Here is a 114,751-nt window from a genome sequence, read left to right on the forward strand (position 1 = left end):
CCGATGATACTACCCAACCCGGGTGGAAAAGTAGGACACCGCCGAACACAAATTAGGATCACCCCCCACAATTGCGTGGGGGGTGATTCTATTTGCGACAATTGATTTCGAATTCTCAATAGTCGCGTGATCGGGTAGAAAGGCATACGTGGCTCACGACGGAAACGGCGACTACCGCGGGCGCGGCCCTCGGCCTTCGCCGCCGCGCTCATCGGGTCCCAACCGGGCCCGCCGCGTCCAACCGCGGTTCCAGGCGCGCGAGACGCCGCGAGACGACGGCCCGCCCATTCCCGCCGACATCGAAGCCAAACAGCTGGCACCCGAAATCCGCGGCGAACTAACCACTTTGGATAAGAGCACCGCCGATACGGTCGCGCGACATCTCATCGCCGCCGGCCTGCTGCTCGACGAGGATCCCGAAACCGCACTGGCGCACGCACGCGCGGCACGCGCCCGCTCCGGTCGCATCGCCGCGGTTCGCGAAGCCGTCGGAATCGCCGCCTACCAATGTGGTGACTGGGCCCAGGCGTTGGCTGAACTGCGCGCGGCCCGCCGTATGGGCAGCAAGTCGGCCCTGCTCCCGCTCATCGCCGACTGTGAGCGCGGTGTCGGACGTCCAGAGAAGGCCATCGAACTGGCCCGCAGCCCCGAAGCCGCGGAACTCACCGGTGACGACGCCGATGAGATGCGCATCGTCGCCGCCGGCGCCCGTTCGGACCTTGGTCAACATGAACAGGCGATCGCCATCCTGTCTGCGCCGCAGCTGGATCGGACGCGAACCGGTCAGACCGCCGCGCGGCTCTTCTACGTGTACGCCGAGACGCTGCTGGCGCTCGGTCGAAACGAGGAAGCGCTGCAATGGTTCATCAGCGCGGCGGCCGCGGACATCGAGGGACTGACCGACGCCGAGGACCGGATCACGGAGCTGAGCTGACGTGAGCGCCCTTGTGCAGGACCATGACTGCCTGCTGCTTGACCTTGACGGCACGGTTTTCCGCGGGCACGAAGCCACCGAAGGCGCGGTCGAAACACTCTCGACCGTCAGCTCGCGCACGCTTTACGTCACCAACAATGCATCCCGCAGCCCGGCCGAGGTGGCCCAACACCTACAGGAACTGGGCTTCGCCGCAAAACCAGACGACGTCGTCACCAGTGCGCAGAGCGCGGCGAATCTGCTGGCGGCCCAATTGCCGCCCGGCTCAGCGGTTCTCATCGTCGGCACCGATGCGCTGTCCGACGAGGTGCGACGGGCCGGGCTCGAACCGGTGCGGCAGTTCTCCGACCGGCCGGTCGGCGTCGTCCAGGGTCATTCCCCGCAGACCGGCTGGTCCGACCTGGCCGAAGCGGCGTTGGCGATTCGCAACGGTGCACTCTGGGTCGCGGCGAATGTCGATCTGACATTGCCGTCGGAGCGAGGTCTGCTGCCCGGCAACGGCTCGATGGTCGCGGCCCTGCGGGCGGCGACCAACCAGGAGCCCCAGGTGGCGGGCAAGCCGCAGCCAACGCTGATGAACGACGCGTTGGCCCGCGGTACGTTCTCCGCGCCCCTGGTCGTGGGGGATCGCCTCGATACCGACATCGCCGGGGCCAAGGCGGCCGACCTGCCGAGTCTGATGGTCCTGACCGGTGTCAGCACGGCGGGGGACATGATCCGGGCGGGGGCCTCGGAGCGGCCCGACTACCTGGCGGCCGACCTGCGCTCGCTGTACGCCCGCGCCGACATCCTGCGCGTCGAACCGCATCCGGCGTGGCGCATCGACATCGACTCATCCGACGTGGTTGTCCATGCCACCGGGCAGGACCGCGGCGACGCGTTGTCTGTCGTCCGTGCGACTGCCAGCGCCGTCTGGGATGCGAACCTCGACGGCCGTCCCTTCACGATTTCGGCGGGGGACGACACCGCGCGACAGGCCCTGGAGCCATGGTCCGTGCTCACCCCCGCCGATCAGCTAGCGTGAACATCGACATGAGTACCGAACCGGACCAAATTCGCGCCCAGATCGCGGAGTTGCTGGCAGACCTGCCCGACCCCGCGCAGGAGGGTGTCGAGATCGCCGACTCCGAGATCGACGTCATCGCCGCGCGGCTCGAAGAGGCGCACGACCTACTGGTCCGAGCGCTCGAATCGGTCGAGAAGGGCTGACCCCTCGTGGCACGGCGGGCACGTGTTGACGCCGAGCTGGTGCGACGCGGCCTGGCCCGCTCCCGCCAGCAGGCAGCCGAGCTGATCGGCGCGGGGCGCGTCAGCATCGACGGCATGCCCGCCGCCAAGCCCGCCACCGCCATCGCGATCAGCGCCGCCCTCACGGTCGACGACTCCGGCGAACGCGCCTGGGTATCGCGCGGCGCCCACAAATTGATCGGCGCACTGGACACCTTCGAGATCGCCGTCGACGGCCGCCGGTGCCTGGACGCCGGCGCCTCCACCGGAGGGTTTACCGAAGTCTTGCTCGATCGCGGCGCCCGCGAGGTCGTCGGCGTCGACGTCGGCTACGGACAGCTGGCCTGGTCGCTGCGCAACGATCCACGCGTCATCGTCATGGAGCGCACCAACGTGCGCGAACTCACCGCCGACGCCATCGGTGGCCCAGTCGACCTGGTGGTCGCCGACCTGTCGTTCATCTCGCTGTCCACAGTGCTGCCGGCACTGACGTCGTGCGCCAAAGCCGACGCCGATATCGTTCCCATGGTGAAGCCGCAATTCGAGGTCGGCAAGGATCGCGTGGGCGCCGGCGGCGTCGTCGCAGATCCCCAATTGCGTGCCGAAGCGGTGCTCACCGTCGCCGGCCGCGCCGCCGCACTGCAGTGGCACACCGTCGCCGTCACCGCCAGCCCGCTGCCCGGTCCGTCCGGCAACGTCGAATACTTCTTGCGACTGCGAAAGCGGACCGACGATCCACTGCAGGGGGAGTCGCTCGAACAGGCGGTGCTTCAGGCCGTGGCCCAGGGCCCGCAATGAGTGCCGAACGCAACATCCTGCTGGTCGTGCACACCGGTCGCGACGAGGCCACCGACGTCGCGCGCCGCGTTCACAAAGTACTCGGCGACAACGGGATTCGATTGAGAGTGCTGTCTGCAGAGGCCGTGGACCGCGCACCGGAACACCTGTCGCCCGACGACGCGCAGGCCCTCGGATCCGGCATCGAGGTCGTCGACGCCGAAGAGGCGGTCGCCGAAGGCTGCGAACTGGTTCTCGTCCTCGGCGGCGACGGCAGTTTCCTGCGCGGGGCCGAACTGGCTCGCAACGTCGAAATCCCGGTTCTGGGTGTGAATCTGGGGCGCATCGGCTTTCTCGCCGAGGCTGAAGCCGAGAACATCGACTCCGTGCTCGACCACCTCATCAAGCGTGACTACCGCGTCGAGGAGCGGATGACGCTCGACGTCGTCGTGCGCGCCGAGGGCGAGATCATCGACCGCGGTTGGGCACTCAACGAAGCCAGCCTCGAGAAGGGGCCGCGCCTGGGCGTGCTCGGCGCCGTACTCGAAGTCGACGGACGTCCCGTGTCGGCGTTCGGCTGTGACGGTGTGCTCGTCGCGACGCCCACCGGATCGACGGCGTGGGCCTTCTCCGCGGGCGGGCCGATCGTGTGGCCCGATCTGGAGGCAATTCTGGTGGTGCCCAACAATGCTCACGCGTTGTTCGCCCGACCGATGGTCACCAGCCCCGACGCGTCCATCGCGATCGAGGTCGAGGCGACTGGCCACGACGCGTTGGTGTTCTGCGACGGCCGTCGAGAGATGGTGGTACCTGCGGGTGGCCGCCTGGAAGTGACCCGCTGTGGCACGCCGCTGAAATGGGTACGGCTGGACAGCGCGCCCTTCACCGACCGCCTGGTGCGCAAGTTCCGATTGCCTGTCACAGGGTGGCGCGGGCAGTAGTGCTATCCGAGATACGCATCGAGTCGCTCGGCGCGATCAGCACCGCGACCGCCGAGTTCGGTCGCGGTCTCACCGTGCTCACCGGCGAGACGGGCACGGGCAAGACCATGGTGGTCACCAGTCTGCACCTGCTCGGCGGTGCGCGCGCCGATGCCACGCGGGTGCGGTCGGGTGCGCCCCGCGCCGTCGTCGAGGGCCGGTTCACGACAAGTGAACTGGGAGAAGACGTTACGGCACAGATTGACGAGATCCTCGATTCCTCGGGGGCCGAGCGTGACGACGACGGCAGCGTCATCGCTGCCCGCTCTGTCGCTCGTGACGGCCCGTCGCGGGCCTTCCTCGGCGGACGCAGCGTGCCCGCGAAATCGCTGGGAACCTTCACCACCGAATTGCTCACCTTGCACGGTCAGAACGACCAGCTGCGGCTGATGCGTCCCGACGAGCAACGCGGGGCACTGGACCGTTTCGTCGACATCGAGAAGCAGCTCAAGCGCTACCAGAAGCTCCGCGAAGAGTGGCTGGCCGCCCGCCGCGACCTCGTCGACCGCACGCAGCGGGCGCGCGAACTCGCCCAAGAAGCCGACCAGCTCAAGTTCGCCCTGAACGAGATTGACAGCGTTGCACCGCAACCCGGTGAGGACCATGGGCTCGTCGCCGATATCCAGCGGCTGTCGGAGCTGGACGCGGTACGGGAAGCGGCGCAGACCGCACGGGCGGCGCTGACCGGGGACGACGATCCGTCGCCCGAAAGTGTGTCCGCGTTCGGCGCTGCGGGACAGGCGAAGTCGGCATTGGAGGCGACTGAAGATACGACGCTGCGGGCGCTGGCCGCACAACTCGATGGTGCCCTTGCGGTGATCGGCGACGTGGCAAGCGAACTCGGCGATTATCTGGCGGAGCTGCCCAGTGACGCTAGTACCCTCGAGGCGAAGTTGCTGCGGCAGAGCGAGCTGCGCACGCTGACACGCAAGTACGCTGCCGACATCGACGGTGTGCTGCAGTGGGCGCAACAATCGCGGGACCGGCTGACGCAGCTCGACGTGTCCGAGGAAGCGCTCGCCGATCTGGAACGTCAGGTCCGCGCGCTGCACGATGAGGTCGTCGTCGCCGCCAACGACCTCACCAAGGCGCGGACCAAAGCGGCCAAGGGGCTGTCCAAGGCGGTGACCGCCGAACTGTCGGGGCTGGCGATGGCCGACGCCGAGTTCACGGTGTCGGTGGCGCCGCTGGCCGCACGCGTCGATGACACCGCACCACTGACCGTGTCCCCGGGTGTGATGGCTCACGCCGGCCAGCACGGCGTCGACGCCGTCGAGTTCGGCTTCGCCGCGCACCGCGGCATGGATGTGCTTCCGCTGAACAAGAGCGCGTCCGGCGGTGAGTTGTCGCGCGTCATGCTCGCGCTCGAGGTCGTGCTGGCCGCTTCGACCGAGGGCACGACGATGGTCTTCGACGAGGTCGACGCGGGAGTGGGCGGGCGCGCGGCGGTGCAGATCGGTCGTCGACTGTGCCGGTTGGCCAGAACGCACCAGGTCATCGTCGTCACTCACCTGCCCCAGGTGGCCGCCTACGCCGATGTGCACCTGATGGTGTCCAGCGGCGGAAAGGGCACGGCCAGCGGCGTGCACCGGTTGGACGACGACGACCGCGTGGCTGAACTCGCGCGGATGCTGGCGGGCCTTGGCGAATCCGACAGCGGCCGTGCGCATGCCCGTGAACTGCTGGAGGCGGCGCAGCAAGACCGGGGCGATAGCGCCTAGGAGTCAGTCTCCGAGAACGGTGTCGATCAATGCGCCGATGAACTCGGCATCGGCGACGTCATCCGTCATCAGTCGTCGGTAGAACACCGCGCCGGACAGCGCCGCGGAGGCGGCCTCCGCATCGACGCGTGCCGGAAACTGCCCATCGGTTACGCCGGCGGCGATGGCGTCGGTCAGGCGATGGCGCCGCTGAGCCGAATAGCGGTGAAAGAACTCGCGAATGGCCGGTTCGTTTTCCGTCGCTTGAATCAGTGCCGGGATACACGCTGCCACCGGCGAGTCGTTGAGTGCGCGGACCAGATGGCTCAGCAGCAACTCGACGCGTTGCCGGGCCGTGCCGGCGACGAGTTCGCGGTCGGGATTCGGTTGCACGTTGAGGGTCTCCAGCGCATCGGCGATCAACGCGGCCTTGTCGGGCCAGTGCCGGTACAGCGTGCTGCGTCCGACGCCTGCTCGCGCAGCCACCGACTCCATCCGGAAGCCCGCGTATCCCGTCTCTGCGAACTCTTCGAGGGCAGCGCGGCATATCACCCGCCGCGAGTGGCCAACGCGGGGATCGGGCTGCGACTTTTGGGACATATGTGTATCATAAACGCTAGGAGGTGCACAGATGAACAAGATCAGCGTTCGCTACATCGTCGACGACGTCGATGCTGCGGTGGACTTCTACACATCCGTATTCCAGTTCGAGGTCGCGATGCGGCCGGCACCGGGGTTTGCGATGCTCAACCGCGGAGAGTTGCGGCTTCTCCTCAACTCGCCCGGCGCGGGCGCCGGCCAGACGCTCGCCGACGGCAGTCGACCAGAACCGGGTGGCTGGAACCGATTTCAGCTTCAAGTCGACGATCTCGATGCGGCGGTCGCGGATATGCGAAAGGTCGGCGCGGACTTGAGGATCGATGTGATCGACGGCAGAGGCGGACGGCAGGCGCTCGTGCCGGACCCGGCGGGCAACCTTGTCGAGGTGTTTCAGCCCTATGCCTAATTGTGTTGCAGTTGTGACTGAAGTGAACTTCTGAGGCGCATGTTACGGCGCGCCTCCGACAGAGACGCGGCGGCTATCGACAGAATCGCCGCATGAAGATGTCAGCGCTGCTATCCCGCAATGCCAGCTCTCGCCCGGGCATCACCGGCACAGCCCGCGTCGACCGCGACATCGATCGACTGTTGAGACGCATCAACCCCGGGGACATCGTCGTCCTCGACGCCCTCGATCTGGACCGGATCACCGCGGACGCTCTCGTCGAGGCCGGCGTCACCGCGGTCGTCAACGCGTCACCGTCGATCTCCGGCCGGTACCCCAATCTCGGTCCCGAGGTGCTGGTCGCCAACGGTGTCACCCTGATCGACGACACCGGCGACGAGGTCTTCAAGAAGGTCAAGGACGGCGCGCGGGTGCGCCTGCACGAGGGCGGCGTCTACTCCGGTGACCGTCGCCTGATCCTCGGCGCCGAGCGCTCCGACCACGAAATCCATGAACTGATGCACGAGGCCAAGAGCGGACTGGTGGCACACCTGGAGGCCTTCGCGGGCAACACCATCGAGTTCATCCGCAGCGAGAGCCCGCTGCTGATCGACGGCATCGGCATCCCCGACATCGACGTCGACATGAACCGCCGCCACGTCGTCATCGTGGCCGAGGAGCCGAGTTCGGCTGCCGACCTGAAGGCCCTCAAGCCATTCATCAAGGAGTACCAACCGGTGCTGGTGGGCGTCGGCACCGGAGCCGACGTGCTGCGCAAGGCCGGCTACCGTCCGCAGCTCATCGTCGGTGACCCGGACCGGATCAGCGCCGACGCGCTGCGTTGCGGCGCGCAGGTCGTGCTGCCCGCCGACGCCGACGGGCACGCCGCGGGTCTGGAGCGGATTCAGGACCTCGGTGTCGGGGCAATGACGTTCCCGGCTGCCGGATCGGCCGCCGACCTCGCTCTGCTGCTGTGCGATCACCACGGCGCCTCGCTGATCGTGACCGCGGGCCACAGCGCAAGCATCGAAGAGTTCTTCGACCGGTCGCGCCAGCAGAGCAACCCGTCGACCTTCCTCACGCGCCTCAAGGTGGGGGAGAAGCTGGTCGACGCCAGGGCCGTCGCCACGCTGTATCGCAGCCGGGTCTCCGGTGGGGCCATCGCGTTGCTCGTGCTCGCCATGCTTGTCGCGGTGATCGTCGCGCTGTGGGTGTCGCGAGCGGATACAGCACTGGTCGATTGGGTCGTCGACTACTGGAACCGGTTCGCGCTCTGGGTTCAGGGCTGGGTCACTTAAAGGGGATGACATGATTTCCCTGCGCTCACATGCGATCTCACTCGCGGCGGTGTTCCTTGCGTTGGCCATCGGGGTCGCGCTGGGATCCGGCTTGCTCTCCGATACGGTCCTGTCGGGCCTGCGTGCGGACAAGGCCGAACTCCAGGACCAGATCAACACGCTCACCGATGACAAGAACGCCATCAACGAAAAGCTGAGCGCAGCAGGGGAATTTGATTCCCAAATGGCGCCACGGATCTTACGTGACTCGCTCAAGGGCAAGTCAGTGGTGATTTTCCGTACCCCGGATGCGGCACAGGACGACGTCGAGGGGCTGGCGCGCCTGGTGGCCGAGGCCGGCGGAACCATCGCCGGGACCGTGGGCCTGACACCCGAATTCGTCAACGCGAATTCGTCCGAGAAACTGCTGTCGGTGGTGAACTCGCCGATCGTGCCCGCGGGGAAACAGCTGAGCACCACGTCGGTCGATCAGGGCTCGCAGGCCGGTGATCTGCTGGGCATCAGCCTGCTGATCAACAGGGACCCGAAGGTGTCCGTCGTCGACGACATGCAGCGCGACACCGTGCTGGCGACGCTGCGCGACACCGGCTTCATCACCTACGGCACCGAGCGCATCGGCCCGGCCGACACCGCACTGATCGTGACGGGCGGTGCGCTGCCCGAGGACGCCGGGAACCAGGGCTCCACCGTCGCCAGGTTCGCCGCCGGGATGGCTCCGCACGGCTCCGGCACGGTGCTGGCCGGACGCGACGGGTCGGCCTCCGGTACCGCCGCGGTGGCCGTCGCGAGGTCAGATGCCTCGCTGGGCACCGCCGTCAGCACCGTCGACGACATCGATTCGGAGTCCGGCCGGATCACCTCCGTGCTGGCTCTCGGCGACCTGATAGCCGGCGGCAAGCCCGGTCAGTACGGCATCGGCCAGGGCGCCGCATCGGTAACCATCCCGCAATAACGACGGGCGGCGCGTCAGCGACGGCTTGTCGGCGTCGGTGTTAGGGTTGGGTTCCGTGGGTCGGCAGGCCCCAGCTATTCACAGCGAGCCCCTGCCGCGTTGTCACGGAGGTTGCTCTTGCCAGCACTACGCAAGCACCCGCAGGCCCCCACGAAGCACATGTTCGTCACCGGGGGTGTGGTTTCCTCCCTCGGAAAAGGTCTGACCGCATCCAGCCTCGGACAGTTGCTGACGGCGCGCGGCCTGCAGGTGACGATGCAGAAGCTGGACCCCTACCTCAACGTCGACCCCGGAACCATGAACCCGTTCCAGCACGGAGAGGTCTTCGTGACCGAGGACGGCGCCGAGACCGACCTCGACGTCGGCCACTACGAGCGGTTCCTCGATCGCAATCTGTACGGGTCGGCGAATGTCACGACGGGGCAAGTCTATTCATCGGTGATCGCCAAGGAGCGCCGCGGCGAGTACCTCGGTGACACCGTGCAGGTGATTCCCCACATCACCGACGAGATCAAGCGGCGCATCCTGGCGATGGCCGACCCGGATCCTGCCGGGCACCGTCCCGACGTGGTGATCACCGAGATCGGCGGCACCGTCGGCGACATCGAATCGCTGCCGTTTCTGGAGGCCGCGCGCCAGGTGCGCCACGAAGTCGGCCGCGAGAACTGCTTCTTTCTGCACTGCTCGCTGGTGCCGTTCATGGCGCCGTCCGGCGAGCTGAAGACCAAGCCGACGCAGCACTCGGTGGCCGCGCTGCGCAGCATCGGCATCAGCCCCGACGCGTTGATTCTGCGGTGCGACCGCGACGTGCCCGAACCGTTGAAGAACAAGATCGCGCTGATGTGCGACGTGGACATCGACGGTGTCATCTCCACTCCGGACGCCCCGTCGATATACGACATTCCCAAGGTGCTGCACCGCGAGGAACTGGACGCCTATGTGGTGCGCCGACTCAACCTGCCGTTCCGCGACGTCGACTGGACGCAGTGGAACGACTTGCTGCACCGTGTGCACGAGCCGCGCGAGACGGTGCGAATCGCGTTGGTGGGCAAGTACATCGACCTGTCCGACGCCTACCTTTCGGTCGCCGAGGCGTTGCGCGCGGGCGGCTTCGCCCACCATGCCAAGGTGGAGATGCGGTGGGTCGCCTCCGACGACTGTGAATCCGACAGCGGTGCGGCCGCTGCACTCGGGGACGTCCACGGCATCCTGATTCCGGGCGGTTTCGGTATCCGCGGCATCGAGGGCAAGATCGGCGCCATCCGGTACGCGCGCAAACGGGGCCTGCCGGTCTTCGGGTTGTGCCTCGGCTTGCAGTGCATCGTCATCGAGGCGGCGCGCTCAGTGGGCATCACCGAGGCCAACTCGGCGGAGTTCGATCCGAAGACCCCCGACCCCGTCATCTCCACGATGGCCGACCAGCGCGACGCCGTTGCCGGCGAGGCCGACCTCGGCGGCACCATGCGCCTCGGTGCTTATCCGGCGGTACTGGAGCCGAATTCAATTGTGGCGCAGGCCTATGGCGCCCGCGAGGTGTCCGAACGGCATCGGCACCGATACGAGGTCAACAACTCGTATCGTGACCGGATCGCCGAGAGCGGATTGCGGTTCAGCGGGACGTCGCCGGACGGTCACCTCGTCGAGTTCGTCGAGTACGGCGCCGACGTGCATCCGTTCATCGTCGGCACCCAGGCGCACCCGGAGCTGAAGAGCAGGCCGACGCGGCCGCATCCGCTGTTCGTCGCGTTCGTCGGCGCGGCGCTGGACTACAAGGCCGAGGAGCGACTTCCCGGGATGGAGATTCCGGAGCACGCGAACGGCTCGGAGCACGCCGACGAGGTCGGACAGCAGTTGCGCGACACCGAGTTGCAAAAAACGGAAGCCCGTGGCTGAACACGATTTCGAGACCGCTGACTCCGAAATCCTTTACGTCGGCAGTATTTTCGCATTACGCGCCGATCAAGTGCGCATGCCAGGCGGCAACATCGCCAAGCGTGAAGTCGTCGAGCACTACGGGGCGGTCGGCATCGTCGCGCTTGACGACGAGAACAACGTCGCGATGGTCTACCAGTATCGGCACCCGATCGGCCGTCGGCTGTGGGAGCTGCCCGCGGGCCTGCTGGATCTCGGTGGCGAGGCGCCCCAACTGACCGCGGCGCGGGAGCTTGAGGAGGAGGCGGGCCTCGCCGCGTCGGATTGGCGTGTTCTTGCCGATCTCGTGTCGACGCCGGGGTTCACCGACGAGAGTGTGCGCGTCTATCTCGCGACCGGGCTGACCAATGTCGGACGGCCCGAGGCGCACGACGAGGAAGCCGATCTGCAGCTGAAGTGGTTTCCCCTGGTTGAGGCGGTGCGGATGGTGTTCGCCGGCGAGATCGTCAATTCTCTTGCGGTGGCGGGCATCCTGGCCGCAAACGCGATGCCGAACACGGGGGAGCTGCGCCCCGTCGACGCGCCGTGGATAGACCGGCCGCACAGGCTGGCGGAACGCAAGGCCGCGCAATGACGACCTTTCGCCCGGCCCTCGATGACCAGCTCCAGGGCTACCTCGACCACCTGACCATCGAGCGCGGCGTCGCCGCCAACACCCTGAGCTCCTACCGCCGAGATCTGCGGCGCTACTCCGAACACCTGACCCTGCGCGGCATCGACGACCTGGCGAAGGTGACCGAGTCTGACGTCAGCGACTTCTTGGTCGCGTTGCGCCGTGGCGATCCCGACGCTGGAGCGGTTCCGCTGTCCGCGGTTTCGGCCGCCCGAGCGCTGATCGCGGTCCGCGGGCTGCACCGCTTCGCCGAGGCCGAAGGGCTCACCACGCTGAACGTCGCGTCGGCCGTCAAACCACCGACGCCGAGCCGACGGCTGCCCAAGAGCCTGACGATCGACGAGGTGCTCGCGCTGCTGGACGGCGCCGGCGGTGACAGTGAGGCTGACGGCCCGCTCACGCTGCGCAACCGGGCACTGCTGGAACTGCTCTACTCGACCGGGGCGCGCATCTCGGAGGCCGTCGGCCTTGACCTGGACGACATCGACACGCGGGCACGGTCGGTGCTGCTTCGCGGCAAGGGCGGAAAGCAACGTCTGGTGCCCGTCGGCCGGCCCGCGGTCACGGCGTTGGACGCCTACTTCGTGCGCGGACGGCCCGAGCTGGCCCGCCGCGGACGCGGAACCCCCGCGATCTTCCTCAACGCTAGGGGCGGACGGCTCTCACGTCAGAGTGCATGGCAGGTGCTTCAGGACGCCGCCGAACGGGCGGGCATCACGTCGGCGGTGTCGCCGCACGTGCTGCGGCACTCGTTCGCCACGCACCTGCTCGACGGCGGGGCCGACGTCCGCGTCGTCCAGGAGCTGCTCGGCCACGCATCGGTTACCACGACGCAGATCTACACGATGGTCACGGTGACGGCGCTGCGCGAGGTGTGGGCGGGGGCGCACCCTCGGGCGCAATAAAGCGAGGTGATGCTGACCTCAGCTGCCCAGGTACTCCGACTCGAGCACGAGGTCGGGGGCGAGCGTCTGATATTCGCCGTGCGTCTTGTGCTCCACCGTGGCGAATAACTTGCACTGCTGCTCGCGCATGTACTCGCGGTACTTGGGGGAGCCCGGGATCAGCATATTGTCGGCGACCACGATGGACCCCTTGTGCAGCCAGCCGCGGTCCAGGATGGCCTGCAGGTCGGGCAGGTAGGCGGCCTTGTCGTGGTCGACGAACAGCAGATCCAGCGATCCTGCGGCGAAGCCGTGCTCGCCGGCAAGCGCGTCGAGTGTCTTTCCGCCGTCACCGATCGTGCCGACCACGCACGTCACCCGGTCGGCGATTCCGGCGTGCTCCCAGATGCGTTGTGCCACCTCGGCGTTGGCGGCGGCAAGCTCGACAGAGAACACCTTCGCCTCCGGCGCGGCGCGGGCGATCCGCAGCGAGCCGTAGCCGCAATAGGTGCCCAGCTCGAGAGCCAACTTGGCGTCGGCGCGGCGCACCGCGGCGTCGAGCAGCTCGCCCTTCTCGTCCCCGATGTTGATCAGAAACGACTTCTCGTAGGCGAACTCGTCGACCTTGGCGATCACGTCGTCGATGTCGCCGCGCCGGGCATTGGCCACCACGTAGTCGGCGGCGGCTTGTTCTCGTCCGTCGCCGATCTGACCGGTCTTGGTGATGTTGCGGGACCCGACCGCCAGCCGCAGGAACGACCAACGCAGGAAGGGGATGCGGCGCTTGAGGCTCACGCGGACCAGCCTAGGCGGGATCTCGGGGGAAAAGTTGCCTGCGGGTCTGGCAGACCAGGCAGTCACCTCCCGTTAAACTTGCCCGGATGTCCGCCATGCCTACGTCTTGCCTGACCAGCGACGGTCGGCGTGGCTGACGACGACGAAGTCGCCGGCGTCGGCTTGACCGGCCGTCCACCGCGAGCCATCCCCCAGCCTGAGCCGAGGACCTCGCACGGTCCGGCCAAGGTCATCGCGATGTGCAATCAGAAGGGCGGGGTGGGCAAGACCACGTCGACCATCAACCTCGGCGCCAGCCTCGCCGAGTACGGGCGTCGCGTGCTCCTGGTCGACCTGGATCCGCAGGGTGCGCTGTCGGCGGGCCTGGGCGTGCCGCACTACGAACTCGAGCACACCGTCCACAACCTGCTGATAGAACCGCGGGTGTCGATCGACGACGTGCTGATCAATACCCGCGTCAAGAATCTCGACCTCGTGCCGAGCAATATCGACCTATCGGCGGCCGAGATCCAACTGGTCAACGAGGTGGGCCGCGAACAGTCCCTGGCCCGCGCGCTCTACCCGGTGCTGGACCGTTACGACTACGTGCTAATCGACTGCCAGCCGTCGCTGGGTCTGCTCACCGTCAACGGGCTGGCGTGCAGTGACGTGGTGATCATCCCGACGGAGTGCGAGTTCTTCTCACTGCGCGGACTGGCGCTGCTGACCGATACCGTCGACAAGGTGCACGACCGGCTGAACCCGAAGCTGTCCATCGGCGGCATTCTGATCACCCGATACGACCCGCGCACGGTGAACTCGCGCGAAGTCATGGCCCGAGTTCTGGAAAGATTCGGCGACCTGGTGTTCGACACCGTCATCACCCGTACGGTGCGCTTCCCCGAAACCAGCGTCGCCGGTGAACCCATCACCTCGTGGGCGCCGAAATCCGTTGGTGCTGAGGCATATCGGTCATTGGCGCGCGAGGTCATCGACCGGTTCGGCGCGTGATCGAAGCGGTGACCGAGGCCGGAACCGACGACACTGCGACATCAGATGCTGACCGGTCGCAGCAGGCGGGCTTCCAGGTTCGGCTGAGCAATTTCGAAGGGCCGTTCGACCTGCTGTTGCAGCTGATCTTCGCGCATCGCCTCGACGTCACCGAGGTGGCGCTGCATCAGGTGACCGACGACTTCATCGCGTACACCAAGGAAATCGGCGTCCAGCTCGAGCTCGAAGAGACGACGACGTTCCTGGTGATCGCGGCCACGCTGCTGGACCTCAAGGCGGCCCGGCTGCTGCCGGCCGGGGAGGTGCACGACGAGGACGATCTGGCCCTGCTCGAGGTCCGTGACCTGCTGTTCGCCCGGTTGCTCCAGTACCGGGCGTTCAAACACGTCGCGGAGATGTTCGCCGAACTCGAGTCCGCGGCACTGCGCAGCTATCCGCGGGCGGTGGCGCTGGAAGAGGGCTTCCAGGACCTGTTGCCCGAGGTCATGATCGGGGTCGACGCCGAGACATTCGCCCAGGTCGCGGCGGCGGCGCTCACCCCGCGTCCGGTGCCGACCGTCGCGCTCGAACACCTGCACCAGGTGGCGGTGTCGGTGCCCGAGCAGGTCACTAACCTGATGGCGCTGCTGGAGGGCCGCGGCGTCGGACAGTGGGCGTCGTTCGGCGACCTGGTGGCCGACTGTGCGGCACCGATCGAGATCGTCGGACGCTTCCTGGCGCTGCTCGAGCTGTACCGGGCCAAGGCAGTAGCATTCGAACAACCAGAACCGCTTGGTGCGCTCCAGATTTCGTGGACCGGCGAACGGCCTACCCATCAACACCTGGCGGTGGAAGAAGACCACTATGACGGATGACACTTCGACCGACGTCTCCACTGACACCCCGGTCGAGACGGACCTCGATGAGCGGCTGGATCTCGGCATCGATGTGGCCAACGCGCCGGAGTTGGAGGATTCGGAGCTCGGGTCGGTGCTGGAGGCGCTGCTGCTGGTGGTGGACACGCCGGTGACGATCGAGCAGCTCGCCGCCGCGACCGAGCAGCCCGCCTTCCGGGTCGGGGCCAAGCTGCAGGCGTTGGCCGACGAACTGCGCGACCGCGACAGCGGGATCGATCTGCGCGAGGCGGGCGGTGGCTGGCGGATGTACACGCGCGCGCGGTTCGCGCCGTACGTGGAGCGGCTGCTGCTCGACGGTACGCGATCCAAGTTGACGCGCGCCGCGCTCGAGACGCTGGCCGTGGTGGCCTACCGCCAGCCGGTGACACGCGCGCGGGTCAGCGCAGTGCGCGGCGTCAACGTCGACGCGGTCATCCGAACGCTGCTTGCGCGTGGACTGGTCACGGAGGCGGGCGTCGACCCCGACTCGGGTGCGGTGACGTTCGCGACCACCGAACTGTTCCTGGAGCGGCTCGGCTTGACGTCGTTGGCCGACCTTCCGGACATCGCGCCGCTGCTGCCCGACGTCGACGTGATCGACGACTTGAGCGAAACACTCGACGAGGAGCCGCGTTTCATGAAGCTCAGCGGTGCGCCGGCGGCGCAGGCGCCGACGAACTTCGATCTGGACAAAGACGCGGATGGCTGAATCCGAGGGCGTGCGCTTACAGAAGGTGTTGTCGCAGGCCGGAATTGCATCGCGCCGGGTCGCCGAGAAGATGATCCTCGACGGGCGCGTCGAGGTCGACGATCGGATCGTGACCGAACTGGGCACTCGCGTGGACCCCGACGTCTCGGTCATCCGGGTCGACGGCGCCCGGATCACCGTCGACGACACGTTGGTGCACCTGGCGATCAACAAGCCCAAGGGCATGCACTCGACGATGTCCGACGACCGGGGGCGCCCGTGCGTGGGCGATCTGGTCGAGCACCGGGTTCGCGGTAACAAGAAGCTGTTTCACGTCGGCCGGCTGGACGCCGACACCGAGGGACTGCTGCTGTTGACCAACGACGGCGAGCTCGCGCACCGCCTGATGCATCCGTCCTACGAAGTACCCAAGACGTACCTGGCGACGGTGATGGGCACTGTGCCGCGCGGCCTGGGCCGCAAGCTGCGTGACGGGATCGAACTGGACGACGGCCCCGCGCGCGTCGATGATTTCGCCGTCGTGGACACGGTGCCGGGCAAGACGTTGGTGCGGGTCACGTTGCACGAAGGCCGCAAACGAATCGTGCGTCGGCTGCTTGCGGCCGTCGGTTTCCCGGTGAAAGAGTTGGTGCGCACCGAAATCGGGGCGGTGTCATTGGGGGATCAGCGGCCGGGCACCATCCGGGTGTTGACACAGAAGGAGCTCGGCACGTTGTACAAGGCGGTGGGGATGTGAGCGGGTTGATCATCGCGGTCGACGGTCCCGCCGGAACCGGAAAGTCCTCGGTGTCAAGGGGTTTAGCGCGATCCCTACATGCCCGCTACCTGGATACCGGAGCGATGTACCGCATCGTCACCCTGGCCGTCCTGCGAGCCGGTGTCGACTTGGCCGATACGCCTGCGATCGAGGTGGTCGCTGCGGATGTCCCGTTGTCGGTGGGCTACGACCCCGACGAGGACAAGGCTTACCTTGACGCAGAGGATGTTTCGCGGGAGATCCGTGGTGATCAGGTGACGAAGTCGGTGTCCGCGGTATCGGCGGTGCCTGCGGTGCGCGCGCGCCTGGTCGGGCTTCAGCGCGAGCTCGCCGAAGGGCCGGGCAGCGTTGTTGTCGAGGGCCGCGACATCGGGACGGTCGTGCTGCCCGATGCCGACCTCAAGATTTTTCTCACGGCGTCGGCCGAGAAGCGGGCGCGGCGTCGCTACGACCAGAACGTCGCGGCCGGACGTGAGGACGACTACAAAAGCGTGCTCGCTGACGTGAAGCGCCGGGATCATCTGGATTCGACCCGCGCGGTGTCCCCGCTGCGTGCCGCCGACGACGCGGTGGTGGTCGACACCAGTGACATGACCGAGCCCGAGGTGGTCGCGCATCTGACCGAGTTGGCCGAGCAGCGCGCCGGTGCGTCGAAATGACAGACGGCACTTGGGCTGACGAGAGTGACTGGGAGCTCGGGGCCGAGGACGTCGCCGAGGCTATCGAGGAGGCGGCGGCGCCGCCACCGGTGGTGGCCGTGGTCGGGCGGCCCAACGTCGGCAAGTCGACACTGGTCAACCGGATTCTGGGCCGTCGCGAGGCGGTGGTGCAGGACGTTCCCGGTGTCACTCGGGACCGGGTCTCCTACGACGCGAACTGGCTGGGACGCCGCTTCGTCGTACAGGACACCGGAGGATGGGAACCCGACGCCAAGGGACTGCAACAGCTGGTTGCCGAGCAGGCGTCGGTCGCGATGCGCACCGCCGACGCGATCATCCTCGTGGTCGATGCCGTGGTGGGCGCGACGGCGGCCGACGAGGCCGCGGCGAAACTGCTGCAGCGATCCGGCAAACCAGTCTTCCTGGCAGCCAACAAGGTTGACAGTGAGCGCGGCGAATCCGACGCCGCCGCCCTATGGTCGCTGGGGCTAGGTGAGCCGCACCCGATCAGCGCGATGCACGGCCGCGGAGTGGCCGACCTGCTCGACAAACTGATCGAGGATTTGCCGACGGTGTCGGAGATCGCGTCGGGCGGGGGAGGACCACGCCGCGTCGCGCTGGTGGGTAAGCCGAACGTCGGCAAGAGCTCGCTGCTGAATCGTCTTGCCGCAGAAGAGCGCTCGGTGGTGCATGACGTCGCGGGCACGACCGTCGACCCGGTCGACTCGCTGATCGAGATGGACGGCAAGCTCTGGCGATTCGTCGATACCGCCGGATTGCGTCGCAAGGTGGGGCAGGCCAGCGGGCATGAGTTCTACGCGTCGGTGCGTACGCACGGCGCGATCGATTCCGCCGAGGTCGCGATCGTGTTGATCGACGCGTCGGTGCCGCTCACCGAGCAGGACCAGCGCGTGCTGTCGATGGTGATCGAGGCCGGCCGGGCTTTGGTACTGGCGTTCAACAAATGGGACCTCGTCGATGAGGACCGCCGCTACCTCTTGGAAAAGGAGATCGACCGGGAGCTCGCGCAGCTGCAGTGGGCGCCGCGGGTCAACATCTCGGCGATGACCGGACGCGCGGTGCAGAAGCTGGTGCCCGCCCTGGAGACGGCACTGGAATCGTGGGACGCCCGTGTGCCCACCGGCCGCTTGAACACGTTCTTCAAGGAGATCGTCGCCGCGACCCCGCCCCCGGTGCGCGGGGGTAAGCAGCCGCGGATCCTGTTCGCCACCCAGGCCACGGCCCGGCCGCCGACATTTGTGCTTTTCACCACCGGATTCCTGGAGGCCGGATACCGCCGGTTCCTGGAGCGGCGGTTACGCGAGACGTTCGGATTCGAGGGCAGCCCGATCCGTATCAACGTGCGGGTGCGCGAGAAGCGCGGCTCACGCTCTCGATAGTTGCGAATCGGGCGCGCCGGCACACCCTCACGGTTGGTTAGCGCGCCGGATTCGCTCAACTAGGCTCGCTCCGGTGCCCGTTCTCGACATGATCCTGATCGCCCTCGCCGGCGTCGGGGCAGGTGCCATCAACGCAGTCGTCGGGTCGGGCACCCTCATCACCTTCCCCACCCTGGTTGCGCTGGGTTATCCACCGGTCACGTCGACGATGTCGAACGCCGTCGGCTTGGTGGCCGGAAGCGCGTCGGGTACGTGGGGCTACCGCCGCGAACTGCGCGGGCAGTGGCATCGGCTGCGGTGGCAGCTACCGGCGTCGTTCTTCGGTGCAGGGCTGGGTGCGTGGCTGCTGCTGCACCTGCCCGAGAAGGTGTTCCAGCAGATCGTGCCGGTGCTGTTGATTCTCGCGCTGGTGCTGGTGGTGGTCGGGCCGCGCATCCAGGACTGGGCGCGGCGGCGATCGGAGGCGGCCGGCGAGTCGGCGGAACACGTGTCGCCGCGGAAGATGGTGATGCTCGTCATCGCGACCTTCGCGGTGGGCATCTACGGCGGGTACTTCACCGCCGCACAGGGAATCTTGTTGATCGCCGCGATGGGCGCGCTGCTTCCCGAGAACATGCAGCGGATGAACGCGGCCAAGAATCTGCTCTCGCTGGTCGTGAATATTGTTGCGGCAGTGGCTTACACGGTCGTCGCGTTCGACAGGATCAGCTGGCTGGCCGCCGGGCTGATCGCGCTCGGGTCGACCATCGGCGGGTTCCTCGGCGCCCACTACGGACGACGACTGTCGCCCAATGCGCTGCGCGCGTTCATCGTCGTCGTTGGTCTGATCGGGTTGTGGCGGCTGCTGACGATCTAGAAGTGCGTCCGCGCCTTCTCCTGCTCGAGTACCGCGTCGAGATCTTTGAGTCGCTCCATCGATGACACCGCCCGCTGCGTGCGGTTGTTCTTCGCGAGCAGGTCTCGATGGCGGTGCACGAATGCCCAGTAGCCCGCGGTGAACGGGCACGCGTCGTCGCCGAGCCGTTTCTTCGGGTCGTACGCGCAGTCTGCGCAGTGGTCGCTCATCTTGTTGATGTAGGCGCCGCCGGACGCGTAGGGCTTGGTGGCGAGCTTGCCGCCGTCGGCGTGCTGGCTCATGCCGATGACATTGGTCGGCATGACCCACCGGAAGCCGTCGACGTAGGCGGTGGCGAACCACTCGGTCAGCTCGCGTGGGTTGTACCCGCGCTGCAGCGCGTGGTTGCCCAGCACCATGAGCCGTTGAATGTGGTGTGTCCAGCCTCGGTCGCGGACACCCATCAGGGCGTGGCGCAGGCATTCGGCGGTCACGGCGTCGGCGTCCAGGTCGATCCACCAGTCCGGCAGCTTGGCCCGCGCTTCGAGTTTGTTGTTGCGGAGGTAGGCCGGGCCGAAGTGCCAATAGAGGTGCCACATGTATTCGCGCCAGCCGAGGATCTGCCGGATGAAGCCTTCTACGGCGGCCAGCGGAGCCTGCTTTTGTCGATAAGCCTGCTCAGCAGCGTGGACGGCGTCGAGAGGATGCAGGACGCCGAGATTCAACGGGACGGACAGCAGTGAGTGCGACATGGCCCAGTCCTGGCCCATCATGGCGTCCTCGTAGCGGCCGAACAGTTCGAGGCGGTGGTCGATGAAGCGGGTCAGCGCTCGCTTGGCTTCTGACGGTGTGACGGCGAACAGGCGTGGGCCGTCGTCGCCGACGGTGTCGATGTCCATGCGGTCGAGATCGCGGCGCACCTGGTCGTCGATGTCGTCCTCGCGGGGGCGGTAGGGCTTCGGAGCGTCAAGTGTCGCTTGCTTTTTGGGTGGAGATTCGCGGTTGTCCTCGTCGTAGTTCCAGCGCCGGCCGATGGGATCGGCACCGTTCATGAGGACGTCGAAGCGGCGGCGCTGGTCGCGGTAGAAGTCCTCCAGCCGGAATCTCGTGCGGTTGCCGGCCCACTCGGCGAAGTCGGCGCGGGGGAGCGCGAAGGTAGGGGTGGGCAGGATGTCGGCCACGAGACCGTGCTTCTTGAGGCGGTGGACGAACCGCTCGGCGGCGTGCGAAGTCGGCTCGTGGACCAGGACGGGGCGGCCGAAGCGCTCAAGAGCGTCGGTGTAGGTGTCGGCTTTGAGCAGAGTGGCCCGGTCGCCGAGGTCGCGCTCGGCATGGCGGAGCGCGGACAGGACGAGGTGCAGCTTCTGCCGGTGGTAGCGGCGACGGCGCAGCGCGGAGGTGGCCTCGACGAGCAGAATCTTGCGGTGGGCGTGCTCTCCGCCGTAGACCGCGGGCCCCAACTGGTCGGCGAAGAGCCAGAGCGGCGTGTCATCGTGCGCGGTCACAGGTGGCGAGTACCCGGCCCGAGCGATTGCAATTGTGACGGCGCGCTGCGGTAGGCTTTCGATCTGCTGCCGGCGATCCCGGCAGCACCGCGGGCTGTGGCGCAGCTTGGTAGCGCACTTGACTGGGGGTCAAGTGGTCGCAGGTTCAAATCCTGTCAGCCCGACAATGAAAAGAAACTCGCCGGCGGAGCCGGGCGAGTTTTTTCATTTTCGGAGGACATGATGCTGGGAGCCGAAGCGCCATCACAGGCCGGTCCTGCATCCCGGAGGCCAGTTAGCGGCACCGTCAATTAATTGTTTGATGAGGGTTTGTACTGCGGACATTACGGATACCTAACGGTCATGAACGGCGTCGGGCTGCTTGGCGGACGCTACGAACTTCGCGACGTGCTGGGGTTCGGTGCTACCGCCGAAGTGTGTGACGGCTGGGACACTCGCTTGAGCCGCCCCGTGGCTATCAAGCTCCTTCGCCGGGGTCTGAGCTCGCAAGCCGACGTCCGGCAACGGTTCGAAATCGAGGCGCGCGCGGCGGCCGGTCTCAACCACCCAAACATTGTCCGGGTGTATGACATTGGCAACGACAACGAGACTCCGTTCATCGTGATGGAGCGACTGCCGGGCGACACCCTCGGCGACCAGATAGCGCTCGGACCGCTTTCTGAGGCGCAGACTTTTGCGGCGCTGCGCGACGTGCTCGCGGCTCTTGCCGTCGCGCACGATGCGGGAATGCTGCATCGTGACATCAAGCCCGGCAATTTGCTGGTCGCGCCATCGGGCACCGTCAAAGTTGCCGATTTCGGAATTGTGAAGACCGCCACATCTGTCCATACGACGACTGGTCATATCGTCGGCACGCTGGCCTACATGAGCCCAGACAGGGTTAGCGGCAAGCCTGCATCCGTTGATGACGATCTCTACGCCGTCGGTGTCGTTGGGTATGAGGCGCTGACGGGTCAAAAGCCGTTCTCGCAAGAGGACATAATGCCGCTGGCCCATGCGATCATCGAGGGCCGTCCACTCCCACTGAAGGATTTGCGTCCAGACATCGATCCAGTGCTTGCCGACGTGATCGAGCGTGCGATGTCACCAGATCCGCTCCGGCGATTCGGTAGCGCCGATGCTATGCGGACGGCGTTGGACGGAGATACGACGGCCCTCGTCAGTCCCGTTCCGGCAATTGCTCATGGGCGATCGCCGAGGGTATTCGGAGTTCGACGCAAGAGCTCGGCAGTGGTGAATGCGGTGCCGGCTGCCTCGGTCAAACGCTCACCGGAGCGGGTGCTCAAAGTTGCCGGGTCCGGTGTCCTACTAGGAGCGATGGCACTGGCGGTGCTTGCCTTAACGTCGAATCCGTTGTCGACGACACCCACGACCGCGCCCGAAACCTTCAGCGTCAGCACCCCAGTGCCTTCCCCTATTGGGGTGACAGAAGTTCCCCTGTCGACAGCGCCGACCGTTCCTCCCTCTCCTGTGCCCGTCGTGGTGCTTGTGGAGGCGGAACAGCCCTCGCCAACACGCGTGGTGGAGGTAGCGAGGCCACCCGAACTACGCCGCACGGGCAGCTTCAGCGGTCGCGGCTCAGGCGGCAGCGCCAGCGGGAATGGTTCCGGCAGTGTCAGCCGCGGCGACGAAAACGGCATCATCAATGGCGCCAGGGGTGCTGGCGATCGGAAGACCGGCAACGGAAACAACGGGAACGGAAACGGAAACAACGGGAACGCCAACGGAAATGGCGGGAAACGGTAAGCCGAAATAGCCGGGCTTTCAGGGTATTTTCAGCCGGGACGGGCTCGCCGCATGTACTCACTCTCCTGTGGACCTTCAGCATTCAGCTCCGCGCCCTCAACTGTTATCGCGGCCAACTCGACGCCTATGTTTTTCGTGTTTGAGCGATATACCCTGGGGTGCTTGGCAATTCGGGGACCATTCGTCCTGCGCGGTCGAGCCGGTAGAGCGCCGCGGCAGCCGCCAACCCGACCGCCGTCAACGCGAGCCAGATGAGTTCTTCATGGCCAGCGGTGCGCGCGGCTTGCATCAGCGCGCCGGTGGCCAGATTGCCTGCCAGAATGCCGATGCCCACGATCGTGTTGTAGAAGCCGTAGTGCGTACCGACCAATCGGTTACCGGCCAGTGAGACGACGACATCCATCTCGAAGGGAAACACTGCCGCGGAGCCGACAGCAAGTACTGCTGCCGCAACGACCAGGGCTATGACTGCGGCGAGCTCGCCGAACCGTGCTCCGTTGGGAATGAAGATCATCGGCGTGAATGCTGCGGCGAGGATCAGCATGCCGATCACCAGCGAGTGCCCGGACCCCCAACGCCTGGTGAACCATCGGGTGATGCGCAGCTGTCCGGCAACGGCCACAAGCCCCGACACGACGAAGACCATTGCCACGACAAGGGATTCATGCGCGGGTACGAGGATTTTGGCGTGTAACGGCAGCGCCAGGTACACCTGGAAGGACAGAATGTAGGAGCCGATCATCGCGGTGGCGAAAAGCAGGAAGGATCGGTTGGCGAGGACGGTCCGCCAGTCCTGCAGAACGGTGCTCTTCTCGGTCTGCGGCGTCCCACGATGCTGCGGTAGTGCGAACAGTTGGGCCACGGTCAGAATCGCGAAGACGGCCGCAGCCGATGCTGCGACGATGCGAAAGTCGAGGGCCAACAGCGCAAGCCCCACCAACGGCCCGGCCAGTATTCCCGCTTGATAGAAGATGTTGAATGTCGCGAACGCTTCGACGCGGCGTGGTCCTGAATCGGCGGCGAGGTAGGCGCGAACAGCTGGATTGAACAGAGCACCCGCGAAACCTGTTGCCGCAGAGGCGATCAGCACGGCAGGTAGCGAATCGGCGACCACTAGCAGGGCGAATCCGGCGGTGCGGAGTAAGCACCCGGCGACGATCAGCGGCTTGAAACCGAGACGGTCAGCGAGCGTGCCGCCGACGATGAACATGCCCTGCTGCGAGAAGTTCCGCACGCCAAGGACCAGTCCGATCGCCCACGCGGCAAGCCCCAGCGGACCGGCGAGGTAGCCGGCGAGATAGGGCATCAGCATGTAGAAACCGAGGTTGATGCCGAACTGATTGACCATCAACAACCGGCTTGGCCAGCCGAAGCTGCGAAACTGCGCGATGAAGCTCATCGCGACACCACCGTCGGATCTGTGATTGATGACGTATGTGTCCAGGACGTGACGACGTGATTGCGTGGATCGGTGATGAGTTCTGGACTTCGCGGCGGGCTGCTGGCAAGCAGTCCGTTGGCGCTGCAGTAATCATCGTTGTAGATGGTGTCGAAGTAGCGTTGCGGCCCATCGGGAAAGACCGCCGCAATGGTTGCGCTGGACGGATTGGTCCTAGCGACCCAACCGGCGACCAGAGCGACCGCGCCAACACTCCAGCCGCCTGTGGCGTAGTGGGTAGCGGCCAGCGTGCGGCATGCCCATACGGCCTGCTCGGGAGCGACCCAGTGAACTTCATCGAAGGCGGCGTAGTCCACATTGCGAGGGTAGATACTTGACCCCAACCCTCGCATCAATCGGGGCCGTGCCGGCTGACCGAAGATGGTTGAGCCGATGGTGTCAACGCCGATGAGCTGCAGTTCGGGATTGGTTTCGCGGAGCACCCGTGCTATCCCGGCCGAATGTCCTCCGGTGCCGACAGAGCAGACGAGGGTGTCGATGGTGCCCAGTTGCGCTGACAGCTCTTCGGCCAGACCCCGGTAGGCGTCGACATTGTCGGGATTGTTGTATTGGTCCGGATACCACGCGCCGGGGTCTGATTCGAGGATCTCCATCACTCGATTACGTCGCGCCTGCTGCCACCCACCTTCAGGATGCGGTTCGGTGACGACGTCGACGTCGGCGCCGTAGGCGGTCAGCATCCGCGAGATGATCGGCTCGAGCCCGGGATCGGTGACCAGAGTCACTGGGTGGCCATACACGGTGCCGGCCAGGGCCAGCCCCAGTCCCAATGTGCCGCTTGTTGATTCGACGATGCGGCTGCCGGACCGTAAGTCGCCGCGGGCGCGGCCTCGTTCGACCATGTGTAGGGCGGGACGGTCCTTCATCCCACCGGGGTTGAACCCTTCGAGTTTGGCCCAAAACCCGCGATTGTCGTCAGTGAACGGCGCCGCAATCCTCAAGACAGGTGTATTTCCGATCATCGTGCCGGGCTTGTCGAAGCGACGCAGGTGTTGATGATGGACGGCGTAGTGGTGTGGCGAGTGAACGGACAGAGCAGGGCTCATGAACGTGGGTCACTTTCGGTGATGCCACGACGTTCTTTGCCGCGGCGGCTGACATGGGTAGCGTTCACCGACCCGCGCCAAGGGGCGCGAATCTGGCGCTACCGAATCAGCGGCGCGCGATGCAGAGTCGAAGCAGCAGCTGCTGCCCGGCGACGGAACCACCCCGTCTTGGAGGGCCTCGAATAACAGCAGGTGCACCCGTCGCCCACCAGGAGAATGCCGCGCCGATAACGGCGACGAGGCCGATTGCGACCAGCAACGTAGCTGTACGTGGCAGGGGGGCTTCGGCGAAGGTGTCAGGTGTGATGGGGACGGAACCGTCCTGCACGTGCGGATGCTCGATCACGGTGGCAGAGTCGGTGAAGATACTGGAGGTCAGGACGTGGGGGCCATGATGTGCCGGATGCTCGTGCTCGGTGAGCTTCCATCCGGTGGCCGAGATCAGCACGACGAACGCGACCGAGACTGCGACGACGGCGTGCCATCGCGCATTCTGTCGGGCGTCGTTGTACCTCACAATGCAGCCGACTGTAGCAGCGGATTGAGCCCGATTTGCGGACCCGCCAGTTCGACGCCGTCTTGTGATCGGGCCGCAATGCGCGCGTGTTGGTGATTTGCCGCGCATCACGGCCGGTTCAGTGAGTATCCGAGTGTCATTGACTAGTAATGCGTTTGACGAAATTCTCACGTGGGAGCTTCGGCATACATGCTGGTTATCTACGGTTCTACTCCGTAGATTTTCGATTGCTTACTGAACCGACGCCCAGTACCCATGCTGTTGCTTCAGACACCGCCGCGCCTTGATCCTGGCGACTGTCGGCCTGTGATGGGAATCACAGGTGAGGGCGCTCCGAAGCGCGCAGCAGATGTCTGGCCAACATTCCCGCCGCTACTCAGTGATGACACAGCAGTTCGATGAGGGCAGGCGCGCTGAGCATCAGCGACATGCTCAGCGCGAGTATCAGTCTCTGGCTCCACTTGGCACGCCCGCGCGCAGGCTGAGCAAGCCGCATCGCTCGCGCTGCTACCGCGGTGTTCGCCGCTGCCAGTCCTTCGGCCGGGATTGTGTGGTGCGGTTCAGCCATGGCAAGTAACCCGCCCAGAATCGGGTCGGCGCCGTGTCGCCGAGCAGCGGCATCGTCGGCACACATCTCCAGCAATTCAGCAACCGTGAGAGCACTCTGCTGCATCAAGGGCAGTCGTGGGAGGGCCGCCGCCATCGCACGCAGCACCATCAGTAGCTGGTGGTGCCGACCAGCGATATGTGCCTGCTCATGCGCCAAGACAGCGGAAAGCTCGGAGCTGGCCAAAGATGACCAAGCCGCACTGGTTACCACAATTGCGGGAGGGCGCCCGGAAACGCAGTAGGCCGCCGATCTCTGGGCATCGACGACCACAACGCCGGGGCGCGCGGTCCGCCGGCCCACCAGCAGCACTTCGTTCGCGTGGTCGCGGCTTCGCGACCTCAGCTGTGTGACCGACCGACTCGTTCTCAACAGGAAAACGATCAACGCACTGATGCCTACGATCGTCAACGCGATCGATCCACTCAGGCCGGGGAGCCCCCCATGCTCGGAAAGACCGAACAACTCGAGGCACAAGGTGACCGCCGACGTGCCCAACACCCCGTCGATAGCTGCCAGACCGATGAGCACTACGGCGATGACCCATGCGATGAGCGTCGCTGCGATCGCCGTCAACCACGCCGCCACTCCCATCTGAGGGCTGACGCCGGACTTGGTGAGCCGTCGCAGAAGTGTCGGAGAAAGCCAGGCCAGCGCGGCGCCGTAGAGCAGTAGCCATAAGCCGGTGGTCATCGGCGCCGCCGGTTACCACCACGACGCAACGCTGAACGCAATTGCGCGGATTCTTCAGCGCTCATTTGCTCGACGAAGAAGGCCAACACGGCATTGGTGTCGCCGCCCGTCTCGAATGCAGCGCGCATCAGTCGAGCGGAACGCTCTTCGCGACTCATCACAGGGCGATACATGTACGCCTTGCCGCTGCGTTCACGGCTCAGCCACTCCTTGCGATAGAGGTTGTCCATCGTCGACATCACGGTGGTGTAGGCGATCTGGCGGTCGGCGGAGAGTTCGTCAAAGATCTGACGCACCGTCACGGGATCGTCGTAGTCCCAAACGAGGTCCATGATGACGGCCTCCAGGTCACCGAAAGCTCGCTGCTGCATGTCGTACTCCGCATCGACACGGTCCGACGTCCACCGCGTCACTCGACTGATCCTTCGACACAATGTAGCTGTCGTCGGGGTCAAGCGGTTGTGACACGCACGCGCGACACAGCTATGTCGACTAGGGCCGGGAGACGGCGACCGCTTTGAGTGCGCGATCCATGCGGCGCTCGATCGCGACCCGCCGCATCTCATCGACACCCATCTACGGTCTTACCCCGTAGACTGTGCCCTCGGTGAGGAAGAGCCTCCGCCACGAACTGCCATCACATACGGGAGAGATGGTGTGGACGTAAGCGACCGTACGTTGCGCAGGGACAATTCCGAACTGAGGCAGGCACATTCGATGTCGATTCGATGACTGCTATTCACAAACGGAGGTGGTCTGTGTTGAAGACTCTTGTGCGTATCGTCGGAATTTTCCTACTCAGCGGCGCGGCGGCACTGCTTGCAATCCCTTCAGCGGCGGCCCACGTGAATGCCTACTTTGACGGAGGGGGACCGGGGGAGACGGGTCTCATTACGCTGCGAGTGCCCGCGGAGTCAGATAACCCCCCCACCGTCAAAGTGGAAGTTCGGATACCTGACGACGTTCAGATCCGGACTGTGAGGCCGCAACCAGTAGCGGGCTGGAACATCGATATCAAGAAGAAGAAGACGGATCCGCCGATCTACAGAGACGACGGCACGAGAGTCGATGAGGTGGTCAGTTCGGTGACGTGGACCGCGACCGGTCCGGGGATCATGCCAGGCCAATTCGACGATTTCGTCCTCGAGGCCAACCCTCTCCCAGACGTACAGTCGCTCTCTTTGCCGACCTATCAGACTTTCGCCGATGGCAAAACGGACGCTTGGACTGAACCGGCGCCCGAAGGCAGTGACCCGGAGTTCCCGGTGCCGACAGTGACTATCGGCGCGAGTTCGAACACTGCAACAAGCGGCGGGAGCGGTATGACCTCAGTGATTGCCTGGACCGCTCTGGGGTTTGCGGTAATCGCCGTCGCGCTGGGCATCTTCTCGATAGACCGGGCCCGGCGATCCGCTCATCCCGCCGTACCTGGTGCGGAGGCGACTCCCGAGCGCTCCACGGCGACGGAGTAGTTGCGGTTGTGCGCCAGCATGAACGCACCGCGCACTCCAGGACAACTATCGGGTGGACGGAATTGATATGAGTAGAAGCTGCATTTGGCTAAGAGCGAGCGCAATTGGCGCGGCTGTCGCCGTCATCGCGGCGTGTGGTTCGGAAGCCTCGCCGCCGAACTCATCCTCTGCTGCGCAGTCGCCTTCCGCGCAAACCTCTGCGGCGACACCTTCTACGAGCGCTGAGGCCGGGACGGTCATCGACGTCACCGTCGATAAGGGCGTGGTGACACCCACAAATTCAACGGTGCAGGCGGTCGCGGGCGAGCCGATCGTGCTTCAGGTGACCAGCGACGCGGTGGACAGCCTGCACGTGCACTCCGTGCCCGAACATGTCTTTGACGTGGCCGCCGCCGCAGACCAGCGCTTTGAATTCACCGTCGACATTCCCGGTCGCGTCGCCGTGGAGCTGCACGACTTGCACGTCACGGTCGTCACCATCGAAGTCCGGCCTTGACGCCGGAAGCGGTGACGGTCCTCGCGCACGGGGTAGGCGGATCGACCGATCTCCCAGTGCCGTTGTCGTACGCGCTGATTGGGGCGGCTTGGGCCTTGGCTGCGACATTCGCCGTTGTCGCTGTCGCCTGGAGGACGCCGCGATTCGACCCAGCGAAGCCAGGACGCGAATTACCCGCGTGGGTGACTGCTGCCGTCGACTCTCCGGTCGTACGATGGATCGTCGCGGCGGCCGCCGCGATCTTTTCCATTTGGGTGGCCGTCGCCGCAATCTGGGGACCCCAAGACAATGACAACGCGCTACCGGGTGTGTTCTATGTGCTGCTGTGGGTCGGGATCGTCGCCATTTCGGTTGTCGTGGGCCCGATTTGGCGAGTGATCTCGCCGGTGCGCACGGTATGGCGACTGGTGCAGGTCGGACGCCGCGACGCCGCGGCCTCTCAGGGCCGTCTGCAGTACCGGCCGGGCTGGGGATACTGGCCGGCGGTGGTGGGGCTGTTTGCCTTCGTGTGGCTGGAATTAGCGAGCTCCGATCCTGGCTCGCTCACGGCGATCAAGATCTGGATCCTCATCTATCTGGTCGCAATGTTCGTTGGCGCAGCACTATTCGGAACGACATGGTTCGCCCGAGCCGACCCCTTCGAGGTGTACAGCGTGACAGTCTCGCGGCTGGCGCCATTTAGAAGAAATCGCGCCACAGGGCGCATTGTCCTCGGCAATCCGCTCGATCATCTGCCCACCATGCCGGTGCGCCCCGGCACCGTAGCAGTGATGGCGGTGCTCCTCGGATCCACCGCGTTCGACAGCTTCTCCCAGTCCACTACCTACAGTAACTTCGTCAATCGCAACGCCGCCGCCATTCCTCTGGTCGGCGATTTCGCGGGCGGCACGGTGTTGCGAACCCTCACACTGTTGCTTTTCGTGGTTGCAGTCGGCGTGACATTCTCCGCTGCGGCCCGCGCGGCCGCCGGTGTAAGTCGCGAACGACGCCGCGAGTTACCTGGACTACTCGCCCACAGCCTCATTCCCATAGTCGTGGGATACATTTTCGCGCATTACCTTTCCTACCTCGTCGAGCGAGGCCAGGAGACCATGGTGCGGCTCGCCGACCCGCTCGGCCGGGGCTGGCATCTCCTCGGCCTGGACTCCGGCGACGTGCAGTACTTCCTATCTCTGAACCCGACGTTGCTGTGGACCATCAAGGTCGCCTCCGTGGTCATCGGACACATGTTGGCTGTGATCGCCGCGCACGACAAGGCACTGCGGGTGCTGCCGGTAGGTCATCAACTGACGGGCCAGCTCGCGATGATGCTGACCATGGTCGGTTATACCTTCGCCGGCCTGTACCTACTGTTCGGCGCCTGACCGCAGACCCGCGGGCATCGGGGCGATGAGTGCAGGTGACAGTGTTATCCGGTTAGAGGGGACGACGGTCGGCCCGGCAAAGCTAGGGTCTTAACAGAGGGGATGACCGCGCCGACCGCCTCGCAGGAACATCAGCGACATCCCCTCGCCAGATGAAGCCCACTGCTGATCGAGTGCCCGGATCGTTTCGACCCAAACTCGTGTCGTTGACCAGCGCAGTGTTATTCATCACCAACACCGCTGAGCTGGCAAAACAAGTTTCAGAGGACACAAGTTGCAAGCTGTGTGGTTTGGACCGGTGCACTTCCGTCAATTACTGGCTGGCGAGTTGAGGTTAGCCGGAGCAAACACCGGCACCCCCTGACTTTCATGACTGGAGCACCCCGGTCCGCATCTATTCAGCGACCGGTCGTGATTCGGCCGGTCAAACCATTGGGAGAAATACATGAACAAGACACTCGTTGTCGGAGCCACCACCCTTACCCTGCTGTTCGGCGGTACGGGCGTTGCAACCGCATCCACCTTCGAAGCACCGTCTAGCACCACCACGACCCTGGCGCAGTCGCAAGAGGCGCCCGAAGATGACGGCGGCGACAACGGCCTGTGGGGCCTTGCCGGTCTGCTCGGTCTCGTCGGTCTCGTGGGCCTGAAGCGGCGCAAGGACGCCGACTACCCGGCGACCCGCGCGGGCGGCACCATCACCAACAACCCGCGCGCGTAAGACATTCAGGGCTGAACGCGACCCCCGTCAGTGTTTCTGGCGGGGGTCGCGTTCTTGCGTGTCGGGGCTGCCACACCAAGGACAGGTGACAGCGGTATACCTCTCGACAGTGTTGACCCTGTCGCACTGGCGTCGCACGGCATAGGCTCGAGTTGCGAACTTCGCGGATCAAGGTGAGCCATGTCGGAACCAGTGATCGATCGTGCAGCGCTCGCGGCAGACTTTGAACGAGCGCGCGCCGATTTTCAGCTCCTCTTGTCCAGCGCGAACGACCTCGACTGGAAGAAGCCAACGTCGGGCACTCGTTGGACCAACGAGCAACTGCTCTTCCACATGGTGTTCGGATACATGGTCGTGCGACGGCTACTGATTCTCGTGCGCGCGTTCGGCCGACTACCGGACGGCGCCAGCCGCAGCTTCGCCCGGCTTCTCGACGCGGCGACGCGGCCGTTCCACGCGATCAATTATTACGGGTCCTGCGCTGCAGCTCTGGTTTTCAATCGCCGGCGCATGGGCAAGAAGATGGACCGCGTCATCGAGAAGCTCGAGGGGTCCCTCGCCCGGGAGAGCGTCGATGCCTTTCGCCGTGGGATGCATTACCCGCGCGGGTGGGATCCGTACTTTCGCGATTACATGACGCTCGCGGACGTCTACGCCTATCCCGGCCGGCACTACGACCACCACCGCCGACAGTTGACGCTGAACGCGGTCGATGAGTCGCGACAGCCCCCTCCGCAAGGCTGACCCACCCGGGTGCATGACGTCCGCCCCCAGCCACTGTCGTCGTCAGTCGGCACGCCAAACCCTTGCTGTGTGAGGGCATCTCGATGGGTGGTTGTCGTTCTTTATCGAATCTTCACAGAACGTCTAGTGGCGCCATACGGGCGACGCGAATGCTCGAAGACACGTCGGGATGGGCCGTGCGTCGACCAGGGGCGCTGCAGTCGCGTCGACGTGAAACCGAGGAAGGGACTCATTGTGATGAAGAGGAAGACGCTGGCCGTCGGTGCGGCCACGCTGGCGGCGCTGGTCACCGTTGGTGCGTGTAGCAGTACCGGCACTACGCAGGGAGCTGATTCGTCGTCGGTGTCTGCGCCGTCGGCGTCGGCCACCGAAGCCCATAATCACGCTGATGTGATGTTCGCTCAGCACATGATCCCTCATCATCAGCAGGCAATCGAGATGAGCGACATTGTGTTGGATAAGCAAGGAATCGACCCGCGAGTTCTAGACCTGGCCGAGCAGATCAAGGCCGCTCAGGCTCCCGAGATTCAACAGATGCAGTCCTGGCTCACTCAGTGGGGCGTGCCCGCGATGCCGATGATGCCCGGGATGGATATGCCCGGTCACAGCGGGATGCCCGGTCACAGCGGGATGCCCGGCCACGGTGGGATGCCCGGCATGCCAGGAATGGACGGCATGCCGGGGATGGCCGGCATGATGTCGGAGGCGGACATGGCCGCACTGCGGAACGCTCAGGGAGTGGCCGCCACCAAGCTGTTCCTGACTCAGATGATCGAGCATCACGAGGGTGCGATTACCATGGCGCAGAACGAGATCAAGGATGGTCAGTACCCCGACACGATTGCCTTGGCACAGTCGATCGTCACCAGCCAGCAGCAGGAGATCGACACGATGAACAAGATCTTGGCCTCGTTATAGAAGCCGGGTCAGGCGCGAATGCCGCGGCGGTGCTCACCGCGCCTCTGGGTGCTGATCGGGGTGGACTGCATTGCGTGCGGCCACGGGGCGTCAGCGGGTAAGGGGCAACTCGATTGTGAAGGTACTGCCCAGCCCGGGTCCGCGGCTGGCTGCCGTGATGCGGCCGCCGTGGGCTTCGGTGAGGGCCTTGGCGATTGCCAACCCGATCCCAGCGCCGCCGTGGCCTCGGTCGCGAGCGGAATCGGCGCGGTAGAAACGTTCGAACACGTGCGGGAGGTGCTCGGCAGCGATGCCATCACCGTCGTCGTTCACCGTGATGATCAGTTTGCCGGGCTGCGCCGCCGCGTTGAGCTCGACGTGACCTCGCGGAGCGGTGTGACGCAGAGCGTTGTCGAGAAGGTTTCCCACCACCTGTGCCAGGCGCAAAGGGTCCGCCCACACCTTGGGCAGCGGGTCAACGGCATCGAATGACAACTCGACGTCCTTGTCCGCATATCGATCAGTTGCCGCAGCCACGGAGGTGGCGATCGCGGCACGGGGGTCGATCCACCGTGGCGCGACCGCACCGGGCCCTTCCTCGGCTTGAGCGAGCGCGGCCAAGTCATCGGAGAAGCGCACCAGCCGGCCCGCTTGATCGTTGAGCACTGCAACCGTCTCGGGGTCAAGGGTTTTCACTCCGTCCTCGACGGCCTCGATGTAGGCCCTGAGCACCGAGACCGGTGTCCTGATCTCATGGGCGAGGTCACCGAAGAGCTGGCGCCGAGTGGCCTCGACCGTTTCGAGCCGCTCAGACATCCGATTGAACGCGCCGGACAGATTCGCGAAATCTTCCCCTAGGCGCAGTGGCGACACGCGGATGTCATAGCGGCCGTCAGCGACCGCAGTGGCGGCGGAAGCGACCTCGGCGATTGAGCGCTGCAGGCGGCGGCTGAAGTACCAGGTGACGAGAAGAGCGGTCAATGCGGCCACCCCGATAGCGACCGCGATGGAGATGGCTGTGGCGTACCGGTAGGCCTGCTCGGCATGGAACTGTTCGTTGGATGAATGGGGAAGCCCCGCCTGCTGCAAGTGGTCCCGGAACAGCGGCGGGCCGACGATGACAGCGACAATCCATGTGGTGGCGCCGCCGGCGAGGAGCACCAAGGCTTGCGCCAGCAGCAGCCGGGCCCCGACTCCAGGACTGCGCCGTGACCCGGGTTGAATGCTCATTGCTGTCCTCACTGGCCGCTTCCCATTCGGTAGCCGACACCGCGGACCGTGATCACGTAGCGGGGATCGGCGGGGTCATCCGACAACTTTCGACGCAGATGTCCGATGTGAACGTCGACTAGATGTTCATTGCCACCCCAGTAGTCCCCCCAGACGGCCTCGAGGAGCTGGCGACGGGTAAAGACCACTGCCGGACGCGACGATAATGCGGCCAGGACGTCAAACTCGGTGCGGGTCAACAGGACTGGCTCACCATCGACAAACACTCGGCGGCCCGCGACGTCGATGGACAATGGCCCGAACGCCCGCGGTGGGGGTTCGGCGACGGTGGCCGCGGCATCCATCGGCGTTGCGACGGTGCGAGGCCGGCGCAGCATGGCCCGGATCCTCGCAACCAATTCCCGGGGACTGAACGGTTTGGTGACATAGTCGTCGGCACCGACCGACAGGCCCACGACGGTGTCCAGTTCGGTATCGCGTGCGGTGAGCATCACGACATAGGCATCGGAGAACGAGCGCAGTTGTCGGCACACCTCCAAGCCGTCGATGCCCGGCAGTGCGAGGTCCAAAACGACGACGTCCGGATCGATCTCACGAGCTTGCGTCAGGGCATCAGCCCCGCTGTGGGCAAGGCTGACATCGAAATGCTCGCGTCTGAGGTAGCTCGCGACGACTTCGGCCAGCGCCACCTCGTCGTCGACCACCAACGCTCGATAACCCGCAGGGTGGGTAGCCGCAGGCTTGTCCATGCCTTCATCGTGCCGCCCCGAAGGAATTCGGGAACCCACGACCCAGGTCTTGAGCGAATCTTCACAGAATGATCGTCGGTTCTGTACCCGACCGCACGCATGTGCCACAAAAAAGGATTAGGCCTGGACCGCGCCGTATGGCTTCCAACCCGCTACTTTCCAGCCGCAGTGGTGCGATTGGCCGAGCCCGCGGCCTTTCTGGACATGGACACCCGCACCAAATGCGGCCTTTATAGGCTCCTAACGCGAGTGTGACGAGGCCACGAGAGAAAGTAGGGTCGCGATCATGCGATTAGCGCTCAGCGACGAGGATGCGAAGTTCCGGGACGAATTGCGGGATTTCTTCACCACCCAGGTTCCGGCCGAGATCCTCGAGCGGGCTCGCAACGACGAGTTGCGCTTCCCCGAGGACATGGTCGCCACCCAGCAGATCCTCAACGCCGCCGGTTTGGCGGTGCCGAACTGGCCCGTCGAGTGGGGCGGCAAAGACTGGACTCCACTGCAGCGCCAGATCTGGTCTGACGAGTTGCGGATGGCCCACGTCCCCGAACCACTGGCCTTCAACGCCAGCATGATCGGCCCGGTCATCGCACAGTTCGGTTCCCAGGAGATGAAGCAGCGGTTTCTGCCCCCGACGGCAAACCTGGACATCTGGTGGGCACAAGGCTTCTCCGAGCCAGAGGCCGGCTCGGACTTGGCGAGCCTGCGCACTACGGCGGTGCGCGACGGCGACCACTACGTGATCAACGGCCAGAAGACCTGGACCACGCTCGGCCAGTTCGCAGACTGGATCTTCGTGTTGGCGCGTACCGATCCCGACGCGCCGAGAAAACAAGCCGGCATATCGATCCTGCTTGCCGAGATGAGTACCCCCGGCATCACCTTGCGGCCGATCAAGCTGATCGACGGCAGCTACGAGGTCAACGAGGTCTGGTTCGAAGACGTTCGGGTGCCTGCCGATCAGCTCGTCGGTGAAGAGAACGCGGGCTGGGGCTACGCGAAATTCCTGCTGTCCAATGAGCGCACCGGCATCGCCCGGATCGGCACCACCAAAGTTTGGCTCGACGACGTCAAGCGATACGCGGCCACCACAACCATCGGCGACGGTGACACCACGTTGTTGCAGGATCCGATCTTTGCGTCCCGGATCGCCGAGGCCGAATGTGAGCTGCTGGCACTGGAACTCACACAGTTGCGCGTCAGCGGCGATGAGGGAACGGGCAAGCCGAACCCGGCCTCATCGATCCTGAAGCTGCGCGGTAGCCAGTTGCAGCAGACGGTCACTGATTTGCTGGTGGAGGTCGCCGGCCCCAACGCGCTGCCATTCGGCGCGGCCGATGCCGCATCGCCCGCGTGGGCGCAGCACGCCGCGCCGAAGTACCTGAACTATCGCAAGACCTCGATATACGGCGGCAGCAACGAGGTGCAGCGAACCATCATTGCCTCGACCATCCTTGGACTGTGAACCATGAACTTTGATCTCACCGAAGAACAGCGGATGCTGGCCGACACCACCCGCGACGTACTGGCGAAGGCCTATGACACCGAGGCGCGGAACAAGGTGATCGAATCCGAGGTTGGCTGGAGCCGCGAGGTGTGGCAGCAGCTGGCCGAGATCGGCATCCTCGGAATGGGTTTCGACGATGACTCCGGCCCCATTGAGGTGATAGTCGTGATGACCGAGATCGGCCGTCGGCTGGCTCCCGAACCGGCTGCAGCCGCCGCGCTTGTTCCGGGCGCGGTGATCGCGGCGCATGGAACCGACGAGCAGCGCGGGCTTCTCGACGCTGTCGCCGCCGGGGAGCTGCTGCTCGCCATCGCCCACGCAGAGTGCGACCGCCGCGGCGCGAAGGCCCTGGGCACCAAGGCTTCTGGTCACGGCGACGCGTGGACGATCACCGGCCGCAAGAGCCCGGTGATCGCAGGTGACAGCGCCGACGTGATATTGGTCAGCGCTTCGCTACCGGACGGCGGCTCGGGTCTGTTCCTGGTGGACTTCTCTTCTCAACCGAATTCGGGCGTGACCCGCACTCCGTACCGGACCTTCGACGGTCAGCGAGGGGCGGATATCACCTTCGACAATGCGGCCGCCCAGCAGCTGGGCGCGGGCGGCGACGCCTCAGCGATCATCGACGAAATGGTGATCCGCTTCCAATCCGCGCTGTGCGCCGAAGCGGTTGGCGCGATGGACGAAGCCTTGAAGTTGACCACCGATTACCTCAAGACGCGCAAGCAGTTCGGTGTGCCGCTCAAGACGTTCCAGACCCTGACCCAGCGGGCCGCCGACATGTACGTCTCGCTGGAGCTGGCGCGCAGCATGAACTACTACGCGGCGGTGTGCGTCGCCGACGGACGATTCGACACCGTGGCGGCCGCACGGGCCAAGATGCAGATCGGGCGCTCGGGCAAGCACATTGCGGAAGAGTCGATCCAGATGCACGGCGGCATCGGCGTGACCGCTGAGTACCCCATCGCGCACTATGCGGCGAGGCTGACCGCCATCGATCAGACCCTCGGCTCGGCAACCGACCAGCTGCGATACCTCAGCGCGCGGGTGGCCGACTACGGAGTCGTCGCGCTCTGAGCATCTGCAACCGGTCCTTCGTTGATGACCTCGACCAGAAGCGCTGACCGCACTCGATCAGACGACGCCGGATTCGTCGGCCATATCGACGGCGTCCGCTCTGCGCCCCGAGCGAACGTTCGGCGCTGCGGTGAGGTGTTCGAGGATGCCGGTGATGTCGAGCAATCGCTCGAGGAAATCAGGTCGGCGGTCGAGATGCAGATGCACGCCCGCAGCGGAGGTCCGCAGGTGAATCGTGAGCAGTGCAGAGATTCCGGCCGAGTCGCACAGCGTCATCTGCGCGCAGTCCAGATGAAGATCCCGCAGCACGGGGTGGTCTGCGAGCAGTTTCCCGGCGGCCTCGACCAGCGCCGACGCCGTCGTGTACTCGACGTCCCCGTCGATGTGCAGGATTGCCGATTGCGATGTGGAGTCAGAAGTCAGTGTGAGATTCATACGCGGTGTTGGTTGTGAGTGTCCTTGAGAGCGGTTTGTGCTGCGTCGATTATCCGCTGTGTGCGGGGGAAGTCCCGGAGCTGCGCAGCGAGGAGTTCCAGCGCCGGGTCAAGAGATTCGGTCGGGACGCCGCGCGCGGAGAGAATGCCGGCAGTCCACACGGTGAAGCCGGTGAACAGCTCATCGTCGTCGGTGTAGAGCGCGGTGGCCAGGAAGTCGACGATATGGGCGATGTCCTCGACGGTGTGTTGGCGTTGCGCGTCGGTGTATTCGGCCATCGCCGGGAAGCGGTGCTCTAGATCGGCGACGGTCCTCTCGACCAGCTGCGCGGCACTGCGGCTGACCATCGTGAATTCCTGGTCCACCAGGTGGGGCAGATCGTCGATCGGCTGATGGTTCGACGAGAAGCGCACGCGGGGGAAGTCACCGCTCAGGCATTCGGCGGCCGATTGCGCATCCGGCGCCCACGCGTCGGCGCCGAGCAGTCGGGCGTACCGGCCGTCGTGACCGAAGCCCGCCCCGCCGGCAAGGACGTACACCCCTGCGGCCTGGCAGGCGGTGATCGCGGCATGGGCGGTTGGCAATCGAGTGGGGATGGAACAGGACAGTGCAACGGCGTCGGGTCCGTGTTGGTGCAAATGCGCAATGAGGTGTGGGGTGGGCACCTGCGCCCCGAGGAAGTCGACCTGCCAGCCCCGCAGCCGCAGCACCTCGGCGAGCAGCCGGGCCGGCAACGCGTGCCATTCGCCGTCGACGCACGCCACCGTCACCCGGCCGGCGTCCGGGGTGCGCCGGCAGCCGGGATGGTGGGCCAGCGCGGCGAGCACCCGTTCGTTGATCGCGGTGGCCGCGTGTTCCTGCGCGACGGTGATTCTGTTGGCGGCCCACTCCGTCCCGATGCGACGTTGGACCGGTGCGATCAGCTCGAGCACCACTCTCTCCGGGGGCAACCCCTCGTCGAGGGCTGCGAAAACCGTTCCCGCAGCGGCATATTCGTCACCTTCGAGGACCGCACCCCACAGGCGCTCCAAGATCTCCGGTGAGGTCGCCGCAACAGATCGCGTCTCCGTCACGCGGTATACCGTCCCGCGGTGTGGCCGTTGACGGCGGCCAGGTGGTTGCGATGCGGCGATGAGATGGCGACCACGGCCATGTCGTCGTGGGTCCGCTGCCCGGCCCACTGCGTCGCGAGCATCATGACGCGTTCGACCACCGCCTCGGCGGGCATGCCCGCACATTCGGCCAGGGCGGTCGAGAGCCGCTTTTCGCCGAAGACGTCCTTGTTCAGCGGTCCACCGCGGGCCTCGGTGACCCCGTCGGTGTAGAGCAGACACACCTCGCCCGGCGCCAGCGCTGTTTCGTAGGAGCGCGCCTTGAACTCCGGCAGCGCTCCCACCAACGTGCCGCGGGTGTCGGCGCGCTCCAGCCTGCCGTCATGACGCACGATCAGCGGAGCCGGGTGCCCGGCGCACGTCAGCCGCAGCATCAGCTGCCCGTCGCGGCGGGCGACCGACGCCAGGACCACCGTGGCGAAGCGGCTGTTGTCCGGCGACAGCAGCGCACTGTTGAGCAGCTTGAGCACGTCCTCGTGTTGGTCGGCCAGTGGCGCGAGCGCCTGCAGGGTGTTGCGGATCTTGCCGGTGAGCACAGCAGCGTCCAGACCCTTGCCGCAGACGTCGCCGAGCACCACGAGAGTCTCGTCCTCCGGCGTCGACGCGGGATGGACGTCATAGAAGTCGCCGCCGACCAGTTGGTGGTCCTCCGAAGCCCGGTAGCCGCCGGCCAGCTCGATACCGTGCAGCCGATGCAGCTGCGGGGGGAGCAGTTCGCGCATCAGGGTTCGGGTGATGGCGGACTGTTCCCCGTACAGCCGCGCCGCCGACAGCGCCGCGCCGGCGCGGGCGGCGAACAGCCGCGCGAACAGCTCCTCACCTTCGCTGAACGCCGTATGGGAGCTGCGCCGCAACAGGACGAGCGCGCCCGCCGGGACGCCGTGGCCGGGCAGCGGCGTGATCACCACGGATCCCACCGGCCCGGTGAACTGACTCGGGATCAACCAGTCGGGCACCGAAGCCGGATCGATCCACCGCGACGGCACCGGAGGGAATCCGCGCAGGGCCTCGGCCAGACCGGCGACTTCGGCGGGGTCGGCGTCGATGCTGCGATGCTCGACGGCGCCGGCGGCAACGCTGCACACCACCGGAACCTGCGGGCCGTGCGCTGCCGCCACCACCACCGCGGCGTCGGCCAGATGGCGCGCGGCCATCTGGACCGTTGCCTCCATGCACCGGTCGATGTTCAACGACGCCATGAGCACGGCGGAAGCCTCGTCGAGGAACGTCGCGCGCTCGCGTTCGCGCGCCAGGGCCTCCCGAGCGTCCTGCAGTATGCGGTCGGTGTCCTCGATCAGCCACCACGCGATCTTGTGGCCGGGCAGCACGGTCGGACGAGCGGTGAATGCCCGCTGGTCGATGGCGCCGACCACCACGCCTGCGTCCTCGGCGACCTCTGGAACGGCCTGCACCACGTCGTGGTGCGCGCGCGATAGCCAGGATGGTCCGGTCTCGCGAAGCAGGGTTCCGCGCAGTACGTCGGGCAGCAACGGCTGGGCAAGTGCGCTCACCGCTCGGACGACGCCGGCGCGGTCGACGACCAGCACGGGATGGGGAATTCTGGCCCACGCGGCATCACGTGCCGCATCCAAAGCGACAGGTGCCTGCTCGCGCATCGCAGCTCCAAACGGCCCTGCCGCTCGGCGCGCATACGCGCGACGATCATGGCGGCACACGACCACGGCCGGTAGGTAGTCCGATACTGGTCGCTTTCTGCACTGTATTGGTTGCGGGGGCAAACAGACAGCTTCGTCGGCGATCCGTAAGAGTTTTCGCAGGGCAAGGGCCCCAACGAACTTCGTAATCTGGATAACGTTTGGGCGCGGCAGCACTACTCGGATGTCGGCGCAGCCGACGTGGAGCGTGGCTGTTTCGCTTTGGCGCGCATGGCGAGCACGCCGCCTCCGATGACGAGCGCCATCCCGAGGTAGGTGGCCACCGTCGGTCGGTGATCCCACACGATCCAGTCGATGACCGCGGTGAAGACAATGACGGTGTAGATGAACGGGCCCACCTTTTCCGCGGAAGCGTAGCGGTAGGCGACGACGATCAACGCCTGAGAGAAAAGCTGCGCGAAGCCGAGAGCGATGAGCCACGGCCAGCCCTGCGGTGCGATCGGTTGCCAGTCTGCGATCGCGATCGGGACGGACAAGACGGTCGCGAGCAGAAAGTAGTAGAAGAGGATTCGGGTGACGGGTTCGGTGGCGCCGAGCCAGCGGACCGACATCATGGCCACCGCGAGCAGCAGGGCGCCGGCCAGCGCCGACAACTCACCCGCCGAGAACCCGTGCCCCTGCGGCTGCAGCACCAGAAGTATTCCGAAGAAACCGATTCCGGCGCCCAGCCAGGTCGGGACCGCGACCCGTTGCCGGGTGACCGCCCACGCGATCAGTGGCATCCACAGCGGCGCGCTGTAGGTCAGCAGCGTCGCGTTGGCCAACGGAATTAGCTTGATCGCGACGAACAGCGCATACCAGCATCCGGTTCCGGTGGCCGCTCGCAGCAGGTGCAGCCCAATCCTTTTCGTGCGGAGCGCCGCAAATCCGCCTCGCGACACGACCGGCAGGACGAACAGCAGACATATGGCGTTCTGGAACAACAGCAGCACGCCGGTCGACGTGTACTGCCCCGAGACCTTCGCCAGCGCGCCCACCAACGCCACGCAGAAGAACGCCGCGGTGGTGAGAAGTGCTCCGACAACGAGGTTTTCGTCCCGGTAGCCGACGGTCTCAGTGCCCACCGGTGCCAGATCCGAACTGTGGTGTGGAGCGCTTCATCACACCGTTGAGCAGGCGTGGCGACAGGAGGTCGAGCGCGCGCAGCGGCAGCATCTTGCGCGGAGCAATGCGCACCGGGCGGGTGCGCGCGGCGACGACCATCCACTCGGCGGCCTCGTCGGCGCTCAGGGCGGCCAGGCCGTCGTAGGCGCGGGTGGGCGCGATCATCGGGGTGGCCACCAGCGGGTAGTAGATGGTGGTCGATTGCACGCCGGATTCGGCCAGCTCGTTGTCGATGACCCGGCTGACCGCGCTCAGCGCGGCCTTGGAGGCGTTGTACACACCGAAGAAGGGCGACGACTCGGGCATCACGCGCCAGCTCGAGATGTTGATGATGTGCCCGTCGCCGCGTTCGACCATTCCGGGCGCTAGTCCGCCGATCAACCGCAGCGGCGCGTAATAGTTCAGCGTGATGGTGCGTTCGACGTCGTGCCAGCGGTCCAGCGATTCGAGCAATGGCCGGCGGATCGACCGGGCCGCGTTGTTGATGAGGATGTCGACGGGTCCGGAGGCCCGCACCAGCTCGTCGACAGCGTCAAGGTCGGCCAGGTTGGTCGGGATCGCGATCGCCTTGCCGCCGCGGGCGGTGATCCGGTCGACGACAGCCGCCAGCAGGTGTTCACGTCGGGCCACCACGATCACCGTCGCACCGTGCGCAGCGAGTTTCTCGGCGGCGACCTCGCCGATACCCGACGACGCTCCCGTCAGCAGAATCCGCTTGCCGCACAGATCGATCGGGGCACGATTCCGTCGGCGGGGCAACGGCCGCATACCCGCCAGCCGTAACGCCCGACGCACGTTGGCAGGCGAGACGACTCGCTCAGCACTCTTCCTCACAGCCCGCCCCATCACCCGCGCCGCGCATGGCCGTTGCGCAGGCCGCAGAGATCGCGCATGAGGAGACCGTACAGGTGCACTCGTGGACGCAGGCGGGCCAAGACGAATTGGGCTCCCGGTGGCCGAAACCGCTCCGCGGTCACTTCCGGAATGGCATCGCTGAACTCAGCCGGCCGCGGCGAGCAGTCCCGGAGCCATCAGCCTTTCGTTGATCATGGGTGGGTAGCCGGAGCCGGTATCGAACCAGGGCCGTGAACACCACCCCGAGCACCGCGAGCATCGCCATATCGAACAGCCACCAGCCACCCCGGTGAGTCCACAATGTGTCTTCGATCGGCAACAAGGGCGAGACCGTCATCAGATCGACGGTCGAGGCCGATGCGGCGAAACCCCACCGCCCCGGCAACAGCCAGGAGAGTTGGTCGAGCACCAGCCTGCCGTTGATCTGAATCAGCCCGTTGCAGAACACCATCGACATCATGATCACCACCACGACCATGGGCAGGATCTGCTCGGGGGAGCGGGCCAGCGAGGACAGTGCGAGTCCGGCGATCGCCGACACCACCGCCGTCCCCGCCAACGTCAGATACAACTCGATGCTGCTGTTGCCCAACAGGACTGAGCCTTGCGTCGGGCCGCCCTTGCCGAGGACGACGATCGTGGTCAGGATCGCGGCCTGGATGGCGGCGGCCGCGCTGAACACCAGGATCTTGGCCGCGAGATAGGCCGACGCCGACAAACCCACCGCTTGTTCTCGCCGGAAGATCGCCCGCTCACCGACCAGATCCCGGATCGTCAACGCGGTGCCCATGAATACAGCCGAGATATTGATCAGAATCAGCAGCTGGGTGGGTTCGTTCGGGGTCTTTCCCTGCGGATCGGCGGGACCGAACCCCACATTCCCGGGCACCACGAGAGCCAGGACACCGACGACGAACGGCACCACGGCCAGGAAGATGAAGTAACCGCGGTCCGCGACCGTCAACCGCACCTGCCGCCGCGCGACGGTCGATATCTGACGCCACAGGCTGGTCTGTGTCGGCTCGCCCGGTGGCCCGGTGGACGTCGGCGAAGCCTGCGCCGGCGGCTCAAAAATGTTGTGGTGGGCCAAAAACGCTTGATGGGCGGCCTCGGGGTCAGTGCTGACCCAGGCGAAGATGTCAGCCCAGTCGTCGGACTGCATCGCTCGCCAGACGTCCGCCGGCGGGCCCTTGAAGGCGATCTTCCCGCCCGAAGCCAGCAGCAGCACCTGGTCGCACAGTTTCACGTACGCCAACGAGTGCGTCACCACAATGACCACCCGGCCGGCGTCGGCCAGTTGGCGGAGCATCGTCATCACCTGCCGGTCCAGCGATGGATCAAGTCCCGACGTCGGCTCGTCGAGGATCAGCAACGACGGTCCGGTCAGCAACTCCATGGCCACCGAGGCCCGCTTGCGCTGGCCGCCGGAGAGTTTGTCGACGCGAGTCGACCGATGCGCGGTCAGCTCGAGCTCGTCGAGAACCCGCGTTACGACGGCCCGCCGGTCGGCAGCTGAGGTGTCCGGCGGAAGCCTCAACTCGGCGGCGTAGTCGAGTGCCTGCTCGACGGTGAGCTGACGGTGGACAACGTCGTCCTGCGGCACCACCCCGATCCGCGACCGTAGCGAGGCGTACTCGCCGTGCACATCGCTGCCGTCGAAGCTGACCCAACCGAAGCTGGGTTGCGTTGCGCCGCCGAGTAATCGGATGAGAGTCGACTTGCCGGCACCCGACGGGCCGATCACCGCGGTAACCGTGCCGGGACGCGCAGTGAACGAAATGTCGGTCAACAGATTTCGGCCGTCGACAACGAATCCCAGGCCGTAGGCCTCCAGCCCACCCGTACCGGTATCCGGCGTGGCGACACGCGGCTCGAGACGGTCGCCGGCAACGGTGAAGTCGGAGTTGCCGACGGTCACGACATCACCCGAGCGCAGGAGCGTCTGGCTGACGAGACAGCCGTTGACGAATGTGCCGTTGCCGCTGCGGTTGTCGCGAATCTCCAAACCGGCCGCGGTGGGCACCAGAACCGCATGGACGCGCGAAACCAGTGCGTCGTTGACCATGATCTCGTTCTGCGCTCCCCGGCCGATCGTGATCGCTCCCGGCGGCAACGGCGGCGGGCGTTGTGGCAGAAGGTTTCTGGCGACCCCGGTCGGAGGTCGCGCCCCGGCAAGGGGTGGCGGCCTTCGTGGTGGTGGTCGGCGCGGCGGAGGTCTCAATGGCGGGGGAGCAGCCATGGCGGTCGGTGCGCGGGACGCGAGCGGCCGTTTCGGCGGCTGTGCAGTGGACACCCGGAAGATCAACCGCGGTCCGCCCGGAGCGCCGATCGTGATGCTGGCGCCGTCGCGAATCGGCACGATGTCCGTACGTGTGCCGTCGACGAAGATCCCGTTGCGGCTCTTGTCGATGGCGAACCAGCGACCCTCGTCGAAGCGCAGCAGCACGTGTGTGCGAGACACCAATTCCAGCGCGGGTCCGTCGAGGTGAATATCGGAGTCCGGAGAGCGGCCCACGGTGACATCGCGCTCAGCGGGAAAGGTGTAGACCGCCGATCCGAGGGTCACCGTCAACGGTGGCGCGGTCACCGGTTTCGTCATTGGCTCACCACCTGCACGACGTGCCATGCCGCCAAAGCGATGAGCAGGACACCTAACGCCCGCAACACCCGTCGAATCGCCGGTCCTTCCATTTGCCCGCTGCGGCGCTGTAGGAATCGGACCAGGAGCACGTATCCCAGCATGACGCCGAACGCGGCCGCCAACGGAAAGACGACTCGATCCAGCAGCGAGGGCTGCAATCCGCCGACCGATACCCCGATCGCGACGATTGCCGACCACGAGAACAGGTACTGCGGGTTGAGCGCCCCGACGATGAACCCCGCCGTGAAGCCCCATCTGTTTCGTCGCGGCACCGACTCGGCCGCGTCGGAACCTGCGGCGGCCGGCCCTGTTCTGGCCATCAGCAGCCACGCACCGACGGCCAGGAACATCACGATGGCCAGCACCTCGATGCCGGTGCGCACCACCGGAAAGCGTTCGAGCAGTGCGACTGTGCCGAACGTCGCCAGCGCGCAGTAGATGGTCTCGGCGGGGACCCGCCCGAGTCCGAACCGCAAGGCTCCGGAGGGATCGCCGGCGAGCGTTCGATGCACGACGAGCACCGTCACCGGCCCCATCGGCAGCACGGCGCTGAGGAACCCGAGGACACTGCCGACCGCGACCACCGCGATGGTGCTCCCCGACATGCAGCGCCCCTTATCCGGCTATCGCCCGTACCGGGATATCAGCGTCTCCGCCTGACGGTGGGCAAGGGCCATCGCGGTGAGCATCGGGTTGGCCGACGGGCTCGCGGGGAAGAGACCGGTGTCGCAGACATAGACATCGGCGAGGCCGTACACGGCGCCGAAAGAGTCAGTGACGTGCCGTCGGGGATCCGATCCCATAGCCGTCGTGCCGAAAACATGATTGGCGACGATTCGGAAGTCCTGCGGGGTCAGCGTCGCCCCGCGGATCGCGTCCGCTGCCTCGGCGGAGTCGTACCGCGGCGCCAAGCCGTGCATGCCGGGTAGGACCGCACGCGCCCCGGCCGCGGCGTACATCTCAGCGAGCCGCGCGGCGCCCTCCTGCATGCGCATGGCGTCACCCGCACCGAGGTCATATCGCAGGCTCAACACGCCGCCGGGCAGCGCACGAACCCGTCCGACCGACTCCTGTCCGTTCACCCACGCCGTCCAGGTCGCCACATGTCCATAGTCAGCCAGCGATCGCACAAAGTCCTCGCCGATGCCCGGGTTCATCATGCCGAGCACCGACGGCATCGCCCAGACCGACTCGAGCTTGATGCCGGCGGCGAGCAATTCGGTGATGTGATAGCCCTGCGTCGCACCGTGCCACGGCGACACCGGCTCGTCGAACAAACCCAATACGACGACGCCGGGATGCATCCGGACGTTGCGTCCCACGGGAGCCGCCTTGTGACCGCTGCGCTGCAAGATCTGCGGGGACGCCAAAGCGCCCGCGGCGAGCACCGTGCACTTCGCCTCGACACGCACCCGATGTGTGCGACGGCCCGTCACAGGATCGACCACCGCGCCGCGCACCCCGCGCACTCTATTCCCTTGTAGCAGCAAACGATCGACGTGCACCGAGGTGTACACGCGACCTCCCGATCGCAGCAACTCGGGGATACCGCGACGGTCCATGGACTGCTTCGCCCCAGACGGACATCCCGTCATGCACTGTCCCGAGCCGCGGCAGTTGTGCTCGTTGCGACGCAGCGGTTCCACCTCGTAGCCGAGCGCTTCGCCGCCTACCCGAAACAGATCGTTGCGCCGGCCCTGCACCTCCGCCTGAACCGGTCGCACACCCATGAACTGTTCGACCGCGTCGTAGTGACGGTTCATCTCTTCCGGCGCCACGCCGTCGACGCCGTGTTCCGTTGCCCACTTTTCGAAGACGAAGTCGGGCGCACGCATGCAGATGCCGGAATTGATGACAGAACCACCCCCCAGACAACGCGCCTGCAGGGTGGGTACGGCGACATTGCCGCGCGCGGTGCGCATTCCTTCATCCCAGAACCACCGGGCCAGTGTTTCGCCCGCCTCAGCGCCCCGGTCACGCTGACGCATCGCCGCGCCGGCCTCGAGCACCACAACGTCGAGTCCCTCGGTCGCCAGCTGATGCGCGAGCACCGTGCCCGCCGGTCCAGACCCGACCACACAGACGTCGCAGTCGAGTGCCAGCGAGCGGTCGTAGTCGGCATGCCCTTGTACGCGCCTGTCCCCGTTCGCCTTCGGGCCACCGGCTGTCGCGGGCCTGCGTACCTCCAGGTGGATGCGCGCTTCCCTCAACACATGCCTCGTGGCGCCGGCCACCAATCCCAGGGCTGGGCCGGATGTGGGTCGACGATAACCGGCCAGCACCTCCTCGAACGCGCGAAGGAACCACCGCACATCGTCATCGGTGAGAATCACCGGCGGCAGGATCTTGATCATGTTGAGGTTGAAACCCGGGATCTGCACAAGGATCCCGCGCCGATGCAGATCGATGTGCACGGCGGCGGCGAATGCGCCCGGATCGACCACGCCCATCATCCGCTGCTGGACACGCAGCGCGAGATTCGCCGAAGGTTTGAACGACACGCCGATGATGAGGCCTTCGCCGGTGATCCGGTCGATCACGTCGTAGCGGTCGGCGAGATCCTGCAGTCCGGAACGGATCTTGCCTGACAATTCCCTGGCACGGTTGGGTGCGTCGAGTTCTTCGAGCACGTCGAGTGTCGCGAGGCCGGCGGCCATGGCGAGGTTGTTCTCGGCGAAGGTCGAGATGTAGATCGGCCCGGACTTGAAGGCCGCATACACGCGGTCGTAAATGTCCTGGGTCAGCAGCACGGCACTCACGGGCGCCTGACCGCCGGACAGCGTCTTGCTGACGGTGAGCATGTCCGGTTGGACACCGGCCCCGTGGCAACCGAACCAGTGCCCGAGTCGTCCGAGTCCGGTCTGCACCTCGTCCATCACCAGCGCCGTGCCGAACTGCGCGCAGAGCTTCTGCGCCTCGCGAAGGTATTCCGCCGACACGACTTCGCAGGTCATCCCCTGGACGGCTTCGACGACGAAGGCAGCGACGTCGCCGTAGGCCAGCTCGCGGCGCAATACGTCGATGTCGTTGCGCGGCATCGGTGTACACGTCGGCATGAGCGGATCTGCGGTGATCTTCATTTCGTCGAAGCCGCACATCGAAATCGCGGCGTACGTGCGTCCGTGAAATGCGCCGTCCAGGTAGAGATAGCGACGGCGGCCGGTGGCCTGACGGGTGAATCGGACACAGATCTCCGTCGCCTCCGCGCCCGAGTTGGCGAACACCACCTTTTGGAACTGCGGACCCGCCAGGGCGATCAACCGCTCGGCCAGCAGACCGCCCAGCACCGACGCGTTGGCGATGGTCAGATTGGGCAGATCCATGTCGACGACGTCGTGCAGAGCTGCCCGCACACGCGGATGATTCCGCCCGATGAAGTGAACGCCCCCGCCGCTCAACAGGTCCAGAAACCGGCGGCCGTCTTCGGTCCAGAAGTAGGCGCCGCTGGCGCGGGTGAACACCGCGTCCATGCCGGCGATCTCGTACATGTGCAGCAGCTTCGGGTGCACATGGCGCTTGGCCAGATGCGTGCTCGAGTGCAGGTGCTCCTCGACGAACTCCCCGAACGTCATACTCGGTGCTCCAACGAGTAGCCGTACTCGTCGAAGACCGACTTCCAATGGGCGCGTACCAACTCGGCGAGTTCGTCGTCGACGCTCAGCTTGTTGGTTTGATAGCCGCCCAGGTTGGCCAGATAGCCGCCGATGGTGGCGTCGTAGCGATCACCCTGCGGAATGTCGAGGTGACGGTAGATGCCGTCGAGTGCGTCGCGCGGGTGCGCCACCAGATCGGGGTAGGCGACCTCGATGAAGTTCTCCGGCGGGATGAGTGCGCGGTCCTCGAAGAAGCGCTCGAAGAGCCGTTGCCCGACGACCGCCACCTGCGTCGCCCTGTTGTGAATGAATTCCGCCTCGGGCACCTGCAGGAAGTTCTCCCAGTCGGTCTGCTTGCGCATATGGATCGTGGACGCCGCCACCGTGAACGGATCGCGGTGGATGTGAACGAATTTGGCGTCGGGGAAGACATCGAGCAGCATCCGGATCCGCGCCATGTGCGCACAGCTCTTGATGACGGGTCGCCGTCCACCCGAGTGCAGGCGCACCTTGCCGACGAACCAGCGCAACGCTGTCTTCCACTCGTCACGCTCATCTTCACGGGCTTGGAGAAAGTCGAAGTAGCGTTCGTAGCGGGGCAGTAGGTCGGGCAGCATGAACGCCAGGTACGGCGAGAGCCCGGTCAGCTTGGCCAGCGCGATCTCGTCTTCGGCGGCCTCGTCCCAGCCCTGCGCGACGTTGTCGTATCCGCGGGTGTCCGCCAGGGCGCCGGCGGTCAATCGGGGAATGGTCTTGCTGGTGGTCATGAACGCGGTCGGGAAAATCACTTGGTAGACGGTGGGATACGTGTTGCCGGGATCGCGCCCGAGCAGATTGTGGAGGTGGGTCGTACCGCTGCGCCAATGACCGAGGATGAAGATCGGGGGCGGGTCGACCGGTGTCGACCTGATGCGCCGGTCGTAGCGCCGACGTTCGACCGCGCCGACGGTGGTGGCCCCGATGCTCCACCCGGTGATCCACACGACCCGGTGCAGGTAACGAGCACTCACCCGGAACCGCGCGCCGACAAGCATGCGGAACCACTGGGGAATCTCGATCCCCATGATCAGCTGATCGGTGCTGAAGCGCCGCTCGAGTCGCTGTACTCGCGCACCGCGACGAAGCCGCTGAGGTCTGCCGGGTCGCCGCAGCGGGACCGGCGGACGCGCGTCCACCTCGGGGAGACCGATTGTCCGCTGCACCTGTGGATCGGCGAGATAGGCGAGCGTGAAAAGCCAACGCAGCGCCGAGAACGACGCGCGCTGGATGTAGCGATCGGCGTGTTCCCACGCCTCCAGCCGCGAGACCCGTTCGTGCAGGGGAGCGGCTGAGAACAGCCGTCCACGATGCGTGATCGCCGTGCCGATCTCGAACACCACCAGAAGACCCCGCAGTTGGATGCGCTGCGGGAGCGCGGCCCGGGCCACCAGGGTGTCGACGTAGGCCACGGCGCCGGCGGCTTCACCCCCGATTCCGATCGGTTCGCACGCGGGGAACAGCGCCTCGGCGATCGCCGCGACAACCACGCTTTCTCTGGTGGTCAGCACCTGCAATGGGGTCCCCTTTGGTAGCTGAAAAACTGTATCGCGGATCAGAGAGCCCCGGCGGGTGGAATGCGACGTCATTCGCTGCGTGGCCGGATCCCCGTAACCGGACGGCGTTCGTGTGCGGCGCCGCGAGCGCCGCGAGTTAGCTCCGGCGCATCTGGACCGGCGTCGTCCGCGGCTGCTTCTCGACGACGGCAGTTCGCCGGTGGACGACTGCCAGGCCGCCACGGCTGGGCGCGAAGACCACCCCGTGATCACGTGCCCGCTCGCCCGGTGCGTCAGTGGGGACGAGCCGAAACTCCCGCAGCAGCGTGCGGAGCGTGACGTCCATCGCCATGTTCGCGAACGTCGCGCCGATGCACCGCTGGAATCCGCCCCCGAAGGGGATCCAGCCCGAGGGCTTGCGGGTGGTGCCGATGAAACGTCCTGGATCGAAAGACTCGGCACGCGGGAAGCAGTCTTCGGACGAGTGGGCAAGCCGGACGTTGATCATCAAAGTGGTGCCTTCGGGGATGACCCAGTCTCCCAACCGGATTCGGGTCAGGGCGCGGCGCTGCACGATGTCGCCCACCGGGCGTGTGCGCTGCACTTCCCAGATCGTCGCCTGCCGCCACTGCGAACCGCCCGCATCAGCCTCGGCCGTCAACCGCGACAGCAATCGCGGATGTCGGCGCAGCCGTTCGACGGCCCAGGCCAACGTGGCGGCAGTCGTCTCGTATCCGGCCGCCAGCAGTCCGAGCAATTCGTCGGCGATATGAGCATCCGACATCGCCTCCCCGTTGTCGTATCGAGCCTGCAACAAGATGGCGAGGACGTCGGTGCGCTCGGGGAAAGCGGCGTCGGCTCGTGCCTTCGCGACCAGCGCGTGGACCGCCGCGTCGAAGTGGGATCGGTATCGAAGTAGCCGCGCCCCCGGACTCCATACACCGAAGTCCTTCCGCACAATCGGTGGCAGCAGTCCGATCCGGGCGCCGAGCGACACCGCGCTGGGCAACAGCGCGCACAATTCGTCCACGGCGGGGGCGTCGGCGCCGAGCATGGAGCGCAGGAGCCCACGAACGAGAATGCGCGTCATCGCGGGCAACGTCTGGAACTCCTGCCCTTCCGGCCAATTTGCAGATTCGCGCAGCACCTCCTCTTCGACGATGCGCCGGTGCTGTGCGACGTGCGTGGAATGGAACGGCGGGGCCAGCAGCCGCCGTCGGTTCAGATGTTCTTCCCCGTTGAGGTTGAACATCGATCCGGGGCCGAAAACCTTGCCGAGGTTGAGGCGCGCGCGTCCCAGAACCGCTCTACTGGTACCGAACAGGTCGCTGATCAGTTCCGGATCGCCGATCACCACGGTCCGCCCGAAGCCGGGTAGGTCGAGGGTGAACATGGTGCCGTGCCGCCGGGCCATAGCGGCGACCAGCCGGCGCCGCGCCGCCAGGAATGCGAGCCCCTGTGCCGCCTTCGGCAGCCGCAGCGCAGGCGGCAGGTGTATCGCTTCAGTTGACGCCGTCGCCATGTTCGCCACCTCGACACCGGCCGTCATCATGTGATGACGCCGTTTCATCGAAGCATGCAACGTGAGGGGATGTTCGGTGTCGAGAATGTGGTGCTGACTCCGTCCTAGGGATGAGCGGCCACCAGGCAACTGCTGCGAGCCTGAGCCCGACCGACCGCTCACGTTGGTATAAGCAGATGTCGCCAGAAACAAGGAGTCCATTACCTCGTGTTCAGATCCGCGCTCAGCGTGCTGCTCGCCGCTTCACTCGCCCTCACCGGTTGTCAGCAGTCCGACCAGACCTCCGAGGAACCGGCTTATCCGAGCAGACCCGTCACGATGACGGCGGGAGCCAACCCGGGCAGCGGTTTCGACATCACGATCCGAGCGGTGGTCGAGGCGCTGCAGCAGGAACGGCTCGTCGATGTGCCGTTACCAATAGAGAATCGGCCGGGAAACAGCGGAGCAGATTTCCTCGCCGAGATGGTGGAGCAGTACCAGGGCAAAGACGACGAGGTTTCGGTCACCTCGCTGTCGATGATGATGAACGAACTGCTCGGCAAGTCGAAGTACGGCTACGACGACGTCACGATGATCGCGCGGCTGATCACCGAGTATTACGTGGTCGTCACCCGCTACGACTCCCCGTACAACAACCTCGGTGACGTCATGTCGGCCATCAAGTCCGACGCCAAGCGCGTCGTGGTCGGGGCCGCCAACGATGATCAGGCGCCTTTCGACCTGCTGGTCGCAGCGGCCGGCGGTGACCCCTCGACCATCAACTACGTACCGTTCGAGGGCGGCGGTGACCAGATCAGCGCACTGGAGAAGGGCGACATCAGCGTCGCGATCGGCGGTGTCAGCGAGTTCGTCGACCTGCTGAAAGCGGGGACCCTGCAGGCGCTGGGGGTGTTGGCAGAGGAACGGTTGCCCGAACTGGATGTGCCGACCGCCAGGGAGCAGGGGTTCGACGTCACCCTCTCCAATTGGCGAGGCCTTTACGGACCGCCGGACATGCCGCAGGTCGCCGTCGAGTTCTGGCAGAACGCGCTCGGCACGATGGTGGAATCGCCGACCTGGCAGCAGATCGCCAAGGACAGACACTTCACCACGACCTTCATGATCGGCGACGAATTCCAGACCTTCTTGGCGGAGACCCAGGCCGACGTCAAACAAGCGCTGGCGCTGTGATCAGTTCTTCGGCGTCGGGCTCATCGAGCTGATGTAGTACGTCTCGTCGCCGGTGGCATATCCGCCGCCCGCCGTCGCGATGTGCACGTGGTCGAAGTGGTTGGCGGTCTCGTTGCCGTAGTCCGCGGTCCAACTCGGTGCGCCGATGCCGGGGTAGAAGCCCTGCCGCCAGATCACGTGCAGGATTCCCCAGCGCTTCGCGTTCGCCAACGCCAGCCCGGCGATCTGGTTGCCGAGTTCGATGCCCTCTTCGCTGCTGTGGTTCGGGATCATGACGTCGATCGCCAGACCTTCGGGATGCCACCGCAAGGGGTCCTGCCGATACCCGCCGATGGTGGTGATCTCGGGGAACATCACGCTGATCGCGCGAGCGGCCCAAATGGTCCTGACCTGCAGATTGCTCTCGGGCGCAACGCCCTTGGGCAGCTCGAACGGAAGCTCTCGCGCAGCCGCGGGCGCGCTTGCGGCCAGCAGTTCGGCCTCCGCGGGCACCGGGACCCTCGGCGCAGCGGGCGGCGCGGATTCGGGTGACATCGGCGCCACCGCCGCCGGCTTTTCGCTGTGCGGCGCCTCGGCGTTCTGGGCGTACAGCATGGCGCCGGAGACGACCAGCGAAACCACGATCGCCAACCACCGGCCACGGCCGTTGGCTAACAGGTTTCTTGCCACGGGAGAGCACTTTACTGTCGTCTCTGACACGGTATTGCCGTCTTGGTGGTCTCGTAATGTTCTCTTAGACCCCCACGACCCGACGGCCAGCAAGTTCTACGCCACCGAAAAACCCAAAAAGTTCGCGAGCGCGGTGTGTTGGGCGCCAAGCGCGTAGTACTACTCATCCGCGGTTGGCCACGGCGCGGCATGCTGAACGCATGACGCTCACCAAGCCCGGGTCCGGTGCCGACAGGGTCGCTGCCGAGACTCCGGCCGACCGTGACCGCGCTGTCGACGTCGCCCGGCTCGGCGCCCTCGTGGTCGTGATGTTCGGGCACTGCGCACTGCTGCTCGCCACCATCGACAACGGGCTGCGGATCGGCAACCTGCTCGGCGAACTGCCCGCACTCGCTCCCATCACCTGGGTCGTGCAGGTCATGCCGCTGTTCTTCCTGGCAGGCGGTGCGGCAGGCGCCTACGGCTGGCATTCGGGCTCGTCGTGGGGCACCTGGCTGGTCAAACGCGCGCAGCGGCTGTGCCGCCCCGTCTTCTGGTATCTCGCCGCGTGGTCGATCGGCATCGCGGTGACCTACTACGTGCTCGGCGCCGACTCCGCGGAAAGCATCGGCCGCGAATGCGTGGCCCTGCTGTGGTTCCTCGGTGTCTACCTCGTGGTGCTGGCCTTCGTCCCCGCCCTGACCCGAATGTCGACCGGTCGCGCGGTCGCCGCCATCGTCGGGGTGCTGATAGCCGTCTCCGCGGGATTCGACGCGATCCGATTCGCGGTCGACGCACCGATGGCGGGCGTCGCGAACTTCGTCATCGTCTGGCTGATCCCGATGGTGATCGGGGTGGCCTACGCGCGACACCTGGTCGGGGCGCGCACAGCGCTCGTCTTCGCCGCGTCCGCATTCGCCGCGCAACTTGTGGTCGCGGCCGTAGGACCCTACGAGGTCTCCCTGGTTGTCACTGGGACCGAACGCATCTCGAACGTGTCGCCGCCGACGCTGTTGCTCGCGCTGCACTGCACCTGGATGTCGTTCGCGTTCATCGCGTTCGCGGGCCCGATTCGGCGCTGGGCTCAGCGTCCGCGCGTCTGGTACGTCGTCGCGACAGGCAACGCGGGAGCGATGACGCTGTACCTCTGGCACATCCCCGCGATCGCGGTGGCCACCTTCACCCTGCACGCCTTCGGTCTGGACGCCTACGACGTTGACGCCCCGCACTTTTGGGCCATGCTCGCCCTGCGTGCCGTGGTGTTCGCCGCCGTGATGCTCGCCATGTTCATGGTGCTCTCGCCGCTCGAACATCGTCGACTGCCGTGGTGGGACGCACCCGTCGCCGCCACCGGCACCCGGTCGACCGCCGCCGGTGTGCTGATCGTCCTCGCCGGAGTGGCGCTGGTGTTGCTCGCCAAAAATGGTCTGGGCGACCTCCAGGGGCTCGCCACCCTCGCATGCTTCGTCACCGCGGCCGCTGCCGCGCGGATCTGCGCCGGCGCGAAAAATTCCCAATCCGCCACGGCAACAACGGTTTAACGGCCGACGAGCTGCTCCGGAGGCTTTGGCTTCGGCCACGGAGCCGGCCGCGGTCTTGCGCGGATCATCTGCGGCCACCAGAACCACCGGCCCAGCAGGGCCGCGATCGACGGGGTCATGAACGCGCGGATCACCAGGGTGTCGAACAGCAGACCCATACCTATGGTGGTGCCCATCTGAGCGACCACCGTCAGCTCGCTGACCATCATCGAGATCATCGTGAAGGCGAACACCAGACCGGCTGAGGTGACGACCGAGCCACTGCCGCCCATCGCGCGGATGATCCCGGTGTTCACCCCGGCGTGCAGTTCTTCCTTCAACCGCGCGACGAGCAGCAGGTTGTAGTCGGCGCCCACGGCCAACAGGATGATCACCGCCATGGCCATGACCATGAACTGCAGTTCGATGCCCAGCACGTGCTGCCAGATCAGCACCGACAGGCCGAACGACGCGCCGAGCGACAACACCACGGTGCCGACGATGACCGCGGCGGCGACGACAGCGCGCGTGATGATCAACATGATGGTGAAGATCAGCGCGAGCGCGAGGATCGCGGCGATGAGCAGGTCGTAATTGTTGCCGTCCTGCATGTCCTTGAATGCCGCTGCGGTTCCGCCGACATAGATCGTGGAACCCTCGAGGGGCGTGCCCTTGATCGCTTCCTTGGCCGCGTGCTTGATCGCCTCGATGCGGTCGATGCCGTCGGCGCTGAGCGGATCTCCCTCGTGCTGGATGATCATTCGGACCGCATGACCGTTGGGCGAGATGAAGCTGTCCATGCCGCGCTTGAACTCTTCGTTGTCGAAGATCTCCGGCGGCAGATAGAACGTGTCGTCGTTCCAGGAGTCGTTGAACGCATCGCCCATGGCCGACTGGTTCTCCGACAGCGCAGCCTGCTGATCCTGCATGCCACCCTGTGTGGCATGCATCGTCAGCATCATGTTCTGCATCGTCTTCATCGTCTCGATCTGCTGGGGCATCAACGCCAGCAGTTGCGGCATCAGCGAATCGAGCCGCTCGAGATCCGGAAGCAGGTCCTGAACGGCCTCAGTCGTGGTGTCGACGCCGTCGATCGTGTCGAACACCGACCGCATCGACCAGCAGAGGTTGATGTTGTAGCAGTGCGGCTCCCAGTAGAAGTAATTCCGAATGGGACGGAAGAAGTCGTCGAAATTCGCTATGTAGTCGCGTAATTCGGCGATGTCGACGGTCATGGTGCGCGTCTTCTGCACCATGCTGTGTGTCGTCGCGCTCATCTCGCCCATCAGGTTCGACATGCGGGTCATCGTGTCGATGGTGACCTGCATTTCGTCGGCCTGCTTCAGCATGTCTTCCATGCGGTCCTGCAGGTACTTGCGGTTCAGGTCCTGACCGACACCACCGAGGCTCATCTGCGCCGGAATCGTGCTGAACTTCACCGGTTTACCGTCGGGGCGGGTGATCGCCTGGACGCGGCCGATCCCGGGCACCCGGAAGATCGCCTTGGCGATCTTGTCGATCACCAGGAAGTCCGCGGAGTTGCGGAGGTCATGGTCGCTCTCGATGAGCAACAACTCCGGGTTCATGGTGGCCGGGGAGAAGTGGCGTTCGGCCGCCGCAAAGCCCAGGTTCGCGGGCAGGTCGGGCGGCAGATACTTACGGTCGTTGTAGTTCGGTTGATATCCGGGCAAGGTGAGCAGCCCGACGAGTGACAAGGCGATGGTCGCCAGCAGGACAGGGCCCGGCCAGCGAACGATCAAGGCGCCGATCTTTCGCCAACCCCGAATGCGCATGGCGCGCTTGGGTTCCAAAAGGCCGAATCGGCTCGCGACGGTGATGATCGCCGGGCCCAACGTCAGCGCGACCAGCACGCCGGTTGCCATGCCCACGGCCAGCGGTACGCCCAGCGTCTGGAAGTAGGGCAACCGCGTGAAGGACAGGCAGAAGGTCGCACCCGCGATGGTCATACCCGAGCCGAGCACCACGTGCGCGGTGCCGTGGAACATCGTGTAATACGCCGACTCTCGGTCCTCGCCGAGAGTTCGCGCCTCTTGATAGCGGCCTATGAGGAAGATGGCGTAGTCCGTTGCCGCGGCTATCGCGAGTGTGACGAGTAGGTTCGTCGCGAAGGTCGACAACCCGATCAGCTCGTGATACCCGAGGAAGGCCACCACCCCGCGCGTCGCCGCCAGTGTCAGAAAAACCATCACCAGCACGAGCAGCACGGTGCGGATCGATCGGTAGACGAGCAGCAGCATCGTGATGATCACCGCGAAGGTGACCATCTCGATGATCCGGATGCTGCGGTCGCTCGCGATCTGCTGATCGGCGACCAGGGCCGATCCACCAGTCACGTAGACCTTCACGCCCGGCGGCGGCTCCAGCCCGTCGACGAGCTTGATGACCTGCTCCACCGACTCGTTGGACAGCGCCTCGCCCATATTGCCGGCGAGATACACCTGCACGTATGCGGCCTTGCCGTCGGCGCTCTGCGCGCCTGCTGCCGTCAGCGGATCGCCCCAGAAGTCCTGAACGTGTTCGACGTGTTTGGTGTCGGCCTCGAGTTTGTCGACGAGTTCGTCGTAATACTCGTGCGCCTCCGCGCCCAACGGCTTGTCGCCTTCGAGCAGGATCATCACCGCGCTATCGGATTTGTACTCCTCGAAGACCTCGCCGACCTTCTTCATCGCGATCACCGACGGCGCTTCGGCCGGGCTCATCGACACCGACCGCATCTGGCCGACCACTTCGAGCTGCGGCACGGTGACGTTGAGCAGGGCGACGATCAAGACCCAACCGATGATGATCGGCACGGAGAACACGCGGATCCACTTGGCAAGGCCTCTGCGGCGATCCTGCGCGGGCCGGGCAAGCGGATCTTGGGTGGGAGCGCTCATCGCAGTGTCGTCGGGCGCGACGGGTTGCTTCCGCTGCTATTGAGCCCAGCCTGAACACAGTTGGGCACCTCGCGGAGCTCCTCCCTGGATTGTTAAGCTTGCCTTAGTTCCTACCAGATCAGGCCCGTTAGCGGCCACTCACAGCAGCCCCACAGCGAACGAGGCCGCCTGATCGACCATTCCCGACCGGACGTAGGCGCCGTGCGCGCCCCAATCCCGTCCGCCTTCGAAACAGATCGGGTCGTTCGGCACGCACATCTCCACGGTCTTTCCGGCGTAGAGCGGCGCAACGCCGGGTAGCGGTCCGGGCGACAGCGAATCGGCGAAGCTGCTCCTTGGACCGCCGAAGATCGCAGCCGCGGCGACGTTGTCGGCGACCGCCGGGGGCATCGCGGCGGTAGCCAAGTCGACGACAGCGGCCCCTTGGGAGTAGCCGCCGAGCACCATCCGGGTATTCGGGCACGTCGCGGCCATCGACTGCACATGAGCGCTCACGTCGTCGCGGCCCGCGGGCGTGCTGCGGCCGAAGTCACGGCTCGCGGGGTAGTTGACCGCATACACACCGACAGAGCGCTCGCCGAGACGTGAACGCAGCGAGTCGACGAACGCCTGCCCGATACCGCCAACGCCGGGCGGTTCGGTGGTGCCACGAGCGAACACAATTTCGACGTCGGGACAAGGAACCGCGGCCGCGGGTGGCACGGTCGCCAGAGTGATCGACAGAGTGGCGCCGGTGAGGCCCACAAGCCCTAGCACGCGCGAGATGGTCGTCATACTCGTACGTCGCTCAAGGGCGCGGAGATGTCACATCGGCGGCGGCAATCCTCACCAAGAAACTGACGGACGCGTTAACGGTCAGCTGGCCAGCAAACAATGACCCGAGCCATCCGTGCGTCAGCGTGACAGCCGGGACTGCCGTGCCAGATGGTTTGGAATGGGCAGGACGGGCCCAGCGGTACGCCTGTTTCGGCGATCAAGGCCCTGATCACGAGGTCGACCTGGTGATACGCCACGCGGTCCGGCGACATATGTCTTAGCGTGTGAGTTATCGCAGGTCACTTCGACTGCGTCAGACAGCGACAAGCAAATACTGCCCGGTTAGCTTCGCGCGGGGGCGCGGCGCCGGGCGGCGACCGATCTGTTCGCCGACGAAGGTGGTGGGGAAGCGGTGGAAGCGGTACTGGGATTTTCTGTGACGTCCAGCAGTGTCGGCTGGGTCCTGCTCGACGGACCCGGCGTCGACGCGGCCGCCCTCGATCACGACGTGTTCGACGTCGCCGGCTCATCGGACGACCACGACATCTCCAAGCACATCGCCGCCCTGCGCGGGGCGCTGTCGATCGCCGCGGCGAGCGGCCACGAACTGAAATCGATAGGGCTGACCTGGACCCCTGACGCCGCCGCGACGGCGAATCTACTGCTGAGTTCGTTGCCCGAACTAGGGTTCGTCAAGGTCGCATCGGTGCGGCTTTCCGAGGCCGTCCGCACGTGGGCGTACGTATACGGCGAGGCGCTCGGCTTCGAGAAGGCGGCCGTGTGTGTCGTCGAACCCGCGGCCGCGACGGTGCTGTCTTTCGGATACGGCGCCGTCCGGACATTCGCGACTCCTACGCGGGAAAGCGACGACGGCCTGAGCCGGTGGCTGAAGGACGCGTTCGAAACCAACCACCTGGACCCCGAGCACCTGTTCCTGATCGGCTCGCGCGGAGACCTCGAACTGATCGCGGGCCGGCTCCGCGACGCGCTGCCCATGCCGGTCGTGACGTCCGGCGAAGCGCAGTTGGTGCTCGCCCGCGGCGCGGCGCTGGCAGCGAGGCCGAGCGCCGCGACTACCGCAATACCGTTGGCGGTAAAGCAGATTGAGGCTCCGCCGCAGACTCTCGGGCAGAAGCTGTCGTGGTTCAGCCCGCCGGCCCGCGCCGCCGTCGTCCTGGTGGCCAGCGTGGTGGCGCTGTTCATCCTTGGCCCCGAACTCGTCAGTCAGCCGGAGCCGCCGTCGGCAGCCGATCAGGCCGCATCCAGTTCGTCGACGACCTCGGTGCGCATCCAAGCCGTGCCCGCGCCTGTCGCGGCGCCGTCGCCCACGAAGGTCGTTCAGCGTTTGGCGCAGGCCGCGCCGCCGCCGGTCGCAGAGGTGATGACGCGGGAAGCGCCGGTCACCGTCGAACAGCTGGCTGTGCCGGAGACGCCCGCCGCGGTGGTGCCGGAGGTGCCCGTCGCGTTAGCGGCCGAGGCGCCTGATGCGGTGATGCCCGCGACAGAGCCCGATGTGCCGGTTGCCACGGAGCTTGCCGAGGTCGCACATCTCCCGGAGCCGGCCGACGTGGCTCACCTGCCGGCGCAGCCGGCGGAGACTCCACATCTGGCTGCGGACGCCGACGTGCCAAGCGGGACAGCGCATCTGCCCGACGCAGGCACCCTGCACCTGCCCGGGGCAGTGCCGGGACTGGCGGCAGAGGCACCGGTGACTGAGCCTGTACTGGCCGCAGAGGCACCGGTGGTAGAGCCTTCGCCGACGTTCCTGCCGCCTACGCGGACCGCATCCAGCGCGGTGTGGGCCGCGCTGCCTTGATCGGTACCGCCTAGGTGGTAGTCCAGGTCCAGACGGACGGATCGTTCGGCGGGTAATTCATGCAAACGTCGGTGGCATGTGCGACGACGCCCTTGTTGTTGAAGAACAACTTCGCCCAGTTGCCCCAGCGCGTCGCCATCTGCTCGTAGTAAACGTTCGTCGCCGTGTTCTCCGAATACTGCCTGCGACCAGCGTAATCGAGGGAGAAGAACCAGTAGATCCGGTTGCGGGCACCCGTCTGAACATCCGCGGGCCGGTTCCTGTAGTCGATCATGTAGCGCTCGTAGTACACCGGGTCGGTGTCACGGGTGGCCGCCATGTATTGATCGACGGTGCATGGCGTTTTCATGATCCGGCTCGGGATCGGGTACTCGTCGGTCGCGTCCGCCGAGGCAACGCCGGGAAAGATCATGGCGGCACAGCTCAGCGCGGCAGCCGCAATGCTCACTTTGCGTAACACTTCGTTCTCCTCGCTACTGCCCGGCTTGGAGCAGAGGCAGCTTGTCGGGGCAGTACAGGCGCAAACCAGCTCCAAGGAACTGCCACGCTTGCTCGGTGGTGGTGTCCTTCACCAATTGATCGTGGACGAACTTGGCCGACTGGGCCGCGGTGGTGTCTACGCCCTTGTTCAACCGCTTGCAGGTGATCTTGGCGATCCAGGCGTTGTAGTCCTTCTGCCCGTAGATGCCGTAGATGTGCAGCTCGTTCGTGAAATCGGTGTCCACGTCGGCGTGCGCGGGCGCCGCAAGCACCAATGCTGCTGCGACGGCACCGATTCCGGCTAACAAACGCTTCACTGCTGTCCTCCCTCCGGGCCTACCTGTGCCATCTGCCGTGGCGGTTTGGGCCACGGCGACGGCACCGGTCGTGCTCGCACTCGTTGTGGCCACCAGAACCACTTGCCCATCAATGCTGCGATGGACGGTGTCATGAACGACCGGATCACAAGGGTATCGAACAACAGGCCCAGTCCGATGGTGGTTCCGACTTGTCCGATGACTGTGAGTTCGCTGACCGCCATTGACATCATGGTAAAAGCAAACACCAGGCCGGCCGACGTCACGACCGATCCACTGCCGCCCATCGCCCGGATGATGCCGGTGTTGATGCCGGCATGAAGCTCTTCTTTGAGCCTGGACACCAGCAGCAGGTTGTAGTCGGCGCCGACCGCCAACAGGATGATCACGGACATCGCCAGCACCATCCAGTGCAATTCGATGCCGATCAAGTGCTGCCAGATCAGCACCGAGAGCCCGAACGAGGCGCCCAACGAGATCACCACCGTGCCGACGATCACGGCGGCCGCGACCACGCTTCGGGTGATGATCAACATGATCACGAAGATCAGGCCGAGCGACGCGATCGCCGCGATCATCAAGTCGAACAGGCTGCCGTCGGACATGTCCTTGAACACCGCCGCGGTGCCGGCCAGGTAGACCGTCGACCCCTCCAACGGAGTGCCCTTGATGGCTTCCTTGGCCGCCTGTTTGATCGCATCAATCCGCTCGATGCCTTCTGGCGTCATCGGATCGCCGTCGTGGGCGATGATGAACCGCACCGACTTGCCGTCGGGGGAGATGAAGTTCTCCATGCCCTTCTTGAATTCGGCGTTGTCGAAGACCTCCGGCGGAAGATAGAACGAGTCGTCGTTCATCGACGCGTCGAATGCCTCGCCCATCGCCGACGAGTTGTCCTGCATCGCCGCCATCTGATCCTGCATGCCCTTCTGCGTGGCATACATCGTCAGCATCATGGACCGCATGGTCTTCATCGTGTCGATCATCGGCGGCATCAACGTGACCATCTGCGGCATCAACTGATCCAGGCGCTCCATATCGGGGATCAGCTCTTGGATGTCCTTGGTCATGATGTCGATGCCGTCAAGGGTGTCGAAAATCGACCGCAGCGCCCAACAGACCGGGATGTTGAAGCACTTCGGCTCCCAGTAGAAGTAATTGCGAAGCGGCCGGAAGAAGTCATCAAAGTTCGCGATGTTGTCCCGCAGTTCGGCCACATCGACAGTCATGCTCTTCATCTTCGTCACCATGGAGTGTGTCGTTGCCGCCATCTCCTTGGTGAGGGCGGACATCCTCTCCATCGTCGCGATCGTCTTATTCATTTCATCGGCTTGGACAAGCATGTCCGCCATGCGGTCCTGAAGGTACTTCTGGTTCATCTGCTGGGTGGTGCCCTGCATGCTGATCTGGAACGGGATCGACGTGTGTTCGATGGGCTTACCGTCGGGCCGGGTGATCGCCTGCACGCGCGAGATGCCAGGAACCCGGAACACCGCCTTGGCGATCTTGTCGATCACGAGGAAGTCGGCGGAATTGCGCAGATCGTGATCGCTCTCGATCATCAGCAGCTCGGGATTCATCCGGGCCTGGGAGAAGTGCCGGTCCGCCGCCGCGTAGCCCTCGTTCGCGGGCAGGTCCGCAGGCAGGTAATTGCGGTCGTTGTAGTTGGTGCGGTACCCGGGCAGGGTCAAGAGCCCGACGAGCGACAGGGCGATCGTCGCCACGAGGATCGGGCCGGGCCACCGCACGACGGCAGCGCCGATCTTGCGCCATCCGCGCACCCTCAGCGCGCGTTTCGGATCGAGCGTCTTGCCGAACCGGCTCGCCACGGTGATGATCGCGGCACTGAGCGTCAGTGCGGCCAGGACCCCGACCGTCATACCGATCGCCAGTGGCACGCCGAGCGACTGGAAGTACGGCAACCTGGTGAAGCTCAGGCAGAAGGTGGCGCCGGCGATGGTCATGCCGGAGCCCAGCACCACGTGGGCCGTCCCGTGGTACATCGTGTAGAAGGCCTGCTCTTTGTCCTCGCCGGCGGCACGCGCCTCCTGATATCGGCCTATCAGGAAGATCGCGTAGTCGGTACCGGCGGCTATCGCCAGCGTCACCAGCAGGTTGGTCGCGAAGGTCGAGAGTCCGATGATCTCGTGGTAACCCAGGAAGGCCACCACACCACGGGCGGCCGACAGCTGCAGGACCACCATGACCAGCGTCAAGAGCACGGTGACGATCGATCGGTAGACGAGCAACAGCATCACGATGATGACCGTGAACGTGACGGCCTCGATCATGCGCATGCTGCGGTCGCCGGCGATGTGCTGGTCGGCGGCCAGCGCGGCCGGACCGGTGACGAACGCCTTGACGCCCGGTGGTGGCTGCATGCCGTCGACGATGTTCTGCACGGCCTCGACCGACTCGTTGGCCAGCGCCTCGCCCTGGTTACCCGCGAGGTAGACCTGGACGTAGGCGGCCATGCCGTCGTTGCTCTGTGCGCCGGCGGCGGTCAGCGGATCGCTCCAGAAGTCCTGAACGCTCTGCACGTGCTTGGTGTCGGCTTCGAGCTTCTTGACCATCTCGCCGTAGTAGGCGCGCGTGTCCTCGCCGAGGGGCTTGTCGCCCTCCAGCACGATCATCGCCGAGCTGTCGGAGTTGAACTCCTCGAACACCGACCCGACGCGCTTCATCGCGATCATCGACGGCGCGGAATCCGGGCTCATCGAGATCGCTCGCATCTGGCCGACCGTTTCCAGCTGCGGCACGACCACATTCAGCACGGCGATCACGGCAATCCAGCCCAGGATGATCGGGATGGCGAAGGCGCGGATCATCCGGGGGATGAACGGCCTCGCAGCGTGATTGGGGCGTGGGAACGCGTCGGTTGGTGTCTCGTTCGTGGGCGCGCTCATGCGGATTTAACAAAGCAGAAGGTTTGTGCGTTCAAGCCGTTCGACGTTCTTTCGTCTTTGATCTCGTCATCGACGGTGATACGGCACGTGATCGAGGACCCGTCGCCCTGGGCGACGATGTTCGGGGCCGCCGACGGCGCAGTGGTCTGCAGCGTCAGTGACCACGGCAACCCGGCCCCGTCGATGCGCTGAGGTTTGGCGTCCAGATCCAGATAGTTGATGTCCGCGTATGAGCCAGTGCCGAAGATCTCGTACTTCACGACCTTGGGGTCGAAGGGCTCAGGATCGTCGGCGAAGACCTTCGGGGTCACGATGATGCCGTCAGCGCCGAAGAAGGTCCGGATGCGGTGGACGGTGAACCCTGCAACGGCCACCACGATCACGATGACAATCGGGATCCAGACTTTCTTGGCGAGGCCGATCATGCCGATCGCCCCCGACCCGTGCCACCCATATATGCGCCCTCGAGTTCCGTATCCGTCGCTGTCATCAGTGTGCGTAACTTAGCCCGTATAAGTTCTCACCCGGCACAGGTTATCTCAAGTTTTTGTGCTGCTGCCCACCCCCGTCTCGGCGGTGTGACCGGCGTCACAATGCGGGCAGTTCGAATTGCTCCAGATACCGCGTGATGAAGGCTTCGGCCTCGTCGTGACCTCGGGTGATGCCGAGCCCGCGCTCCAGCAACACAATCCGTGCCAGGCTGGTGACGATCATAGACATCACCACCGGCGGAAAGGCCTCCATGTCGATGCCGTGGGCGCGCATCGCCAGCGTGACCGCGGTTTCCTCGACGTCGCCGAATCGCTGGGCATAGGCCGCGATCTCACTCCTGATCTCCTTGCGGTGATTGGCCAGACCCATGAACTCCATGAAGAGCCGTGCCCCGTGGGTGCTGTTCAGGCGCCACAGTGCGTGTAGGGGTTCGTCATCGGCGAGGGCCTGGCGTTGGCGCTCGAGATTGGTCTCGGCGCCGTCACGCAGTACGGCGAGAAACAGATCGTCCATGCTCGGGAAGTAGTAGTGCACCAGCGCGGGCTTGACGCCGGCCTTCGCGGCCACCCGCCGCGACGTTGCCGCGGCGTAGCCCTCCTCGAGCATTACTTGGGCAGTCGCCTTGATCAGCGCATCGCGAGTCGCCGACGTGCGTCCACCTCTTGACCGCTCACCTGTGGTGCTGCTAGACATGGCCGCAGTCTAGATGTTGGGCGATCGCCCAACAATGGGTCGCCCAACAATCGAGGAGCGTCTGGATGGCTGGTCGGGTAGACGGCAAGGTCGCGTTCATCACCGGCGCGGCGCGCGGCCAGGGCCGCAGTCACGCGGTGCGGCTGGCCCAGGAGGGCGCCGACATCATCGCGATCGACATCTGCCGGGGCTTCGAGGACTCGACGGCGCCCGCCGCCACGCCCGAGGACCTCGCCGAGACCGCGGACATGGTGAAGAATCTGGATCGTCGCATCGTGACCGCGGAGGTGGACGTCCGCGACTACGACGCGCTGAAGGCCGCGCTCGACAGCGGCGTCGAACAGCTCGGCGGGCTCGACATCGTCGTCGCCAACGCCGGCATCGGCACCACCGGCGTCAAGTTGCACAAGATGCGCGAGGACATCTGGGACGAGACGATCGACATCAACCTCGGGGGAGTGTGGAAGACGGTCAAGGCCGCGGTGCCGCACCTGCTGGCCGGCGGCAGCGGCTCGATCATCATCACCAGCTCGGTCGGCGGCACGAAGGCCTACCCTCAGGTCGGCCATTACATCGCCGCCAAACACGGGGTCGTCGGCCTGATGCGGACCTTCGCAGTCGAACTGGGCGCCAAGAACATTCGCGTCAACACCGTGCACCCGACCCATGTCTGCACGCCGCTGCTGATGAACGAGCCCACGTACAAACTGTTCCGGCCCGACCTGGAGAACCCGGGCCCCGACGACCTGGCGCCGATCTGCCAATCGTTCCACTTCCTGCCGATCCCGTGGGTCGAGCCGGTCGACATCAGCAACGCGGTGCTGTTCCTGGCCTCCGACGAAGCCCGATACATCACCGGCGTCACCCTGCCCGTCGACGCCGGCAGCCTTCTGAAATAGGGGAGTAGACGTGGCCTTGAAAAATCCAGCCAATGACACCCAGGTGTACTACGACCCCTACGACGTCGAGATCGTGGCGAGCCCGTATCCGACGTATGCGCGGCTGCGCGAGGAGGCGCCGCTCTATTACAACGAGCGCTACGACTTCTGGGCGCTGTCGCGCTACGTCGACGTCGAGAAATCCCTGAACAATTGGGAGACGTTCTCCAATCAGCGTAGCGACATCCTCGAACTGGTTAAGTCGGATTTCGACATGCCCAAGGGCGTGATGATGTTCGAGGACCCGCCGATCCACACGATGCTGCGCGGGTTGATGTCGCGGGTTTTCACGCCGCGGCGAATGGCCGAGATCGAGGATCAGATCCGCAACTACTGCATCAATTGCCTTGACCCCCTTGTTGGTTCCGAGAGCTTCGACATCGTGGCCGAACTCGCCGCGATGATGCCGATGCGGGTGATCGGGATGCTGTTGGGCATCCCCGAATCCGATCAGGTCGGCTTCCGGGACCGCAATGACGCCAACCTGCGGACCAAACCGGGTGCGCCGATGAAGGTCGCCAAGGCCGACGCGATCGCCGACGGCAGGATGTACGCCGACTACGTCGAGTGGCGGTCGAAAAACCCGTCCGACGATCTGATGACGGCGCTGCTCAACGTCGAGTTCACCGACGAGGACGGCGTGACGCGCAAGCTGCATCGCAAGGAGGTGTTGCACTACACACAGGTGGTCGCGGGCGCGGGCAACGAGACGACTGGCAGGCTCATCGGCTGGCTGGCCAAGGTGCTGGCCGAGCATCCGGATCAGCGCCGCGAGATCGCGGACGACCGGTCGCTGCTGATCCCCGCGATCGACGAGACCCTGCGCTTCGAGCCGACGGGACCGCACGTAGCCCGTTACATGGCAAAGGATTTCGAGGCCTACGGACAAACGGTGCCTGCCGGCAGCGCGATGCTGCTGCTCTTCGGGGCCGCCAATCGCGATCCGGAGCGCTACGAGGATCCCGATACGTTCAACATCCACCGCAGCGGTTCACACCTGACATTCGGCAAGGGTCTGCACTACTGCCTGGGCGCCAACCTGGCCCGGCTCGAGGGACGTGTCGCGCTCGACGAGCTGCTCAACCGGTGGCCGGAGTGGGGCATCGACTACGAAACCGCTCAGCTGGCACCGACATCGACCGTTCGCGGCTGGGAAAAGCTGCGAATCGTCGTGGGCTGACCGGGATTGCAGTCGGTTTGAAAACGCCCGTTATGGGGCACGAAAACAAGCATGTCAAAGTTACTTCGTTCGGCAATCGTCGCGGCTCTCTGCGCTCCGATCTTCGCGGTAGCAACGGCAGCCGGCGCCACAGCACAGCCCCAACCCATCAACTGCCCGCCCGGGCAGTACTGGGATCCGGGTTCTAATTCCTGCAAGAACGCGGTGCCGCTGAACTGTGCGCCCGGCCAGTACTGGAACCCGATCACCAACTTCTGCCGCCCGCTCGGCCAGTACTAGCCTCCGAGCGATTTGTGCACGATTAGGCGCGGTGAGCGCTCGTAAGCGTGCACAAATCGCGTTCTAGACGCGCGTGTAACGGGTGCCTCGGAGCTCGCGGACCCAGAGTTCCCCGTCACCCGCGGTGGGGCCCTGCGCCGCAAGTTCGCGCTTGAGCACCTTGTGCGTCGCGGTCGTCGGCAACTCGCGCGCGATACGGACATACCGCGGCCAACCCTTGGGCGACAGGTCGGACTGCGCGGCCAGGAAGGCCTCGAAATCCTCGGGTGTCAGGGTGGCGCCGTCGTTGAGCACGATCGCCGCCATGATCTGATCGCCCACGCTTTCGTCGGGCACCGCGTAGATGGCGACCAGGTTGATTTCGGGCAACCGGATGAGAATGCGCTCGATCGGGGCGGCGGCCATGTTCTCACCGTCGACCCGTAACCAGTCGCCGCTGCGTCCGGCGAGATAGATCCACCCATCGGCGTCCTTGTAGGCCAGGTCGCCCGACCAGTACATTCCGTGTCGCATGCGCTCGGCGGTCGCATCGTCGGCGTTGTAATAACCGGTGAAGAAACCCTGCCCGTCGGTGTTGACGAGTTCACCAATCGCCTCGTCGGCGTTGATGAGCGCACCGTCGGCGTCGAACTGTGCCGGCGGACATTCGGCGACGGTCTCGGAGTTGTAGATCGCCACCCCCGGAAACCCTTTGCCGAGTGAGCCTTTCGGCGTGCCCTCCTCACGGGTGATGATGACGGCGTTCTCGGTAGAGCCGAAGCCGTCCCACACCGTGCAGCCGAAGCGCCGCTGAAACGCTTCGATATCCCGGTCGCTGGCTTCGTTGCCGAACGCGATGCGCAACGTTGTCTCCGCGTCGCCGGGTTGTTCGGGCGTGGCCAAGATGTACGCCAGTGGCTTGCCGACGTAGTTCATGTAGGTGGCGCCGTAGCGGCGGATGTCGTCGACGAAGCTCGACGCCGAGAATTTCGCGGGCGCCATCGCCGCGCCCCTGGCCAGCGCCACGCCCCAGCCCGCCACCAACGCATTGGAATGGAACAGCGGCATCGACAGGTAGCACGTGTCGTCCTCGTAGACCTCGAACTTCTCGACGAGGGCCTGGCCCGACATCAACACCATGAAATGCGACACCCGCACGGGCTTCGGGTTGCCGCTCGTCCCCGACGTGAAGATCAACATGTAGGTGTCCATCGGTTCGACCTCGCGGAAGGGCTTGAGGTCACCGGCGGACTCGAGCATCCGCGCCCAGTCGTCGGTCGAGGTGTCGAGGACCTGCACTCCGTCGAGGTCGAGACCGTCGAGCAACGGCCGATGTTCGGCATCGGTCACCACGATCTGACAGTCGGCGCGCCGGATGTCGGCCGCCAGCGCATCGCCGCGCCTTGTCGAGTTGATGCCGCACAGCACGTAGCCGCCGATGCCCGCGGCAGCCATCTGGTTCAAGAATTCCGGGCTGTTGCCCATCAGGACGCCGACGTGCAGGGGGCGGTCGTAGTCGGCGACGGCGAGCAGTGCGGCGGCGCGGGCCGACGCGTCGCTCAGATGTTCACGCCAAGTCCACGTGGCGTCGCCGTTCTTCACCGCAACGGAGTCCGACGTCGCACGTTCGCGCAGCAATTGCTGGATGGTCTCGCTTGGCATGCTGGTAGTTCTAGCATCCACCAATGAGGATCATCGACGCCGACGGTCATGTTGCCGAGGGGGCTTCGCTTGCGGTCGAGGCGATGCGGCGCTGGCCCGAACTCATCGTGCCCCGAGAAGACGGACGAGCCCTCGTCATCGAGGGCCGCAACTACCCGGAGTCCGACGGTCCGGGCGCCGGCTGTCCCCGAGAACACGGTCTGTCGACGGCGCCGGGCATCGACTACTCATCTCCTGAGGGCGTGCTCGGGGACGCCGACCGCGACCAGATCGACACGATGGTGCTGTACCCGAGCCTGGGACTGTGCGTGCCGACGCTGGAAGACGCCGATTTCGCGGCAGGCTTCGCGCGGCTGTACAACCAGTGGATCGCCGACTACTGCCGCTCGTCGGGTGGGCGGTTGCGCGGAATCGCGGTGACCCCGATCGAACACGGCGCTGCGGCGATCGACGTGATGCGTGAGGCCAAGGACCTCGGACTCGTCGCGACCCACGTCCCGCCGGCGCTGAAGACACGAAACCTCGACCATCCGGACCTCGATCCGTTCTATGCCGCCGCCGTCGAACTCGACATGCCTCTGGGCATCCACGGCGCCCCAGGCATGCACTTGCCGAAAGTGGGCATCGACCGGTTCACCAACTACATCCAGGTGCATTGTGTGAGCTTCCCGTTCGACCAGATGACGGCGATGACCGCGCTCATCTCCGGCGGCGTCTTCGACAGGCATCCCGACCTGCGGGTCGCATTTCTCGAAGCCGGGGTGGCATGGGTGCCGTTCTTCATCGACCGGCTGCACGAACACTTCGAGAAGCGCGGCCATTGGATCGACGGCGGCTGGCAGCGCGACCCAGGCGAGTATCTGCAGGCGGGCAATATCTGGACGACGTGCGAGCCCGAGGAGCCGATTCTGCCCGGTGTCATCGATGTCCTCGGGGACGACTTCATCATGTTCGCCAGCGACTATCCCCACTGGGATGGTGAATGGCCGCACAGCACAGAGCATTTGAGAAATCGGCCGGATATCGGCGAAGATTCCCGCGCGAAAATCGGCGGGCTGAATGCTCAGCGGTTCTACTCCCTGAACTGAACCGCCGGCATCTCAACTCCGTTGCTGTGCGCTTCAGGCCCGTCTTGCTATTTTTGCTAAGATGGGAAAACTGGCTGCGGGTGCTTGATGGGGTGAGTGCATGACCGATGTGGAGTGGACACCGCTGCCGGTGCCGTGGGCGGTGCGCAGCGTGGATCGCATCCCCAAGCAGCGGTATTACGACCAGGACTTCTATGCGCTCGAGACGCAGCTGTTCTGGCCGCGGGTCTGGCAGATGGCGTGCCGCCTCGAGGAGATCCCCAAACCCGGCGACTTCGTCGAATACGAGATCCTCGACCAGTCGATCATCGTCGTTCGTGTCGATGACAGCACCGTGCGCGCCTACTACAACGCCTGTCGGCACCGCGGCATGAAGCTCGTCGAGGGTAGCGGGACCCGACGCAGCTTCGTCTGTCCGTTCCACGGGTGGTGCTGGGGACTCGACGGCAAGAACACCTTCGTATTGCGTTCCGAGATGTTCGACGACGCCAACCTCGACGCCGACGATCTCGCTCTCACGCCGGTGCGGTGCGAGCTGTGGGGCGGATGCGCGTGGATCAATCTCGACGACGATGCGCCCCCGCTGCGTGACTGCATCGAGCCGTTCGGGTCCCGCCACGACGAATTCAAGGTGGAGGCGCTACGCACCGAGTGGTGGAAATCCTGCCTGCTCCACGTGAATTGGAAGCTGGCGACAGCGGCCTTCATGGAGGGCTACCACGTCCCGCAGACGCACCCACAGCTGTTGCCGTCGGCGTACAGCCCGGATTCGTCGTCAGTGCATCCGGTGGTGCAGGCGAGCCTGTATTTCATGCGAACGCTGGGGTCCGGCATGGGCGGTATGACGCACGAGAACGACATCCGCATTGCCGAAGGCCTGCAACACATGTCGCTCCCGGACGATCCTGCCGAAGCGATGGCGACCTGGCGCGGCGCGGTCAACGATGCGGTCACCAGTTGGCACAGGGCGCGCGACTGCGATTTTCCCGACCTGAACGATCTGGAGCGGCGACGCGTCATCGACCCGATCGGGTTCTGCTTCCCGCACTACTTCATCCTTCCTCAGTACAGCAGTGCGTCGTCGTATCGCATTCGTCCGCTGGGGCCGGAGGAGACGCTGTTCGAGGTCTGGTCGCTCACCCGCTACCCGAACGATCGAGCGCCCGGTAAGCCCACCGCGCCACAGCCGCTGGCTCCCGACGATCCGAGCTGGCCGATGATTCCGGCCCAGGACTTCTCGAATCTGCCCCGGCAGCAGAAGGGGCTGCACGCCAAAGGATTCGAGTACATGCGGCTGTCCAACCAAATCGAGGGCCTGATCTCGAACTTCGAGCGAGTCATCGATGGCTTTCTCGCCGGCCTGCCGTACGACCAGCTGGTGCCCGCCATACAGCGCACCAATACGACGATCGACGTGCCCGTCGTCGAGCTCGGGCTGTCGGAGAAGGTTCGCGCATGGTGAATTGGGACGCGTCCGTCGACTTACTGATAGCGGGGAGTGGCGGCGGCGGAATGGTTGCTGCCCTGGCCGCGCTCGATGCGGGGATCGAACCGCTGGTGGTCGAAAAGCAGAGTCTCGTCGGCGGATCGACCGGAATGTCGGGCGGCATGGTATGGCTGCCCGACAACCCGCTGATGCGTGCAAGCGGAATTGCCGACTCGCACGAGGACGGTCTGGCCTATTTCGATGACGTGGTCGGCGATATCGGGGAGGCGTCGTCGGCCGCGCGCCGTGAGACATTCCTGACCGCGGGTAACGCGATGATCAACCTGCTTGTCGAGAACGGTGTCCGGCTCGTACGGTGCCCGGGTTGGAGCGATTACTACCCGAATCACAAGGGTGGCAACGCCGCCGGGCGCTCAGTTGAGGGCATCCCTTATGACGCAGCGCAGCTCGGGGACTGGAGTGACAAGGTCCAGCCCTCGATGGCCAAGAACTACGGGTTCGTCATCAAGACCAACGAGTTGCGCGCGGTGCAGTACTTCAACCGTTCGCCCCGGGCGTTTGCGATCGCGATGCGAGTGTTCCTGCGCACCAGGGCAGCCCGCCTCCGAAACCGCGAAATCCTGACCAACGGTGCGTCGCTGATCGGGCAGATCTTGAAGGCGCTGATGAACTTCGACGGCGGGCCGTCAGTGGGAGGCGACGGCGGGCCGTCAGTGGGAGGCGACGGCGGGCCGTCAGTGGGAGGAAGCGGCGAGCCGCCGATTTGGACTGACACCGCCATGGACGACCTCATCGTCGAAGACGGTCGGGTCGTCGGCGCGCGTGTGACGCGTGACGGTACGACGATGAACATCGAGGCGCGCAAGGGTGTGCTGCTCGCCGCCGGCGGGTTCAGCCGCAACGCCGACATGCGCCGTCGGTACAGCGGCGACCAGCCCAACGAGGGCAAGTGGTCGATCGCCAACGCCGGCGACACCGGCGAGGTACTGCAAACCGCAATGGCGCTGGGTGCGAAGACAGACCTGCTCGACGAAGCATGGTGGCTGCCAATGGTTTTCATTCAGGATCCCGGGGCAGCATCGCTGGGATCTGGACGGCAGCGCCCCGGCGCGATCTACGTCGACGGCACCGGCAAGCGGTTCTGCAACGAGTCGAACTCCTACGTCGAAGTCGGCAAAGCGATGTACGCGAACAAGGCGGTGCCCTGCTGGCAGGTGTTCGACGAGGGTTATGTCCGGCGCTACGTGTCGGGGGCGAATCCGCTGAAGAAGCGCAGCCTGTCGGAGTCGCTGATCGAACAGGGCGCGGTCAAACGGGCCTCGACGATCGCCGATCTGGCCCGGCAGATGGACGTGCCAGCCGACGCGTTGGAGCAGACGGTCAAGCGGTTCAACGAATTCGCCGCCAAGGGCCTGGACCCCGACTTCGGACGTGGGCAGTCGGCGTACAACGTCTGCCTCGGTGACCCGGGCTACAAGCCGAACGCCGCGGTCGGACCGCTCGACTCAGCGCCGTACTACGCGACCAGGGTGTTTCCCGCCGACGTCGGGACGTGCGGGGGAGTGATCACGAACGAGCACGCCCAGGTGTTGAACGAGCAGGACCAGGTGATCGAAGGTCTTTATGCGACAGGCAATATCACCGCGACGGTGATGGGCCGGAACTATCTGGGCGCCGGCGGCAGCATCGCCAACACGATGATCTTCGGGTACGTCGCCGCCCGCCACGCCGCCCGCGGGTGAATTCGGCGCGCTGATGCACCGCTGCGGTCGGTTTGCGCGCCGAATTCACTAGGCTTCGTCGATGAAATCTCTTGGCTTCTTGCCCGATTCGATCAACAGACGGCGTCGCTCCTGAACGTCGGTGGCTGCGCCGACCATGTTCGTCAGGATGTGGCTCACCTGAAGATGCACCCGCATACCCATCAGCTCGTAGGCCCGCTTGACGTTGTTCTTCACCGCCATTGACGTGGTCAGCGGGATCTGGCCGATCTTGCGGGCCATCTCCTCGACGGTGTCCTCGAGCTGATCGCGGGGCACCACCTTGTTCAGCAGGCCCCATTCCAAAGCCTCCTGCGCGGACAGTGTGGGCGCCAACAGAAGCCAGTCCATGGTGCGATGCCAGTTCATCAGCAGCCACGGCTCGATCATGGTGTGGCCGCCGGGCTCGCCGAGGCTCTGCGCGAGCGGCATCTGGAAGTACGCATCCTCGGACGCGACGCAAAAATCGGTGAGCAGGCCGAGATAGATGCCGCCGCCCATGCAGTAGCCGTGGATCTGCGAGATCGTCGGCTTCGGGAACTCCCACAGGTACAGCGTCGGCCAGAGGAACAAGTCGGCGGTGCCCTTGTAGAGATCTTCGAATGTGTCCCCGAAATCGGGATAGGGATTCTCGTCCGGACCCCACCGTGCGACGTGCCCGCCGCAGAACCCCTTGCCGTTGGCCTTCAGGATGACGACCTTGATCTCCTTGTCGCGGTCGGCCTCCCGTAGGCAGGCGTCGACCTCCTGCACGAGCTGCGCGTCCTTGGTGTTGGCCTTGTCGGGGCGGTTGAGAATGATCCGCGCGATCGGCGGCTCGCGTTCGTAGATGACCGCTTCCAGCTCCATTGCCGTCTCCTAGAGAATCGCTCCGCTGTCCTTGGCTGCCGAGATGGCGTCCCAATCGAGGTCGAGTTCCAACAGGATCTCCTCGGTGTGCTGCCCATGTTCGGGAGCCCGTGCGGCCGCGGGTGGGGTTTCGTTGAATTGCACTGGCGCGGCGACGATCTGATACTCGTTGCCCTGGTCGTCGACGTTGGCTACGACGTAGCCGTTCGGCCTGACCTGCGGATCGTTGAGAGTCTCCTTCGGCGTGGCCAACGCGGCCCACACGCCGGGTTCGTCGGCGAGCACCTCGCGCCAGTGGTCCAGATCCTCGCTGGCCAGACGGTCTCCGACGAGCGCGCAAGCCTCGGTGGAGTTGGCGATCAGATTGCTTGACGGGACGAAGCGTTCGTCGGTGGCGAGTTCCGGCAGGCCGATCCGCTCACAGAACCCCGCCCAGAACCGGTCCGGCTGAAGGAAGACCATCTGGATCCACCGGCCGTCACGCGTCTTGTAACGGTTGACGAGCGGGTTGATCGCCAGGCCGGGTGGTGCGCCGGGGATGCCGTCGATGTCGAAGAGGTCAGCGACCGAGATCGACGGCGCGATGGTCCACATCGCCTGCGCCAGCAGGGATGAGTCGACGATGCTGGGTTCTCCGGTGCGCTCGCGGTGGAACAGAGCGGCACACACACCTCCGGCGAGCGTGATTCCGCCCTGCAGATCACCGAATCCGGGTCCCTGCACCGCGGGCGTCTCGGTGCCGAACGGCGTCATGGTGTACGACACCCCGCCGCGGGACAGGTAGGTGGCCGCGTCGAAACCGCCCTTGTCGCGGTCGGGTCCGCGAACTCCGGTGCCGGTGCCGCGCGCGATGATGATGTCCGGATTGAACGAGCGGATGTCATCGACGGTCAGCCGGGCCCGTTCCAGCGCTCCGGGCAGCCAGTTGGTGAGGAAGACGTCCGCGGTGGCCAGCAGGCGTCCGAAGTACTCGCGACCGGTGTCGGACTTGATGTCGACGGCAATGCTGCGCTTGCCCCTGTTGCCGATCTCGAGGATGAAATCGATGTGCGCTCGGGCGTTCTCCTTCGTGAATCCACCGATGACCAGTGCCCGACCCGGATCGCCCGCCTTGACGTCCTCGACCTTGATGACGTCCGCGCCCCAGTCGGCGAGCGCCGCACCGGCCGAGGGAACGTATGTCCACGAGGCCAATTCGACGACACGCACACCACTGAGAATCATTGCAACCCCTTCCCGATCTCCTCGAGATACCGGTCCGGTGCACCGAGGAATCCGCTCCAGCCCAACAGTCGCTTCAGATAAAGGTGCGCGTCGTGCTCCCACGTGAAGCCGATACCACCGAACACCTGGATCGCTATATCGCCGACCGCGGTCAGCCGGCCGGCGAACGCCTTGGCGCGCAGTGCGGCCAGATGGTGCTCCGCGGGATCCGCCGCATCGGCGGCCCACAACGCGTGGATGACGCCGCTACGCGCGAGTTCCACCGCCTCGTACATGTCGACGCACAGATGCTGGACGGCTTGAAAGCTTCCGATCGGCTGATCGAATTGCTTTCGCACCTTGGCGTATTCGATGGCGAGGTTCATCACGGCGGTCGCCGCACCGAGCGCGTCGGCGGCGTACGCGATCACGACGTCGTCGACGATCGCCCGCAACACGTCCGCCGGCACGGACGCTAGCCGCCTGGCAGAAGTGCTGTCGAACGTGACGTCGGCCAGCACACGCGTCGGGTCGATGTGCGCGCACGACGCCATCGTGATGCTCTCGGACGAGGTGTCGACGGAGTACAACCCGATGCCGTCGGGTTCGTCGGCGAACACCAGGATGATGTCGGCATCGTTGGCGTCCGGCACGCCGGTGACGCTGCCGTGCAGTCTGGGGCCGTCCATCGCTGTCGGCCGGGGACCGAACAGCGGCCCGACGGTGGTGACGGTGGAACCGTTCGCGATGCCGGCGAGCAATACGGCGGCATTCCCGTCGGCACCGGTGCGCACCAGGGCTCGCGTCGCCGCGACGGCGGTGGACAACCACGGGCCCGGGTACAACGCGGCCCCCAGTTCTTCGGCGACCACCCCGGCCTCGACCATCGTCATGCCTGCGCCGTCGCGCTCCTCCGGGACCAGCAAGCCCGTCACGCCCATCGCCGCCAGCCCGCGCCAGACCGAATCCGCTCCAGCATTCTCGTCGTCGAGTAGCGGCCGGACATATGTTGCCAGGCTTGCCTTTTCGGCAAGATAACGCCGCAGGGTGTCCCGTAGGGCGGTCTGTTCGTCGGTGAGTTCGAGGTTCATCGTCTTGGCAGCCCCAAGACGCGGGTCGCGGTGATGCCCTTGGTGATCTGGGTCGTCCCGCCGGCGATGGTCAGCGAGCGCGACGAGAGCCGACGGTCCATCCATCGGCCGCCGCTGCCGAGCGGCCCGAACACGTCGAACGCCAGCTCGGCGAGGTCCTGCCCCAGTTCGGCCCACACACTCTTGGCCAGGCTGGCCGAGCCGAGTGCATCGCCGCCGTGCAGCATCGCGGATATCGATCGCTTGCACAACAACTCGAGGTACTTGATGCGGACCGCGACGTCGCCGAGCCGGCACAGCGTCGCGCTGTTGTCGAGCGCCGGCTTGCCGTCGACGACGTGGTCCCTGAGGTCGGCGACGAGGTCGGCCAGCTGCATCTCCATCTGTGCATACAGTCTCGCCGCACCTGCCCGCTCGTGGCTCAGGGTCGTCGTGGCGACCTGCCATCCCGCGTTGAGCGGACCGAGCAGGGCGTCGGCGGGCACCCGGACGTCGGTGAAGAAGACTTCGGCGAAGTCGGCGGCACCGTTGATGGTCACCAGCGGCCGGACCTCGATACCGGGGGACTTCATGTCAACGATGAGGCAGGAGATGCCCTTGTGCTTCGAAGCGTCCGGATCGGTGCGGACGTACAGCTGACACCAGTCGGCCCGGTGGCCCAGCGAGGTCCAGATCTTCTGGCCGTTGACGACGAAGGCGTCAGCGTCACGCGTCGCGCGGGTGCGTAGTGACGCCAGGTCGGACCCCGCTTCCGGCTCGGACATGCCCTGACACCAGATGTCGTCGGCGCGCATCATCCGGGGGAGCAGCCGCCGCATCTGGTCCTCGGTGCCGTATTGCATTATCGCCGGCGCGATGTTGTTCATGCCGATCACGTTGAGCGGCATGGGTGCTCGCGCACGCGTCGTTTCCTCGGCGTACACCAGCTGCTCGAGCACCGACGCCCCACGGCCGCCGTACTCCTGCGGCCAGGAGACCGCGCCCCAACCCGCGTCGGCCACCGTCGCATCCCACGCACGAAGCGTCTCGAACGCCTGTGGATCGCGCCCGCGATGCCGGTCGGCGGTCTTCACCTCATCGGTCAGGTTGGTGGACAGCCAAGCGCGCAGCTCCTTGCGGAAGGGCTCCACCTCCGCTGGATATGAGAAGTCCACGGTGTCCTGTTCGGGATCGGCCTGATTGGTTTCTTTATAATTTTAGGTAGTATAGCCACCGCTGGCGGACAGGCAGAGAGGTTCGGTCATGGGCAGGGTGACGGGCAAAGTGGCCCTGGTCAGCGGGGCTGCGCGCGGCCAAGGACGTTCCCACGCGCGAACACTGGCCGCCGAGGGCGCCGACATCATCGCCGTCGACATCTGCGCGGACATCGAGACCAATGACTATCCGCTGGCGCGGCCGGAGGACCTCGACGAAACGGCGCGGCTGGTCGAGAAGGAAGGTCAGCGCGCCTACACCGAGATCGCTGACGTCCGCGACCGCGTCGGACTCGCCGCCGCGATCGACCGCGGCGTCGAAGAGTTCGGCCAACTCGACATCGTGGTCGCCAACGCCGGGATCTGCCCGATGACCGCGGGGCTACCGCCGCAGGCATTCGTCGATGCGGTCGACGTGGACCTCATCGGTGTCATGAACCTCATTCACGCCAGCATGAAGCACCTCCACGCGGGCGCCTCGGTCATCGCCACCGGATCGGTTGCGGCGTTCATGGCGACGGCGGTCAACACCAGCGGCATGGACGGCGGCCCCGGCGGGGCGGGTTATGCCTTCGCCAAACAGATTGTCGCGCACTACGTCAACGATCTCGCCCGCACACTGGCGCCGGAGCAGATCCGTGTGAACGCCGTACATCCCACGAACGTCAACACCGACATGCTGCACAGCCCGCCGATGTACAAGGCGTTTCGACCCGATCTGCCCAATCCCACGCGTGAGGATGCCGAAATCGTCTTCCCGATGATCCAGGCGATGCCGATTCCGTATGTGGAGCCCGAGGACATCAGCGAAGCCGTGCTGTTTCTGGCCAGCGACGCCGCCCGCTATGTCACCGGCCAGCAGCTGCGGGTCGACGCGGGCGGTTTCCTGAAGATCAAGCCGTGGTCAGGCCCATAGGAGAGGGGAGCAGCGTAGGTGCCCAGAGGGATCATGTACGTCGAGACGATGCCGGCCTCGCCGGATCGTGAAGCCGAGTACCACAAGTGGTACAACGACACACACCTGGCGCAGATCCTGTCGGTGGAGGGCATCGTGTCCGCGCGTCGGTTCGCACCCAACGATGGCGAAGGCCCCTTCATCGCGATCTATGAGCTCGACTGCGACGACCTCGATGCCGCCGTGCAGAGACTCGGGGAACTCGGCGCCACCGGAACCATGACGGGACTGGACAACCTCGCCATGGACCCGAAACCGATTCCCAAGGTGTACCGCGAGATCGGGTCGCTGGGCCCATGACGTATCCGACGGACGTCCAACGCCGGATCTATGCCCTGATGGTGCTGATGAAGGCTGCCGACGACCGGCTGTCCAAGGGCATCGGCACCGGTGAGTTCATGTGTGTGTACTGGCCGTCGCGCGGCCAGGAGGCCATCGCCGCCGCGATGGGTGTCGCGCTGCGTGAGGACGATCAGCTGGTGACGACCTACCGCGGGCTGCACGACCTGATCGGCAAAGGCGTTCCGCTGGAAGAGATCTACGGCGAGATGATGGGGCGCACGGTCGGGGCGGGTCGCGGTAAGGGCGGCACGATGCACATCGCGAAACCTGACAAGGGCGTGATGCTGTCGACGGGCATCGTCGGCGCCGGACCGCCGGTCGCCGTCGGGCTGGCGATGGCGGCCAAGCGCAAGGACACCGACCGCGTCACGGTGGTGAGTTTCGGTGACGGGGCGACGAACACCGGATCGTTCCACGAGGCGGCGAACATGGCTGCCCTGTGGAACCTGCCGGTGGTGTTCGTCTGCCAGAACAACCTATACGCGGAGATGACGCCCACTCACGACACGATGAAGCTCGGCCGTGTCGCCGACCGCGCCGCGGGATACGGGATGCCCGGCATTCAGGTGGACGGCAACGATCCGCTCGCCGTGCTGGATGTGCTCGCCGAGGCGATCGGCAAGGCGCGCAACGGTGAGGGACCCACGTTCATCGAATGCGTGACGTTTCGCTTCCGCGGCCATTACTTCGGCGACCGCATGCCGTACATCCCCAAGGATCAATTGTCGGCGGCGATGGAGGCCGACCCGGTGCCCCGCTTCCGGAAACACCTGATAGACAACGGCATCTGCACCGACGACGAGCTCAGCGGCATCGACGAGGGCGCCCTCATTAAGGTGCAACAGGCTCTGGACACCGTCATGAGCGCCGAGGCGCCGTCGATCGACGAACTCGACCGCGACGTGTACGCGTCCCCGATCCGCTATCCGGTCTGAGGAAGGCGTCATGGACGAGAAAGAAATGACGATGCGTGAGGCGCTGAACCTCGCGCTGGATCAGGCGCTGGCGGCCGACGATCGGGTGTTCCTGCTCGGCGAGGACATCGCCGATCCGGGAGCTTCGGGCCCGACGGCGGGACTGTCGACGAAGTACGGACACGATCGGGTGCTGGACACGCCGATATCGGAGGCCGCCATCGTCGGCGCCGCGATCGGCGCGGCCATCGACGGACTGCTGCCGGTCGCCGAGATCATGATCATGGACTTCATCGGCATCGCCGCCGACCAGCTGATCAACAACGCCGCCAAACTGCGGTTCATGACCGCGGGGCGCACGACGGCGCCGATCACCGTGCGCACCCAGGTGTACGGCGGACTGGCCACCGGCGCAACGCATTCGCAGACCCTGGAAGCCTGGTTCATGCACATCCCGGGCATGAAGGTCATCGTCCCGTCGACCCCGCGCGACGGTAAGGGCCTATTGACATCTGCGATCTTCGACCCGGATCCGTGCCTGTTCGTCGAAACGATCCGTCTGCAGGGTCAGAAGGGTTCCGTACCAACAGATCCTGGCTTCGCCATTCCGCTGGGCCAGGCCGAGATCAAGCGGCCCGGATCCGACGTCACGCTCATCAGCTACGGCCGCAGCGTGCTCGAATGTCTCACGGCCGCCCAGCAGTTGCAGGACCTGGGCGTGAACGCCGAGGTGGTCGACCTGCGGACCCTGGTGCCACTGGATGTCGAGACCATAGTCGAATCGGTGCGGCGGACCCGCCGCGCGGTGGTCGTGCACGACGCCGTCCAGTTCGCGGGACCGGGTGCGGAGATCGTCGCCACCCTCCAAGCCGAATGCTTCGGCGAGCTCACCGCCCCGATCGAGCGCGTCGGCGCCCGGTTCGTTCCCACGCCGGCTGCGGCGGCGCTGGAGGCGCAGATCTATCCGTCGGCAGCACGGATCGTCGACGCCGCGCAGCGAGCACTGGCGACCGCGGTCGCGCATGGCTGAGTTCGTCATTCGGATCCCCCGCACGTCGGTTGCGGTGTCCGAAGCGGAGCTGACCGAGCTGCTGGTCGACGACGGCGAGCACGTGGAGGAAGGTGCTCCGCTCTTCACGGTGGCCACCGAGAAGGTCGAACAGGAGATCGAAGCGGGCGCGTCGGGCACGGTCAATTGGACCGGCGAGGTAGGGACCATCTACGACATCGGCGCTGAAATCGGCGTCATCACGTAATAACGAAAGGTTGTTCATCCATGGACGTCAACGAGACTCGCGAGCGGATCATCTTCGAAAAGAAGGGTCCCATCGCGTCCATCACCTTGAACTGGCCCGAGAAGGCCAACGCTCAGGACCAGAAGCAGGTCGAGGAGATCGACGATGCGCTTCGGGACGCCGACCGCGATTACGACATCAAGGTTCTGATTTTGAAGGCCAACGGAAAGGGCTTCTGTTCGGGGCACGCCATCGGCAACAACGCCGTCGACTATCCGGAGTTCGTCGAGGGCTTCAAGGCCACCGGTATGCCGTGGAAACCCCAGACCGACTTGTTCGTCAAGCCGATCCTGAACCTGTGGGAGTTCTCCAAGCCCACCATCTCGCAGATCCACGGGTACTGCGTCGGTGGCGGCACCCACTACGGACTGACCACCGATATCGCGATCGCCTCCGAGGACGCCTACTTCTCGTATCCGCCGCTGCAGGGGTTCGGGATGCCGTCGGGTGAATGCTCCATCGAGCCATGGGTTTTCATGAACTGGCGGCGCGCCTCCTATTACCTCTACACCGCCGAGACGGTCGACGCGAACAAGGCGCTCGAGTACGGCCTCATCAACGAGGTGGTCAAGCGCGAAGATCTGGATGCGCGGGTGGAGGCGATCGCCCGCCACATCGCCCAGGCTCCGCTCACCACGCTGCTGGCCACCAAGGCCAACATCAAGCGGGCGTGGGAGATGATGGGCATGCGGGTGCACTGGCAGAGTTCCAACGACCTCGTCGCGCTCGCGTCGGTCAGCAGGGACGTCCAGGAACTCATCCAGCGGGTGTTCGCGGACAAGATCCTGCCGTCGGAGATGGCCGAGCGTCAGGCGGCCGCATCCAAGAACGGCGACGTCGCCACCTAAGGGTGTCCGTTGAACATCTCTGACCATGCTACGGAGGCCGCGGACTCGCCGGCCGTGATCGCTGCAGACGGTGAGACCATCACCTACGGCAACCTTTACGCGGGTAGCCGGCGGGTGGCGGCCCTGCTGTACGAGGCCGGGCTGCGTCCTGGCGACGGTGTCGCACTGGTGCTGCCCAACCGCCCGGAGTTCTTCGAGATCACCTGGGGCTGCCAGCTTTCCGGGTTGTACTACAGCGCGGTCAACACGCATTTCACGGCAGACGAAGTCGCTTACGTGATCGACGACTCCGAAGCGAAGGCGGTCTTCATCGACGAGTCGATGCCTGAACTGGCGGCCCATCTTCTCGAGGCCAATGCGGGTGTCGAGGTGCACATTGGCGTCGGTGCCGCGTTGCCGGGCTGGACGTCGTACCGCGACGCGCTGGCATCGGCGGGTGATGCCCCGCCGATTTCGGACGGCACCGAGATGCTCTACTCCTCGGGAACCACGGGGCGGCCCAAGGCCGTTCGACGACCACTGCCGACCGACGGTCAGGGGTCGTGGGCGCAGAAGGTCCTCGAGTACTCGCTCGGCCAGCGCTACGACATGACCTCGTCCAGCGTCTACCTCTCCCCAGCACCGCTGTATCACGCGGCGGGCATCAACTACACGATGGCAGTACACCGGGTGGGCGCCGCCTCGATCCTGATGCGAAAGTTCGACGCCGAGGCCGTACTGCGGCACATCGAGACGTACCGCGTCACGCATGCGCAGTTCGTGCCGACGATGTTCGTGCGGATGCTCAAGCTGCCCGACGAGGTCCGCGCCGCCTATGACACGTCGAGCCTGCGGTGCGTGATCCACGCGGCCGCGCCGTGCCCGGTTGACGTCAAGTACAAGATGATGGAGTGGTTCGGCCCGATCATCCACGAGTATTACGGGGGCACAGAAGGATTCGCGGGCACCGGGATCGGACCCGAAGACTGGCTGGCCCACCCCGGTTCGGTGGGCAAACCCATCACCCCTGTGCATGTGCTGGATGCCGACGGGATCGAAGTTCCCGCCGGCACCGCCGGGGAACTCTTCTTCGAGGGGGGACCGGCGTTCGAATACTTCAAGGACCCGGCCAAGACCGCCTCGGTGTCCAACGACCGCGGATGGCGATCACTTGGTGATATGGGATTCGTCGACGAGGACGGCTACCTCTATCTGACTGACAGGTCGACGTTCATGATCGTCTCCGGCGGGGTGAACATCTACCCGCAGGAGGTGGAGAACCTGTTGGTCATGCATCCGAAGCTCGTCGACGCCGCAGTGTTCGGTGTCCCGAACGACGAGTTCGGCGAGGAGGTCAAGGCGGTCGTACAACCGATCCCCGGGGTGGAGGCCGGATCCGCACTCGAGGCCGAGCTGATCGACTACTGCAGATCACACCTCGCGACCTACAAGTGCCCCCGCACCATCGAATTCGATCCGGAACTACCGCGCGATCCCAACGGAAAGCTCTACAAACGGCGCATCCGCGACCGCTACTGGCAGGGCCGCGCGTCGCGCATCGTGTGACTCAGTCCAGGCTGAAATCGATGATGCCGCGCACGATCTCACCGTTGAGCTGGTCACGGTAGCCGTCATTGATCTCGTCGAGACGGTAGCGCCGGGTGATCATCTCGTCGAGTTGCAGCTGCCCCGATTCGTAGAGCTTGATGAAGCGGGGCACGTCCACCCGGGGATTACATGATCCGTACACGGTGCCGACGAGGTTTTTGTTCCACAGGATGAACTCCTGCAGGTTGATCCCGATGGAACTCGTGAGCTGCCTGGTCATTCCGGTCAGCACACAGGTTCCACCCTTGCGCGTCAGACTAAGCGCGGGCTGCACATCGTCCTCGGTGATCAACGAGGGGGAGACGATGACGCTGTCCGCCATCACCCCGGCGGTCAGATCGCGAACCAGATCGGCGGCTTCCTCGGTGGACGCGACGCTGTGTGTGGCGCCGAAGCCCAGTGCCGATTTCTGTTTGAACTCCACCGGATCGACGGCGATGATCTGCGCGGCGCCGTTGATGCGCGCGCCCTGGATCGCCCCGGTGCCGATGCCGCCGACGCCGATCACCACGACGGTGTCACCGGTGCGCACTTTCGCGCGGTTCTCCGCGGAACCGTAGCCGGTGGGGATGCCGCAGGACAGCAGCGCCATCGGTAGCAGCGGAAGATGAGGGTCGATCTTGACGATCGAATCCGGCGACACCACAGTGTGTTTCGAGAAGGCGCCGACCTTGGACAGGTGACCCAGGTTCCGCCCGTCGCTCGTGTGATGGCGGAATGTGCCGTCGGTGGGCATGCCGGGGATCATCACCTGCGCGCCCATGTCGCAGATGTACTCCATCCCGGAGTTGCACCACCTGCAGCTGCCGCACACCGCGACGAACGACGTCACGACGTGGTCGCCCGGCTTGAACTCGGTGACGCCCGCGCCGACTTCGAGGACGACGCCCGCGCCTTCGTGGCCACCGATCAACGGGAACATCGACGGCAGCCCATAGGACTGCATCACCTCGTTGGACGCGGACATGTCGCCGTTGCGGATGTGCTCGTCGGAGTGGCACAGCCCGGCCGCGGCCATCTCGAGCAGCACCTCGCCGGCCTTCGGCGGGTCGAGCTCGAATTCCTCGACCGACCACTGCTGGCCCATGTCGTGCAGGATCGCTGCGCGTGTCCTCACGCTCAGGCCCGATTTGTCGGCTCAGCCGACATTGGCCGGAATGTGACGGGCAGGTGCTTGGGGGAGCGAAATGGCATACCGACGATCTTCGTATCGTCGTCGGCGATTAGTTGGAAATCGGTCAAACGGTCGAAGAGGCTCGTCAGCATTGCCTTCGTTTCGACCCGGGCCAGATGCATTCCGAGGCAGCTGTGAATGCCTCCCGCGAACGAGATGTGAGCCCGACGCGGGCGGTGGATGTCGAACACGTCGGGGTTCTCCCACCGCTTGTCGTCACGATTGGCGGCGCCCATGCATAAGGTGATCGACGCGCCCTCCGGGATTGTCATGCCGTGCATCTCGACATCACGGGTGGTGTTGCGAGCCACAAGCACAAGCGGGGTCTCGAACCGAATGCCTTCCTCGATCGCGGCCGGGATGAGACTGCGGTCCCGTTGCAGTGCCTCGAGTTGGTCTGGATGGGTCAGCAACAGCTGCAACAGATTTCCCGAGGACCGGTAAGTGGTCTCGAGTCCGGCGGGCAGCAGCAGGCGCAGGAACGAGATGATGGCCTCGTCGGTGAGCTTTTCCCCGTCGATCTCCGCGGCAACGAGGTCGCCGATGACGTCGTTGGTGGGCTTGCTTCGCCGTTGATCCACCTGCTGCTGAAAGTAGGTGCCGAGTTCGACCGACGCGTTCAGGCCCGCTTCGATGTCCTCGGTGATGGAGATCAAGTCCAGTGACAGCCGCCGGAACATCTCGAGATCTTCCTGCGGCAGGCCGAGCAGGGCGGCGGTGACCCTGGTGGGGAACTCGAACGTCACCGCCTTGACCAGATCGACCTCGCCGTCGTCCTTGAACTCGTTGACCAGCTGATCACAGATCGGGTCGATCACCTCGGGTTCCCACTTGGCCAGCGAGCTCTGCTTGAAGGCCTTGCTCACCAGGCTGCGATGGTCGTGGTGCTGTTTCCCCGCCATGCCGAGGATCGTCGGGCCGAAGACCAACCCGATGGTCTGGTTGTACATCTCCGAGGCGAACACCGTGTCTTCGCGAAAGGCGGTGAAGACGCTGTCGAAGTCGAACAACGTCCAGTTCTCTGGGTTCTTCAACTCCTCGGGCATCAGGTCGCTCTCCATGAGCGTCCCGCGCCACACCGGCGACGTCTTACGCATGTGCTCGAAGTAGGGGTAGGGATCGTTCACCAAATCGGGGGCGGTCGGCTGATCATGCGAATCCGTGCTGGTCGTCACACATGCCTCCCGGCGCAAGCAAGTCGTTCGCTCTATCTTTACTATTTTAGTATTCTAGGTCAAGGGAGAGGAGGTCCTATGCAGCGCCGACCGGTATGTGCGGTCGAAGACCTGCCTCCGGGAACGATGAAGCTGGTCCAGGCCGGAAAGTTCGGCGTGGGCGTCTACAACATCGACGGGTCGCTCTACGCGATCGCGAACTATTGCTCACATGAGGGCGCACCGCTGTGCCTGGGCTACGTCAGGGGCACCACCGAGTACGACCCGGAGATGCCCGACCAGATCCGCCATGTGCGTGACGGCCAGATCGCGCGTTGCCCCTGGCATCAATGGGAGTTCGACATCACCACGGGAGAAAGCCTCGCCGATCCCAAGAAGCGAGTGCGCACGTACGAGGTGGACGTCGCGGATGGACAGGTGTATCTCACGGCATGACGATCATCGACGCGAATGTGCAGCCACATTTCCGGTTCAACTCCGAGATTCGGCGGTATCTGTCGGCGCCGCACAAGCTGCGCGCCATTCCCGACGTGGAGCAGCAGTGGTACCAGGCGCCGGGCGGGGACTACCGCCAGGACCTGTACGGCGACGGCTATCCCGGGTCGGATCCAGATACCGTGGCGCATCATCTCTTCGACGGCAACGGCGTTGCCTTCGGCTCTTCGCGCGAGCGGCTCATCGCTGACTACGCGATTCTCAATCCGCTGACGCGCGGCAACATCGCCGATTATCTGCTGAACAGCCGGATCTGCGCGGCGGTCAACGACTGGCTGCTCGACCGTTGGCTGGATCCGGACACGTCGAACCGGTTCCGCGGCACCATCCGGGTCAACCCCGAGGACGTCAGGGGGGCGGTCGCCGAGATCGAGCGACTGGCCGATCACCCGAAGATGGTTCAGGTCGGTGTTCCGATGCAGTCGCGTGAGCCCTACGGCAAACCGATGTTCGAGCCGATCTGGGAGGCCGCCGCCGCACACGGGCTACCGGTGGCCGTACATATCAACGGCGGCAACGGTGTTGACCATGCGCCGACGTTCGCCGGTCATGCCTACACCTACCCGGGCTATGCCGCGTTCATGCCGCTGAACTCGTTCGTCCACCTTGCGACGCTGATCGTCGAGGGCATGTTCGGACGGCACCCCGATCTGCGATTCGTCTTCGCCGACGGCGGCTACGACATTCTCACGCCACTCATGTGGCGGCTCGACACGTTCTGGATGTCGATGCGGGATCAAACCCCCTGGGTGGACCGGTTTCCCAGCGAGTACCTGCGCGACCATGTGCGATTCTGTTCGTCGGCGCTCGACGGGCCGACGGACGAGGGCCAGGCTGAGCAGTGGATGGACTTCACCGACAAGGCCGACCTGCTGATGTACGGGTCGAGCTACCCACACTGGTCCGCAACGGGGCCGGACACCGTCGTCGCAGGTCTTAACAGTCACCAGCGGGACAAAGTGTTGTGGCGCAACGCAAGTGAGATCTATGGTGTCACGCCGGCCGAGCCGGCAATCCAGGCAGGGAGAGGAGTCTGACATGACGACCGTCGAGAGCGTTCGGGACAGGACCGCCGCCGCGGATATCGCGGTGACGATCGTCGACACCGACGTCCACCCGCTGCCCATGTCGGCCGAAGTGCTCAAGTCGTATGCGCCCGCGGAATGGAAGGACAAACTCTGGCCGACGGGTAATGCGGTCTCGCCGGTCCCGCATTTCTATGACACGCCGGACTCGTACAAGACGAACTCACTGCGGGTTGACGCGAGCCCGCCGGGCGGCGGTGTCGCGGGCAGCGATCCGGACTTCGCAGCCAAGCAACTGCTGGTCGATGCCGGCGTGAGTATCGCTGTGCTGGAACCTATGTGCGACGCGCAGCTGCCGCAGGCCGAAGACGTCCTGAAGGCCACCCACAACGACTGGCTCGCCGACGTGTGGCTGGGTGAGGCCAACTGGCACGGCCGTTGGCGAGGCGCGATCAGCGTCACCGCCCAGGATCCGGTAGCCGCCGCACGCGAGATCGAGCGGTGGGCCGGGCACCCGTACATGGCCGAAGTGCTCATGACGCCGCAGACACGCGGGATCCCGTTCGGTAGCCCGCACTTCGATCCGATGTATGCGGCCGCGGCACGCCATGGTCTGCCCGTCGCCACCCACCTCATGGGGCAGACGCCGTTCGAGTTGATTCCGATCTACCCGGTCGGCAACCCGGCGCACTGGCACGACTTCTTCGCGTCCTGGCCGCTGCTGTATGTGTCGCATCTGATGAGCCTGGTGTTCGACGGCGCCTTCGACCGTCATCCCGATCTACGGGTGGTGTTCGTCGAGGGTGGCTTCACGTGGGCGTTGCCTGCGATGTGGCGGATGGACCGAATCTGGGAGCAGCGCAAGGCAGATCTGCCGCAGGTGCGTCGTAAGCCGTCGGACTATGTCCGCGAGCACGTGCGATTCACGACCCAACCGCTCGAGGAGGTCGACCTCGGCGAGTACCGCAAGTACCTCGAGATGATGGATCTCGGCGACAACATCATGTTCTCCACCGACTACCCGCACTGGAGCTACGACTCGCCGGACTGGGCGATCAGACGGTTCCCGGCGGACCAGCGTGAGCGAATCATGCGCGGCAACGCCATGGCGCTGTACGGCTTGCCCGCCACCGTCAAGGCGTTGCCTTCTGAATTGTCGGGCGCAGGTGGACTCGCCGTTTGACGTACACGCTGTCGAATCGGCACTGACCGACCTGGTCCGCGATTACGACAAGCGTTGGTCGAACCTGGATTTCCACGCGCTGGGCGATCTTTGGACGCGCGACGACCCGTCGCCCATCTACGTCGGTGACGAGTACGCGGCGCCGGTGATCGGCAACGACGAACTCGAACGGCACTGGGCGAGGGTGGCCGGACGGCTCAAGTCGGCGACGGTGTCGTCGACGTTGCATGAGTTCGACATGGTGGACGACACCGTGGTCCGCGCCATCGTGCTGAGCCGCTGGCGCCTGGCGGGCACAGAAGTCGACGGCGAACGAAACGGCGCGAGTTGGATCACCTGGCTGCTGGTCCGTCGCGGCGACCGGCTGAGGATCTTTCATCAGATGGAGTCGCAGATTCACCTCGCCGACTGACTGCGATTTCGGTGTAGTTGGTCGCGCTCACCGCGACCCGCGACACCGAAATCACTGTTTGGCAGCCAGCGGGACCACGGGGGTGCGGGCGTGCGGCCCGCGGGTGATTGCGTGCAAACGGATTTCGGGCAGATCGACCGACGGGTCGAGGGTATCCAGCCAGGCGACGGCGTCGGCGACATCGGCGGCACGGATCGCGTACATCTCGAACGGCACTTCCTGCAGCATCTCGGTCTCGACGGGCCCCGGGGTGACGATGTGTACGTTGATCCCGTCGCGGTCGACCTCGCGCGCCAGCGCGCCCGCGAACGCGTTCATACCGGCCTTCGACGCCGAATACGCCGTCCGCGCCATCATCGGTTCGTGGGCGGCCGACGACGAGATGAACACGAAGCGTGAGCCCTGCCTCATCTTCGGCAGCGCGGCGGACGTCACCACGAAACACGAGTCCAGATTCGCCGACATCGTCGCGCGCCATTGATCGAAAGTCTGCTTGCGAGCGTAGGTTCCGCCCAGAATTCCCGCCGCATGCACGACGAGATCGATCTCGTCGAGCGCGTCAACCGCGGCTGCGAACGTCTCAGGCTGCGCCGCGTCGGCGACGGCATAGCGCGCACCGATGGCTGCGGCCGCGTCGCGCAGGGGCTCTTCACGCCTGGCGGTCAGGACGACGTCGTAGCCGAGCTCGACGAGCTTGCGCCCGCACGCGATTCCGATTCCACCGCTACCGCCGGTTACCAAGGCGCTACGCACGCGGCCCTCTCAGTGCTTGCGTCGGGCCAGTGCCTGCGGCGACAGCGCCACGATCCGCTGCTCGGGATCGACGGCGCTGAAGTAGGTCTGGGTGTCGGCGATGTGACGCGCCGACAGCTTGCGGGCACGCTCGCCGTCGCCGGCTTCGATGGCATCGGAGATCTTGTTGTGAATCGACATCGCGATGCGGCGTTGACTCATCGACGGGTATTCGCCGCGCGCCGTGGTCTCCTGGGCCCACCAGTTCAGGTGACCGGTCCACAGTGTCTCCAGGCTCCCTACGACGGCGATCATCGTGTGGTTGCCGCAGCCGCGGACGACCTCGTCGTGGAACTGCCCGCCGATCTCGGTGAACTGGGGTCCGTCCTCGATGCGCTCGGCCATCAGCGCGTTGATCTCTTTGAGCTTCGGAACGAGCTCTTCGCCGCGGTCGGCACGCCGCGCCGCCAGGGCCGCGCACATGGGCTCGAGTTCCTGCAGTGCGGCGCCCAGGTCGGAGAGCGGAACGGTGTCGCTCTGCAGCAGGAGTCCGAGCATGTATGCCGCGCTGGCTTTCGCGGGCGCGTGCACGACGGCACCACCGCGGTTTCCGCGGCGCACCGAAACCAGACCCTCGGTCTCGAGGATCCGCAAGGCTTCCCGCAGCGATACCAGGCTGACCCGGAACTGCTCGACGAGGACCTCCTGTCGTGGCAACAGGTCACCATCGGCGAGTTCGCCGTCGATGATCTGCCGACGGAGTTCGTCGGCGACGATCTCGGCCGTGCGGCGCGAGCCCAGTCGGCGGCGAGCCTCGGGTCCAATTCCCAACGTGGTCATATCGCCGACAATGCTAGCAGTGAAAGGCCCGCTACCTGGGGTGTACGTAATCGCTATCTGACAAAAGTTACTAATATGGCAAAGAAACCAGGGAGGCTCTAGCGGGTGAGTGACGTCGAGGATGTAGCACCTACGCCGCTGCATGATCTGCGCGTCGTCGAGATCAGCGATCGTATCGCGGGCGCTTACTGCGGGAAATTGCTGGCTGACGCGGGGGCCGACGTCGTCAAGGTGGAACCGGCCGGCGGTGACCCGCTGCGTCGCTTCACCGCGTCCGGTTCCGTGCCGCGCGACCGCGCGGACGCGCCGCTGTTCGCGTACCTGAACGCCGGGAAGCGCAGCGTGACAGGCATTTCCGACGGGCTGCTGACCGGTGCGGACATCGTGATCGTCACGGGAACCAGGGCCGCGGTGACCGCGCGGGGACTCGACCCGAAGCGCCTGCTCGACAATTCGCCCGGCCTCGTCATCGTCACCGTCTCCGACTTCGGCTGGACGGGTCCATGGGCCGAACGCCCAGCATCGGAGTTCACCTTGCAGGCCGACTCCGGGCTCACCGGGTTTCGCGGCGATCCCGCGGGCCCGCCGATCTCCGTCGGCGGCGACCTCGGGGAGTATCAGGGCGGCGTGTGGGCGGCCTACGGCGCGCTGGCCGCTCGCCGCGGGGTCAGCCGCGGAGGTCGCGGTGCGCACCTCGACATGTCGATGCTCGAGGCGATCACCCTGATGCAGAGCGGCGAATGGCTGCATTCGCAACTGCTGAAGGCCCCGCACGTCCGGCGCTCTGTCGAGGTCCCGTCGATCGAACCGGCGAAAGACGGCTTTGTCGGCATCAGCATGGTGACGGGGCAGCAGTGGTTGGACTTCGCGGCGATGGTGGATTGCCCGGAGTTCACCGAGGTGCCCCAGTTGCAATTCCAGATCGGGCGATGGGATTACCGCGATTGGATCCGGGAGCGTATCGACCCGTGGATGCGCGAGCGCACCGTCGCCGAAATCGTCGAACTGGGACAACTGTTCAGGTTGCCGCTCGCCGCGCTGGGAAACGGCGCCACCGTCCGCGAGATGGATCATCTGCGGGAGCGCGGTGTGTACGTCGACAACCCGGCCGGCTTTGCCCAACCGCGTCCGCCGTGGTTGATGTCCGTCGCGGCACCGTCGCCGATCCGGACCGCACCCTCGGTCGGCGACTCCGACGACGAACCCCTTTGGGAACCAAGGCAATCGACACCGGAGGCGACGGCAGGTCGTCCGCTGGCCGGTGTGCGAGTCATCGACTTCACCGCGTTCTGGGCGGGGCCGTCCGCGACGCATTCGCTGGCGGCGTTCGGGGCCGAGGTGATCAAGATCGAGTCGATCCAGCGGCCCGACGGCATACGTTACTCCGGCGGGATGCGCAAGGACGTCGACGACTGGTGGGAGTACGGCTGGGTCTTCCACGCCATGAACACCAACAAGCGATCGGTCACCCTCGATCTGCAGTCCGAGACCGGACTCGGTCTGATCAAGACGTTGATCGCGCAGGCCGACGTGGTGATCGAGAACTTCTCACCGCGAGTCATGGATCAATTCGGGCTCGACGCAGACGCGTTGCTCGAACTGAACCCGCGCCTGGTGATGGTGCGTATGCCGGCCTTCGGGCTGACCGGGCCGTGGCGCGACAGGGTGGGCTTCGCGCCCACCATGGAGCAGATCGCGGGCCTCGCCTGGGTGACCGGCATGCCGGACGAACTGCCGGTCGCCCCGCGTGGCGCGTGCGATCCGCTGGCGGGGACGCACGCGGCGTTCGCGCTCATGGCGGCACTCGAGTTCACCGAACGTACCGGTCGCGGTCAACTTGTCGAGGTGCCGATGGTCGAGAGTGTGCTCAACGTGACCGCCGTGCAGCCAATGGAATTCGAGATGTTCGGGTCGATCCTGGAGCGGCGCGGCAACAAGGGGCACCACCCCGGCGAGATGCAGGACATCTACCGCTGCGCCGGCGACGACAGCTGGATCGCCATGACCGTCCGCACCGAGGCCGAACGGGACGCGCTCGCCGCGCTGATAGGCGGTCAGGACGACCCTGCGCCATGGCTCGCCACACAGGACGCCGCGGCCGTCGTCGAGCGGCTGGTCGCCGCCGGCATCCCAGCGGCCGTGGTGATTTCACCGTCCGTGGTGATCGACAACCCACAGCTGGTACACCGCGGCTTCTTCGAGCCGCTCACCCATCCGAGCACCGGACCCGGTCTGTACCCGTGTCCGCCGTTCGCCCGGCTCGACGGCATGGACGCCTGGCTGCACCGTCCGCCACCGCGGCTGGGTCAGCACAACAGCGAGGTGCTGACAGAACTTTGCGGGCAGACGGAGGCGGATCTGGAACGCCTTGCGGCCGAGGGCGTCATCGGCACGAGACCGAAAGGGCTCTGACTCTCAGCGGGGCGTCAGCGAGATCGACATCTCGTCGAAAATCGACATGTTGTTGGCCAGTGTGGGGTGGGTGACCTTGGGGGCGCCGAGACTGATGTCGTCGGCGCGCACGAGCAACTCATCGAGCGCGGCGCGGATCTCGGCGCGTGCGAGCATGGCGCCGAGGCAATGGTGCGGCCCGCCGCCGCCGAAGGTGACGTGGGGATTGTCGGTGCGGCCGATGTCGAAGACGAATGGGTCGGCGAACACCTCGTCATCCCGATTGGCCGAGCGCAGCATCGACACCACGCGATCACCCCTGGGAATGGTGATGCCGTCCATCTCCACGTCCACCTTCGTGGTGCGGGTCCAGAACGCGACCGGTGACGACCAGCGCAAGACCTCTTCGACCGCGCGTGCCCGGATCGACTCGTCGTCGCGATAGCGCTGTATTTCAACGGGATTGGCCACAAAGGCCTGAAGTCCGGCGGCCAACGCGTTCTTCGTCGTGTCACTGCCCGCCAGTGTGAGGACGAAGAAGAAGATCTCCAGTTCGTTCGCGGGGATGGACAACTCTTCGCCGCTCTCGTCGGTGACCACCGCGGTGGTCAGCGTGCTCCAGATGTCGTCGGTGGGGTTGCGCCGCTTCTCCGCGGTGAGTTCGAGCGCATAGGTGAAGATCTCCCCGAACAGCGCCATGTGCTCCTGCTCCTCGGTGCTCGTCTCGCTCCCGCCGGCGCCGGCCTTGAGGATGCGATCGAGCGTGTCGAAGATGCGGGGCCGGTCCTCGTCGGGGATCCCCACGATGTCGCCGATCACCGACATCGGCAGCACGTCGGCGACGTCGGTGATCCAGTCGCCGCCGCCGGATTCGAGTAACCCGTCGACCATCGCGGCGGCGCGCCGCCTGATGCCGTCCTCCAGCTTTCCGATGGCCTTGGGAGTGAACGCGTGCGACATCACCCGACGGCGCTTGGTGAGCACGGGCGGATCCATGGTGATGACGTTCGGAAACGACCCGATGGGCCCGATGCCCTGGATGAGAGGTCCGTCGGCAGCGGTGAAACTGTCGGTGTCCCGGTGGATGCGTTGCGCGTGGCGGTGCTTGGTCGTCATCCAGAAGGCGCGTTTGACCGTGCTGGCGACGCCGTCGGTCAGCTCGTGGTGGAAGATCGGCTTCTCACGACGGAATTCGGTGAACAGGTCATCGGGAAAACCGTTCTGCCACAGCGCAGAATCCGACAGATCGACCGGAGTGGTCGTGGGCATGCCTTCTCCTCGCGTCGCCGTCCTTGACCTAGAATGCCTAAAATAGTAAAAATAGGCAACGGGCAGGTTTAGCGACCTGCGGTTATTGTGCGCTCGGATGGAGATACGGCATGACGGCAGGCTCCTTTCAACAAGAAGAAGTTCACGACCCGCAGATCGATCCGTCTGAACGCGAGTTCGGTCCGAGTGGGATCAGCCTCTCGACGTACCGCTTTCCGACGGGTTGGTTCATCGTCGGCTTCGCCTCGGATCTGGAACCCGGTCAGGTCAAGCGCGCCCACTACTTCGGCGAGGAACTGGTGATGTTCCGCACCAAGTCCGGCAAGGTGAACGTGCTCGACGCCTATTGCCTGCACCTCGGAGCCAACATGGGCGTCGGCGGCACCGTCGAGGGTGAGCACATCGTCTGCCCGTGGCATGGCTGGGAGTGGCGCGGTGACGGCACCAATGCACTGATCCCGTACAGCAAGATCGGCTGCAAGCAGAACGTGAAGATCAAGTCGTATCCCGCCCAGGAGTGGTATGGCTTCATCGTCGTCTGGCACGAGCGTCACGGCCGCGCCCCCTACTGGCAGCCACCGGTGCTGCCCGAGCTCGAGACCGACGAGTACTACCCGTTGCATCCCCATTCGCGGATGCTCAACCGGGTCAAGGTGCACGCCCAGATGATCATCGAGAACGCGGCCGACCCGTATCACGTGCAGTTCGTGCACAAGGCCGACAGCGCCGCCAACACCACATCGTTCGACGCCAACGGCTACCACCTGCACGCGACGGTGACCGCGAACTTCGGCGGCGGACGCCCGTCGACGTGGCTCACCCCGGATGGGCCCGTCGACGCCAACATCATCTACGACAACTACTCGCTCGGCCTCGGCATCGTGCGCTTCCCGAAGGAGCTGGTTGCGACCATCGAGGTCACGGGTCAGACACCGGTCGACGAGGACTACACCGACTACTTCTACACCCAGGCGTCGGTGCGAGAGCCCGGCGACACCGGCGACAAGCCGGCGGGCCGCGCGGCGAAATTCCTTGCACTGCAACAGGAAGTCATCAAGCAGGACTTCTTCACCTGGGAGAACATGAAGTACCTCGAGAAGCCCAACCTGGCGCCGGAGGAGGCGCGCGACTACGCGGCGTTGCGGCGGTGGGCGCACAGGTTCTATCCGGGCGAAGAGCCGTCGCCGATCGACTTCGGATACACCGCCGACGGTGAGCCCGATCCGGCGGCAGCGGGGGCGTGATGCCCCGTGGCCGGGACGCCACGCTGAACCCTGCGGCCTTCGGCGTTGAATGCTTCAGCGTCCCTGAGGTGCTCGACCGTCGTGCAGATCAGTACGGCGACCAGGTGATGATGGCGATCGCCGGAAGCCCGGTCTCGTTCGCGCAAATGCGCGACCGTTCGTGCGCGGCCGCCCACGTCCTCTACGACCTGGGGGTCAAGCGCGGCGAGACGGTGGCGCTGTTCACCGGGACATGTCCGGAGTGGGTGTATTTCTGGCTGGGTGCCGCCCGCATCGGCGCGGTCTCCGCCGCGGTGAACGCCGCCAGCAAGGGCGAGTTCCTCGCGCACGCACTGAACCTGTCCCGGGCCGCAGTGGTGATCAGCGACGCTGCCCGCCAGGATCGATTGACCGAGGTCGCCGACGACGTCGTCACCCTGAGATCGGTTCTTGTACAGGGTCGTTCGCTCACCGAGGCGCTAGCGGCCGCCCCGGTGACGGCGCCCGACGTCGACCCCGTCGGACCGGACGAGATCGGGGCGCTCTTCTTCACCTCCGGCACCACTGGACCGTCGAAAGCCGTCGCCACCACCTGGGGATACCTGTTCAGCGCTGCGGCAACCGTCGCGTCGTCGTGGGAACTGCGGCAGGGCGACACACTGTGGACCGCGATGCCACTGTTCCATCTCAGCGCGGCACCCACCGTTCTGGCGCCCATGCTCGTCGGCGGTACGTGCGTGCTGGCCGCGGCCTTTCACCCCGGTCAAGTGTGGGACGAGATACGGGATTGCGGTGCAGTGGGTTTCGCGGGAGCAGGCGCGATGGTGTCGATGCTCACGCGCCTGCCCCCGGAGCCGCGAGACGCCGAGCTCGGCATTCGCTTCATCTCGGCGGCACCGATCGCCGCCGACATGTACCGCGCTATCGAGGAACGCTATCGCTGCCGCATCGTGACGATGTACGGCATGACCGAGGCGTTCCCCATCGCTTACAAATGCGTTTCCGACGATGGCGTACCGGGTACTTCTGGACGGGTCAACCCGGCTTTCGAGGTGAGAATCATCGACGGTCAGGGGCAACCATTGCCCACCGGTACGGTCGGCGAGATTGCCTGCCGGGCGCGGGTGACACATGCGATGAGCGAGGGGTATGTGTCGTCGGCGCGCGGCAGCGACGGTTTGAGCGTCGATCGGCACCCGGAGTGGTTCGGTACCGGTGATCTGGGCTCGCTGGACGACGATGGCAACCTCACTTACGTGGATCGCGCCAAGGATTCGTTGCGCCGCCGCGGCGAGAACGTGTCGTCCGTCGAAGTCGAACAGACCGTGATGGGCCACCCGGCCGTCGCGGAAGCAGCGGCGGTCGCGATACCGAGTGACCTCGGCGAGGACGACATCTTGGTGGTTGTGACTTTGCGTGACGGTGCGACAGTGGATTTCGCCGAAATCTTGGACTTCTGCTCGGCGCGCATGCCTTACTTCTGCGTGCCGCGCTACCTCGAGACGGTCGACGAGATTCCCAAGAACGTCATCGGACGCGTCCGCAAGGATGTGCTCCGCAGCAGGGGACTGGGCGCCGGCGCCTGGGACCGTGAAGCGCACGGCTACGTGCTCACCCGGTAGGAGATCAGAATGTCGATGACATACCAACAGCAGTTCGTGATGGACGGACTCGCGGGACGCGCGGCCATCCTCAACCTGGGCGCACGACACAACCGGCTGTACTCGGACGGCGATCTCGCCGGGTGGATCGCGACGTTCCGTCACGCGGGTGCCACGTATGTGCGGGCGGGGGAGGCTTTCACCGACCTGCGTAAGGCGTTCGACGGTGGAGAAGGGGTGCGGCTGGTGACCGTCGACCACGAGATCGACGTCGACGGGGTCGACGCGACCCAGAAATGTGTGGCATTGCTGCTGCGCGACAACCAACTTCAGGCCTCCGGGACATACACCGACCGGCTCATCTACGAGCGCGGTGGCTGGTACTTCACGTCACGCGAGCTCGAATGGGATCACGTGCCACACGAAAGTGCGCTACCCGTGTGAACGACGGCATTCGGTACGAGTTCGCATACGGCACCTACGAGGACGCCCTGCGCATGGTCGGCATCCGCACGGAGCCGAGATATGCCGGGACGGCGGTCAGCGGTGCGCGCATTCAGCAATTCGCGTCGATGGTCCATGATCCGAACCCCGCCTATTGGGACGCCGACTTCGCCCGCGAGGTGTGGGGCGGTCTGCTCGCGCCGCCGGCACTGCTGATGGGCTGGCTGATCCCGCCTCCGTGGTTGCCGACCGGTGAGCCACCGCGGCCGTCGATCGCGATCCGCGTGCCCCTGCCCGGAACCACCTTCATCAACGCGTCCAACGAAGTCGAGTTTCCCATGACCATCCTCGAAGGAGACCGGCTGCACGTCGTCGAGGAGGTCGTCTCGGTGTCGCCGGAGAAGACCACGCGTGTCGGCACCGGACATTTCGTGCAGACCTGTGACCGGTTCCACCGCGCCGACGGGGCGCTGGTCGCCATCAACCGAAACACGCTGTTCCGGTTCACCCCGGCGGTGGCGTCGTGAAACCGTATGGCGGGCTGATGTGGGACGAGATCGTCGTGCCGACCGAGCTCGCCGAGGTCGTCGACCCGATCGATTATCAGCGTGTCGTGATGAACCCCGGCGCGACATGGGATTACTTTCCCGGCCACTACGACCCGGACTACGCGCGACGGCACGGCCAGCCGACGATTTTCGTCAACACGATGCACACCGCGGGCTTCGTCGATCGGATCGCGACCGGATGGGCCGGGCCCTACAGCAGGGTGGTGCGGCGCAAGGTCTCGCTGCTGGGCTCGTTCTATGCCGGCGACTCGATGGTCGGCCGCGGCCGGGTGGTGGACAAGCGCATCGAATCCACGGGTGACGTACACCGGCACCTCGTCGACCTCGAGATCGCCGTTTACAACCAGCGCGACGAACTGTGCTGCCCGGCTGAGGTCACCCTCGAAATCGGCTAGCTTGCGACGGGACGGACGCCTCTGAGTGTCGAATGTCCGCTCGGCGGAGGGGTTAGTCGAGATCGGGCAGCTTGCTCGCGCTCACCGTCGACTGCAACTCGACATACTCCGACAGTCCCTCGGATCCGAATTCGCGGCCGATTCCGGACTGCTTGAATCCGCCGAACGGCGCGGTCGTGTCGAGGGTGTACATGTTGATGCCGTACGTACCCGTCCGGACTTCGGCTGCGATCTGCAGACCGCGGGCGACGTCCGCCGTCCAGACGGAGCCGGCCAGGCCGTAATCGGTGTCGTTGGCGATCCGCACGGCCTCGGCCTCGTCGCGGTACTTCAGTACGGTCAACACCGGACCGAAGATCTCCTCCCGCGCGATGGTCATGTCGTTGGTCGCGTCGGCGAACAGCGTCGGCTGGACATACCAGCCGCGGTCATACGGTTTGTCCTTGCCGCCCATGATCATTCGCGCACCCTCATCGAGCCCCGCCTGGATGTAACCCTGCACCTTCTGCTGTTGGCGCTGCGCGACCAGCGGCCCGATATCGGTGGCGTCGTCGGCGGGGTCGCCCACCTGCAGGCCGGTCATCATGGAGGCGAGCGCGTCGACGACCTCGTCGTGTTTGCGCTCGCTCACCAGAATGCGGGTCTGCGCGACGCACGCCTGTCCGTTGTTCATCAGGCTGGCCATCTTGAGGTGATTGACGGTGTGCGCGATGTCGGCGTCGTCGAGGATGATGGCCGCGGACTTGCCGCCCAGTTCGAGGCTGACGCGCTTGAGCTGTTCACCGCACAGCGCAGCGATGTGCCTGCCCGTCGCCGACGATCCGGTGAACGAGATCTTGTCGACGCCGGGGTGGCGAACCAGCGTCTCCCCGGTCTCCCTGCCGCCGGGGACGATCGACACGACACCTTCGGGCAGGTCGATCTCCTCCAGCATCTCGGCCAACCACATGGCGTCCAAGGGTGTTTCGGGTGCCGGCTTGACCACGACCGTGCAGCCCGCGATCAGCGCCGGGATCATCTTCGGCATGATCAGGAACTGCGGCACGTTCCACGGCACGATCGCACCGACCACACCGACGGGGGCGCGACGCACGTGAACGTCGCCGAACAATCCCGGGCGTCGCTCGACCCACGGAAATTCCTTGGCCGTCGCCATGTTGAGGTGCATCTGGGCGAGAGCGCCCGCGCCCTGCCCCAGCCTGCTGAAGCTCTTGGGTGAGCCCATCTCCGCGGTGATCAGGTCGGCGATCGCGTCGGTCTCGGCCATGTAGATGGCGGCGAGCTTCTCGATCTTCTCCATGCGTTCGCCGACGCTGAGCCGGGGCCACGGTCCCTCGTCGAACGCGGTTCTGGCGGCGGCGACCGCCTTGTCGACGTCCGCGGGGGCCGCTTCCGGCGTCTCGCCGATCGATTGCTCGGTGTGTGGGGAGATCACGGAGAGTCGCTGACCCGTCGACGGTGTCTGCCAGTGGCCGCCGATATAGAGCTTGTCGTAGTTGAGGGATCGCATGTCGCCGCCTGTCCTACCGCCTAAAGTTGCTATTAATACAAACATAGTGAAAAAGGCAGGGCCCGTGAACCACCCGCAGTCAGGCGATTGGCGCCAATACCCATTCGCGCTGGTACCGGAAGACCGTCAGCTCGATTTCCCGGCCGCTGAGGCCAACCATCCGCAGTGCGAGTCCGACACGTGGTTTCTGGCCGGTGAACTGACCGGGCAGAGCGGCCGCGGGTACGCATTCCTGTCGATCTTCAACAAGAACCGGCCTGGGCTCGGGGATATCGTTGCCGACTTCTACACGTTCGCGCTGTTCGATCTCGACGCAGGCACCTACGGCACGTACACCGACTACGACATGCCGCCCGCGAACATGGAACCCGGTGCCGTCGCGAAGATGACATTCGCCGACGAATGCCTGGACATCAGCTTTGACAGCAGCGCCGGTCGCGCAGTCTGGCATACCTGTCGCGACGACAACGGCGACCTGGTGCCCTACACCTACGACGTCACGCTCGTCGGCACCGATGCGGCCGGTGCCCAGATGCGGGTGGACCTGCATGTGACCCCGACGCGGGCGCCGGTGCCGCTGGGCGCCGCGGATTTCGGTGGCCGGATCGAATGCTTCGGCCAGGCCGACACCTACTCCTATCTCCAGACCGGATTGACGATGACGGGAACGCTGACGTGGGGCTCGTCGAGCGAGCCGGTCAGCGGCACCGCGGGCCACGTCGACCGGCAGTGGTTCCCGCTGATCGCCAACAGCGGTGGCGCGGACGGCGATGTCCGCTGGCGCGCCCACGAATGGCGCACGATCAACCTCGACAACGGCGTGGACATGAGCATCTGGCGACAGTTCGATCGAGCCGATCGCAATTCACTGCAACCCTTTTCGGGCGCGACCACCAGCTCACCGGAGCCCGACGTCGACCCCGAGTTCGCCGACGACATCGAGGTGTCCATCGAGAGCTACGTCCGCTGGCCCGAAGCGGTTCGGACTCTGTACAAGCCCCCGGCGAAGGCCAGATATCTGCCGGACCGGCACCGACTGACGTCGCGCAAGCTCGATCTGGACCTGACGGGTGAGCCGATGGTGCCGGCGCCAGGACACGGCCTACCCCTGGAGTACATGGAGGGCCCGTTTCACTATCGCGGGACGTTTCGCGGTGAGCCGGTGAGCGGGTTCGCCTTCTACGAAAGGTCTTTGGCGCTCTACCGCGACTGGGAACTGGTCGATGTCCTCGCCAGCATTGTGGGTGACGAGCGCGTGACGACACTGCGCGCACTCGTCGAGGACGGCCGGCGCGACGAAGCCGTGGCACACCTGCGCAACGAGATCCTCCCGTCGGGAGCCGGGATCACCGAGCTCGTCGACGATCTGATCCTGGCGCTGTCTAGCTGATCGCCTCGGCCCACGTCGTGTGGCGGTGCTGCAGTCCGGGCTCATTGCGGCCGAAGACCAGGTGCTCGCGCGCCCCTGACTCGAGGTTGGCCTGCAGTCCCGCGACGAGCGCGTAGTCCTCGTCGCGGACCGTCGAATGCGCGTATTCGAATACCGCCGCCGCGCCCGCGGCCGTCGATTCGTCCGACAGATCCAGCGGAGTCGAGTTCTGGTGCACGGTGATTGAACGGCCCGGCACATCGCTGGGATAGACGCGGAACAGCTCGCCGTTGGCCACGGTGCACGAGATGACGATGTTGGGATGCAACGCGTAGATGACGACCATCGCCTGCAGCGGCTCCCACTGTTCCTCGGGAAGCTCGTCGAGGTCGAGAATACCGTTGAGCGGGAACACAAGTCGATGATGGGGACCAAACGAGTCGAAGACTGTGCAGTTGCTGCGGGCGATCGTCGCGAAGGTCGTCTTGTGCACCGTGGCGAAGTGGTAGTTCTCGGCGAAAGTGTCGATGGCCAACTTCCAATTGATTGGGCAGTCCAGCACTTTCTCGCCCAACGGCGACCAGCGGCCGACGCCCCACGAGTCCAGTTCCTCGGCCAGCGGTCCGAGGAACGCGGGAATGTCCAGGGTGGCCTCGCGGTCCAGCGAGATCCACAGGAAACCTGCACATTCCGCCGCCGGTAATTCGGTCAAACGTGCTGTGCCCGATGAGGTTTCGGGAAACCCCTCCTTGCCTGGTACACCGGCTAGATTGCCGCTGAGATCGTAGCTCCACGAGTGATAGGGGCAGGCGAGGCGGCGGGCGGCTCCGCACCCGTCGGTGATGCGCGACTGCCGGTGCAGACACACATTCTCGAACGCGCGTACCACCGAGTCCGCGGCACGGGTCAGCAGAATGGACCGGCCCATCACCGTCTTGGTGCAGTACGTGCCGGGCCGGGGGAGTTCTGAGACGTAGCCGACCAGTTGGGGGCTTGCCATCAGCATCGCGACATCCCGGGCATGGCGCTCGGCCGACGTGTACGTCTCGGCGGCGACGGTGCTCTCCGTCGGCATGAGGTCGGTGGTCTTGTCCCGCGCGAGCTTCAATGCGCGGCGAGTGAGATCGATCAGTTGGTCGCGGTCCATCACCGTTCCTTGGTCGACGCCTGGGAGACCATCTGCCTATTTTTATAATGATAGCGACGGTATGTCAAAAGTCGCTGGTGAGCGGGCATGCCCGCGTATCGTCCGGACATGCGCGCAGAGCGGATCCTGTCCGAGGACATACCTGCGCCGCCCGACGATGTGCGGGCGTTCTACATCGACCTCGACAACATCAAGACCGTCCATCCGCTTGTTGTCTCGGTGCACAGGACCGAACGGACGGAACTGGTGGACGGCTACTGCCAGAGTTACCGCGTCAAAGACCGAATCCCCTTCGGTCCGTTGACCCTGCCGACGAGCTACACCGCCCACCTCAGAGTCGCGTCAGTCGGACCGGTGATCACTCAGGCACGCCAGTTTCCCCGGGTCCGCCTCTACGGTGTGGTGTCCTTCGATGCCATCGACATGGGAACCAGGCTCGTCGAGCGCTTGACGATCGACGCTCCGCGACTGCTCCACGCGACGACGCTCCGTGAGGCGGTCAAGGCGCACACCAAGATGCTGGCGGGTATCCGCCACCACTTCGGCGGCTAAGCCTCTTCCGCGGGGGATTCGGACGCGTCGAGCACACTGACCGCGATGCCGTAGGGCAAAAAGCGCACCTTGCGGGTGGGGTCGGTGTTGTTCTTGTTCGCGCGTAGCGCATCGAGTTCGGACGGATAGACCTGCTCGATATGGGCGCCGCCGTCGCTGTCGACGGTGTAGATCGCCCATACGCCGTCGCCGGTCTCGCCGGCGGTCTCCGGCTCCCGTTTCGGACGCGAATAGCGGGTGAACTCGTCGACCAAATTGGCCCAACCTGCGCGTTCTCCGGAGGTACTGAGGAATCTGCCCACACCGTCCAAGGCGTCACGCAGCCCTTCACCCGCCTCGCGAACGACGCGGTCGAACTCCTCGGGGTCGATCCCGAACGGCCCGTTCCTGCTCATAGTGGTTCCTCCTCGCGCCCGTGCGCTCCGGCACGGCGTATTCCCAGTGTGCCTGCAGGTGGCGAAGTAGTCGACTGGGGCCGACGCGGGTGGTAGGCAACGGTATGGCTTTCACTCGCTCGGACGTGCTGGCGACGGCCGAGCGGTCGCCGGCGGCGGCCGGTGCCCGCGACAAGAACGCGTGGGTGGGCCTGTTCACCGCCGACGGACGAGTCGAAGATCCGGTTGGCTCGCAGCCCCACCAGGGCCTCGGCGCGATCGGAGCATTCTTCGACACGTTCATCGGGCCCCGCCACATCACCTACCGCCCTGACGCGGACATCGTCACCGGCTCGACGGTCCTCCGCGACGGCGAACTCGACATCGCGATGGGACCGGTGCAGTTGCACGTGCCGGTCTACATCCGCTACGACGTACGCGAGGGCGGCGACGGACTAGAAATTGCTGCGCTGTCGGCCTTTTGGGAGCTGCCGGCCATGGTCGGTCAGTTCATGCGCGCCGGGTTCGGCGGCCTTCCCGCCGGTCTGCAACTGGCGAGGGCACTGCTCGTGAACCAGGGCGTCGTCGGAGTCCTCGGCTACCTGGGGGGTCTGCGGGGGACCGGTCCGCAGGGCAAGCGGCGGATACAGGAGTTCCTCGACGACGCACGTGCGGGCGACGAGGTCGCGGTGCGCCGTTGGCTCGGCAAGGGAGCAAGCGTGACGAGCGGCGACGACCTCCCGTTGACGACCGCGGAACTGCTGTCGCGCATTGCAGCCGCGCGCCCCCGCAAGATGATCGCCTCCGGGTACAGCGTGGTCGTGGGGTTGGACCGGGACGGGCGCCGTGACGTACTCATCGTCGAGGTGACCGCCAAACCCTTCGCCATCCGCAGAATCCGGTACTTCACCGAGGACCCCGTAGACGGCTGAGGCTGTGCCGGGCCGAACATCGTTTGAGCACGTCGACGCCGGGTAACCGCAGCGCATGAGCCCACGAGACGACAACAAGTCCGAATCCGACGTCGACAACGACGACCACGTCGCCGGGTCGCGCGCGGGAAAGGACGGCGCAGACGACGGCGCTTATGTCGGTCAGACGGCCTCCGACGACGCGCTGGATGTGGGGGAGACGGGAGCCGAGGCGCGCAGCGAAGCGGAGCGCTAGCAGCGGTGTTGTCTCGATTCGGTCGCGTTGGCCGCGGTGCGAATACCGGACGTGAGACGGTATGAGCACCATGCCCGTCGACGATGAGATGACCTACGAGGAATTCGGTCGCCAGTTCTTCGAGATCGCCGTGACCGAAGCGCGCGTCGGCGGTGCGATCGCCGCCATCGCCGGCGACGAATTCGAGATGGGCCCAATGGCCCAGGGGCCCGGTAAGGTCGCCAAGGTGACGGCGAAAGTCAGGGTTCAGGAGCCCCGCCTGACGCGCGACGTCGGCGACCAGATCACTTTCGCCATCCGGATTCCGATCGAGATCGACCTGGTTGTCGACCTGCGGATCGACAAGCCCAAGTTCATGGTTTTCGGCGAGATCGCCCTGCGTGCGACCGCGCGTGCCGCGGCACCGCTGCTGTTGATCCTCGACGTGGAAAAACCCCGGGCGTCCGACATCTCGATCCACGTGACGTCCAAGTCGCTGCGCGGGGAGCTGGTGCGGATACTCGGGGGCATCGACGCAGAGATCCGGCGATTCATCGCGGCACACGTCGCCGGGGAGATCGACAGCCCGGCCTCGGAGAAGGCCAAGATCATCGACGTTGCGGACAGCATCGACGGCGCCTGGTCGAGCATGTGACGTTCGGGCCACGTACGCTCGCCCCGTGCATCACAGACTCGCCACCACCTTCGCCCTGTCCACGGGATTACTCACCGCCGCCGTCGTCGCGGCCTCTCCGGCCCAGACCGAACCGGTCGACGGCGCGTTCGTGGCGGCACTAGCCGAGGCCGGTGTCACCGCGGTGGATCCGGCCAGCGCCGCGGCGCTCGGCCAGCAGGTCTGCCCGATGCTCGCAGATCCCGGTCAGACCGCCGCCGACGTGACCAGCAAGGTGGCCGAGGCGGGCGGAATGTCGCTCGGGCCGGCGACGATGTTCACCGGCGTCGCGATCTCCATGTTCTGCCCGGCGATGATGTCGTCGATCGGAAGTCCGGGCTCGCTCGATTCACTGCCGATCCCACTGTCGATTTTGGGGTTCTAGCTAGGCGGGCACGCTCTCGAGCCGCGGACGTTTGGGGCCGCGGCCGTCGCCGGCCGACTTGCCGCGAACGTGGTACCAGAGCCACGGCATCAGCATGTTCTGCGTCCACTGCATCTGCGACACCGCTTGCGACCTCAGCGACGGCCGCTGTGGGGGTCCGTCGACCAGCGCCCAGTCGTGGTTGCTGCCGGGCAGCTCCAGCGCCTCGGCGGCCGCGGCCGCGAACAGCTGGTGCCCCTTGGCCGAGCCGTGGACCCGGTCCGCGCTCCACGTGTCCGGCATCGTCATCGACGGCGCGTAGTAGAGGTCGACGAGTCTAAACCCATGTCGCACTGCGGCTTTGCGGATATCGTCGTTGATCTGGTGGACGCGTGCGGCGATCATCCGCCCGATCGGCAGGATCTTTGCGATGTCCGGGAACGTGGTCGTCAGGACGGTCGCGCCGGACGCGGCAAGCTGCGTGTACAGGTCGTCCAGCTCGGCGAGGGCAGTGCCGAAATACGGGCCGGGGCGCGTCACGTCGTTCATCCCGATGCACACCGAGATCAGATCGGGCTGCAGCGCCAGGGCCGCCGGGAGCTGCTCGTCCAGCAGATCTTTGATCCGCCGGCCGCGGATCGCCAGATTGGCGTAGGTCACGCCGGGGTGGTGGGAGTCGAGCATCGTGGCGAGACGATCGGCGAAGCCGACCAGGCCGTTGGCGTCATCACCGTCCCACAGCCCCTCGGTTTGGCTGTCGCCGATCGCGACGTATCGGGAGTACCCGGGCACACCGGAACTCTAGCGGCGAAGCGCCGCCTCGACCTCCGGCGCCCCGGCCTGCGCCGCGAGTTCACGGTGTCGCTGCGACACCCCGGCCCCGCCCTCGCGCAGCAGGTCGACCAGGTCGGCGACGGCGACGGCCCGGTACGCGTTGAACGCGGCGCCGACGGCCCACCACGCCATCAGCGCGTCCAGGCCACGCACCGGATCGGCACCGAGCTCGACCATCGCGGCCACGGTGGCGGGCAGAATCATGCGTGCCGCGAGTTCGATCGGCTGCGTTCCGCTCGGCAATGGCGCGTTGACCGACGCGCCCGCACGCGCCAATGCGCGCACGATCTCCGGGTTGACGTTGTCTGCCGAGTCGTCGAGCACGTGCATCGGGGTGGCCCCCTCGGAATCGACGAGGCCCGGATCGACACCGTGTGCGAGGGCGTGGTTGAGCGCCACGGTGCGTCCGCGTCGCACGATCTCATGCAGAATCGTGGTGAATTTGTCGCCCCGAGCGGACAATTCGATGCGGCGGCCCGCATCGGCATCGGCGTCGATGAGGGCAACCGAGATCCCGGCGGCGAGCGAGCGCAGCGCGTACCACAGGGGTGTGGCACCGCACGGGTCGACGGGGTCGGGATCTGCACCCATCGCGAGGAGTTCGATGACCCCGGTGTCACCGCGATGCGCGCGTTCGAAGAGGTCCAGGTCGCTGCGCGCCAGTGGTTCGGTCCAGGCGGGGCGACCGGCCCCGAGCGCGTCGAGCACCGTCAGCGCGCCGGCGCGTCGGGAACCGAGGTCGAACCACGGCCACGGCCCCGTTCCTTTGAGGACGAAATCGCGCTCCGGGATGCGGTGTTCCTCGGTGATGGTTCTGCCGACATCCTCGTACGCCGAGGCGAACGTCAGGTCGTCGCCGTCGCGCGAAACAATGACTTCGACGGATCCTTCTTGGTAGCGCGCGATCTCAGTCACAAGACACGCATTGTCGCAAAATGCGGGAGGGGCATCCGATGTGATGCCCCTCCTGGTGGTCTACGGGTTACTTCACGTCGACGTAGACGATGTTGTCTTGAACCGTGGAGTAATTGGTGTTGCTACCGTAAACCGCTTGACCTGCGTTGATGTGTGTGTAGCTCTGGCCTGGGCGAACCGCGACCACCTCGGCCTGGTCCAGCGGGCTGTTGCCGAGGCGATTCACGATCACGGTGTAACCCTGCGACCGTAGTTGCCCGATGGTCTGTACTGCGTTGTCCGAGCCGCTGGGCGCGGCTGCGGCCGGAGCCGCCAATCCGATGATCGCGGCGGCGAACCCGCCGACGACTGCGGTGGCAAATCCAATCCTGTTCACGACACTGCCTTCTTTCTTGCTTTCCGAGTTACTCAGGTGAACTCTGAATGCTTAAACCGGCAGTTCAGCGGTTTAATTCCGCTGGCAGAATTTGATCCGTGGTTGGCAGAATCGCCTATGCGTCAACAATATTGACGAGTAGCAGCGGGCTAGAGAAGGCGAGTCAATCTCGTGAGGTTGAGCGGTACTCCGGCAACGCTGAGCTGACCGAGAATGTCCTCGAGTCGCGAGCGCGGCATATCCATCTGCCATTCCGACACCGACGCCGACAGACACACCGCATCGGGCTCGAAGCGGATGCCGGTGAGCCGCAAACCGTGCGGCAGCTCGGGCAGGTGCACCGGATAGGCCGGTGTTCTGGCCGGCAGCGCCACCCGAGAACGCCGGACGACGAGGACGCGCGGGCGAAGCCACAGTGTCGAACCGTCGAGGCGCGCATCGATCTCGAGGTGGCCGAGCATCGGGCGGCGGGCCATGCGCAGCCGCGCGATGCCGTCGCCGCCCACCTCACCGGACAGCCGCGGTGCCGCCCAGCGGAACAGATCGTCCAGGGCCGACGTGGGCACCTCGAGCGTCAGGTCGACAGGAGCGGCCACCATGACTGGCGGCGCGGTCGGCCGCATGTGCACGTTGTGCAGCACCGCCGTCGCATTGTCGAACGTCTGGTCCCCCCAGCGGATGTCACGCACAGCAACGCGGACGTCGTTGAGTTGTCCCACCGCGAGGCCGCGAACGTCGAGCCTGGAGTCGAATTCCGTGACCGTCACCGTGAGCACGCCGTCGTCGAGTCGAAGGGCGAGCCGGCGGCCCACCACCAGCCTGCGCACGGTCGTGAACAGCGTCCGATACGCCATCGCCGCGCCGCTGCTGACCGGGCCCGTCGCGGCCGACGACCACAGTGACGTCAGCATGTCGATCGGTCGGAACGGATCGAACCGGCGCAGGGGACCCGTCATGCCATCCAGCATCCGCTATCCGTGCCGCGAAACGAAAGGGACGTGGGTGAATCATGATCGGCAACAGGGGACTAGGGCGCGGTGACCTCGTTCCGTAAGGTGGGAACAGATGACTTCAGTGGTGATAGTCGGCAGTGGATTCACCGGCTTCGAATGCGCCCGTCAGCTGGCGCGAAAGATGCGCAGACAATCCGGGGCTTCGGTCGACATAACGATCATCTCGCCCGTCGATTACATGCTCTACACGCCACTGCTGCCCGATGTGGCAGGTGGACTCGTCGACGCGCGCTTCGTCGCCATACCGCTCGCCAATGCGCTGCGCGGTGTACAGGCGATCAGGGGCAGAGTCGACGAAGTCGACTTCGACGGACGGACGGTGACGTTCACCGACCCCGAGGAGCGCGTGCGCAGCCTGGCGTGGGACCGGTTGGTGCTGACGCCGGGCTCGGTCACCCGGCTGTTCGACATCCCGGGGCTGGCCGAGCACGCGCGTGGTCTCAAGTCGACGGCAGAGGCGCTGTATCTGCGCGACCACGTGCTGGAACAACTGGAACTGGCCGACGTCGACGACGACGCCGGCCGGGCGCAGGCGCGACGGACGGTCGTGGTGGTCGGAGCGTCGTACTCGGGTACCGAGCTGGCCGTACAGCTGCGAGCTCTTGCCGATTCGGCCGCGAAACAGATGGGGTTCGACCCGTCCGCGGTGAAGTTCGTCCTGCTGGACCTGGCCGAGCAGGTCATGCCCGAGGTGGGCGAGAAGCTCGGAGCGGCGGCGCAGCGGGTGCTCAAAGCGCGCGGCATCGACGTCCGGCTAGGTGTCACGCTCGCCGAGGTTCACGCCGAACACGTTGTGCTCAGTGACGACTCGCTGATCCGCACGCACACCGTGGCCTGGGTAACCGGAGTGACCGGTGCGCCGTTGATCGAGAAGCTCGGGCTGCCCACCGAACGTGGTCGTCTGAAAGTCACCACCGAGCTGCAGGTTCCCGGTCACCCCGACGTGTTCGGGGCGGGCGATGCGGCAGCGGTCCCAGACGTCACGCAGCCCGGTAAGATCACGCCGCCGACCGCACAGCATGCCACTCGGCAGGGAAAAGCGTTGGCCCGCAACGTGGCAGCGAGTCTTGGCTTCGGGAAGGCCAAGCCGTACAAGCATCGCAACATGGGCCTGGTGGTCGACCTCGGACCGCGCTACGCCGTCGCCAATCCACTCAACGTGCAGTTGTCCGGCTTCCCGGCCAAGGTGGTGACCCGCGTGTACCACATCTATGCGATCCCGCGATTCGTCAATCGGTGGGCGGTATCGCTGGCCTATCTGACGGATGTGTTCTTCGACAGGTCCGTCGTGTCCTTCGGGCTCTCGACGCAGGAGGATGCGCGGTTCTCCACGAGCGAGGGCATTCCGATGCCCAAACCGGACTGATCAATTTCTGATTGAATTTCGAGGCAGCGGGAACGTTAACCGGTATGGCTACATATCGCGTTTTGAACCCCAAAGGTGACGTTGTCGACACGAAGGACATCGAGAGTGCAGGCGACGCACACGCGTGGTTCGTCGACCAGAAGGCCGATCCGGAACTCGGATGGCGTATGGAGGTCAAGTCCGACGACGGTGACTGGGCGTTCTTCGACAGCAGCGAAGGTGACCGCAAGTACTGACTAGCGCGAGTACTCACTAGGCTCAAGCGGTGCCCAAACTCAGTGCGGGGCTGCTGCTGTACCGCGTAGTCGACGGCGAAGTCGAAGTGCTGATCGGCCATCCCGGTGGGCCGTTCTGGGCGCGCAAGGACGACGCTGCGTGGTCGATACCCAAGGGGGAGTACACCGAGGGTGAGGACCCGTGGGCGGTCGCGCAGCGGGAGTTCTCCGAGGAGCTCGGCAAGCGCGCACCGGATGGCCCACGCATCGACTTCGAACCGGTGAAACAGCCCAGCGGCAAGGTGATCACTGCGTTCGCCGTCCGCGGCGACCTCGACCTCGAGGGCACGTTCTCCAACACCTTCGAGCTGGAGTGGCCCAAGGGCTCGGGGAAGGTCAGGGAGTTTCCCGAAATCGACCGGGTGGGTTGGTTTCCCGTGACTGAGGCTCGGTTGAAGCTGCTGAAGGGCCAGCGGCCGCTGCTCGACCGTCTGGTTTCGGTGCTCGAACACGACGAACCGGACGCGTCTCGATAGCGTTGATGGTCAACGCGCGACCGTGAATTCGCCACCCGACCGGCGTCCGCAGGTACTCGTCGTCGTAGCGCAGATGCCATACCAGGTCGGTGATTTCACCTCCCGCGACCGTCCAGTGGTGCGCGATGCAGGTGATTCGACCCAGCGCGTAGTCGGCGCCTTCTCCCGGGGCGTACACCTCACCGACGATCGCGTGCTCGGTGCGGGTCACGGTGGCCAGCGCCGCCATCGCGGACCGCACACCGTCGCGGCCATGGTGGCTGCGTACCGGTTCCAACGAGCGGGGTGGATCGGGTAGCCGTAGTTCGGCTGTGTGCGTGAATAATTCGACGACGTCATCGAAGCGTCGGTCATCCACGGCCGATGCGTAGAGATGCACCAGGTCGGCGAGCGCGAGCCGGTCGGATGTGGTCAGGCTCATGGCAGCGGAGGCAGACCGTTGCTCTCCCGGATATCCATCCGGCATTCACGGCGGGTCTGCCCGGTCTGTTGCATGCACAGTCGCACCGGGTTCTCCTCGGCGTACGGAAGCGGTTCCTCGGTCGGCTCGGTGGTGACCGTGGGACTCGGGACGTCGCCCTCGGTGAGTGACCAGACCGAGTCGCCGGTGGGCTGCAGGGTCGAGCAGTACGCAGTGGAGCCGTCGGCCGTCGTGGAAGTGCTGCCGACGGGTGAACAGTTCGCGCCGATGACCGCGGCGGCGGATGCCGGCGTGATGGTGGCTGTGGTGGTCGGCGTCGGGGACGGCGTCGTCGGCGTGGGTGACGATGGCGGTTCCGGCGGTGGGGGCAGTGGCGTGGACGTCGGCCCGGTGGGCGTCGGTGAAGTCGTGGTCGCAGCGGATGCCGGGCGGTCTTCGTCGGCGCGCCCGGCCTCGAACACAGCCACCACGATCGCTGCGAGCAGCAGCACCGCCAGGATGGCCGGGACGATGATTCCGGCGCGCATCAGGGGGCGCCGGGGCGCTTTCGTGGCCGTCGGCACCGGGGCGGCGAGGCTGGTGCCCACCTCGGCCGGTGTGTCCGACCTGAGCTGATGGGCGAGCGCCCGCGCGAAATCGGCGCACCGCTCGAAACGGTCGGCCGGGGACTTCGCCAGCGCCTTGGCGAGCACCGGATCCAGCCCGGCCAGCTCCGGGCGCTGAGCGCCGATCGCGGGTGGCGTCGCCGACAGGTGCTGGCTGATGACGACAGCGGGATTCGAATGCTGGAATGGTGGCCTACCGCTCAGCAGGTGAAATGTGGTGGCTGCCAACGCATATTGGTCGGCCCGGCCATCGAGCCGCTCACCCATCAACTGCTCGGGTGCGGCGTAGGACACGGTGCCGACCGTCATGTTGGTCGCCGTCAAGCCGCTGATGTCGTTGGTCCAGCGGGCGATTCCGAAGTCCGCCAGCAGAATCCGCTGATCGCTTCCCTCGGGATTGGCGAGCAGGATGTTGGCGGGTTTCACGTCGCGGTGCAACAGGTTGCGCTGATGGGCGTAGTCCAGGGCGTCGGCCACGGCGGAGATGATCTCGGCGACTTCGCCTCTGGGCATGCCGTCGGGATAGCTCTGACGCAGCAGGCATGCCGCATCGGTGCCCTCGACATAGTCCATCGAGATCCAGAGCTGGCCCTCGAACTCGCCGCGGTCGTGCACGCCGACGATGTGTGGATGCCATAGCGTGGCGGCGATGTCGGCCTCGCGGTCGAACCGTTCCCGGTACTCACCGTCAGCGGACACCGACGCGGGCAGCACCTTCAGCGCGTCGCGGCGCGGCAGCCGCGGATGTTGCGCGAGGTAGACCTCGCCCATACCGCCCGCGCCGAGCAGTCGCACGATCGTGTAACCCGCAAACGTCGCGCCATCGGCCAGCGGCATGGGCGAATAGTACGAGATACCGCTACAGGTCGAGTGTGAGGCGCGACCCGTCGGTGGCCCGGGATATGCAGATCAACATCATCCGGTTCTCGTGTTCGGGGTCTGTGAGCAGGGTGTCGCGGTGGTGGACGGCCCCCGCAACAACACCGAGGACGCGCGTGCGGCACGTCCCGCAGAACCCCTGCTGGCAGGAGTACGGGGCGTCGACATCGGCGCGCTTCAACGCTGCGAGCAGGGTCTCGTCGGCGGCCACGCGGATCTGTTGTCCGGTCGACGCGACCGTGACGTCGAACTCCGTGCCATCGACGACCGGCGGCGCGGCGAACCGCTCGAAGTGGAGTTCGACCTTGTCGCGGCCCGCCAGTTCGGACCGGATCGCGGTGAGCATGGGGGCCGGACCGCACGCGTAGACCGCGGTGCCGTCCGGGCAGTCGCCGAGCAGATCCGACGCCGTCGGTAGCCCGCTGTCGTCGTCGGTGTGGATACGGACCTGTTCGCCGAATTCTGCGACGTCGTCGAGGAACGGCAGGCTGTCGCGGGTACGTCCGGCGTAGACCATCGACCAGTCGACGCCGAGGCGCCGCGCCACCGCCAGCATCGGCAGGATCGGCGTGATCCCGATACCGCCTGCGATGAAACGGAACCGATGTGTCGGAGAGCCGTAGCCGGGCACGGTCAGGGGGAACGCATTACGGGGACCCTGTGTCGTCGCGGTCGCGCCGACCTGGAGAGCGGCATGCACCTCGATCGAGCCTCCGCCACCGTCAGGAATCCTGCGCACCGCAATGCGGTATACGTCGGTGCGGTCGGGATCGCCGCACAGCGAGTACTGCCGCAGCCGTCCGCTGGGCAGGCCGACATCGATATGGGCACCGGGATGCCAACGGGGTAGCGGCCCGCCGTCGGCGGCGGCGAACGTCAGTGCCACCACGTTCTCGTCGTGTGCCACCGTCTGCCTGTCGACCACGCGCAACAGCCGCGTGCGGTCGGACGCTTCCGGCAGCCTGACCCTTCGGGTGACTCCGGACAGCGCATCCATCCCGGAGATGACCGCACCGGCGAAGCCCATCATCACGTCACGGCGCCCCGGCCGGAGCGGGTTGGTCGGCAGCTGCCGGTAGCGCTCGCGCAGCCCCATCACAGGTGCGCCGCGCGGGCCGCGGGAGAGGAAGCCAGATAGGCGACGGCCTGCGCGGTGGAGCCCATCTCCTCCGGTGAGTACGCGCGCCGGAAGTACGTCAGGGTCTGGGAGCCGAACAGTACGCGGAACTTGGGCAGCAGCCCGAGTTCGGAGTCGCGCATCCGCAGGCGCTGCATCTTCCACCACGACATGTCGTTGGCGGGATCGGACCTGAACAGATACCACGTACCGCGCTGGAAGAACGCGAAGATCGCCGACGCGGACAGAGCCATGGCCTTGATGCGGGCGGGGTAGCTGTCGTGGAAGTACACCGCCACGTCGTGGGCGACGCTGCGATGCTCGACCTCCTCGCTGCCGTGCCACCGGAACAGGTCGACCATCGTCGGGTCGGCCCCATGCTCGTCCCAGGTGGAGTTGAGCGCGAAGTCGCCGAGGACGGCGGTGTAGTGCTCGATGGCCGCGATGATCCAAAGACGCTCACAGAGGTTGCTCAGCCGACGCTTCGGATTCGTGGAAGTCGTT

At 65.5% G+C, this 114,751-nt stretch carries 111 protein-coding genes, 1 tRNA gene and 1 pseudogene (1 of these 113 cut by a window edge); 64 read left to right on the forward strand and 49 right to left on the reverse strand.

Annotated elements, in window-relative coordinates; all coding sequences use genetic code 11:
* Positions 1-148 precede the first annotated feature (148 nt).
* The 6 genes from M1248_RS13300 to recN are packed head-to-tail and all read left to right on the forward strand — an operon-like array spanning position 149 to position 5,639.
* Positions 149-934, forward strand: a complete 786-nt coding sequence (locus M1248_RS13300) for a tetratricopeptide repeat protein (RefSeq protein ID WP_317148672.1) — start codon at positions 149-151, stop codon at positions 932-934.
* 1 nt (position 935) lies between these two features.
* Positions 936-1,958 carry an HAD-IIA family hydrolase gene (locus M1248_RS13305; RefSeq protein WP_163728861.1) on the forward strand — a complete coding sequence of 341 codons (1,023 nt, stop codon included), beginning with the start codon at positions 936-938 and terminating at the stop codon, positions 1,956-1,958.
* A gap of 8 nt (positions 1,959-1,966) precedes the next feature.
* Positions 1,967-2,143 carry a hypothetical protein gene (locus M1248_RS13310; protein WP_174262042.1) on the forward strand — a complete coding sequence of 59 codons (177 nt, stop codon included), beginning with the start codon at positions 1,967-1,969 and terminating at the stop codon, positions 2,141-2,143.
* A gap of 6 nt (positions 2,144-2,149) precedes the next feature.
* The gene (locus M1248_RS13315) at positions 2,150-2,959 is read left to right on the forward strand and encodes a TlyA family RNA methyltransferase (RefSeq protein WP_317148673.1); all 810 of its coding nucleotides are present in this window, start codon (positions 2,150-2,152) and stop codon (positions 2,957-2,959) included.
* Entirely contained in the window at positions 2,956-3,879 is a 924-nt protein-coding gene (locus M1248_RS13320) for an NAD kinase (protein ID WP_163728857.1), read from the forward strand. The genes M1248_RS13315 and M1248_RS13320 overlap by 4 nt, the downstream gene beginning before the upstream one ends.
* On the forward strand, positions 3,879-5,639 hold the full coding sequence (recN, locus tag M1248_RS13325) for a DNA repair protein RecN (protein WP_317148784.1): 1,761 nt from the start codon (positions 3,879-3,881) through the stop codon (positions 5,637-5,639). The genes M1248_RS13320 and recN overlap by 1 nt, the downstream gene beginning before the upstream one ends.
* Positions 5,640-5,642: 3 nt before the next feature.
* Here recN and M1248_RS13330 read toward each other — a convergent pair whose 3' ends face one another.
* A complete protein-coding gene (locus tag M1248_RS13330; RefSeq protein ID WP_163728853.1) occupies positions 5,643-6,218 on the reverse strand; it encodes a TetR/AcrR family transcriptional regulator in 576 nt (191 codons plus the stop codon).
* Between the two features lie 31 nt (positions 6,219-6,249).
* Here M1248_RS13330 and M1248_RS13335 point away from each other — a divergent pair, with 31 nt between their 5' ends.
* From M1248_RS13335 to xerD, 6 genes are all read left to right on the forward strand, one after another.
* Positions 6,250-6,624: a VOC family protein gene (locus M1248_RS13335; protein WP_317148674.1), complete on the forward strand. Its 375-nt coding sequence runs from the start codon at positions 6,250-6,252 to the stop codon at positions 6,622-6,624.
* Positions 6,625-6,716: 92 nt separating this feature from the next.
* Entirely contained in the window at positions 6,717-7,901 is a 1,185-nt protein-coding gene (gene steA / locus M1248_RS13340; protein ID WP_163728848.1) for a putative cytokinetic ring protein SteA, read from the forward strand.
* 10 nt (positions 7,902-7,911) lie between these two features.
* Positions 7,912-8,853: a copper transporter gene (locus M1248_RS13345; protein ID WP_317148675.1), complete on the forward strand. Its 942-nt coding sequence runs from the start codon at positions 7,912-7,914 to the stop codon at positions 8,851-8,853.
* 117 nt (positions 8,854-8,970) lie between these two features.
* Entirely contained in the window at positions 8,971-10,746 is a 1,776-nt protein-coding gene (locus tag M1248_RS13350; protein ID WP_197905526.1) for a CTP synthase, read from the forward strand.
* Positions 10,739-11,359, forward strand: a complete 621-nt coding sequence (locus tag M1248_RS13355; RefSeq protein ID WP_163728841.1) for an NUDIX domain-containing protein — start codon at positions 10,739-10,741, stop codon at positions 11,357-11,359. The genes M1248_RS13350 and M1248_RS13355 overlap by 8 nt, the downstream gene beginning before the upstream one ends.
* Entirely contained in the window at positions 11,356-12,303 is a 948-nt protein-coding gene (gene xerD / locus M1248_RS13360) for a site-specific tyrosine recombinase XerD (protein ID WP_163728838.1), read from the forward strand. Before M1248_RS13355 ends, xerD begins: the two co-directional genes overlap by 4 nt.
* 18 nt (positions 12,304-12,321) lie before the next feature.
* Here xerD and M1248_RS13365 read toward each other — a convergent pair whose 3' ends face one another.
* Positions 12,322-13,077, reverse strand: a complete 756-nt coding sequence (locus M1248_RS13365) for an O-methyltransferase (protein WP_317148676.1) — start codon at positions 13,075-13,077, stop codon at positions 12,322-12,324.
* Positions 13,078-13,206: 129 nt separating this feature from the next.
* On the opposite strand from M1248_RS13365, the gene M1248_RS13370 reads away from it, so the two are divergent.
* From M1248_RS13370 to M1248_RS13400, 7 genes are all read left to right on the forward strand, one after another.
* Positions 13,207-14,067, forward strand: coding sequence for a ParA family protein (locus M1248_RS13370; protein WP_163728830.1), 861 nt, complete (start codon positions 13,207-13,209; stop codon positions 14,065-14,067).
* A gap of 8 nt (positions 14,068-14,075) precedes the next feature.
* Entirely contained in the window at positions 14,076-14,921 is an 846-nt protein-coding gene (locus M1248_RS13375) for a segregation/condensation protein A (RefSeq protein ID WP_317148785.1), read from the forward strand.
* Positions 14,911-15,651: an SMC-Scp complex subunit ScpB gene (scpB, locus tag M1248_RS13380; RefSeq protein WP_317148677.1), complete on the forward strand. Its 741-nt coding sequence runs from the start codon at positions 14,911-14,913 to the stop codon at positions 15,649-15,651. Before M1248_RS13375 ends, scpB begins: the two co-directional genes overlap by 11 nt.
* Positions 15,644-16,387, forward strand: a complete 744-nt coding sequence (locus M1248_RS13385) for a pseudouridine synthase (RefSeq protein ID WP_163728826.1) — start codon at positions 15,644-15,646, stop codon at positions 16,385-16,387. Before scpB ends, M1248_RS13385 begins: the two co-directional genes overlap by 8 nt.
* Entirely contained in the window at positions 16,384-17,067 is a 684-nt protein-coding gene (gene cmk, locus M1248_RS13390; protein WP_317148678.1) for a (d)CMP kinase, read from the forward strand. The genes M1248_RS13385 and cmk overlap by 4 nt, the downstream gene beginning before the upstream one ends.
* The gene (gene der, locus M1248_RS13395; RefSeq protein WP_163728820.1) at positions 17,064-18,467 is read left to right on the forward strand and encodes a ribosome biogenesis GTPase Der; all 1,404 of its coding nucleotides are present in this window, start codon (positions 17,064-17,066) and stop codon (positions 18,465-18,467) included. The genes cmk and der overlap by 4 nt, the downstream gene beginning before the upstream one ends.
* Before the next feature lie 88 nt (positions 18,468-18,555).
* Entirely contained in the window at positions 18,556-19,323 is a 768-nt protein-coding gene (locus M1248_RS13400) for a sulfite exporter TauE/SafE family protein (protein WP_163737226.1), read from the forward strand.
* Here the strand turns inward: M1248_RS13400 and M1248_RS13405 are convergent.
* Positions 19,320-20,807, reverse strand: coding sequence for a cryptochrome/photolyase family protein (locus tag M1248_RS13405; protein WP_317148679.1), 1,488 nt, complete (start codon positions 20,805-20,807; stop codon positions 19,320-19,322). The two genes, M1248_RS13400 and M1248_RS13405, sit on opposite strands and share 4 nt — an antisense overlap.
* A 90-nt stretch (positions 20,808-20,897) precedes the next feature.
* Here M1248_RS13405 and M1248_RS13410 point away from each other — a divergent pair.
* Both M1248_RS13410 and M1248_RS13415 read left to right on the forward strand, forming a co-directional pair.
* Positions 20,898-20,971, forward strand: a tRNA-Pro gene (locus M1248_RS13410).
* A 178-nt stretch (positions 20,972-21,149) separates the two neighbouring features.
* Entirely contained in the window at positions 21,150-22,553 is a 1,404-nt protein-coding gene (locus M1248_RS13415) for a serine/threonine-protein kinase (RefSeq protein ID WP_317148680.1), read from the forward strand.
* A gap of 124 nt (positions 22,554-22,677) precedes the next feature.
* On the opposite strand, the gene M1248_RS13420 is transcribed toward M1248_RS13415, so the two are convergent.
* From M1248_RS13420 to M1248_RS13440, 5 genes are all read right to left on the reverse strand, one after another.
* Positions 22,678-23,952 carry an MFS transporter gene (locus M1248_RS13420; protein WP_163728812.1) on the reverse strand — a complete coding sequence of 425 codons (1,275 nt, stop codon included), beginning with the start codon at positions 23,950-23,952 and terminating at the stop codon, positions 22,678-22,680.
* Entirely contained in the window at positions 23,949-25,058 is a 1,110-nt protein-coding gene (locus M1248_RS13425; RefSeq protein WP_317148681.1) for a PLP-dependent cysteine synthase family protein, read from the reverse strand. Before M1248_RS13425 ends, M1248_RS13420 begins: the two co-directional genes overlap by 4 nt.
* A 106-nt stretch (positions 25,059-25,164) precedes the next feature.
* Positions 25,165-25,575 carry a hypothetical protein gene (locus tag M1248_RS13430; RefSeq protein ID WP_317148682.1) on the reverse strand — a complete coding sequence of 137 codons (411 nt, stop codon included), beginning with the start codon at positions 25,573-25,575 and terminating at the stop codon, positions 25,165-25,167.
* Positions 25,576-25,951: 376 nt separating this feature from the next.
* Positions 25,952-26,875, reverse strand: a complete 924-nt coding sequence (locus M1248_RS13435; protein ID WP_317148683.1) for a M56 family metallopeptidase — start codon at positions 26,873-26,875, stop codon at positions 25,952-25,954.
* Positions 26,872-27,246 carry a BlaI/MecI/CopY family transcriptional regulator gene (locus tag M1248_RS13440; RefSeq protein WP_163737219.1) on the reverse strand — a complete coding sequence of 125 codons (375 nt, stop codon included), beginning with the start codon at positions 27,244-27,246 and terminating at the stop codon, positions 26,872-26,874. Before M1248_RS13440 ends, M1248_RS13435 begins: the two co-directional genes overlap by 4 nt.
* A gap of 390 nt (positions 27,247-27,636) precedes the next feature.
* On the opposite strand from M1248_RS13440, the gene M1248_RS13445 reads away from it, so the two are divergent.
* From M1248_RS13445 to M1248_RS13470, 6 genes are all read left to right on the forward strand, one after another.
* Positions 27,637-28,347, forward strand: coding sequence for a YcnI family protein (locus M1248_RS13445; RefSeq protein WP_317148684.1), 711 nt, complete (start codon positions 27,637-27,639; stop codon positions 28,345-28,347).
* Between the two features lie 286 nt (positions 28,348-28,633).
* A complete protein-coding gene (locus M1248_RS13450) occupies positions 28,634-28,843 on the forward strand; it encodes a hypothetical protein (protein ID WP_317148685.1) in 210 nt (69 codons plus the stop codon).
* Complete coding sequence (locus tag M1248_RS13455) at positions 28,840-30,207, forward strand: hypothetical protein (protein ID WP_317148686.1); 1,368 nt, start codon at positions 28,840-28,842, stop codon at positions 30,205-30,207. The genes M1248_RS13450 and M1248_RS13455 overlap by 4 nt, the downstream gene beginning before the upstream one ends.
* 445 nt (positions 30,208-30,652) lie before the next feature.
* Positions 30,653-30,928: a WGxxGxxG family protein gene (locus M1248_RS13460; protein WP_083127154.1), complete on the forward strand. Its 276-nt coding sequence runs from the start codon at positions 30,653-30,655 to the stop codon at positions 30,926-30,928.
* A gap of 180 nt (positions 30,929-31,108) precedes the next feature.
* On the forward strand, positions 31,109-31,672 hold the full coding sequence (locus M1248_RS13465; RefSeq protein WP_317148687.1) for a DinB family protein: 564 nt from the start codon (positions 31,109-31,111) through the stop codon (positions 31,670-31,672).
* A 237-nt stretch (positions 31,673-31,909) separates the two neighbouring features.
* Positions 31,910-32,590 carry a DUF305 domain-containing protein gene (locus tag M1248_RS13470; protein ID WP_317148688.1) on the forward strand — a complete coding sequence of 227 codons (681 nt, stop codon included), beginning with the start codon at positions 31,910-31,912 and terminating at the stop codon, positions 32,588-32,590.
* Positions 32,591-32,680: 90 nt separating this feature from the next.
* On the opposite strand, the gene M1248_RS13475 is transcribed toward M1248_RS13470, so the two are convergent.
* Together M1248_RS13475 and M1248_RS13480 are read right to left on the reverse strand one after the other, a co-directional pair.
* Positions 32,681-33,799: a sensor histidine kinase gene (locus M1248_RS13475; RefSeq protein ID WP_317148689.1), complete on the reverse strand. Its 1,119-nt coding sequence runs from the start codon at positions 33,797-33,799 to the stop codon at positions 32,681-32,683.
* 8 nt (positions 33,800-33,807) lie between these two features.
* Positions 33,808-34,548 carry a response regulator transcription factor gene (locus M1248_RS13480; RefSeq protein ID WP_317148690.1) on the reverse strand — a complete coding sequence of 247 codons (741 nt, stop codon included), beginning with the start codon at positions 34,546-34,548 and terminating at the stop codon, positions 33,808-33,810.
* Positions 34,549-34,834: 286 nt separating this feature from the next.
* Here M1248_RS13480 and M1248_RS13485 point away from each other — a divergent pair, with 286 nt between their 5' ends.
* Positions 34,835-36,013 carry an acyl-CoA dehydrogenase family protein gene (locus M1248_RS13485; RefSeq protein ID WP_317148691.1) on the forward strand — a complete coding sequence of 393 codons (1,179 nt, stop codon included), beginning with the start codon at positions 34,835-34,837 and terminating at the stop codon, positions 36,011-36,013.
* 3 nt (positions 36,014-36,016) lie between these two features.
* The gene (locus M1248_RS13490) at positions 36,017-37,132 is read left to right on the forward strand and encodes an acyl-CoA dehydrogenase (protein ID WP_317148692.1); all 1,116 of its coding nucleotides are present in this window, start codon (positions 36,017-36,019) and stop codon (positions 37,130-37,132) included.
* 57 nt (positions 37,133-37,189) lie between these two features.
* On the opposite strand, the gene M1248_RS13495 is transcribed toward M1248_RS13490, so the two are convergent.
* The 10 genes from M1248_RS13495 to M1248_RS13540 all read right to left on the reverse strand — a co-directional run bounded on the left by M1248_RS13495 (position 37,190) and on the right by M1248_RS13540 (position 51,650).
* Positions 37,190-37,567, reverse strand: coding sequence for an STAS domain-containing protein (locus tag M1248_RS13495; protein WP_317148693.1), 378 nt, complete (start codon positions 37,565-37,567; stop codon positions 37,190-37,192).
* Complete coding sequence (locus M1248_RS13500) at positions 37,564-38,640, reverse strand: B12-binding domain-containing protein (RefSeq protein WP_317148694.1); 1,077 nt, start codon at positions 38,638-38,640, stop codon at positions 37,564-37,566. Before M1248_RS13500 ends, M1248_RS13495 begins: the two co-directional genes overlap by 4 nt.
* On the reverse strand, positions 38,637-40,295 hold the full coding sequence (locus M1248_RS13505) for a PP2C family protein-serine/threonine phosphatase (RefSeq protein WP_317148695.1): 1,659 nt from the start codon (positions 40,293-40,295) through the stop codon (positions 38,637-38,639). Before M1248_RS13505 ends, M1248_RS13500 begins: the two co-directional genes overlap by 4 nt.
* 215 nt (positions 40,296-40,510) lie before the next feature.
* Entirely contained in the window at positions 40,511-41,419 is a 909-nt protein-coding gene (locus M1248_RS13510; RefSeq protein WP_317148696.1) for a DMT family transporter, read from the reverse strand.
* The gene (locus tag M1248_RS13515) at positions 41,409-42,293 is read right to left on the reverse strand and encodes an SDR family oxidoreductase (RefSeq protein WP_410506665.1); all 885 of its coding nucleotides are present in this window, start codon (positions 42,291-42,293) and stop codon (positions 41,409-41,411) included. The genes M1248_RS13510 and M1248_RS13515 overlap by 11 nt, the downstream gene beginning before the upstream one ends.
* A gap of 139 nt (positions 42,294-42,432) precedes the next feature.
* Positions 42,433-44,913 carry an FHA domain-containing protein gene (locus M1248_RS13520; RefSeq protein WP_317148697.1) on the reverse strand — a complete coding sequence of 827 codons (2,481 nt, stop codon included), beginning with the start codon at positions 44,911-44,913 and terminating at the stop codon, positions 42,433-42,435.
* Positions 44,910-45,560: a LysE family translocator gene (locus tag M1248_RS13525; protein WP_317148698.1), complete on the reverse strand. Its 651-nt coding sequence runs from the start codon at positions 45,558-45,560 to the stop codon at positions 44,910-44,912. The genes M1248_RS13520 and M1248_RS13525 overlap by 4 nt, the downstream gene beginning before the upstream one ends.
* An 18-nt stretch (positions 45,561-45,578) precedes the next feature.
* Positions 45,579-48,527, reverse strand: a complete 2,949-nt coding sequence (locus M1248_RS13530) for an aminotransferase class III-fold pyridoxal phosphate-dependent enzyme (RefSeq protein WP_317148699.1) — start codon at positions 48,525-48,527, stop codon at positions 45,579-45,581.
* Positions 48,524-50,095, reverse strand: coding sequence for a sulfotransferase (locus M1248_RS13535; protein ID WP_317148787.1), 1,572 nt, complete (start codon positions 50,093-50,095; stop codon positions 48,524-48,526). The genes M1248_RS13530 and M1248_RS13535 overlap by 4 nt, the downstream gene beginning before the upstream one ends.
* A gap of 142 nt (positions 50,096-50,237) precedes the next feature.
* Entirely contained in the window at positions 50,238-51,650 is a 1,413-nt protein-coding gene (locus M1248_RS13540; RefSeq protein ID WP_317148700.1) for a cytochrome P450, read from the reverse strand.
* Between the two features lie 159 nt (positions 51,651-51,809).
* Here M1248_RS13540 and M1248_RS13545 point away from each other — a divergent pair, with 159 nt between their 5' ends.
* A complete protein-coding gene (locus tag M1248_RS13545; protein ID WP_317148701.1) occupies positions 51,810-52,772 on the forward strand; it encodes a Bug family tripartite tricarboxylate transporter substrate binding protein in 963 nt (320 codons plus the stop codon).
* Here M1248_RS13545 and M1248_RS13550 read toward each other — a convergent pair whose 3' ends face one another.
* On the reverse strand, positions 52,773-53,441 hold the full coding sequence (locus M1248_RS13550) for a glycoside hydrolase (RefSeq protein WP_174262038.1): 669 nt from the start codon (positions 53,439-53,441) through the stop codon (positions 52,773-52,775).
* A 200-nt stretch (positions 53,442-53,641) separates the two neighbouring features.
* Between M1248_RS13550 and M1248_RS13555 the strand changes: the two genes are divergently transcribed.
* Positions 53,642-54,961 (forward strand): acyltransferase family protein, encoded by a 1,320-nt coding sequence (locus tag M1248_RS13555; protein ID WP_163728747.1) that lies wholly within the window; start codon positions 53,642-53,644, stop codon positions 54,959-54,961.
* Here the strand turns inward: M1248_RS13555 and M1248_RS13560 are convergent.
* Both M1248_RS13560 and M1248_RS13565 read right to left on the reverse strand, forming a co-directional pair.
* Complete coding sequence (locus tag M1248_RS13560; protein WP_163728744.1) at positions 54,958-57,837, reverse strand: RND family transporter; 2,880 nt, start codon at positions 57,835-57,837, stop codon at positions 54,958-54,960. The genes M1248_RS13555 and M1248_RS13560 overlap by 4 nt on opposite strands.
* A gap of 138 nt (positions 57,838-57,975) precedes the next feature.
* Entirely contained in the window at positions 57,976-58,611 is a 636-nt protein-coding gene (locus tag M1248_RS13565; protein WP_317148702.1) for a cutinase family protein, read from the reverse strand.
* Positions 58,612-59,029: 418 nt separating this feature from the next.
* Between M1248_RS13565 and M1248_RS13570 the strand changes: the two genes are divergently transcribed.
* Positions 59,030-60,409, forward strand: coding sequence for a hypothetical protein (locus M1248_RS13570; protein WP_317148703.1), 1,380 nt, complete (start codon positions 59,030-59,032; stop codon positions 60,407-60,409).
* A gap of 10 nt (positions 60,410-60,419) precedes the next feature.
* On the opposite strand, the gene M1248_RS13575 is transcribed toward M1248_RS13570, so the two are convergent.
* The 5 genes from M1248_RS13575 to M1248_RS13595 all read right to left on the reverse strand — a co-directional run bounded on the left by M1248_RS13575 (position 60,420) and on the right by M1248_RS13595 (position 65,297).
* Complete coding sequence (locus M1248_RS13575) at positions 60,420-60,821, reverse strand: DUF5078 domain-containing protein (protein ID WP_410506668.1); 402 nt, start codon at positions 60,819-60,821, stop codon at positions 60,420-60,422.
* A gap of 61 nt (positions 60,822-60,882) precedes the next feature.
* Positions 60,883-61,206 carry a DUF732 domain-containing protein gene (locus M1248_RS13580; RefSeq protein WP_083127171.1) on the reverse strand — a complete coding sequence of 108 codons (324 nt, stop codon included), beginning with the start codon at positions 61,204-61,206 and terminating at the stop codon, positions 60,883-60,885.
* Complete coding sequence (locus M1248_RS13585; protein ID WP_163728736.1) at positions 61,203-64,112, reverse strand: RND family transporter; 2,910 nt, start codon at positions 64,110-64,112, stop codon at positions 61,203-61,205. The genes M1248_RS13580 and M1248_RS13585 overlap by 4 nt, the downstream gene beginning before the upstream one ends.
* Positions 64,109-64,537, reverse strand: coding sequence for an MmpS family protein (locus M1248_RS13590; RefSeq protein ID WP_317148704.1), 429 nt, complete (start codon positions 64,535-64,537; stop codon positions 64,109-64,111). Before M1248_RS13590 ends, M1248_RS13585 begins: the two co-directional genes overlap by 4 nt.
* 163 nt (positions 64,538-64,700) lie before the next feature.
* Positions 64,701-65,297: a TetR/AcrR family transcriptional regulator gene (locus tag M1248_RS13595; RefSeq protein ID WP_163728730.1), complete on the reverse strand. Its 597-nt coding sequence runs from the start codon at positions 65,295-65,297 to the stop codon at positions 64,701-64,703.
* 65 nt (positions 65,298-65,362) lie between these two features.
* Between M1248_RS13595 and M1248_RS13600 the strand changes: the two genes are divergently transcribed.
* Genes M1248_RS13600 through M1248_RS13610 form a run of 3 tightly spaced genes read left to right on the forward strand, consistent with a single transcriptional unit; the run spans position 65,363 to position 67,694 of the window.
* On the forward strand, positions 65,363-66,196 hold the full coding sequence (locus M1248_RS13600; protein WP_163728727.1) for a mycofactocin-coupled SDR family oxidoreductase: 834 nt from the start codon (positions 65,363-65,365) through the stop codon (positions 66,194-66,196).
* 10 nt (positions 66,197-66,206) lie between these two features.
* Entirely contained in the window at positions 66,207-67,415 is a 1,209-nt protein-coding gene (locus tag M1248_RS13605) for a cytochrome P450 (RefSeq protein ID WP_163728724.1), read from the forward strand.
* A 51-nt stretch (positions 67,416-67,466) separates the two neighbouring features.
* Entirely contained in the window at positions 67,467-67,694 is a 228-nt protein-coding gene (locus M1248_RS13610; RefSeq protein WP_163728722.1) for a hypothetical protein, read from the forward strand.
* 63 nt (positions 67,695-67,757) lie between these two features.
* Here M1248_RS13610 and fadD1 read toward each other — a convergent pair whose 3' ends face one another.
* A complete protein-coding gene (gene fadD1 / locus M1248_RS13615; protein WP_317148705.1) occupies positions 67,758-69,335 on the reverse strand; it encodes a fatty-acid--CoA ligase FadD1 in 1,578 nt (525 codons plus the stop codon).
* Positions 69,336-69,358: 23 nt separating this feature from the next.
* On the opposite strand from fadD1, the gene M1248_RS13620 reads away from it, so the two are divergent.
* The 3 genes from M1248_RS13620 (at position 69,359) to M1248_RS13630 (ending at position 73,612) form a co-directional block, all read left to right on the forward strand.
* Positions 69,359-70,423: an amidohydrolase family protein gene (locus tag M1248_RS13620; protein WP_163728715.1), complete on the forward strand. Its 1,065-nt coding sequence runs from the start codon at positions 69,359-69,361 to the stop codon at positions 70,421-70,423.
* 100 nt (positions 70,424-70,523) lie between these two features.
* Positions 70,524-71,885, forward strand: a complete 1,362-nt coding sequence (locus M1248_RS13625; protein ID WP_317148706.1) for an aromatic ring-hydroxylating dioxygenase subunit alpha — start codon at positions 70,524-70,526, stop codon at positions 71,883-71,885.
* A complete protein-coding gene (locus M1248_RS13630) occupies positions 71,879-73,612 on the forward strand; it encodes an FAD-binding protein (RefSeq protein WP_163728709.1) in 1,734 nt (577 codons plus the stop codon). The genes M1248_RS13625 and M1248_RS13630 overlap by 7 nt, the downstream gene beginning before the upstream one ends.
* A 48-nt stretch (positions 73,613-73,660) precedes the next feature.
* On the opposite strand, the gene M1248_RS13635 is transcribed toward M1248_RS13630, so the two are convergent.
* From M1248_RS13635 to M1248_RS13650, 4 genes are read right to left on the reverse strand one after another with little or no spacing between them, the layout of a single operon-like run.
* Complete coding sequence (locus M1248_RS13635) at positions 73,661-74,479, reverse strand: enoyl-CoA hydratase-related protein (protein ID WP_163728706.1); 819 nt, start codon at positions 74,477-74,479, stop codon at positions 73,661-73,663.
* Between the two features lie 9 nt (positions 74,480-74,488).
* Positions 74,489-75,703, reverse strand: a complete 1,215-nt coding sequence (locus tag M1248_RS13640) for a CaiB/BaiF CoA-transferase family protein (RefSeq protein WP_317148707.1) — start codon at positions 75,701-75,703, stop codon at positions 74,489-74,491.
* Entirely contained in the window at positions 75,700-76,773 is a 1,074-nt protein-coding gene (locus M1248_RS13645) for an acyl-CoA dehydrogenase family protein (protein ID WP_317148708.1), read from the reverse strand. Before M1248_RS13645 ends, M1248_RS13640 begins: the two co-directional genes overlap by 4 nt.
* Positions 76,770-77,927, reverse strand: coding sequence for an acyl-CoA dehydrogenase family protein (locus M1248_RS13650; protein ID WP_163728697.1), 1,158 nt, complete (start codon positions 77,925-77,927; stop codon positions 76,770-76,772). Before M1248_RS13650 ends, M1248_RS13645 begins: the two co-directional genes overlap by 4 nt.
* An 88-nt stretch (positions 77,928-78,015) precedes the next feature.
* On the opposite strand from M1248_RS13650, the gene M1248_RS13655 reads away from it, so the two are divergent.
* Genes M1248_RS13655 through M1248_RS13685 form a run of 7 tightly spaced genes read left to right on the forward strand, consistent with a single transcriptional unit; the run spans position 78,016 to position 83,865 of the window.
* A complete protein-coding gene (locus M1248_RS13655; protein WP_317148709.1) occupies positions 78,016-78,882 on the forward strand; it encodes a mycofactocin-coupled SDR family oxidoreductase in 867 nt (288 codons plus the stop codon).
* 18 nt (positions 78,883-78,900) lie between these two features.
* Positions 78,901-79,221, forward strand: coding sequence for a DUF4286 family protein (locus tag M1248_RS13660; RefSeq protein ID WP_232076111.1), 321 nt, complete (start codon positions 78,901-78,903; stop codon positions 79,219-79,221).
* Positions 79,218-80,198: a thiamine pyrophosphate-dependent dehydrogenase E1 component subunit alpha gene (locus M1248_RS13665; protein WP_163728691.1), complete on the forward strand. Its 981-nt coding sequence runs from the start codon at positions 79,218-79,220 to the stop codon at positions 80,196-80,198. The genes M1248_RS13660 and M1248_RS13665 overlap by 4 nt, the downstream gene beginning before the upstream one ends.
* 10 nt (positions 80,199-80,208) lie before the next feature.
* Positions 80,209-81,207 (forward strand): alpha-ketoacid dehydrogenase subunit beta, encoded by a 999-nt coding sequence (locus M1248_RS13670; RefSeq protein WP_163728688.1) that lies wholly within the window; start codon positions 80,209-80,211, stop codon positions 81,205-81,207.
* The gene (locus tag M1248_RS13675; protein WP_163728686.1) at positions 81,200-81,433 is read left to right on the forward strand and encodes a lipoyl domain-containing protein; all 234 of its coding nucleotides are present in this window, start codon (positions 81,200-81,202) and stop codon (positions 81,431-81,433) included. Before M1248_RS13670 ends, M1248_RS13675 begins: the two co-directional genes overlap by 8 nt.
* Before the next feature lie 20 nt (positions 81,434-81,453).
* Positions 81,454-82,320 (forward strand): enoyl-CoA hydratase/isomerase family protein, encoded by an 867-nt coding sequence (locus M1248_RS13680; RefSeq protein WP_163728683.1) that lies wholly within the window; start codon positions 81,454-81,456, stop codon positions 82,318-82,320.
* Between the two features lie 9 nt (positions 82,321-82,329).
* Entirely contained in the window at positions 82,330-83,865 is a 1,536-nt protein-coding gene (locus M1248_RS13685; RefSeq protein ID WP_317148710.1) for an acyl-CoA synthetase, read from the forward strand.
* A 1-nt stretch (position 83,866) separates the two neighbouring features.
* Here M1248_RS13685 and M1248_RS13690 read toward each other — a convergent pair whose 3' ends face one another.
* Positions 83,867-85,024 carry a Zn-dependent alcohol dehydrogenase gene (locus tag M1248_RS13690; protein WP_317148711.1) on the reverse strand — a complete coding sequence of 386 codons (1,158 nt, stop codon included), beginning with the start codon at positions 85,022-85,024 and terminating at the stop codon, positions 83,867-83,869.
* 2 nt (positions 85,025-85,026) lie between these two features.
* Positions 85,027-86,256: a cytochrome P450 gene (locus M1248_RS13695; RefSeq protein ID WP_410506666.1), complete on the reverse strand. Its 1,230-nt coding sequence runs from the start codon at positions 86,254-86,256 to the stop codon at positions 85,027-85,029.
* 78 nt (positions 86,257-86,334) lie between these two features.
* Between M1248_RS13695 and M1248_RS13700 the strand changes: the two genes are divergently transcribed.
* From M1248_RS13700 to M1248_RS13715, 4 genes are read left to right on the forward strand one after another with little or no spacing between them, the layout of a single operon-like run.
* Positions 86,335-86,691: a Rieske (2Fe-2S) protein gene (locus M1248_RS13700; RefSeq protein ID WP_163728670.1), complete on the forward strand. Its 357-nt coding sequence runs from the start codon at positions 86,335-86,337 to the stop codon at positions 86,689-86,691.
* On the forward strand, positions 86,688-87,788 hold the full coding sequence (locus M1248_RS13705; RefSeq protein WP_317148712.1) for an amidohydrolase family protein: 1,101 nt from the start codon (positions 86,688-86,690) through the stop codon (positions 87,786-87,788). The genes M1248_RS13700 and M1248_RS13705 overlap by 4 nt, the downstream gene beginning before the upstream one ends.
* 1 nt (position 87,789) lies before the next feature.
* A complete protein-coding gene (locus M1248_RS13710; protein WP_317148713.1) occupies positions 87,790-88,959 on the forward strand; it encodes an amidohydrolase family protein in 1,170 nt (389 codons plus the stop codon).
* Entirely contained in the window at positions 88,943-89,371 is a 429-nt protein-coding gene (locus M1248_RS13715; RefSeq protein WP_317148714.1) for a hypothetical protein, read from the forward strand. The genes M1248_RS13710 and M1248_RS13715 overlap by 17 nt, the downstream gene beginning before the upstream one ends.
* 51 nt (positions 89,372-89,422) lie before the next feature.
* Here M1248_RS13715 and M1248_RS13720 read toward each other — a convergent pair whose 3' ends face one another.
* Both M1248_RS13720 and M1248_RS13725 read right to left on the reverse strand, forming a co-directional pair.
* Complete coding sequence (locus tag M1248_RS13720; RefSeq protein ID WP_163728659.1) at positions 89,423-90,124, reverse strand: SDR family oxidoreductase; 702 nt, start codon at positions 90,122-90,124, stop codon at positions 89,423-89,425.
* Between the two features lie 9 nt (positions 90,125-90,133).
* Complete coding sequence (locus M1248_RS13725; protein ID WP_163728655.1) at positions 90,134-90,943, reverse strand: FadR/GntR family transcriptional regulator; 810 nt, start codon at positions 90,941-90,943, stop codon at positions 90,134-90,136.
* Between the two features lie 105 nt (positions 90,944-91,048).
* Here M1248_RS13725 and M1248_RS13730 point away from each other — a divergent pair, with 105 nt between their 5' ends.
* A complete protein-coding gene (locus tag M1248_RS13730) occupies positions 91,049-93,355 on the forward strand; it encodes a CoA transferase (protein ID WP_317148715.1) in 2,307 nt (768 codons plus the stop codon).
* 3 nt (positions 93,356-93,358) lie between these two features.
* On the opposite strand, the gene M1248_RS13735 is transcribed toward M1248_RS13730, so the two are convergent.
* Positions 93,359-94,603 (reverse strand): cytochrome P450, encoded by a 1,245-nt coding sequence (locus tag M1248_RS13735; RefSeq protein WP_163728649.1) that lies wholly within the window; start codon positions 94,601-94,603, stop codon positions 93,359-93,361.
* A 110-nt stretch (positions 94,604-94,713) separates the two neighbouring features.
* Between M1248_RS13735 and M1248_RS13740 the strand changes: the two genes are divergently transcribed.
* Genes M1248_RS13740 through M1248_RS13760 form a run of 5 tightly spaced genes read left to right on the forward strand, consistent with a single transcriptional unit; the run spans position 94,714 to position 98,835 of the window.
* Positions 94,714-95,847, forward strand: a complete 1,134-nt coding sequence (locus tag M1248_RS13740; RefSeq protein WP_163728645.1) for an aromatic ring-hydroxylating oxygenase subunit alpha — start codon at positions 94,714-94,716, stop codon at positions 95,845-95,847.
* Positions 95,847-97,448, forward strand: coding sequence for an AMP-binding protein (locus M1248_RS13745; protein ID WP_317148716.1), 1,602 nt, complete (start codon positions 95,847-95,849; stop codon positions 97,446-97,448). Before M1248_RS13740 ends, M1248_RS13745 begins: the two co-directional genes overlap by 1 nt.
* 9 nt (positions 97,449-97,457) lie before the next feature.
* A complete protein-coding gene (locus M1248_RS13750; protein ID WP_163728639.1) occupies positions 97,458-97,871 on the forward strand; it encodes a nuclear transport factor 2 family protein in 414 nt (137 codons plus the stop codon).
* Between the two features lie 53 nt (positions 97,872-97,924).
* Positions 97,925-98,398: a MaoC family dehydratase N-terminal domain-containing protein gene (locus tag M1248_RS13755; protein WP_163737207.1), complete on the forward strand. Its 474-nt coding sequence runs from the start codon at positions 97,925-97,927 to the stop codon at positions 98,396-98,398.
* Positions 98,399-98,415: 17 nt separating this feature from the next.
* Positions 98,416-98,835 (forward strand): MaoC/PaaZ C-terminal domain-containing protein, encoded by a 420-nt coding sequence (locus tag M1248_RS13760; RefSeq protein WP_163737205.1) that lies wholly within the window; start codon positions 98,416-98,418, stop codon positions 98,833-98,835.
* 52 nt (positions 98,836-98,887) lie between these two features.
* On the opposite strand, the gene M1248_RS13765 is transcribed toward M1248_RS13760, so the two are convergent.
* Positions 98,888-100,345: an aldehyde dehydrogenase gene (locus M1248_RS13765; RefSeq protein WP_317148717.1), complete on the reverse strand. Its 1,458-nt coding sequence runs from the start codon at positions 100,343-100,345 to the stop codon at positions 98,888-98,890.
* A 64-nt stretch (positions 100,346-100,409) separates the two neighbouring features.
* Here M1248_RS13765 and M1248_RS13770 point away from each other — a divergent pair, with 64 nt between their 5' ends.
* Complete coding sequence (locus M1248_RS13770; protein WP_232076110.1) at positions 100,410-101,735, forward strand: lipocalin-like domain-containing protein; 1,326 nt, start codon at positions 100,410-100,412, stop codon at positions 101,733-101,735.
* Here the strand turns inward: M1248_RS13770 and M1248_RS13775 are convergent.
* Positions 101,728-102,861: an aromatic ring-hydroxylating dioxygenase subunit alpha gene (locus tag M1248_RS13775; RefSeq protein WP_317148718.1), complete on the reverse strand. Its 1,134-nt coding sequence runs from the start codon at positions 102,859-102,861 to the stop codon at positions 101,728-101,730. The two genes, M1248_RS13770 and M1248_RS13775, sit on opposite strands and share 8 nt — an antisense overlap.
* A gap of 108 nt (positions 102,862-102,969) precedes the next feature.
* On the opposite strand from M1248_RS13775, the gene M1248_RS13780 reads away from it, so the two are divergent.
* Positions 102,970-103,413, forward strand: a complete 444-nt coding sequence (locus M1248_RS13780) for an SRPBCC family protein (RefSeq protein WP_163728629.1) — start codon at positions 102,970-102,972, stop codon at positions 103,411-103,413.
* Here the strand turns inward: M1248_RS13780 and M1248_RS13785 are convergent.
* Positions 103,410-103,808, reverse strand: coding sequence for a hypothetical protein (locus M1248_RS13785; RefSeq protein ID WP_163728626.1), 399 nt, complete (start codon positions 103,806-103,808; stop codon positions 103,410-103,412). The genes M1248_RS13780 and M1248_RS13785 overlap by 4 nt on opposite strands.
* Positions 103,809-103,912: 104 nt before the next feature.
* On the opposite strand from M1248_RS13785, the gene M1248_RS13790 reads away from it, so the two are divergent.
* The 4 genes from M1248_RS13790 to M1248_RS13805 all read left to right on the forward strand — a co-directional run bounded on the left by M1248_RS13790 (position 103,913) and on the right by M1248_RS13805 (position 105,991).
* Complete coding sequence (locus tag M1248_RS13790; protein ID WP_317148719.1) at positions 103,913-104,719, forward strand: nuclear transport factor 2 family protein; 807 nt, start codon at positions 103,913-103,915, stop codon at positions 104,717-104,719.
* Positions 104,720-104,774: 55 nt separating this feature from the next.
* Positions 104,775-104,954: a hypothetical protein gene (locus M1248_RS13795; protein WP_163684978.1), complete on the forward strand. Its 180-nt coding sequence runs from the start codon at positions 104,775-104,777 to the stop codon at positions 104,952-104,954.
* Positions 104,955-105,015: 61 nt separating this feature from the next.
* The gene (locus tag M1248_RS13800) at positions 105,016-105,588 is read left to right on the forward strand and encodes a hypothetical protein (RefSeq protein ID WP_232076109.1); all 573 of its coding nucleotides are present in this window, start codon (positions 105,016-105,018) and stop codon (positions 105,586-105,588) included.
* 25 nt (positions 105,589-105,613) lie between these two features.
* A complete protein-coding gene (locus tag M1248_RS13805; RefSeq protein WP_317148720.1) occupies positions 105,614-105,991 on the forward strand; it encodes a DUF732 domain-containing protein in 378 nt (125 codons plus the stop codon).
* Here M1248_RS13805 and M1248_RS13810 read toward each other — a convergent pair whose 3' ends face one another.
* The 4 genes from M1248_RS13810 to M1248_RS13825 all read right to left on the reverse strand — a co-directional run bounded on the left by M1248_RS13810 (position 105,992) and on the right by M1248_RS13825 (position 109,051).
* Positions 105,992-106,762, reverse strand: coding sequence for an SGNH/GDSL hydrolase family protein (locus tag M1248_RS13810; protein WP_317148721.1), 771 nt, complete (start codon positions 106,760-106,762; stop codon positions 105,992-105,994). It lies immediately after the preceding gene.
* A gap of 9 nt (positions 106,763-106,771) precedes the next feature.
* Positions 106,772-107,719 (reverse strand): ankyrin repeat domain-containing protein, encoded by a 948-nt coding sequence (locus tag M1248_RS13815; protein ID WP_317148722.1) that lies wholly within the window; start codon positions 107,717-107,719, stop codon positions 106,772-106,774.
* 67 nt (positions 107,720-107,786) lie between these two features.
* Positions 107,787-108,095, reverse strand: coding sequence for a hypothetical protein (locus M1248_RS13820; protein WP_083127213.1), 309 nt, complete (start codon positions 108,093-108,095; stop codon positions 107,787-107,789).
* A gap of 149 nt (positions 108,096-108,244) precedes the next feature.
* Positions 108,245-109,051, reverse strand: a complete 807-nt coding sequence (locus M1248_RS13825; protein WP_163728612.1) for a hypothetical protein — start codon at positions 109,049-109,051, stop codon at positions 108,245-108,247.
* Positions 109,052-109,160: 109 nt separating this feature from the next.
* On the opposite strand from M1248_RS13825, the gene M1248_RS13830 reads away from it, so the two are divergent.
* Genes M1248_RS13830 through M1248_RS13840 form a run of 3 tightly spaced genes read left to right on the forward strand, consistent with a single transcriptional unit; the run spans position 109,161 to position 111,225 of the window.
* Positions 109,161-110,474 (forward strand): NAD(P)/FAD-dependent oxidoreductase, encoded by a 1,314-nt coding sequence (locus M1248_RS13830; RefSeq protein ID WP_317148723.1) that lies wholly within the window; start codon positions 109,161-109,163, stop codon positions 110,472-110,474.
* Between the two features lie 44 nt (positions 110,475-110,518).
* Positions 110,519-110,710: a hypothetical protein gene (locus tag M1248_RS13835; RefSeq protein WP_099039142.1), complete on the forward strand. Its 192-nt coding sequence runs from the start codon at positions 110,519-110,521 to the stop codon at positions 110,708-110,710.
* 29 nt (positions 110,711-110,739) lie between these two features.
* Positions 110,740-111,225 (forward strand): NUDIX domain-containing protein, encoded by a 486-nt coding sequence (locus M1248_RS13840; protein WP_163728606.1) that lies wholly within the window; start codon positions 110,740-110,742, stop codon positions 111,223-111,225.
* 76 nt (positions 111,226-111,301) lie between these two features.
* Here M1248_RS13840 and M1248_RS13845 read toward each other — a convergent pair.
* The 4 genes and pseudogenes from M1248_RS13845 to M1248_RS13860 form a co-directional block, all read right to left on the reverse strand.
* Positions 111,302-111,691, reverse strand: a pseudogene (locus M1248_RS13845) (nuclear transport factor 2 family protein); the annotation flags it as partial.
* Positions 111,643-113,088: a serine/threonine-protein kinase gene (locus M1248_RS13850; RefSeq protein ID WP_317148724.1), complete on the reverse strand. Its 1,446-nt coding sequence runs from the start codon at positions 113,086-113,088 to the stop codon at positions 111,643-111,645. The gene M1248_RS13850 and the pseudogene M1248_RS13845, both read right to left, overlap by 49 nt.
* Before the next feature lie 22 nt (positions 113,089-113,110).
* Positions 113,111-114,226, reverse strand: a complete 1,116-nt coding sequence (locus tag M1248_RS13855; protein ID WP_317148725.1) for a PDR/VanB family oxidoreductase — start codon at positions 114,224-114,226, stop codon at positions 113,111-113,113.
* Positions 114,226-114,751: the 3' portion of a metal-dependent hydrolase gene (locus tag M1248_RS13860; protein WP_163728600.1), read on the reverse strand. The gene runs 368 nt beyond the window's last position; the window shows 526 of its 894 coding nt (coding positions 369-894); its start codon lies off the right edge, out of view — the gene reads right to left on this strand; it ends in the stop codon at positions 114,226-114,228. Before M1248_RS13860 ends, M1248_RS13855 begins: the two co-directional genes overlap by 1 nt.

Origin of the sequence: Mycobacterium sp. 29Ha, assembly GCF_032883055.1 — a bacterium.
GTDB classification, from domain to species: Bacteria; Actinomycetota; Actinomycetes; order Mycobacteriales; family Mycobacteriaceae; genus Mycobacterium; species Mycobacterium gallinarum.

What these genes read in the sequence shown, in the direction of transcription:
- M1248_RS13310 (WP_174262042.1), top strand. Translation starts at nt 1,967, where the DNA reads ATGAGTACCGAACCGGACCAAATTCGCGCCCAGATCGCGGAGTTGCTG.
- M1248_RS13320 (WP_163728857.1), top strand. Translation starts at nt 2,956, where the DNA reads ATGAGTGCCGAACGCAACATCCTGCTGGTCGTGCACACCGGTCGCGAC.
- M1248_RS13330 (WP_163728853.1), bottom strand. Translation starts at nt 6,218, where the DNA reads ATGTCCCAAAAGTCGCAGCCCGATCCCCGCGTTGGCCACTCGCGGCGG.
- M1248_RS13335 (WP_317148674.1), top strand. Translation starts at nt 6,250, where the DNA reads ATGAACAAGATCAGCGTTCGCTACATCGTCGACGACGTCGATGCTGCG.
- steA (WP_163728848.1), top strand. Translation starts at nt 6,717, where the DNA reads ATGAAGATGTCAGCGCTGCTATCCCGCAATGCCAGCTCTCGCCCGGGC.
- M1248_RS13345 (WP_317148675.1), top strand. Translation starts at nt 7,912, where the DNA reads ATGATTTCCCTGCGCTCACATGCGATCTCACTCGCGGCGGTGTTCCTT.
- xerD (WP_163728838.1), top strand. Translation starts at nt 11,356, where the DNA reads ATGACGACCTTTCGCCCGGCCCTCGATGACCAGCTCCAGGGCTACCTC.
- scpB (WP_317148677.1), top strand. Translation starts at nt 14,911, where the DNA reads ATGACGGATGACACTTCGACCGACGTCTCCACTGACACCCCGGTCGAG.
- M1248_RS13385 (WP_163728826.1), top strand. Translation starts at nt 15,644, where the DNA reads ATGGCTGAATCCGAGGGCGTGCGCTTACAGAAGGTGTTGTCGCAGGCC.
- der (WP_163728820.1), top strand. Translation starts at nt 17,064, where the DNA reads ATGACAGACGGCACTTGGGCTGACGAGAGTGACTGGGAGCTCGGGGCC.
- M1248_RS13400 (WP_163737226.1), top strand. Translation starts at nt 18,556, where the DNA reads ATGATCCTGATCGCCCTCGCCGGCGTCGGGGCAGGTGCCATCAACGCA.
- M1248_RS13415 (WP_317148680.1), top strand. Translation starts at nt 21,150, where the DNA reads ATGAACGGCGTCGGGCTGCTTGGCGGACGCTACGAACTTCGCGACGTG.
- M1248_RS13420 (WP_163728812.1), bottom strand. Translation starts at nt 23,952, where the DNA reads ATGAGCTTCATCGCGCAGTTTCGCAGCTTCGGCTGGCCAAGCCGGTTG.
- M1248_RS13425 (WP_317148681.1), bottom strand. Translation starts at nt 25,058, where the DNA reads ATGAGCCCTGCTCTGTCCGTTCACTCGCCACACCACTACGCCGTCCAT.
- M1248_RS13435 (WP_317148683.1), bottom strand. Translation starts at nt 26,875, where the DNA reads ATGACCACCGGCTTATGGCTACTGCTCTACGGCGCCGCGCTGGCCTGG.
- M1248_RS13440 (WP_163737219.1), bottom strand. Translation starts at nt 27,246, where the DNA reads ATGCAGCAGCGAGCTTTCGGTGACCTGGAGGCCGTCATCATGGACCTC.
- M1248_RS13460 (WP_083127154.1), top strand. Translation starts at nt 30,653, where the DNA reads ATGAACAAGACACTCGTTGTCGGAGCCACCACCCTTACCCTGCTGTTC.
- M1248_RS13465 (WP_317148687.1), top strand. Translation starts at nt 31,109, where the DNA reads ATGTCGGAACCAGTGATCGATCGTGCAGCGCTCGCGGCAGACTTTGAA.
- M1248_RS13470 (WP_317148688.1), top strand. Translation starts at nt 31,910, where the DNA reads ATGAAGAGGAAGACGCTGGCCGTCGGTGCGGCCACGCTGGCGGCGCTG.
- M1248_RS13475 (WP_317148689.1), bottom strand. Translation starts at nt 33,799, where the DNA reads ATGAGCATTCAACCCGGGTCACGGCGCAGTCCTGGAGTCGGGGCCCGG.
- M1248_RS13480 (WP_317148690.1), bottom strand. Translation starts at nt 34,548, where the DNA reads ATGGACAAGCCTGCGGCTACCCACCCTGCGGGTTATCGAGCGTTGGTG.
- M1248_RS13485 (WP_317148691.1), top strand. Translation starts at nt 34,835, where the DNA reads ATGCGATTAGCGCTCAGCGACGAGGATGCGAAGTTCCGGGACGAATTG.
- M1248_RS13490 (WP_317148692.1), top strand. Translation starts at nt 36,017, where the DNA reads ATGAACTTTGATCTCACCGAAGAACAGCGGATGCTGGCCGACACCACC.
- M1248_RS13495 (WP_317148693.1), bottom strand. Translation starts at nt 37,567, where the DNA reads ATGAATCTCACACTGACTTCTGACTCCACATCGCAATCGGCAATCCTG.
- M1248_RS13505 (WP_317148695.1), bottom strand. Translation starts at nt 40,295, where the DNA reads ATGCGCGAGCAGGCACCTGTCGCTTTGGATGCGGCACGTGATGCCGCG.
- M1248_RS13520 (WP_317148697.1), bottom strand. Translation starts at nt 44,913, where the DNA reads ATGACGAAACCGGTGACCGCGCCACCGTTGACGGTGACCCTCGGATCG.
- M1248_RS13525 (WP_317148698.1), bottom strand. Translation starts at nt 45,560, where the DNA reads ATGTCGGGGAGCACCATCGCGGTGGTCGCGGTCGGCAGTGTCCTCGGG.
- M1248_RS13530 (WP_317148699.1), bottom strand. Translation starts at nt 48,527, where the DNA reads ATGACGTTCGGGGAGTTCGTCGAGGAGCACCTGCACTCGAGCACGCAT.
- M1248_RS13540 (WP_317148700.1), bottom strand. Translation starts at nt 51,650, where the DNA reads ATGAAACGGCGTCATCACATGATGACGGCCGGTGTCGAGGTGGCGAAC.
- M1248_RS13555 (WP_163728747.1), top strand. Translation starts at nt 53,642, where the DNA reads ATGACGCTCACCAAGCCCGGGTCCGGTGCCGACAGGGTCGCTGCCGAG.
- M1248_RS13560 (WP_163728744.1), bottom strand. Translation starts at nt 57,837, where the DNA reads ATGAGCGCTCCCACCCAAGATCCGCTTGCCCGGCCCGCGCAGGATCGC.
- M1248_RS13565 (WP_317148702.1), bottom strand. Translation starts at nt 58,611, where the DNA reads ATGACGACCATCTCGCGCGTGCTAGGGCTTGTGGGCCTCACCGGCGCC.
- M1248_RS13575 (WP_410506668.1), bottom strand. Translation starts at nt 60,821, where the DNA reads ATGATCTTTCCCGGCGTTGCCTCGGCGGACGCGACCGACGAGTACCCG.
- M1248_RS13585 (WP_163728736.1), bottom strand. Translation starts at nt 64,112, where the DNA reads ATGAGCGCGCCCACGAACGAGACACCAACCGACGCGTTCCCACGCCCC.
- M1248_RS13590 (WP_317148704.1), bottom strand. Translation starts at nt 64,537, where the DNA reads ATGATCGGCCTCGCCAAGAAAGTCTGGATCCCGATTGTCATCGTGATC.
- M1248_RS13595 (WP_163728730.1), bottom strand. Translation starts at nt 65,297, where the DNA reads ATGTCTAGCAGCACCACAGGTGAGCGGTCAAGAGGTGGACGCACGTCG.
- M1248_RS13600 (WP_163728727.1), top strand. Translation starts at nt 65,363, where the DNA reads ATGGCTGGTCGGGTAGACGGCAAGGTCGCGTTCATCACCGGCGCGGCG.
- M1248_RS13610 (WP_163728722.1), top strand. Translation starts at nt 67,467, where the DNA reads ATGTCAAAGTTACTTCGTTCGGCAATCGTCGCGGCTCTCTGCGCTCCG.
- fadD1 (WP_317148705.1), bottom strand. Translation starts at nt 69,335, where the DNA reads ATGCCAAGCGAGACCATCCAGCAATTGCTGCGCGAACGTGCGACGTCG.
- M1248_RS13620 (WP_163728715.1), top strand. Translation starts at nt 69,359, where the DNA reads ATGAGGATCATCGACGCCGACGGTCATGTTGCCGAGGGGGCTTCGCTT.
- M1248_RS13625 (WP_317148706.1), top strand. Translation starts at nt 70,524, where the DNA reads ATGACCGATGTGGAGTGGACACCGCTGCCGGTGCCGTGGGCGGTGCGC.
- M1248_RS13630 (WP_163728709.1), top strand. Translation starts at nt 71,879, where the DNA reads ATGGTGAATTGGGACGCGTCCGTCGACTTACTGATAGCGGGGAGTGGC.
- M1248_RS13635 (WP_163728706.1), bottom strand. Translation starts at nt 74,479, where the DNA reads ATGGAGCTGGAAGCGGTCATCTACGAACGCGAGCCGCCGATCGCGCGG.
- M1248_RS13640 (WP_317148707.1), bottom strand. Translation starts at nt 75,703, where the DNA reads ATGATTCTCAGTGGTGTGCGTGTCGTCGAATTGGCCTCGTGGACATAC.
- M1248_RS13645 (WP_317148708.1), bottom strand. Translation starts at nt 76,773, where the DNA reads ATGAACCTCGAACTCACCGACGAACAGACCGCCCTACGGGACACCCTG.
- M1248_RS13655 (WP_317148709.1), top strand. Translation starts at nt 78,016, where the DNA reads ATGGGCAGGGTGACGGGCAAAGTGGCCCTGGTCAGCGGGGCTGCGCGC.
- M1248_RS13665 (WP_163728691.1), top strand. Translation starts at nt 79,218, where the DNA reads ATGACGTATCCGACGGACGTCCAACGCCGGATCTATGCCCTGATGGTG.
- M1248_RS13670 (WP_163728688.1), top strand. Translation starts at nt 80,209, where the DNA reads ATGGACGAGAAAGAAATGACGATGCGTGAGGCGCTGAACCTCGCGCTG.
- M1248_RS13675 (WP_163728686.1), top strand. Translation starts at nt 81,200, where the DNA reads ATGGCTGAGTTCGTCATTCGGATCCCCCGCACGTCGGTTGCGGTGTCC.
- M1248_RS13680 (WP_163728683.1), top strand. Translation starts at nt 81,454, where the DNA reads ATGGACGTCAACGAGACTCGCGAGCGGATCATCTTCGAAAAGAAGGGT.
- M1248_RS13700 (WP_163728670.1), top strand. Translation starts at nt 86,335, where the DNA reads ATGCAGCGCCGACCGGTATGTGCGGTCGAAGACCTGCCTCCGGGAACG.
- M1248_RS13705 (WP_317148712.1), top strand. Translation starts at nt 86,688, where the DNA reads ATGACGATCATCGACGCGAATGTGCAGCCACATTTCCGGTTCAACTCC.
- M1248_RS13710 (WP_317148713.1), top strand. Translation starts at nt 87,790, where the DNA reads ATGACGACCGTCGAGAGCGTTCGGGACAGGACCGCCGCCGCGGATATC.
- M1248_RS13725 (WP_163728655.1), bottom strand. Translation starts at nt 90,943, where the DNA reads ATGACCACGTTGGGAATTGGACCCGAGGCTCGCCGCCGACTGGGCTCG.
- M1248_RS13735 (WP_163728649.1), bottom strand. Translation starts at nt 94,603, where the DNA reads ATGCCCACGACCACTCCGGTCGATCTGTCGGATTCTGCGCTGTGGCAG.
- M1248_RS13740 (WP_163728645.1), top strand. Translation starts at nt 94,714, where the DNA reads ATGACGGCAGGCTCCTTTCAACAAGAAGAAGTTCACGACCCGCAGATC.
- M1248_RS13745 (WP_317148716.1), top strand. Translation starts at nt 95,847, where the DNA reads ATGCCCCGTGGCCGGGACGCCACGCTGAACCCTGCGGCCTTCGGCGTT.
- M1248_RS13750 (WP_163728639.1), top strand. Translation starts at nt 97,458, where the DNA reads ATGTCGATGACATACCAACAGCAGTTCGTGATGGACGGACTCGCGGGA.
- M1248_RS13755 (WP_163737207.1), top strand. Translation starts at nt 97,925, where the DNA reads ATGGTCGGCATCCGCACGGAGCCGAGATATGCCGGGACGGCGGTCAGC.
- M1248_RS13760 (WP_163737205.1), top strand. Translation starts at nt 98,416, where the DNA reads ATGTGGGACGAGATCGTCGTGCCGACCGAGCTCGCCGAGGTCGTCGAC.
- M1248_RS13765 (WP_317148717.1), bottom strand. Translation starts at nt 100,345, where the DNA reads ATGCGATCCCTCAACTACGACAAGCTCTATATCGGCGGCCACTGGCAG.
- M1248_RS13775 (WP_317148718.1), bottom strand. Translation starts at nt 102,861, where the DNA reads ATGGACCGCGACCAACTGATCGATCTCACTCGCCGCGCATTGAAGCTC.
- M1248_RS13780 (WP_163728629.1), top strand. Translation starts at nt 102,970, where the DNA reads ATGCGCGCAGAGCGGATCCTGTCCGAGGACATACCTGCGCCGCCCGAC.
- M1248_RS13785 (WP_163728626.1), bottom strand. Translation starts at nt 103,808, where the DNA reads ATGAGCAGGAACGGGCCGTTCGGGATCGACCCCGAGGAGTTCGACCGC.
- M1248_RS13790 (WP_317148719.1), top strand. Translation starts at nt 103,913, where the DNA reads ATGGCTTTCACTCGCTCGGACGTGCTGGCGACGGCCGAGCGGTCGCCG.
- M1248_RS13795 (WP_163684978.1), top strand. Translation starts at nt 104,775, where the DNA reads ATGAGCCCACGAGACGACAACAAGTCCGAATCCGACGTCGACAACGAC.
- M1248_RS13800 (WP_232076109.1), top strand. Translation starts at nt 105,016, where the DNA reads ATGAGCACCATGCCCGTCGACGATGAGATGACCTACGAGGAATTCGGT.
- M1248_RS13825 (WP_163728612.1), bottom strand. Translation starts at nt 109,051, where the DNA reads ATGACGGGTCCCCTGCGCCGGTTCGATCCGTTCCGACCGATCGACATG.
- M1248_RS13830 (WP_317148723.1), top strand. Translation starts at nt 109,161, where the DNA reads ATGACTTCAGTGGTGATAGTCGGCAGTGGATTCACCGGCTTCGAATGC.
- M1248_RS13835 (WP_099039142.1), top strand. Translation starts at nt 110,519, where the DNA reads ATGGCTACATATCGCGTTTTGAACCCCAAAGGTGACGTTGTCGACACG.
- M1248_RS13850 (WP_317148724.1), bottom strand. Translation starts at nt 113,088, where the DNA reads ATGCCGCTGGCCGATGGCGCGACGTTTGCGGGTTACACGATCGTGCGA.
- M1248_RS13855 (WP_317148725.1), bottom strand. Translation starts at nt 114,226, where the DNA reads ATGGGGCTGCGCGAGCGCTACCGGCAGCTGCCGACCAACCCGCTCCGG.